The sequence below is a fragment of the Chitinophaga sp. YR573 genome (assembly GCF_900110995.1).
Classification (GTDB): domain Bacteria; phylum Bacteroidota; class Bacteroidia; order Chitinophagales; family Chitinophagaceae; genus Chitinophaga.
On the sequence record NZ_FOJF01000002.1, the window covers coordinates 807,399 to 922,741 of the forward strand.

A 115,343-nucleotide genomic window follows, 5' to 3' on the forward strand; every position below is an offset into this window, starting at 1 on the left:
GGTCCAGACCAAAATCACTGCGCAGTTTCAATCCTTTAATAGGTTCAGCCTGTAAGTAAGCATCTCCTACCAGGCGGTCTGTTTTTGCTTTATTCTGATTCTGATAATACATGGCAGCTACCGGGTTGGCTTCGTCTGCATTAAAAGTAGATTTGCCAAAGGTGCCGTCTGCATTATATACAGGGAACAGCGGACTTACACTGAATACAGAGTGGAAAGTGTTGTTGTAGATATTACCAACAGCCACACCTCTTTTGTTAGACTGTGCAAAGGTCATGTTCTCTCCGAACACGATGATGTCTTTATACATCTTATGTTCAGAGTTCATACGGAAGGATATGCGGTCATAAACCGATTGTCCTTTAAAGCCTATCACACCTTCCTGTTTGGTATAAGCAAGAGAAGCAGAGTAGATAGATTTATCATTACCACCAGACAGACTTAATGTATGATTCTGTACAGGTGCTTTTTTATTATACATCGCTTCCTGCCAGTCTGTTCCCTTACCCAGTTTGCTTAACTGATCAACTGTAAAGTAAGGAGTACTGCCGGAGTTGATCGCCATTTCATTCATGATCACGCCATAGTCATGCGCATCCAGCAGGGATACTTTATGAGATGGGTTTTGTACACCGTAATAAGCATCGTAGGCAATGGTCATAGCCCCCTGACGGCCTCTTTTGGTAGTAACCAGTACCACACCGTTTGCAGCCCTGGAACCGTAGATAGCAGCAGAAGCAGCATCTTTCAGTACGTCTATGGAGGCAATGTCGGTAGCATTCAGGTAGCTGATATCTTTTACAGGCACACCATCTACAATGTACAGTGGATCTGCATTACCTACAGTACCGGCACCGCGTATACGCACTTTCATTGATTCGCCTGGCTGGGCAGAATTAGCAGTGATCTGTACACCGGGAGTTTGTCCCTGTAATGCCTGGTCAACCTGTAAAGTATGGTTTTGTTCCAGCTGTTGTGTATTTACGTGGTCGATAGCGCCTGTTACCAGTTTCTTCTTTTCTGCACCATAACCTACTACGATTAATTCATTCAAACCGGTTGCCCCTCCGGACATGGATACCGTGATAGATGTCTTGTTCCTTACCGGTATTACCTGTTTGATAAAACCAACCAGTGTTACTTCCAGTGTATCGGTATCGTTTACTTCAAGATTGAATGCGCCTGCAGCATCTGTGATCGCACCTGCGTTTGTACCCTTTATACGCACGCTGGCGCCGGGTAATGGTGTGTTTTTGCCGGCTTCTGTTATCTTACCGGAGAGTGCATGTTTTGCAGTCTGGGCAGATATCATGTTGCCTGATAACAGCAATGTGAGCAGCAGTGCCGGTACCCTGTTGGCAGTCACAAAATCCCTGATTTTGTAAGCAGTTTTCATAATGTTAGAATGTTTGTTAAGGGATGGAATTTGTTGTTTGATACGTGAAATTTTGATCGTAACGTGTTACTGTTATTTAATCACAAGTGTTTGTTCATTGCCACTGTATTTGATTATTTGTCCGTTTTTATTGTTGAAACTAAGTGCCACAGGGCTTTCTTTCCCTGCTTTTACCACACGGAAGCTACGCTGCTGCAACATGCCGGGGAAGCTGCCTTCCCGTTTGCCTATTGTCAACGTTTTGCTTTTCTCATTATATGTAAAGGAGATATTGCTGAATTGTCCTTTTTCATAATTATAGTTTACCCCTTCATCTTCGTAAAGATTAAATGCTCCGTTGCTACCGGTATATACGTATAGGGTAATGGTATCGGCTGGCAGCTGTGAAGTATATTGTAGCGCCGGGCCGAAAGGTATGATACTACCTGCTTTCACATAAAGAGGCATCCTGTCTAAAGGAGCGTCAGCAGTAATGTATTTGCCTCCTTCCTGGTATTCTCCACTGTAGAGGTTGTACCAGCCGGTATTAGCGGGAAGGTATAGTTTACGGGTGCGGGCTTTATAAGCATATACCGGGTTTACGAGCAACGCAGGACCAAACATAAACTGGTCACCGATACGCTGTACGGTAGTATCCTTATCGAAATCCATAATGAGTCCACGCATAAGCGTATAACCATTATGGTATGTCTGTCCCGCTAAGGAGTAAATATAAGGCATTAAGCGATATCTGAGCTGATCGTAATACAGCATGGATTTAAACTCGGGACTGTTCTCTGGAGCAATATTGAATGGTTCCCTGTAAGGGTACTGTCCATGAGAACGGAACAATGGACAGAAGGCCCCGTACTGGAACCAGCGGGTATTGAGCTCTCTCCATTCCTGTAAATCGGCACCTTTTGGATTAGGCTGATCGTATTTGTCCTCCACATAAAAACCTCCGATATCTGTAGTCCAGTATGGTAAACCGGATAAGCTAAAGTTCAATCCTGCAGGGATCTGTCTGGCCAGCTCATCAAAGCGGGAAGCAATGTCTCCGCTCCAGGTAGCAGCGCCATAATGCTGTATACCGGCAAATGCGGAACGTGTTAATATAAATACACGCTGATCAGGATTTTCGGCACGCTGTCCTTCATAAATACCTTTGGCATTTTCTAAGGAATAGGGATTGAAATATTGTGTGGATGATCCTAAAGCAGTAGGGTTCATCAGTTCTTTACGGTGTTCGATAGTAGAGTTGGAATAAATGTCCGGTTCGGTCGCATCCAGCCACCAGGCGTCTACGCCTTTACTGTACAGGCTTTTGCTCAGCATACTCCAGAACATCTTACGAGCATCCGGATTAAAGGCATCGTAGAAAGTAGATACATATCCTTGTCCTATCCAGTCTCTTTGTTCGTCCTTAATATTCTGTTTGTACAACCATCCTTTATTATCCAGTAATTTATAGTTGTCGATGCCTTTGTAGAACTTAGGCCATGCAGAAATCATGAAATGAGTATGATAAATGCGGTGCAGGGAATCTATCATTCCTTTTGCATCGGGGAAACGGGCAGGATCAAATTCCTGACTGCCCCAGGCGTCCTGTTTCCAGTACGACCAGTCCATCACGATATTATCAATAGGAATGTTCTTTTTACGGAACTCCTGCACAGTACTGATTACTTCACGTTGTGATTTGTAACGTTCACGGCTCTGCCAGTAACCCAGCGCCCATTTAGGAACGATGGTAGCTGCCCCGGTCACTTCACGGTAACCCGCAATGACTTCATCCGTATTATTACCATATATGAAGTAGTAATCGATCTTTTCTCCGGCCTCTGATGTAAAGGCGATCTTATTATGCAGTGTTTCAGGCGTAGGAGAGAGCTGTTTTATGGAGATAAAGGCCTGGTCGGACTCTGGTATCCATTCTACCTTAACAGCGTGTTTATGGCCCTTATAAAGTTGATGCTGGAACACGGAAGGACCAGGGTTCCACCCTTCCCTCCATTTGTCCAGCATTAATTCTCCATCTACCCAGATTTTGATGTAACCAGAAGCCGTAATATAAAATTTTTGAAGCCCGTCTGCCAGGGGAGAGATACTTCCTTCCCAGGTAATAACCCCTTTTGCCATCGGATATCCCACAGGGATCTCCGAAAGGGAAGGGATAAAGGCATAATCTATTTTGTTTTCATTGCGCTGTAAAAAGATGCTGTCCGGTTTTTGTCTCAGGGCATAGGTAGCGGTGAGGCCATCCGGTTTGCCTTCTTTATTATACAACAGTAATTTACCCAATTGTTCATATGGGCGGTCATCTCCAAAACGGGTAATAGAATAGTTATCCCATAATATACCGTAATGATGACTGGATACCAGGAAGGGCACTACAGCCACAGAATTGAATTGTGTAAGGTTCACATCCTGGTCCTTATAGTTCATCTGGCCGGTCTGGTGTTGTCCCAGTCCGTAAAAGGCTTCTCCTGCCGGTGATTCAAACACCTGTTGCAGGCGATATAGCGGATGACCGTCTATATTTTCCGTAGTAAAGGTTTTACCACCCCCTTTCTTTTCCTGCAAGATGACGTTTCCTGCCTTGTCCATGAATACCACTTCTCCTGTTCCCAGGTTCACGGTAGCCATCAGCTCTTTTGTGTTTAATGTTACCTTATTATCTTTCTCGTCTGATGTCCATTTTATGTCCGGAGTGCCGGAAACCACAGATATCAAACTGGGAGTTGTTGAAATTGAGTCATTTGCACTGGCCGTTACACGGATAATCCTGTCTGATATCACCTGCAGTTTCACTTGTTTGGCGCCACCTGCTGTTGGTCTTTCTAACCTGATGAGTAAACCGTCTTTCAGCCTTTCAATATGATCCGCATAACAAAATTGTATGCATAGCGTAAAAAACACAAGCGGGAAGAGTCTCTTTTTCTTCATATACATGGAATTGTTCCTTTCTAAAGGAGTTTTAACGTGTGCTGACAAATATAGCCGAGTGGTCCAAGAAGCAGGGTCAGGGTATGTATTTGATTAGGGGTTGAAATGTTAAGGGAGAGGTTGGATTTGATAAAGAGAGGGGGATCGTTTGATAAGGAGAAGGATAGGAAACCCTTTACCAGATTGGTTTTATATATTTAAGAAAGGAGCTGAAAGGTTTTGAAAGATAAATAAAGGGAAAACGAAGCAGGAATGAAGCATAGATGCCGTATGGATGCATGATCATGTATTACTCACCTTTCCCCCTGTAAGCAGAGGGTAACACCTTGTACTCCAGCTTAAAGTACTTTGAGAAGTACTTAGGATTATTAAATCCTACCTCATAAGCCACTTCTGCGATGGTCATCTGGCTTTTTTCCAGTAATTGTGCGGCCCGTTTCAAACGGATAGAACGGATAAATTCAATGGGAGGTTTGCCGGTTAACTGCAACAGTTTCTTATACGCTGATACACGGCTCATATGTAATTCACGGCTTAACTCTTCTACAGAGAAATCCGGATTGGAGATATTCTTTTCTACAATACGCAGGGCATTCTGGATAAACACTTCATCATGGGAAGAGATCGCTATTTCTTCCGGATGAGCATCTATATGCTGTTTAAAAGTATTTTTGAGAGATACCTGTTGAGTGATAATGTTCCGGATACGGGACAGGAGCATTTCAAAGTTAAAGGGCTTGGTGATATAATCAGAAGCCCCATTGTCCAGCGCTTCCAGCTGATCTTCCTCAGCTGCACGGGCAGTGAGCAGAATTACCGGCAGGTGGGCGATCCTGGGTTGCTGACGGATACGGCGGCAGAGTTCCAGTCCGTCCATTTCTGGCATACTCACATCACTTACCACCAGGTTGGGGATGGTATCCTGCAAAATGTTCCATCCAGCCAGGCCGTTAGGCGCATCTATAATATGATAGTACAATCCCAGGTTATCCTTCAGATAGAAGCGGAAATCTTCATTGTCTTCTATCAGCAAGATCACTGGTTTCTTACCCGTATACGCTGGTATTGGAGCAGGTGCCGGTTTCGCCACCATAATAGAGGTCTTGATCGGATCTGTTACTACTGCCTGGTTATCAACAGGTAATAAGATCGTGAAACAGCTACCCATTCCCGGGGTACTGTCTACACTAATACTTCCCCCATGTAATTTCACGAATTCACGGGTGATACTTAAGCCTATACCACTTCCCTGGTTCACCAGCGAACCAGGAATATCATGCTGGAAGAAGCGTTCAAAGATCCTTTCCTGTTTTTCTTCAGGAATACCTATCCCGTTATCTTTCACCATAATCGCCAGTTGCTCCGGGTTTAACAGCTGAAGGTCTACGGATATATTACCATGTTCAGGTGTAAACTTAAAGGCGTTGCTTAACAGGTTAAAGATGATCTTCTCTATTTTATCAGGATCATAAGACATGGACAGTGTACTCACATTGCTATGAAAATCCAGGTGAATCTGTTTCTTCTCAGAAAGGTCGGAGAAAGAGGTAGTCAGTTCCTGTACAAATGATACGATATCACCCTGGGCAGGGTACAACTTAATTTCCTGCACTTCCATTTTACGGAAGTCCAGCAACTGGTTTACCAGGTTTAACAGGCGACGTGCATTACGTTGTACCAATACCAGTTGTTGCTGCAACCCGCTTTCAAGGTCCTTTTTAATGATCTTTTCCAGGGGTGTGATAATCAGACTGAGTGGTGTACGGAACTCATGACTGATATTCGTAAAGAAGCGGATCTTCAAAGCATCCAGTTCATGCATACGCTGTGCTTCCTGTCTTTCCTGTTCAATACGCGAACGTAAACGTTCACGTTCCAGGATCAGTCTTCTTGCCAGCCATAGCGCTGCTAAGGTTAGCAATGCATATAGCATGAATGCCAGCGGCGTTCTCCAGAAAGGAGGCAGTATCCTGATATGGAGCTCCAGCGGTTGCTGTGTCCATATGCCATCGTTATTGGATGCCTTTACACGGAAAATGTAATCACCGGGGTCCAGGTTGGTAAAGGTAGCCATGCGTAACTGACCTTCTGTTGTCAGCCATTCATGATTGAACCCTTCCAGCATATACATGTAGCGGTTTTTCTCCGGATGAAAAAAGTTGAGCGCTGCAAAGGAAATAGAGAAGACATTCTCTTTATATTTTAAGGTAATCTCTTTTGTATTGGAGATGGATTGAGATAACAGTTTTCTTCCGTTGATGATTTCTCCCGGTTGCATGCTGTTATTAAAGATCTGGAAATCGGTGAGTACCACCGGCGGAACATTGTGATTTACCGTGATATTATGTGGATAGAATAAGTTAAACCCATTTCCTCCACCGAAAATCAATTCTCCTTTACTGGTTTTCAGGGCTGCATTTTCATTGAACTCGCGGCCTTGCAAACCATCTGATTCATCGTAGTTTTTAAAAGTATTTTTATTGAGATTGGACAGACCATTGGCTGTGCTCATCCACAAAGTATGATCATTATCTTCGAGGATGTTTAATACGGTATTGTCTGGCAGTCCGTCTTCCCGCCGGAAGATGCGGAACTTTTTCGTGCGTGGATCAAATTGATTGAGCCCTTCATGAGTGCCTATCCAGATCATCCCGTTGCTATCTTCAAAAAGACAAATCACGTTCCGGTTACTGATCTTATCAGGACCACTATCATAATGCGTGAAATGCCCCTGAGGGTCGCGTACATCAATTCCATCTGAAGTACCTATCCAAAGGTTGCCCTGTTTATCTTCCAGTAACGCAGATACATAAGCAGATCGGATAGAGTTAGGCTTCCCTTTTTGAAAATGCTGGAACACACCGGTACTGGGGTTTAATAAATCCAGTCCGCCGCTAAGCGTACCTATCCATAATTGTTGTTTACTATCTTCAAAAATCTCCCATACACTGTTATCACTCAAACTGGCTGGATTAGCAGGATCGTGACGATAATGCGTGAAATGTTGTCCATCAAAACAATCTAATCCCCCGAAATAAGAACCTATCCACAGCTTTTGATTATGATCTATCCAGAGACTTACGATTACATTGCCGCTGGGACTGTTAGCATTAGCGGCATCATGCAGGTATTGTTTGTATGTATTGTGTGAGCGGTCATAATAAATAAGGCCACCGCCATTGGTGCCTATCCATAGGTTACCTCTGGCATCTTCTGCAAAACGGTTTACATCATCGTAGGGCAGACTGTTGGCAGCATATACCTGGTGCTGGAAGAGAGGGAATTTTACGATGTTCTCATGATAATAGGAGAGTCCTCTTTTATAAGTGCCTATCCATATTATACCTGAGTTATCACGGTAGAGTGCGTTAATACTATTTTGACTTATACTCTTAGTATTTTCGCTATTGTTGACGAGGTATTGAATAGTCTGGTGTTGTTTATCTATTACATTCATTCCACCATGATCTGTTCCTACCCATATTAATCCCTGGTTATCCTGCACTACGCCTCTTACTATGTTATTGTTCAGCTTTAATGGACTACTATTCTGATCATAATGCGTAAAGCCCTTTTTGGGGTTAAAGCTGTAAACGCCCTGTACATCACTATTGCTGAATATCCAGAGATCACCATCTGTATCGGCGATCATTTCGTAGTTCTGTAAGGCACTGCTACCGGGTTGTTCCGGCATATGGCTGTAGGGGAAAACCTGGCCATAGGATTCATCCATCATATCCAGCATACCATCGGTATGCAGTATCCAGATAGTTTTATTTTTATCCTGCACCATACAGGCGATAGCATTCGTAGAAGGAGTATAGATGTTATGCTCCACATGAGCTACGCGGGTGGCGTGTTTAAGAGAGGTATGATAACAGTATAATCCTGAATCGGGCACAATGAACCAGAAGTTCCCCTTGCTGTCTTTCATGATATTATTAATGGAGTCTCCGGGGATGCCCCATTGTTTCATGATCTTGCCGGGATGCCTTTCGAAAGTACCTGTAGCCGGATTATAGATGTTCTGCCCGTTGCGGTTGGTAACCCAGATCAGTCCATCGGGGCCTTCGGTGAGCCTGGTAACGAAATTATCAGAAAGAGAAGTAGTATCGCGGGTATCATGCCGGAATACTTTGAATGTATAGCCATCATAGCGGTTAAGACCTGACATGGTCCCAAACCACATGAAGCCCTGGCTGTCTTTCAGGATGGTGTTTACCTGATTGGCAGAAAGCCCCTGAGCGATATCTATCCTTGTAAACTGGTACTGTGACTGTGATGTTTGCGCCTGTAGCAGTAAGACCGGTAATACAACCGGCAGGAATAGCAATAGTATTCTTTTATTCACTTTTTTCTAACGCGGTTGTAATTAAATGTCTAAAATACAATATATGCTGCTTAAAAAAGAGAAAGGTCGAAAGAATTCGACCTTTGTGCTAAAATTCCACGTTATGGTACTCAGGTCCATAAAAAGTTTAGCAATGTATTTATAATAAATAATTGATATTAGTGAGATTGTGACGCATTCCACACATTCCATCTGAAATAATGCAATCCAGGCAAATGTAATACCCGCTAAAGGGATAACCAAACGTTTAGCATTATTTTTTCCGCAATCGTTTGCGTCTTCGTATTAAATAGTGAAAACGTAATTAATTATAGATAATTTTAGCTCAGGACTATTATAATTATAATCATGCGTTTAAGATTTCTCTTTTTTCCAATTCTCGTTATAGGAACTGCTGTTCAGGCCCAGCAGACAAAACTCTGGTATAATGCCCCTGCTACTGAATGGACACAGGCCCTTCCTTTAGGTAATGGCCGTTTAGGTGCCATGGTATTTGGTGGTGTCAGTGATGAACTCATCCAGTTGAATGATGCAACTTTATGGTCTGGAGGACCGGTCAGCAACAATGTAAACCCGGATGCAGCAAGGTATCTGCCCCTGGTAAGGACCGCATTGTCTCAACAGGAATACCATAAGGCTGACAGTCTGCTGCATAAAATGCAGGGCGTTTATTCACAGTCGTTCCTGCCATTGGGAGATATTCATATCAAACAGCAACTGGCCGGTAAGGCAGAACAGTATTACCGCGACCTTGACCTGACAAATGCTACGGCTACTACCCGTTTTACCAGCGGAGGCGTGGTATACACCCGGGAAATGTTTATTTCTGCACCTGATCAGGTGATTGTGATACGCCTCAAAGCCAGTAAAAAAGGACAGCTGAACTTTGTAATAAGCGAAAGCAGTCAGCTTCATAATGTGTTATCAGGTAAAACAGAACTGGTGATGAAAGGCAAGGCGCCTTCACAGGTAGATCCCAGTTATGCTAACTACAATAAGGAACCTATTATATATGAAGAAGCAGGCAGTTGCAAAGGCATGCGTTTCGAACTGCGTATGAAGGCAATTACAAAAGATGGCAATGTAAAAATAGATACGGCCGGTATTGCGGTAAGAAATGCTACAGAGGTAACTATACTGTTATCCGCCGCTACCAGCTTCAATGGCTTTGACAGATGTCCCGATAGTGATGGAGCAGATGAAACTGCGTTGGCTACCGGTTTTCTTAAAAAAGCAGCACTGCATAATTTTGATGATCTGCGTTTGAGGCATATAAAAGACTACCAGCATTTTTATAACCGTGTACAGTTTAATGTGGCGGGTGCTGATATGTCGAAAGTTCCAACAGATGAGCGTTTACGCAAGTATACTGCTGGTGCTGAAGATCCTTCTCTGGAAACATTGTATTTCCAGTATGGACGTTATTTACTGATCTCCTGTTCCCGCACCAAAGATGCGCCGGCTAATTTACAGGGGCTTTGGAATAAAGAATTACGTGCTCCGTGGAGTTCCAACTATACCATTAATATCAATACCCAGATGAACTACTGGGCTGCAGAGGAAGTAAACCTGACGGAAATGCAGGAGCCTTTATACCAGCTGATAAAAGAGATATCCGTTACTGGTAAACATACGGCTGCTAACTTTTATCATGCAAGAGGCTGGGTAGCACATCATAACACTGATATATGGGGCTTGTCAAATCCAGTAGGTGATTTAGGCAAAGGAGATCCTATGTGGGCCAACTGGACGATGGGTGGTAACTGGTTATGCCAGTTCCTGTGGCAGCATTATCAGTTTAGCGGAGATAAGAAATTCCTGAAGGATACTGCTTATCCTTTAATGAAGTCGGCCGCTGATTTTTGCCTCGACTTTCTCGTGAAAGACAGCAGCGGATATCTTGTTACTTCTCCTTCTACTTCTCCGGAAAATATGTTTATTACCGCAAGCGGTAAAGGTGAAGCAGTATCTGTTGGCAGCACTATGGATATGTCTATTATCCGTGACCTGTTCTCCAATATGATACATGCCAGTGAAGTATTAGGGATTGATGCAGCGTATCGGGATACTTTACAGCATGCTTATGATCAGCTGTATCCATTTAAGATAGGTAAAAAAGGTAATCTGCAGGAGTGGTATAAAGATTTTGATGAACAGGACCCAGAACACCGTCATATCTCCCATCTCTTTGGATTGTTCCCTGGCAACCAGATTTCTCCGCTTACTACACCGGAGCTGGCAGCTGCGTGTAAGCGTACATTAGAGCTTCGCGGAGATGGTGGTACAGGATGGAGCAAAGCCTGGAAAATCAACACCTGGGCCAGATTACTGGATGGTAATCATGCACATAAACTGTTACGCGAGTTATTAACGTTTACGGGTAAAGGCTCTACAGATTATCATAATAGTGGTGGTACTTATGCTAACCTGTTTTGTGCACATCCTCCATTTCAGATAGATGGTAATTTTGGTGGTACATCTGGCATTGCACAGATGCTGCTGCAAAGTCAGACTGGTACATTACAGATCCTTCCGGCTATTCCGGATAGCTGGGCTACCGGTGAAGTGAAAGGACTGCTGGCAGAAGGTGGTTATACCGTAGATATGAAATGGTCTCAGGGAATGCTGAGCAGTGTAACCATTCACGCAACAAAAGATGGTACCTGCTTTTTGCGTGTACCACAGCGGGTGAGGGGCGGAGCAGATGTAAAGCTGGGACCAGTGAAACCCAAAGTCGCAGATGATCACTTTATATATGCACTGCAAACAAAAGCAGGTGGTGTATATACACTGGACAGAGTGATCAGATAAAATACTAAACCGGGAGATCATCTCCCGGTTTTTTTATACTCCATATATTAATTGTCAATATTACAACAAAAGTTAAAATACGAGTATAGCCTGTTAAAAACCGTAAATCCCCCTGTCGGGTAATGGTCTAACTTTCGTTCTCAACAGAATGATATTCCTATTGTAAGCTATGTAATCGATTACTCTTTCCCGTTTTTGAAGAAGATTAGTCCTTGATTTTAAGATAACCGTTTGATGTAAAGTTAAGATCTCTTGCTTAGGGGGAAGGATTGCTTTCTAAACAACTAAAGTATTGCTGCATGATGCCACGAATTTTATGTAATAGGATGAAGTACACGCTACTTCTCCTGCTGACCCTTCTTTGTGAAATAGCATACCCGCAAGCTCCGGGTACTACTGTAAAAGGAACTGTCACGTCCAGTGCCGGCGCTTTGCCCGGTGTTAGTATTTATGTAAAAAATAATCCCAGGACTGCAACCACTACAGACGAAAATGGACAATATTCATTTGTAGTACCGGAGAATTCAACACTGGTGTTTTCATTTATCGGTTATAAGAACCAGGTGATAAATGCAGGTAGCAAAACACTGATTAATGTAGTGATGCAATCTGAAGACAAAGCATTGGGTGAAGTGGTGGTAGTGGGATATGGTAAACAGAAAGCGCCTACGGTAACGGGGGCTATATCTACTGTTTCCGGTGGGGAGCTGGTTTCTACACCGGTATCCAATATCACGAATATGCTGATAGGCCGTGCTGCAGGTATCAGTGGTATACAATCCAGTGGAGAACCCGGGCAGAATGCTGCTACCATCCGCATCAGGGGGATTGCCACTTTAAACGGGCAGGACCCATTGATAGTGATTGATGGAGTACAGCAACCGGCTGAACAGCCTTACGTTGTATTAAATGCAATGGATGCAAACGAGATCGAAAGCATCAGCATATTGAAAGATGCTTCTGCTACTGCGGTATATGGGATAAGAGGCGCTAATGGTGTTATTATCGTTACTACTAAAAGAGGAAAAACAAACCGGCCTAAGTTTAGTTTTTCTGCTAACGAAGGATATACAAAGGCTACTTCTTTATTGCCCATATTAGGCTCTTATGAATATGCACTGTTTAGGAATGAAGGCGTGTATAATGCAAGAGCTGCGGGTAACACCAGTTTTGATAACCTGTTATTTACAGATGATGAACTCTGGAAGTTTAAAAACAACCGGGATTATACTACGCAGGAAGTGGATGCCATGACCTTAACGGCAGACCAGAAGAATGCACTGAAAAACAGTCCTGCTTTATATTATACCAGTCATAATTATTTCAAGGAAACTTTTGCCGGACAGGGAAAACAGCAGCAATATAACCTGAATGTTTCCGGTGGTTCATCTAAAGTGAAATACTTTACTTCATTAGGTTATTATCATCAACAGGGTATTTTAGCGAATACAAGTTATGGTGATGCTAATACCAACTCCGATTTTCACAGGTATAACTTCCGCTCTAATTTTGATATAGATGTGTTCCATAATTTCCAGATCAGTGTGAACCTGGCAGGACAATCATCCGTTTCCAGATTCCCTTCAGGCGGCTATGGCCCTGATGATATAGGAGACAGATACCAGAACATTATACAGGGGATTTTTGAAAGCAGTCCATTTGTTGGTCCTGGTATTGTTGACGGACACCTGGTGAATGGTTTCATCGGTACTTCCGGCGATGGTATTAATCCATTAGTAGGAAAGGGTGGGAGTGGTGTATCTCCATTTACCTCATTATTATCTTCCAGTGTAGTGACGCAATATCTTACTACATTAACCAGTACGGTGACATTAAAACACCAGATGGATTATCTCACAGATGGATTAAATGCTAATGCAAGAATTGCTTATGATGATAGTTATACAAAAGGATTTTATGAACAGAAAAGCATTCCGCAGTATAAAGCAATGCGTGATCCTGCCAACCCTGCTAATATCCTTTTCACAGGCGGGCAACTAAGTCCCAACAGTACTTCTGATAACTGGGGTAACAGCGCCTGGCGTAAAGTGTATGTGGAAGCATCTATAGATTATCAGCATAGTTTTGGTAACCATAATGTTTCTGCACTGGTATTGGGTAATGCGCAGAAATATACGGCGAATGGCATGTCTTTTAATACACCTTCCGGTTTGATGGGATTAGTAGGCCGTGCTACCTACAACTTTAAGGAAAGATATTTAGTGGAGTTCAGTATGGGATTAAACGGAACAGAGAACTTTGCACCGAAAAAACGTTTCGGTTATTTTCCGGCAGTATCTGCGGGCTGGGTAATATCTAAAGAACCATTATTTCCTGAAAATAAATGGGTTACCTGGATTAAACTGAGAGGTTCTTATGGAGAAGTAGGGAACGACCAGATGAATAACCGCCGGTATTTATACCTGCCAAACTCATGGGCGTATAGTGGTTATGGTTATTATTTTGGTAACAGCAATGGTTCCAGCGCGAATCCTTATTATAGTGGTGCTACGGAAACTGCTTTGGGTAATCAGGAAATAACATGGGAAAGGGCTAAGAAGCTCAACCTGGCAGCTGATTTAAGATTTATAAAAGATAAATTATCCATTACCGGTAGCCTGTTTAAAGAAAAGAGGAATAATATCCTGGTAACGTTACAGACAATACCTGCTACGTATGGGGTACCTTCTTCCAGTGTACCCCCATCCAATTTAGGAAGAGTAACTAACCAGGGATATGAGATAGAGTTAGGATGGAATGATAATATTGGTAAGGTGAATTACTTTGTGAAGTCTAACTTCTCGTATGCTAAAAACAAGATTGAGTATATGGCAGAACCGCCTTATGCTTATCCCTGGATGAATCAGACGGGTTATTCCATCGGCCAGTACAAAGGATATATCACAGATGGATTTTATAATACACAGAAAGAGTTAAGTAATCGCCCTTATAATACAAACGGAAATAATGCAAGGTTAGGTGATGTGAGATATAAAGATATTAATGGTGATGGTATTATTGATAATAAAGATCAAGTCCCTATTGGCTATTCCAATCTACCTCGTATTGCTTTTAATTTATCATTAGGATTCTCTTACAAAGGATTTGATGTATCAGCCTTGTTCATTGGTACGGCGCAGGGTTCTTTCCCCCAATCAGGTTATATCCTGAGCACTCCTTATGCCAAGAATGTAGGTGCTGTATTTCAGCCTTATTATGATGGACACTGGACAGCGGAGAAGTATGCAAAAGGAGAGAAAATCACGTATCCTGAATTTTCTTTCGCAGGATCTGGCCCTAATAACCTGTTCAGTGATTTCTGGTTGAAGTCGAACGACTTTAAACGTTTAAAGAATCTTGAGATTGGTTATTCTGTGCAGAACCGTCGTTTCCTCACCAGAACACATATCAGTGGTATCCGCATCTATGCCAACGGGAATAACCTGATCACCTGGAGCAAGCAGGTAATGAAAGGGATAGATCCTGAGCTGGCAGACGATGGGAAGTCCAGTATGGGGTACATCTATCCCCTTACCAAAACATTCAATTTTGGTACAAACATCCAGTTCTAATCAAAGTAAATCCAACGTGATGAAACGTATTGTATATATACTGCTGCTGTTTGCAATGGGTGCCTGTCAGAAAGACTTTCTGCAGTTGCCTATCTCCAACAGCACTACCACCGATTCGGTTTTTTCTACTACTATAAAAGCACAGAGTGCGATTGCCAATGCCTATCAGCGGGCATTATGCCAGGGTATCCCTTATCAGTCTTACTGGAACTCCATGATCACAGATAATATCTCCGGTGCACTGACTTATGGTTTTGCATGGACATGGGGCAATGGTATTGCCACTTCTACTGGTTTGACAGCCAGTGGAAATATAGAAGACATGGATGGATATGCATTTAATTTCACGGCTATCCGTCAGGCATATCTTGTAAAAGAGAATATCGATAAAGTAACGGATATGTCCGGCAGTGATAAAGCCATTGTAAAAGCAGAGATGCAGGCGCTGGTGGCTTATCGCTATGAGCAGATGTTCATCATGTATGGTGGTGTACCTGTTTTAAGTAAAAGTTTAACTGTCAATGATAACCTGTCTGTACCCCGTGCACCTCTGAAGGAAGTACTGGATTCTATTACTTCCTGGTGTGATGCGGCAGCAGCGGTATTACCTTCTCAATGGCCGGCCACCTTTACGGGCCGTATGACAAAAGCAGCCGCTTTGTCAATTAAGGCAAAAGCGCTCTTATACGCCGCTCGCCCTTTATTTAACACTGGAACGCCTTACCTGGATTTTGGGGCCAATAACGGGCTTATTTGCCTCGGCAACAGTGATCCTGCCAGATGGCAACAGGCAGTATTAGCTGCGGAAGCGGGGATTCAGGAAGCGGAACAGAACGGAGGAGCTAAAATCATCAATACTGGTCATCCGCTGGATGACTATGGCGCTGCCACTTCCACGCCTTCAAATGCAGAGGTATTGCTGGCATTCAAATCTGAAAGCGGCAGTATGAATACGTTCTTCAACATGCATAACTGGCAGGCATATGGGAATGGTCTTACTACCAATTACCTCGAATTTTATTATAAGGCAGATGGCACTAACCAGGTATGGCCTACTTCCTCTACTGCGTTTTCTGATTACCTCACCCGTATACAGGATATGGAACCGCGCTTTAAAGCTTCCTTTAAAGCCTGGGAGATAGATACCTGGAACAATCCCAATGATGATTACTGGAGTAATAAAACGCTCTTTCAGTGGCAGTCGAATGTCTGTGCTTTTCCGGTGAAGTTTTATTATAAAGCAGGTACACGTGGCTGGTTCGAATTTCCTGTATTCCGTCTGGCTGCGCTTTATCTGAATGCTGCAGAGGCATACAATGAAATGGGACAATCTGCTAACGCGCTTATAAAACTGAATGTGATCCATCAGCGTGCCGGGCTTCCTGCTATTACTGAAACAGACCAGGCTACATTACGCACTATTATCCAGCGGGAATGGGCCGTGGAATTCTTTGATGAGAATTACTGGCTGCATGATATCAAACACTGGAAACGCAGTGATATCGGCAATGGGTTAATAGGGGGTGGTATCCGTACGCTGAAGTTTAATGCGCAGACTGGTGGTAAACAAACCGGTAATACGGATTATGAAGATGGCGTATTGTACCAGGGCTTCTGGGCGCCCCGTCAGTACTTAAATCCTTTTCCGCAAACGGAGATCAACAAAGGAACGCTTATTCAGAATCCGGGCTATTAGTCTTCATATAAAAATATTCGAAAATGACTTGTAGGAAATTATTACTTATTATATCCATGTTCGTGTATCAGGGAGCGATAGCACAGGATTCTACTTCTGCTATCTCTACTGTTACCGGGGCAGATCTCTATAAAACGCCTGCTGCTAACATTACCAATACATTATATGGTCGCCTGCCGGGTTTAACCGTGTTGCAGGGCTCCGGAGAACCGGGGTATGATGGCGCTACTATGACAACAAGAGGAATTGGTACTTATGATAATAACAGTCTTGTTATTTATGTAGACGGTTTTCAGGTTACATCCGATTACTTTCAGTATTTATCTTCATCTGAAATAGCCAGTATATCTGTATTAAAAGATGCTGCGGCCTTAGCTACTTTTGGTATGAGAGGTGCTAATGGTGTGTTATGGGTGGTGACTAAAAGAGGGCAGCAAAGCAAACCTACTATACAGTTTCAGGTGAGAAGTGGTATACAGCAGGCGATCAATATAGATAAGCCTTTAGGCTCGTATGATTACGCACGTTTGTATAACCAGGCGGTGAGTAATGATAATTATGCGGTGAATGGGAATCAGTATGTGTGGTCGCCTAAATATTCAGATGCTCAGTTAGCGGCTTATAAAAACGGAACAGGAATAAATGTAGACTGGTTTGATGAAGTGCTGAAGAAAAGCACTCCTTATACAGATGCGAACCTGATATTCAGTGGCGGTGATTCAACTGCAAAATATGGTGTGATACTGGACTATATGAAAGACCAGGGATTATACAATGTGTCAAATGGGACATCTACTTCCAATGCACAGATACAGCGATTTAATCTCCGCTCTAATCTCGATTTTAACTTCTTTAAGATCTTTGAAGCGAAGGTAGATTTAGGAGGAAGGATTGAAGACAGGCGTTATCCTAATTTTAACGGTCCTTCTCTGTGGAATAATTTAGCGGTGTACCCTTCTAATATTTACAATGTTAAAGATGCAAGCGGTAACTGGTCGGGGACCACTATCTATCCCAATAATCCTGCAGCTTCTGTAAGAGCATTAGGATGGGCTTCTACCCACGACAGGACTTTACAGGCTAACTTCAATCTGAAAGAGAAATTCGATTTTATCACTCCTGGTCTTTATCTGAATGAAGCCGTTTCATTTAATACCTGGACGCGTAACGCTGCCAGCAAAACAGCTACCTATGCCAGGTTTTATAATGGTACACAAACGACTACCGATAAAACAACAGACATTGTAGCCAGTGGCACTTCTCCCGTTGGACAGTATGACTGGAAACAGGCAAATCTTACAGCGGGTTATGATCATACCTTTGGTGTGCATGCTTTCTCTGCTGCGGTGAATTATTTTGCCAGCAATTTTATAGAGGACTGGAATGGTGATCTGAACGGATCGGGATATAATACAGGTAATAATATCTATCATCATTATACTAATCTTAGTGGCCGTGTGCATTATGTTTTTGATAACCGTTATGTAGCGGAGTTTGGCTTTGGTTATAGCGGATCAGATAATTTTGCTCCGGGGCATAACAAGGGGTTTTATCCGGCAGTTTCTGCCGCATGGATATTGTCCAATGAGAAATTCCTGCAACAGAATCCCGTTGTAAATCTCCTTAAACTAAGAGCCTCTGTAGGTAAAACAGGTAATGAAACGTCCAATGCAGGCAGATATCTCTACCAGCAGTATTACGTGAGTAACGGAACCTTTTATACCGGTAATAACAGCTTTACCGGCAATAGTGGCATCGCTCCTTCTTATATCGCTAATCCCCGCATCTTTGCTGAGCACAGTGTTAAATACGATGTGGGCGTAGATGCGAACCTCTTCAATAAGTTGAATGTTACAGCAGATCTTTACATGGATAAGCGAGGTGGTATTGTTACTTATGATAACAATACTTACCTCGCTACACTGGGTACATCATTCATGTATCAGAATGTGGGTAAAGTGACCAATAAGGGATTGGAGATGTCTGTTAATTTCAATGATAAGATTGGCAAATTCGGATATAACATCGGTGCCATGGCATCTTACAGCAAAAACAAAATAGATTATCAGGCAGAAGTAAAACCTGTGAATGATTTCAGTAAAACAACCGGACTGGCAATAGGTACACCTATGGGTTTAGTTGCAGAAGGCTTTTACCAGATGAGTGATTTTAATGCAGATGGTACATTGAAAGCTGGCTTACCTGTACCTGCATTTGGCGCAGTACAACCGGGAGATATGAAATATAAGGACCTGGATAAGAGTGGTTATATAGATCAGAATGATGTTACTAAAATTGGCAATCCTTCTTATCCTTCTTTATATTATTCATTTAATGCGGGTGTTTCTTATGCAGGATTTGATTTCCAGGTATTTTTCCAGGGTGCAGCAGGAGGGGATTATAATCTTGGCAATTCACTTGCACAAACAATGGCTTTTGTCAATAACTCTAATGTCTATGCAATAGCCAATGGAGCATGGGCTTATTATCCGGATCAGGGAATAGATACCAGGAATACGGCTACTTATCCAAGATTAGGTACACAGTTGAATACTAATAATTACAGGAACTCTACATTCTGGATAAAGAAGAATAATTTCTTAAGGGTCCGCAATATAGAACTGGGGTATTCTTTGCCTGAGATGGTATTGAATAAGTTGCATTTATCGAGGTGCAGGATCTTTGTCAGCGCTACTAATCCTGTTACCTGGAGCAGCCTGTTGAAGAATTATAACCTGGACCCGGAAACACCTTCTGGTTATCCTGCCCTGAAATCATATACCAGTGGGCTTAGTCTTAGTTTCAAATAATTAAAAAGAATAGCTATGCGTCTATATATTTATCTTTCAATAATAGTTGCCCTGGCATCTTCCTGTTCGAAAGATTTCCTGGAAACCCGGATTGATACTTCACAAACGGATGGAACGATTGCATCTAATTATGCCACGTTGTTTTCTTTTGGGAATGCACCGTATGTATACATGAGGGATGGATTGATTACGCTGGATGGCAACCTGTTTGCGGCAGCAACAGATGAAGCGGAACAAACAGCTCAGGCATCATCTTCCCAGTTGTTTAATCAGGGCAGCTGGAATGCCACTACTAATCCGGATAACTATTACAGTAATTATTATGCAGGTATCAGGGCAGCGAATTATTTCCTGGAACGTTCTGTTCCGTATAAAACGATATTGGGTACCAGCAGGGATACTATCTCTGCTTCTGAAAAAATCAATTATCATAATGATGTGCAGAATATTGCCTGGTTAAGAGGGGAAGCACATATGCTGCGTGCGTGGTATTATTTTGAGTTGTGCAAGCGTTATGGCGGTGTTCCATTAGTGACGAAGGTGTTAACTACATCTGATAATACGAACCTGCCTGCTGCTCCTTATGATAGCATTATCAGTTTCATTGTAAGTGAAGTGGACACTTATAAAGACAGCGTACAATTAAACTGGAAAACTTCTTCTTTTTCGAATTATGATGGCCGCTTTACTAAAGGCGCTGCACTGGCTATTAAAGCCCGTGCATTGTTATATGCTGCCAGTCCTTTGCATAACCCTGCTGGAGATGTTACCAAATGGCAGAAGGCGGCAGAAGCTGTGCATGATGTGATAGCATTGGGGCAGTATAGTCTGGATGCAAACTACCGGACTTACTTCTTACAGACCAATGCGGTGACCAGTAATGAAACGATCTATGCTATCCGTGAATCTGCTTCTAATGTACTGGAGACTTCGAATTATCCAATTGCTACTTCCGGTGGTAAAAGCGGCGTAACTCCTTCGCAGAACCTGGTAGCGGATTATGAATATACAGGTACTCCTGATCCTGCTAATCCATATGTTAACAGGGACCCTCGTCTTGGTTATTCTGTTGTTACCAACGGTAGTACCTGGAACGGGCGTACGATTAATATAGCAGCTGGTGGTACTGATGATATGGCTAATACTAACAGCAGCAAAACAGGGTATTACCTGAAGAAGTTCCTGAATGACGGATTAAATCTTATACAGGGACAAACAGTGGTGCATACCTGGATCGTATTCCGTTATGGTGAGATATTACTGGAATATGCGGAAGCGATGAATGAAGCGTATGGCCCGGATAATGACAATGGTTATGGTCTTACTGCCCGTGCTGCACTTAATATGGTGCGTGGTCGTACGGGTGTGAATATGCCTGCTGTAACCACTACAACAGACTTTAGCGCCGCGGTGAAACATGAGCGTAGAATAGAGCTGGCATTTGAAGATCATCGTTACTGGGACCTGATCCGCTGGAAAGATGCTGCTGTGGCATTGAATGCTCCTTTGCAGGGAGTGCATAGTGATTATACTGTCTTTAATGTAGAGAACCGTGTGTTTGATGCAAGTAAGATGTATTACTATCCGTTCCCACAGTCGGAGATCAGTAAATCGGGTGGTGTGTTAAAGCAAAATCCTAATTGGTAACATTTTAATGAGTACTATGAAAAAGTTATGTCTGTTCTTTCTGGTATGCATCTTTGCATGTAATAAAGAAGAAACAAAATATGGTATTACTAATATATTCATGCCACAGGCGGTGAATCTTTCCGGTGGGATTAATGCTAATTATCCTGTTCCTAATGGTACGGATTCTTCTACTTTTAATTATTATCTGGAGAATAATAAGATAAATGTAATCTTAGGGGTTTCCCGTTCCGGGATGCAGGCATCTGAAGGTTTCTCTGTGAATATTGTTACGAATACAGATACTGTTAATCAGCTGTTGGCAAGTGGTATTTTAGATGCATCTACGCTGTTGATGCCTGCGGATATGTATACATTACCTGCTAATGTATCTGTGGATAATGGTAAAAGTCAGGCTACTTTTAGTCTGGCCATAGACATTGATCAGATTAAAAGCAGTCAGTATATAGGTAAGAAACTGGCGTTGGCAGTATCTATCAAAGGCAAAGAAGTAACTTCTGCATTATCTACTACTATTGTGATCGTGAATGTAGATGCACTGGTAATTGGCCCTTCTGTGAATATCACGGGGGATTATTTAAAAAATGCGGGGTTACCGTTTATTGCTTCCGCGATGAGTTCAGGTGGACGTTGGGGTACACTGGCCGACTGGACAGCCAATGCGGCTGCTAAAAGTCATGGTGGTTATGGTGGATTTGCCAGTGACAATGGTGGTACAATGGATCTGGAATCCGGCTGGGGATCGCCGGCTATTCATAATGGCAAGCTTTATCAGACGACTACATTGCCTGCGGGGACATATACTTTTGATGTTTCTAATTTGCAGTGGCAGGGAACACTGGATCCTGCTTATATTGTGGTAGCACCGGGTATGGATTCTATTCCTGATTATGGGGATATTGTTGGTAATACATCGATCTCTTATACCCTGTTTACAGCTCCTTTGGTAACGTTTACTTTAACACAAACAACAAATGTAACTTTAGGTTTTGTGGTAGATTATATCAAGGATCAGCAGGGGTTCAAGATTTATAATGTGAAACTATTAAACTATCCTAAGCATCTGTAATGAAACGACTAATCTTCTTTGCACTTTTGTTATATGCATATACTGGTATGGCCCAGTATAAACTGGTATGGTCAGATGAGTTTAATGTGGATGGTGCTCCTGATACTAAGAACTGGAAACCGGAAACCGGCTTTACCCGTAATGAAGAGTTGCAATGGTATCAGTTATCGAATGCTTATGTTAAAAAAGGAATGCTCATCATTGAGGCGCGTAAGGAACACCTGCCTAATCCTGTTTATGTAGCGGGTAGTACGGATTGGCGTAAGAGCCGCCCTTTCATTGAATATACGGCCGCTTCTATCAAAACAGAAGGTCTGCAAAGCTGGAAATACGGGCGTTTTGAAATGCGGGGCCGCATTCCCATAGAACAGGGGTTATGGCCTGCCTGGTGGACGCTGGGAGAAGCGGGGCAATGGCCTTCCAATGGGGAGATTGATATCATGGAATATTACAGAGGGAAGCTGTTGGCCAATATAGCCTGTGGTACTGCTACTGCTTATAAAGCGGAGTGGTATAGTACTAAGACTCCTGTAAATGCTGCCTGGGCATCTGAATTTCATACATGGCGTATGGATTGGGATGAGAATGCTATTGCTTTGTTTGTAGATGATAGTCTGTTAAATAAAGTGGAGCTGAGTAAATTGCAGAACAAGGATGGCACGGGGATTAATCCCTTCAGACAATCTCATTACATGTTATTGAATCTGGCGCTTGGTGGGATGAATGGAGGGGATCCTGCGCATACAACATTTCCCAGGAGATTTGAAATAGATTACGTTAGAGTGTATCAAAAAAAATAGACCATGAAATTATTTATCATATTATTACTGGCGCCATTATTCACTTTTGCACAATTCAAACCGGATTCCATCTGGTATGATATTAAAGGAGATACTCTCAATGTGCATGGCGGAGGTATATTATATGATCACGGCACTTATTACTGGTTTGGTGAAAAGAGGGGCAAAGGTGCTTCAGAAGGAGTAACAGTTTATTCTTCTTCGAATCTTTACAAATGGAAGTACGAAGGGATGGCCTTATCTACTGTTGAAGGCAGTGATATCGAATCTGGTTGTTTAATGGAGCGTCCTAAAGTGATCTACAACAAAAAGACAAAGCAATACGTGATGTGGTTTCATCTGGAGCTGAAAGGCAAAGGATATGCAGCTGCCCGTGCTGCTGTAGCGGTGAGTAATAAAGTAACAGGCCCATACAAATATCTGCAAAGTTTCCGTCCTAACGGAAACATGTCCCGTGATATGAACTTATTTGTGGACGATGATGGTGTAGCTTATCACATCTACTCTTCCCACGAAAACTGGGATATGCGTATTGCCCGTCTGAGTGATGACTACCTGACATCTACTACTCAGGACTCATTATTATTCAGCAAACAGCGGGAAGCTCCTGCACTATTTAAGTATCATCACAAGTATTATCTTATCACAAGTGGTTGTACAGGTTGGGCACCTAATAAAGCGAGCATTCATGTTGCGGATAATCTCTTTGGTCCCTGGAAACTAATAGGTAACCCTATGACAGGCCCTCATGCAGACATCACTTTCTATGGGCAGTCTACCTTTATTCTCCCTGTCCATGGTAAAAGCGATGCGTTCATCTACATCGGTGATAAATGGGACCCCAAAAATCTGAAGAATAGCCGTTACCAATGGTTGCCGGTAACGTTCAGAAATGATAGCGTAGAAATAGCGTGGAAGGATAAGTGGGATTTAAGTGTGTTTAAATAGATGATCAGAGGGATTTTAGCGAAGATAATAATCCCTCTGATCATCCCACTTTCTTCTTTGGCTTCTTGGGGAATAGGTCGCTTGAGGTATATATAATAGGCTCTCCAAGTTCTGCTTCTAGCTTGGCTATTGTTTTAAGCGTTAAATTATGATTCCCTTTTAACCATTTATTGATCTCTGAAGGTCGCTTATTCATTCTCTCTGCCAGATCTTTTTGAGTATAACCTTTTTCCTGTAAGATTTGATTTATCCTTATCACAATATCTGTATATTGGCGCACAAAGATTGTTATTTCTTCGGGGGTTTCTTCTAGTATTCGTTTTGCGACTTTACTTCTCATCTCATTATTTTTTATAAAAAAATTTCTTCATCTCCGTTATCTGTTAGTATTTTTCTTTTCTTATTATCGACAATAATCTCCTTATTCCTAAGTGCGTCCTCTATTCTTGTGGCGAACTGGCATGCTTCTCTCCATTTTAATGATAGATTTTTACTTGCCAGATTGGTCTGTGCAGATTTAACGCCTCCATTAAACAACACTACGAGATCTGGTCTATCATTGACTCTTAAAGCATACAATCTTAATGAGAAGCTTGGGAATGCAAATACGATTTCACCAACAGTAACTTTTCCCTTATTAGGAAGACCAACAACCTCATTTTCAAACCTGTTAAATAACAAATCATTAGCTCCATGATCTTCTCCAATACTCTTCAGAATAAAGCTTAATAATATTTGAGTAGATTGTTTAAACTCAGGTATTGCAGCATACTTATTAAAGAACTTATCAGTCTCGTTTTCTGTGGAATCTTCTGTACGGACAGTATAAAACGTACATTTACCAGCTTCGGTATCCCATATTTCCAATGCAAATGTATTCATTTATAAGTGAATTTAAAAATTTACTTTGAGGTACTTGTTTCTATTTTTTCACCATTAAAATGGTCTAAAAAAAGCGCGAACCTAATTAATATTAGATGTAATTCAATGCGATCTTAAAAATGAACAAAATGAACAGATCGTTCGTGCAGATGGTTATCTCTATTGATAAATCTTTATCAAATTTTTAGTTTGAGAATTATTTTTATGAAAGTTTTATTGGTTGATTTATTTTCGAAAATAAATACATAGTTTTGTTTTAGAGAGATGTAAAATCTGTTACTTACTTCGATAGTGTTCTCTCCTTTTCTCCCCTGCGATATTATTTAGTATGATATAGGATTGCCTGGTTCAAAGCATCAATGGTAGGCGGTTTTCTATGCGAAAAAATTAATTATTAATTGAAAAATTAAATAAAATGGAAGACTTATTAAATCGTAAAAAGGAGCGCCGTGAGAATATTCTTATTTTTTTAAGAAGCCATGTGCTGTTCTTTAACTTTTTTTATTTATTGTTTACCAGGCAGGTAAGTAAACATATTATTTATCGTATCATTATTGTTTTATCCACAATTTTAATTATGAGTTTGTTTGTTAATCCTTTATTGTTCTGCATGGCAGGTGGTGTGGCCTTGGAAATTACAAGGTTGGTTCAGTATTTTACTACACCTGAAAATAAGAGGAAGATGCAGTATAGTGCAGGCGTGCATGTCTTTTTCTTTTTTGCTACACTATATTTTAGTGCACTTATCGGAATTGTTTATTTCGATGATGTGCATGTAGCTTATAACAAAGCATTACTTATGCAAACAGGTGCTTCTGCACCGGCAATTATAAAATCTTTAACTGATAGTATACCAGGATCGTTTACTTTTAAGCAATAGAAGTTCAGTTGCATTATGAAATTACCAATCATACACGGGTACATTGACAGGCGGATATTAGTCAATTTTACAGCAAATCCAGAAGATGTAAAGAAGATCATTCCTGCACCTTTTCGGCCTAAGATTTATAAAGACAAGGCCATTGTTGGAATATGCCTGATCAGGTTAAAGCATGTTAAGCCCAAAGGCTTTCCGGACTTTATGGGTATTGCCTCTGAAAATGGAGCCCACCGTATTGCAGTTGAATGGGATGAGGATGGCGAAACTAAAGGAGGTGTTTATATTCCTCGAAGAGATACCTCTTTAGGATTAAATGCATTAGCCGGAGGCCGGATATTTCCTGGCAAGCATCATAAGGCAAAATTCAATGTGCAGGAAGGTGGGGGTAAATATCATATAGACTTTACCAGTTCTGATAGTACCAGTATTTCTATTGATGCAAAGGAAAGCAGTATTTTTAAACAGGATTCCATTTTTAATACATTGGAGAATGCTTCCGCCTTTTTCGAGAAAGGAGAGAAAGGGTATTCTCCCAACGGAAACAAATATGAAGGATTAAAGTTACAGACATATATCTGGAAGGTAAGTCCGCTGGAAGTATCTGCTGTGCAATCCAGCTTTTTTGAAAATGAAACCATGTTTCCTAAAGGAACTGTTCATTTCGATAATGCGCTATTAATGAAAGGAATAGAACATGAGTGGCATAGTATGGCAAATAAACAAAGTATTTAATTCAATCACCTACTGACATAGGGTTGTCACTGCCTACTTCCATATTTGCAATAAATAAGAAAAGATGGACACTCAAGAGCTCAAATCATTTAATATTATTGGTATTGCTGTAAGGACCACCAATGAAAATGGACAGGCAGGTATTGATATTCCCGTACTCTGGGATAAGTTTATATCAGAAGGGATAGCAGATAAGATTCCTGGTAAGGTTGATAATACTGTTTACAGCGTGTATACAGAGTATGAAGGCGACTTTACAAAGCCTTATACTACTGTACTGGGTTGTAAAGTAAACACAGCGGATACTATTCCTGAAGGAATGAAAGGAATTGTGATAGAGAAAGGAACCTATATCAAGCGTACTACCGGCGTAGATAAAGTGTTCGAAGAATGGACTAAGATATGGAACTCAGACATCCCACGGATTTATACAACCGATTTTGAAGCGTATGGAGAAAAAGCACAAAACCCGGAAGAGGCAGCAGTTGAGATCTTTATAGCAGTTAAATAGTGGATGATTTTTTTGTCAGGTAATATAAACACCCCCGGCTATTAACCGAGGGGTGTTTTAATAAATACAGCACATTAAATTAAAACATAACTAACCTTCTTTTTTGATTATTAATGATTTGTAATAATTCATTGCTGATATTGCTATCAGCATAATTAGTATTCCGGCTATCTGTACAACACTTGTGTGTTCATTTAAAACTATAGTTGCACAAATGATCGCAACAGGAAGTTCAACAGTCATAAGTATAGAACTCACCCCCGCACCAATCTTCGGAATGCCCGCAGCAAAAAGAGCTGTGGGAATTGAAGTACCGATTACAGCAAGAAAAACCGCAATAAGCAAAAACTCATAACTGAAATGGCTGCCCGCGAGGATAGTATTTGCATTAACTATAAAAATAGCCAATGCAGAACCAGTCATGATCATCGTACTCTTTGGCAACCAATTTACATTTTTTCCGACCCTGCTGTTTGCTACTATGTAAATTGCATAGGTTAGGGATGAGCAGAGAACGAACGTAAGACCTTTCCAGGAGAACGATAATTTTTCTGCGTAAAAAAGGTTTCCTGCCATTACAGTACCGATAAGAATAAAGACAACAGTCAGGAGTTCCGGCCTGCCAGGCTTTTTTCGGAAAAGGGCCCATTCCAATAAAAGGCTGAACCAGGTAAACTGCATCAGGATCACGATAGCAAGTGAAGCTGAAATATAGCTTACCGACTGATAGTACAGATAATTGGTGAGACCTATGGTTCCTCCAGTGATCAATAGGGGAATTACCTGCTGCTTAGAAAATTTTCGCTTGCGGGATAGCAATAGGAATATACCAAGAAAAGCTGCAGCCAGCAATGCCTGTGAAAAGGAGAGCTCAGCAGCATTATATCCCCAGGAATAGAACAGCTTCACGAAAGAAGACATAGTCCCATACATGACTCCCCCGATGAGAACCATCAATATATATTTGAAATTTTTCACTTCAAGATTGTTTTAAAATAATACTTAATTAACCACATAGAAGAATTAGCGGCTAAACAACCTCGAAAGTTGACATAAAAACATGCAACAAGATGCATTTTTGCAGAAATGCAAAAATGGCAGGAGAAAAACACCGGTTATTCAGCCTTTAAGCTACCGGAGGAGGTGTATTTGAAGAAAAAAGTTTGTACATGGCTCTTTTAAGGATTTGAAACGAATGTAATAAGAAAATTTTAAACTCAAAGATTGACGATAATTCCGAAGCGGAGTTTTACAGATTAGCTCCTGTATAAGCACTTTCTCCCAATCCTTAACAATCACGTAACATTAAACTCTTTTCTTTGCCTGCAGCTTACGATTAACCTCCCAGGGACCGGAGGACGGATATTTACTTCCAATTATGAGAGTTTTCTTTGTTTTAGCAGCTTTAGCACTTGCCATAACGGTGAATGGGCAGGATAAGAACTTTACAGAAATCACCTACACCAAACAACTCAGTACACAACTTCCTGATTCAGCCCTGCTGGAACTGAAGAAGATGTACGATAAAGCTACCCAGCAAAAAGACCCCTTAACAATGGGTACTTCCCTGCAACGCATGGGAAATATCTGTTATTACCTGGGGAACTACCCACAGGCGCTGGACTTCCACCTCAGGGCAGATAAGATCTTCCGGGAACTGGGTAGGAGAGAACTCCTGGCAGGGAATCTGAATGATATGGGGATCCTGTATTATTATAACCGGCAGATCGCTTTAGCCAGAAAACAATATGAAGAGGCTTTGTCGATTTACCGGCAAACAAAGAATGATGAAGGACTGGCAGGTACTTACGGCCGTATAGGTCATCTCTATGAGAAACAACATAAATACGATAGCGCCTTTTATTTCCAGCGACTGGCCCTGCAACAATATAGTAGGATATCTAAAAAGAAAGGCATCGCCAAGATCTATGAGAATATAGGCAGTATTTATGAAGACCTGGAGAAATTTGACTCTGCCCGTTATTATTACCAGCACTCCTACGACCTCTACGAACAGTCCAAAGAAGATGTATCTATTATAGAGGTATTAAATAACCTGGGAGATATCTACCGGAAAACCGGTCATTATAATGAAGCAGTCATTCAGACCAGGCAAGCGCTCACCCTGGCAAAAGCGGCTAATGACCTGTACGAAGCAGGAGCTGCTTACCATGATCTTGGCAGGACGTACAAACTGTTAAATCAGAATGACAGTGCTTATTATTATCTGGAACTCTCCCGCCGGGCAACAATAGACATCTACTCCGCCGAAAACAACCGACAGACGGCCTTTTTAAGCGTATTGTTTGACATAGGCAAGAAAAACGATGAGATCGTAGAACTACAACATGCCAGAGACATCAATATTATTATAGCCATCGCCACCACCATTGTCATCTTATTATTATTGGTGCTGGGATGGGTGATCATCAGCCGGCAGCGCTTAAAAATAAGGAACGCAGATATCCTGGCCGGGCAAAACAAGCAGATGCACGATGCACAGCAGGAACTGATGCAAACAGCGCTGGAAAATAAACAGTTACTGGAAAACAAGCTGGTACAGGACCTGGAGATAAAAGGAAAAGAGCTGACCTCACACACCCTACACGTCATTCAGAAGAACCAACTGCTGGAAGATCTGCGTAATCGCCTGGAAATAATGGCCAAAGACGATAAAAGGGATCAGAAAAAGCAAATTCAGCAACTCATCCAGCAGATCAATCTCAATTTCAACTACGACGAATACTGGACCGGCTTCCGGGAGATCTTCGAACAGGTTCACCAGGAATTCTTCGCCAAACTGAAAGAAAGGAGAGATGACCTCACTTATAATGATCTCCGTCTGGCTGCCCTCATCAAATTAAACCTGGATTCAAAAGATATGGCCACTTTATTAGCCATCTCACCAGATAGTCTGAGGGTATCAAAGTATAGATTAAAGAAAAAACTGCTGCTGGAAGAGGGGGAAAGTCTCACTTCATTTATCAATTCTTTATAAGGTGATGTTACGGTAACAATTTGTTAATGTAGCGTACACTGCCTTTAATGATATTGATAATCAACAGTTTATTTTTACTTGTTCACTACCTGTATACGCCCCTGTTCACGATGTATCATTTTGTATACGGTGGTTTTTACGCTTACTGTTTGCCTTTATTCACATTTGCAGCATCAAAAAACTGCTACAATGAAGCGATTATTTTTTCTGTTTATCCTGTTGACGGCGATCGGGTTTTCTGCCCACTCGCAAAAAGTCAGCCTCAGTGGTCAGGTAGTTGATAAGCAATCCGGAGAGCCATTACCGGGTGCAACTATCAGCATAGAAATCTCAGAGCAAAAGCATTTTATCGTTTCCGGCCTGAATGGAACATTCATTTTAAAGAATCTTCCCAATGGTAGCTGGAAAGTAAAAGCAGTATATGTTGGTTACAACTCTTATAAGAACGAAATAACCGTAAATGGAACAGCTCCGAATATGGTTATTGAAATGGAAAGAAAGAACAATGACCTGGCAGAAGTGAACGTTGCCGGTAAACACGATAAAAGTACAGACGCATCTGCCATGCAGGCAGATAGAAAGGCTACCCTGGTGCAGAACTCCGTTTCTGCCCGTACCATAGAAATCTCTCCGGACCTCTCCGTAGCAAACGTGGTACAGCGTATTTCTGGGGTATCCCTGGAAAGAAGTACCAACGGTGAAGGTCAGTACCCTATCATCCGCGGTATGGACAAACGTTATATCTACACCCTCGTGAATGGTATTAAGATCCCTAGTCCGGATAACAAGAACCGTTACGTTCCCCTGGATATCTTCCCGGCAGACCTGCTGGACCGCCTTGAAGTAGTAAAATCCCTTACCCCGGACAGGGAAGGTGATGCTATCGGTGGTGCGGTGAACATGGTAATGAAAGATGCCCCTAACCAGTTAAGCGTAAAAGCAAACGTAGCCGCAGGATTCGCAGGTAAATTCACCAGTGAGGACTTCACCACCTTTGATAACAGCGCCAGCCTGGATCGTTCCCCACGTGCCACTAACGGTGCCAGCTACCAGGCAACCATGAAGGATTTCCCGAACAGCGCCTTCTCTCATTATGATAAACACAATCCTATTGCATCCTTATTAGGATTATCAGTAGGTGGTCGTGTGTGGAAAGATAAACTGGGTATCATCGTAGCCGGCAGTTATCAGAATAATTACCGCAATGTAAACTCTGTGTTCTTTGGTACTGAAACTGATATGAATAACGGAAATGCAACGGTAACCAGCATAGAACAGAGACATTATTCCATACAACAGCAGAGAAGTGGTTTACATGCCAAACTCGATTTAAAGATCGATGATAACAATAAGATCAAACTGTATGCTGCTTATCTGAATCTTGATAAAAACGAATTCAGGAGTGCATCGGATACCAACCTGCAATTAGGCAGGGTAGGAGCCGGTACAGGAAGGATCAGCAATAGTTACAGAACATATCATGATGTACAGCAGATCTTCAACGTTACATTAAACGGTACACATAAGATCGCGAAGCATTTTGGAATGGACTGGTCAGCAGTATATTCAAAGGCCAGCGATAACCGCCCTGATGAAGCTACGCTTGGCCTGGTAACAGGTGTGTCAAAAGATGCTAACGGTGCGCTGGTACAGGCTCCTTTAAATCTTGATCCGACATCTCACAGGGAATTCTCCCGTAACTCGGATGAAGATAAAAGCGGTTACCTGAACTTCACTTATAAATCAGAAATCGGTAAAGCAGATGTAGACTGGTCAGTAGGTGGTATGTACCGTAATAAAACAAGGACCAGCAGCTACGATGATTACACGTTGCGTCCTACAGATCCAAGTAACCAGGTATACGACGGTGATATCTCTCATAATAATTTCTCTGTATTCAATGGAGAAGGAACAGTTGATAATGCATTGAATTACGATGCAACAGAAAACGTTGGTGCTGCTTATGCGATGGTAAAGATCAACTACAAGAAATTTGAACTGACCGGCGGTGCGAGATATGAAAATACGGACCTCTCCTGGGAGAGCGCTGTACCTCAGACAGTGAAAGGCAAAACAGGTTCTATTACTTATTATGATGTACTACCAAGTGCATTGCTGAAATATTCACTGAATAAGAAACAGGCTGTCCGCCTTTCTTATTATTCTGCTATCAGTCGCCCTAACTTCTACGAAGTAATCCCTCACAATGGCGGAGATCCGGATGCTGATTACCAGGAAATAGGTAATCCTAACCTGAAAAGAACGACAGCAGATAACTTTGATCTGCGTTATGAATATTTCCCTAAAGGATTAGACCAGTTACTGGCAGGTGTGTTCTACAAAAAACTGAACAACCCTATTGAATATGCACTGGAAAATGTAGGAACAAACGTTTACTATACACCGGATAATTTTGGTAAGGCCAGTAACTATGGTGCTGAACTGGATATCACTAAGTATTTCAGATGGTTTGGTGTAAAAGCAAACTATACCTATACCCATTCTGAAATCACTACATCCAAGATTAAATATTATAGTACCAGCACGGGTACTTCTCAGATGACAGTAAATCAGAGTCGTCCGTTACAAGGACAATCAGCGCATATCGCTAATCTATCCCTGTTATTTAAAGATGATAATAAGTTAGGATTGAATGCACAACTGGCATTGGGTTATACCAGCAGAAGGATCAATACTGTATCTCAGTTCCTGGATAATGATATCTGGCAGAAAGCATTTACACAGATGGACTTCTCCGTAGAAAAGAAGATTACTAAACGTTGGTTTGTATATGCCAAGGTGAATAACATTCTAAATACACCTTATCAGTTAGAGATCAGACAACCTTATACCGGTAGTGGAACAGTAGGCGCAGTGCCTCACCAGGAACTCGGTAAAAATACATTTGTGCGTAAGGATACCTACGGATCAAATTACCTGTTAGGTGTAAAATTCAAACTCTAAACAATTAGTGCCATGCAGAAAATACATTTATATATAGCGTCAGCGCTTATCCTGAGTGCCTGTCATAAAGAGGAATCAGTAAAAATATCAACGGCAGTAATCTCTGCCGGTCAGACGATTAGTTCGGATACACTCACTGGTTCTGTTAAGGGGACCCTTGCTACCGGAAAAACATATTACTTCAGCGCTGATATCACTATCAATGCAGGGGATACGCTGCTGATGCAGGCAGGTTCCAGACTGATTGCCCTGGGAGACGGTAAAAGCACTGCTACCAGTCCGCAAATCACCTGTAACGGTACTTTTATCAGCTTAGGTACAGAAGATGCGAATAACTACATTACGGTAGTGGATAGTCTGCGTACAACCTCCAGTATCGGTAAAGGTATCTGGGGCGGGATCCAGTGTGGTGCTACCAGTGGAGATGTGATTATCAAATGGACGCATCTGGAATTTGCCGGCGGACCAGCAGGTGCATCCGCAGACCCTGCAGTATTTGCAGCAGGAGATCCAAGGAATTTCCTGTCTTACACCAATATTGATGGAAATTGCATAATAGAAGACTCCTGGTTTTATGGCAGTACAGATGATGGTATCCGTATCCTGCATGGTAAGGTAAGTGTGATGCGTAATACATTCGAAGCCTGTGCCAAAGCCGGTGGAGAGTCCCTGAACTTAAAAGCAGGTTCTGTAGGAGATGTAGCGTACAATGTTTCAATAGGAGGTGCAACCAATGCATTCAAGGTATCTAACAGTGGTGGTAGTACGGTACAGACAAATGTATATGTATATAACAATACTATTTTAAACAGTGGTATGCGTCAGGTGAAATCTGGCCGTGGTGGTTCTATCAACTATGAAAAAGGAGCGCAGGGCAAGATCTATAATAACATGATCATTAACTGCCGTTATGGTTTAAGGATTACGCCGGATGCAGATACCCTGCACATCACTTACAATAATAATTTCTTTTATTCTAATGCGCAGTACCAGATCAATGCATTTTATACTTCAGATGGAAGAGGTGTAAAACAGAGCAATGATATCATGAGCACAACGCCTAAGACTAATAACCCATTGTTTGCTTCATATGATGTGGACCAGTTTGATTTCTCTGCTGTAACGCCGCCACTGGATATTTCTGCTATGCCATTGACTATTATCACTGCAGAACAGTATAATTTCAGCCTGTTACCAGGTTCTCCGGCTCTTCGTAAAGGAGAAGCGGATATATTTGCAGCACAGAAGGTGGTGCCACAGGGTGGATTATATGGTGCTACTACCGATGCCCCTGGTGTCGATATGGGCGCTTATCAGTCAGACGGATCAGGAAACAAACATTATACTTCCAGCCTTTTATCTAAATAAACAGGGATGAGTAAGAATTGGAGTCTGTTGTTATGTTTATTCATTACAGTGAATACATACGCGCAGGAAGCAGGGACAAAGACACCCTACAAATTTTCAAAACAACAGTATACACCTGCACCGAAAGGATTCCAACCGGTGTTTGTGAACTATGTAGGCAGACATGGAGCGAGGTTTCTGACGAAAGCAGGAAGTGATATTACGTTGTTAGATGTATTATCACAGGCGGAGAAAGAACATGCGCTGACAAAAAAAGGTGTGTTATTAAAGGCGATGGTGATCCGTTTTCTGTCTATAGAAAACAACAATTACGAGAACGTCACTTTACTGGGAGAAAAAGAGCAGGCAGGGATAGGAGCACGTTTATATAGTAATTATAAACCGGCCTTTAAAGGCCGTGGACTGGAAGTACAGATCACGCATAAGATCAGGACTAAACAAAGTGCAGATGCCTTCCTGCGACCTTTTGCAGGATATAAAAGGGATTTTGCTTTAGTAAAGGATTCTGATGAGAATGTGTTACGGTTTTATGATCTGTCGCCTGCTTATCAGACTTTCAAAAATAGCTTGTCTGTACAGCTGGATTCCCTTGAAAAAGATCCAAAAACAAAACAGACAGCTGCCAGTGTATGCGCAAAGATCTTCACCGGTACTTTTATAGAAAATGGTGTAAAGGTAATGGTACGTCAGAAGCCTGTGGTAATAGATGCTGTAACTATCGCAGATTATATCTATGATTTATACAGCGTACAGTTTTCGATACCACTGGAAATGAAGAAAAAAGGATATACCAGGGATAGTATTGATTTCGGGATCGTATTAAATCAACAGGAGCTGCAGTGGTTTAACTTTAGAAATGGTGCAGCCGATTTCCTGGAAAAGGGAGCCGGTACAGATACCCTGGGGATCCAGGTGAGAATCGCAGCTCCTTTGCTGGCAGACTTCTTAAACAGCACGGAAAACACCAAAGGGAAAGATGCAGTGCTGCGCTTTACACATGCAGAAGCTATTTCTCCTTTTGCTACTTTGCTGGGAATACGCAGCGCCAGTGTCCCTGCGGCATCAGTGTATGATTATAACAAACACTGGAAAGCATCGGCTATCATTCCTCTAAGCGCTAATATCCAGTGGATTATCTATTCCAATGGAAAAGAAAAGCTGGTGAAAGTATTACTGAATGAGAAGGAAGTAGCCTTGCCAATAAAAACCGCTCATTACCCTTATTATCGTTGGGCAGATGTCAGGGGGTATTACCTGGAGAAGCTGCAGTTGATCCATACGGATCCAACGGCAGATATGCATCAGTATTTATTACAATTAAAATAAGATAAAAAGAACCGCTGAAAGAGCGGTTTTTTTTATATATAAAACCGAACATATTGGTGATAAATATTGTTATTAATCCTGAAAATGGTAAATTCATCGTCCATTCTATGGCAGGATTCCGAAAAGGCCTTAAAATAGAGTAGGAACAAACCCCCAAAAGTTCAGTTATGAAAAGACTAATGTTGTTAACATTATGTATTCCCGCATTTTTATTATTCTCCTTTACACTCCGCCAGGACCGTGGTGTTAAAAGAGTAAGTACACACCTTTATTCCGTTACTCCGCTGGCTACAAAACGGGTAACTACACAGGACAAGGAAATGATCAAGAAGATCGTTGCTGACCATTATGGCATTAAAGATTTTGGTCGTGGTCTCATTATTATTAATCGTGAAGACCCAAGAAACAAAGTAGCAGGTGGTATCCTCGACAACTCTATTTACAAAGACTGGGTTTCTACAAAACTCTTCTTCTGGAAACAGATTAACGAATTACCACAGGAAGTTATTAAAGCGAACGCTATTCTTACAAAGTACGCTGGTAAATAATTCCAGGTTAGGGCCGGTTTTAAAATGACCGGCCCATTTTCATATGAAAAAGCGATTATTATATGGCTGGATAGGTTTCCACCTGCTGTTTATCCTTCTTATCAATTCGGTGAGTTCCTATACATCCTATCACGACTTTCATCACCAGAAAGGAAACAGTTCTGTGGCTAAAGGGATAACAAAGCTGATGGGGAAGAAATTCTTCCGCTATTATGGCCGTTATACAGGCGCAGAAATGGGGTACGGCTTCTTTGGTATCAATGTACGTTCCAATGGGATGCTGATAGGGGAGTGCGGTGGAAAAGAGTTAACCGCAGATTTTAAGTCTTATGAAACATCATTACGCTTCTTTTCCATGACCAACGCATTAACAGATGATTTCATCAAACCAGGAGATACTTCGCAGGTAAAGAATATCATGAGTGAGTATAATAAACTGGTATTTAAAAATATTGCAGTAACGATGTTTCAAAAAGGGGAATGCCAGGATAGCACCGTATCTGTCAGCTATAACCTGTTAACTTACCCTACCCTGGCCGCTGTGAGAGCAGATACGCCTGCACGCTATCAATTAATTAAACTGATCACTGCAACCTATAGTCTGCGATGAAAACATGGTTATTCTTTTTCAGGATCAATATAGCAGGTTTTGCCCTGATCCACTTTCTCTCTATTCAGCCTGATTTTAATGATCTTTATTCTTATCACGGATATGTATATCCTGATATCATGGATAATACAACTGATACCATTAGTTTAACGCTGGTAGGTTTACAGGGGATTTTACATAAAATCGGATATGAAACCTTGTTATGGATTTGCCGGATAGCCTTCCCTGTATCATTGCTGATGCTGATTGCCGGCTTATTTACAAGAGTGAGTGCTATTGTAGCTCTCTTCTTACAATTATTACTGATAAAGTCTGTTCATTTATATGAATATGGGGTAGATGGATTTACCACTTTTGCATTATTCTATTGCTGTATATTCCCGGTGGGAAGAGTTTATTCTTTAGATAACAGGTTATTGGGGAAAAGAGAAGTAGATGATGAACCGTATCTTTTTTTACTAAAAGCGCATCTTAGTATTGCTTATTTTTTCTCCGGATTTGATAAGGTTATCGGTGTTACCTGGCGCAATGGCGAAGCCCTCTGGAAGGTAATGCACAGCCATAATTATTACAGTATTTTCAGTCTGGATTTTTTAGCAAAAACGCCTTTTTTTGTAATCTCCTGCTGGGCAACGATGATCCTGGAACTGGCTTATGGTATCTTTATGAATGTACGTGTTACCCGGCCTTACTGGCTGATGGGTATTGTGTTATTACATTTATTCATCGCGTTGTTTATGGGATTGTTTTTCTTCTCCGCCTTATTGATTATCCTCAATCTCAGTGCTTATTATGTACCTACGTTGAAGCCTGCACAATCAGGTTTGTAGCGAGAATTTTCCGTTCAAATTCTTTTACAGGTCTTTTACTTTCTATCAGTTGTAATAGTAAACTGGTAGCCAGCTCTCCCATTTCAAATGCGGGTTGCCGTACCACAGTCAGTGGTGGATGTAACAGTTCTATCAGGTCTGAGTTAGAGAAGCCAACGAGCGCGATATCCTGAGGGATACGGATGCCTTTGCTTTTCAGCACTCGCATACAGTTGGTGGTGAGTTTATCTGATGCTGTGAAGATAGCGTCCGGTCGGGGGCGTAATTTCAGTAACTGGCTGACAGCCTGTTCCACTTCCTCTAATTGTAGTCCGGAATAACGGGAGTATTTAATCAGTGCTTTACCGGGTTTTACCCTTGTCTGTGCCAGCGCTTCCATATATCCGGCCACACGTTCCCTGCTGATAGAGAGTGTTTCTGGTCCGGCCAGCACGGCTATATGTTTATATCCTTTATTGATGAGGTGAAGAGTGGCATCATATGCCCCGCGGAAATTATCCACCATCACTTTATGGGTCTTGATATCCTCTACGATACGGTCGAAGAATACGATAGGAAAGCCTCTGTCGTGCAGTGCTTTAAGATGGTCCATGTTCTGGGTACTGCTGGATACGGAGATCAGCAGGCCGTCTACAGACCGCGATGCCAGGTACTGTAAGGTCATCATTTCCCTCTCATAAGATTCATGTGTCTGGGAGATGATAACGTTATAACCGGTGTCCTTGGCTACGGATTCTATGCCATTGATGGCCTGGGAGAAGAAGCTATTGGCTATTTCAGCAACGATCACTCCTATAGAACGGCTTCTTTTCTCTTTGAGACTGAGTGCGATAGGATTAGGGTGATAATTGATCCGGGTAGCATATTCCAGCACCAGCTGTTTGGTGGCGCTGCTTATCTCGTGGCTATCACGTAGTGCACGGGATACAGTAGAGGTTGAAAGCCCCAGTGCGATCGCTATATCTTTTATGGTTGCTGCTTCGAATTTCATAACGCGGTATGTAAATATAGGAGTTTTAAAAATGATGCTGAAGACTAATGATTCGTAATATGTTGCTTTTTTTGAATGCATTCATTATATTTGTATTAGTTTTAATGCGAAGAATTATTCAAGGGACAATCCTGTTAACTAATGATAATGCGTCGTGGTACCCCTCTACCTATGCCCGTAACAGCTGTGCTGTTCTTTTTACTGTCGTTTTTTAAGCCGTGCATTGTTTTATCCTCTCCGGTTAACCTGATAGATACAGCAGGTGCAAATGCTTATGTGCAGGGACTTTTCAAGGAAATTCAGGATAAAGGGCGTTTTATAAACGCGCTGAACAATGAGGACATGGGGACTCTGCCGGTAGGACTGGTGAGAGAGATCAATGGCAAAACATACGTGATTGCGATTGACAGTGCCCGTATGACCTCTACAGGGGCCTATTTCAGCGCCTATTTCCGCTTTACCTTCCCCGGTACCAGCAATGACCTCATTTTCGGTGGTAAAAATATTGGCTTCACGCCCGGCGGTGTTAGCGCAGTGACTGCCACCAAACTGGTGCTGCTGAACGATCAGAATATCCATATTAATGATCATGTAGACCTCACTTTTCCAGGTAATGGCGACAATTACATAGAATGGGACTGTAACGGCTTTAAAGATGCCAATCTGAGTGCTGTATTTGGCTTTGACAGTACCTGGATACAACCGGAGGATACAAAGACAGATAAATTACGTGCAGCCCTGAAAGTGAATGTAACGGACCTGAGTAACATCATGGCTACGGTGGATATACCTGCGTTCCATATAACGGGAATGACGGACTTCAGTTTCAAAGTGAAGAATGCAGTAGTGGACATGAGTGATGTGGCTAATCCCGGTGGATTGAATGTGACCGGCGATATGCTGGATGATCCTGCCAGTCCTTTATTATGGAGAGGTTTTTTCCTGCAGGAGCTGGAAGTAGGGTTACCGCAGCAATTAGCCACCGCCGAAGGGCGACCTAAAGTGACTGTTACCAATTTTATCATTGATGATCAGGGGGTAAGTGGTAGCCTGACAGCAGAAAACATCGTTAAATTAGGAGATGCCAGCGCAGGTGGCTGGCCTTTATCTATAGATAAATTAGGGATCAGTTTCAGTAAGAATAAACTGAATGGAGGAACACTGGGCGGAATGCTGCGGGTGAACTTCATAGGAGAAGATCCGCTGGCTTACGATGCCAGTGTGAGTATGCGGGGAAGTGATACTTATTACTCTTTCAGCTTAAAAACAACCGCAGACAAAACATACAGCTTCTTTGCAGGAAATATTACCCTCGGTAAAGACTCCCGTATATCCATCACCAAAACAGAAAAAGACTTTCTGCCGATGGCCGTATTAAACGGCAAGGTCACCCTCAATAAAAGCGTATTAAACGTCAATAACATTGCTTTCCAGGATCTGACCCTCTCTACGAAGAAGCCTTATGTACACAGCGGTACATTCGATATCGGTACTGCAGGTGGTTCTAAAATGGGTGGATTCCCGATAGGCTTCGATAGTATACATATTGGTATAGCAGAAGGTAAAATAGGGATAGGCGCTACCGTAAGGCTGAATTTTATGAATTCATCTGATAAGGGATTTGGTGGTAGTACTTCTTTTATTGTTACTGCGAGTCAGCAGGAAGAAGTACAAACCGTTACTGTCAATAATGTACCCGTAGAAAAAACGACCACGCATTGGAAACTGGATAAGGTAACAATCAGTGATATAGACCTTACCGTAGCCGTAATGGCATTCAAGATGCATGGTATCCTCAGCATTTTTGATAATCATCCGGTATATGGAAATGGTTTCAGGGGTTTCCTGGACTTTACCATTCCCGGGCCTATACCCAAAGCAACAGCCACTGCCTATTTCGGATCAAAAGACGATTACCGTTACTGGCATGTGGATGCATACATAGGCGTAACCATTCCTATTACGCCTATTATTAAGATCAATGGGTTGATGGGAGGAATGTCTTACCATATGGAAAGACCATCGGATTTCGACCCCTATGACAGCAGGAATGCGATTGATGGTAAGGGGGGATTGAAAGATGTGAACGAGATCTTCAAGTATATCCCTGTAAAAGAAGCCGGACTGGGTTTCATGGGTGGAGTATCCCTGGCGCTGACCGCGGATATGGTGGTGAATGCCAACGTAGCCCTGGAAGTACAGTTTGGAACTGATGGGGGCTTCCGTTACGCACAGTTTGACGGGGCTGGATATGTATTGCATAAAGCCGTAAAAGCGAAGAGTAAATCAGAAGCAGGGGAAGATGATTCCGCACCGGCATGGGTACAGTTTAAAATGCGCTATGATAATGTGAACCATACCTTCGACGCCAATTCTAAAACATATATTAATATAGTTGGTGTGCTGAAAGGAGTGAATGAACGTGGTCTGGTAGGTGAAGCTGCCTTGCATATCGCTCCGGATGACTGGTGGTTCTATATAGGCCGTCCTTCACAGATGTTTGGCCTGTCTATATTAGGACTTGCAGAAGTAAAGACATATTTCATGATGGGTACGAAGGTGGAAGATATGCCGCCTTTACCTAAAGAAGTAAGTGAAGTATTTGATGATGTGAATACCAACTTCATGGCGATGGAAAACTCTATGAAGAGTGGTAGTGGATTTGGTTATGGTATACATTTCAGTGCAGGATTTAAGTTTGATTATGGAGTATATGGAGAATTTGCCATAGGAGCAGGAGCGGATGTCCTGTTACGTGATTATGGAGAGGCCCGTTGTAAAGGCAGTAACAGTATTATAGGGTTTAACGGATGGTATGCCGCCGGACAGGCGTACGCTTATCTGAAAGGTGATGTGGGGATTCGCGTGAAGGTATTTGGTAAGAAACGGGGTTTCTCTATTGCCAAGTTATCAGCAGCCGTACTATTGCAGGCTAAGTTCCCCAACCCCAGCTGGCTCAGGGGAATGGTAGGCGTGAAGTACTCCGTACTTGGAGGAATGATCAAAGGGAAGGCGAATATTAAAGTGGAGTTAGGTACCCAGTGTGAACTGGTGAGCGCCAAAGAACTGAACATCACGATCATTAATGATATCAAACCGGATGATAATACCAGCGATATAAGTGTGTTTGCTACACCACAGGTGGCCTTTAACATGCCTGTAGTAAAACCTTTCTCCATGTTAAATGAGAATGATGAAGTAGCCACCTACCGTATTCAGCTGGATGCGTTGACACTGCAGAAAGACAATGCCTTTATCACTGGTATTACTACCATGAGTGATGACGGTACTTCCGCCTCACTCACGCTGAGGGATATATTACCGCCAACAAGCAAACTGACAGCTTCTGCCAGGGTGCATGTGGAAAGACAAAATGGTAGCAACTGGGATTCCCTGAAAGCGGACTTCGAAGTGAAATCGGCTACTTTCACCACCGGTGCTGCGCCTGATAATATACCATGGGAGAATGTAGCCTATGCATACCCTGTTAACAGACAATATAACTTCCTGCCTAAAGAATATGGTAAAGGATATATTAAACTGAAACGTGGACAGCCTTACCTGTTTGCTACTACAGATGATTCAGGTAAGAAATGGAAGATCACCGCTGCTATGACACAGGCAGGCGGACAGGTGCTGAATCCTGCTTTCAACTACGATGAAGGAATGGCACAGGTGAACTTTGATATTCCACAGAATATGGGGAAGGAAGCAGTGTATACATTTAATATTGTACGTTCTTCCCTGGATGGACAAACGGCTGCTAATAATGTACAGTCGCAATCACAGACGGATGTATCCGCAGATGGGGATTCTACCACTATCGCGCAAACAACATTAAAAGGTAATGCTACTTCTGCTGTCAGCAAAGAAGTTATCAATTACAGCTTCCGTACCAGTAAGTACAACACCTTTATAGAGAAGATGAGCGCCACTTCAGATCCAAGAGATCTGTTTGATGTGGCCACTAATTATATCAGTGTAATCGGACAACGTTTTGATGCGACTGAATCATTCGACAAATTCGAAACGGAAGGAGATAATACGTTCTCTACCAAATCATTGATATCCCTGGTAGCAGGTACCAATAACAGCTGGTTACAAACACAGCTGATGCCACTGATCTACACAGGTTATCCGTTCAATGCAGGTATGACGATCACACGTGATCAGACTACTACGGGCGGTATTCCTCCTCTGGATGCGGTGCGTTTGTATAATGCCAATACCTCCGGATACAGACTGGAAGATGCGGCTATCTCTGAAGGACTGGCACCTACCATACAGGACCGCTGCCGCTTTATGTACTACGTTTCTTTTGTGGCAAATGATGATTATCACGAACTGCTGAATAAAGCAAACCGCTTGTACATTAATGGTGTGACTGCTTCACCGGCCATCAGTAGATTACTGACATCTACTTATCCTGATTTACAGGGGAACATTTATTACCCGGTAGAACTGAAATACAGATTACCTGGTTCTAACAATATTACATCATCTGTTACGCGTAGCATTTATTATAAACTCTGATGACCATGTACCGTTTTATATTATTCTTTCTGTTGCTGAGCTGTTCCGGTGTAGTATATGCCCAGCAAAAAGAACATCGTATCGCCGGTCTTGCAGATGCTGGTAAAGATAAAATCAGGCTGCGCTGGTCGCCCGCCAGTTATATCTCCTGGGAGATGGGTAACAAATACGGGTATACGGTAGAGCGTTTTACAGTTGCCATCAACGGGCAACTGGTCACTAAACCACAACCGGTATTATTGACGCCCCAGCCGCTGAAGCCTTATACGCTGGAACAGATGAAAGTAGCAGCAGATAAAGATGAACGTATTGGCATTATTGCAGAACTGATCTATGGTGAAAAGGCTGAGAAGCTGAAACCGGAAGCTGGTATAGGAGCTTATTTTGAGAACCAGAATCAGAACGACTGGCGCATGGGGATGGCCTTACTCTCCTGTGATTTGTCTATAAATGCAGCTAAGAGTGCCGGGCTTTTCCTGGAAGATAATAATGTTAAAAAGGGTGAACGTTATGCCTATCGTATTTCATTGGCGAAACAACCGGTAAACCTTATTATAGATACAGCCATTGTAGTAGCTTCTCTGGATGAACCCACTTTATTATCTCCACCTCAGGAGCTGGCGATAGTAGGTGCAGACAGTACTGTTACACTGGGTTGGCTCACAGCTTTCAACAGGAATATGTATACGGCTTACCAGGTAGAAAGATCTACTGATGGTAAGAAATTTACACCGGTAACAGATTTGCCGGTTATGCCTACAGGGCCGGATAAAGCAGGTTTCTCTTATTACCAGGATTCATTGCCTGATAATGAAAACAAATATATCTACCGGGTACGTGGTATTACGCCATTTGCTGATTACGGACCTTATTCAAAAACAGTAGAAGGATCGGGAGTAGCATCTGTATCAGACAGGCCGGTGATGGATACGATTATCGTGATTGATAATAAAAAGATCCAGTTACGCTGGTTCTTGCCCGGTGAGTTATCCAAACAATTAACTAAAATCATCATTACCCGCAGCGCCAACGGGAAAGGGCCTTTTGAGCCTTTAGCTACCCTGAAATCACCTGTATATACTTTTACAGATGATAAACCACTGGGATCGAATTATTATAGAATTAAAGGGATTACCAAAAGCGGTAAAGCCATTTATTCCTTCCCTTATTTCGCGCAGGTAATAGATACGATACCACCGGTGATACCAACAGGGTTAATAGGTAAGGTAGATTCTACCGGCATCGTTTCTCTGCAATGGGATGTTAATAAAGAAAAGGATTTACAGGGATATCGTGTATTCCGTGCCAACGGCCCGAAAGAAGAGTTTGTAGAGGTAACAAGAGTGATTCTTACAGAGCCGGGATTTACAGATACAATAACATTGCACACGCTGACATCTAAAGTATATTATGAAATAATAGCGGTGGATAAGAATTATAACACTTCCGGTTATACGCCTTACCTGGCATTGAAACGCCCGGATACCATTGCGCCTTCTTCTCCTGTAATAACCAGAGCGTATAGATCTGACAGCCTGCATGCTGTTGTACTGGAATGGCATAACAGCAGCAGTGAAGATGTGGTGAAGTATGCATTATATAGTATCAATGCAAAAGATAGCAGTCGTAAGACAGTGGCTATCTGGGATACGCTTAATAAACGGGAGAAATATATAGATACTGCTTTACAGGCGGGTAATACCTATTACTACGAACTGGAAGTTTCTGATGATTCAGGGAATAAGGCAAAGGAACTGAGCGGGGATATCTGGTTTGAAGCAGCTAAACGCCCTGCTGTTAAGAATATCAATGCAGTACCTGATCAGGACAAAAAACAGATTGTGCTGAACTGGTTATATAACCAGCCGGAGATAAAACAGTTCCGCATATTCAGGGCTAAAAATGATAGTCCGTTCCTTTTATTCTCTACACTGGATGGAGTTAGCAGGCAATGGGCGGATAATGATGTGTTTTTAGGAAATGTATATAAATATAAAATTATAGCAGTTTTGAAGGGAGATATGAAGACAGAGATGAGTAAGGTAATTGAAGTAAAATATTAAATCAACTGGATGAAGAAACTTTTACTTTTTGTAAGTTTTGTATTATTCGTAAATGGTGTGTTGGGGCAAACGACTCCCTTGTTTACCAGTGTGCTTGTGTATGGAAATGTGCAGAACCCCTCAGGTTTGGGGTCATTGCAGTTATACCTGAATAATGCATTTAGTTCTACACCATTTGGATCTGCAGATGGTGTAGGTATTGTAATAGGTGCAGGTACCAGCTATGGGCCTGCATTTATGATGGTTCGTAGTGGTGGTGCCAGTGTCGCTAGTCTTTTTCCCAATGATATTTATCCTATTAGTGAGAGGTTGGTTGAAAGAACTGTTCCATTTTATGGGCTTTACAAGAGTTATAGTGGTTTTACAGCAAGATGGACATATGAGATGCCGGCGCCGAAAGACCTTACTATTAATGCATCTTCCTCTACCCAGATTTGCGGAAATGAACAAATGGGGCTTACTTCCCCTCTAAACTGGCTTTTATTTTCCGACAGTTATGTTACTACTTCAGTGGTATGGGAATATAATCTGAATGGTAGCACCACATGGAAGGGGATGGATTCATCACAAAACTCTTATTCTATTTATTTTAGACCTGGTGAACGTATCCCTGAGCTTAAATCAGCTACGCAGAATGTAAAGTTCAGATGCAGGAAAAAAGCGAAGTATAGCGATGCTACTTACTATTCCGCTTATAGTACTGCCACCATTTCATTATCGATTTCGCCATCGCCTCCGACGGTGACAGATGCCAGTAAAATTGTAAAAACACCTTCCTGTTTTGGTCAGAATAATGGGAAGATTGATATAGATCCTTCTAATATAGTTGCAGGTTTCTCTACTATGCGCTGGATTCTCCGGCCTGCCAGTACAACAGTTCCATGTAATCCGGATCTGGGTAATACTGCCTCTAATTGCGGGGATTTTGTGGATGAGAGTAATGGTTCTGAACTGGTTTCATCAGGTGTGCATGCAACAGGAATACCTAAGGGTGATTATGCTTTATGGCTGATAAATCCTGGATCTGGAAGTGGTAACTGTTTTACGTCTATACCTATTTCGATAGGTGAACTAGCGGATTTATCCATTTCTAATAATACAGCGCAGACAAAAGATGTCAGCTGTTATGGGGCAACAGACGGCGCTATAGGTGTAACTGCAGCTGGTGGTAATGCTTCTTCCGGTTATTATTTCAAGTTAACTACATCTACTGGTACAGTTGTATCAGCAGAACAACTCTCTGCTAATGCAACCATGTTATGGCAGAATCTGCCAGCCAGTCAGTATATAGCAATAGTAAGAGATAATACCTGTACGGGTATCACAAGACAAGTGCCGGTAACTATTGGCGGACCACCGCAGATCACTGGCTCAGTGACTGTTTCACAGCCGTTGTGTATCAGTCCGGGTGATGGTAGCATAGGTATTACCGCCAGTGGCGGAACAAATTATCAATATAACCTGTATAAAAACAGTGTACTGTTCGCACAATCTGCCACAACTACTGCCACGAGTTATTCATTCAATAGTTTAGCAGGTGGCAATTATACTGCTGAAGTGATTAATGCGGATTATAGTAGTTGTCCGGGTTGGAGCAGTCCGGTAACATTGAATACCATCACGGCTCTTTCTTTACAACTGTTATCTACTGATTCCGTGAGTTGTAATGGTGGCAGTGACGGTGCCTTAAAGGTTTCTGCCAGTGGAGGATCGGGTCTTTACAAGTATACGTTAGGAGCTGTAACTAATACCACTGGTATATTTTCAGGTTTATCAGCAGGAGATTACACTGTTACATTAAAGAACCAGGCTACTACCTGTAATGATGTGGCTACTAAATTAATTACTGTTTATCAGAGAGCTGCTTTGCAGGTATCGCTGCAAAAAACGGATATCACCTGTACTAATGCAGCTAATGGTATATTGAAAGCGGTAGTGACGGGTGGCTCTGGATCTTATAATTATACCTGGCAGCAATACAAAGGGGGGGCCTGGGCAGGTAATAGCTTCTGGTTTAATACAGATACACAGATAGAAGGACTTGAGCCGGGTACTTATCGTGTAATCATCAGCGATACTAAATCTGCTGGTTGTACGGTTACATCATCTACGATTGTATTGGATGATCCATTACCGGTAACCTTTACAGATGTTACGGTGCATGAAGCAGTATGTCTGACAGAAGGGGCATCAGTGAGTTTAGCAGCTTCCGGTGGAGATGGTAATTATACCTATAGCTGGTCTACAGGTGGGGCATTTACGAATTTCACTGCTGGGAATGTATTACATACTGCCGGTACTTATACTTTTCGGGTAAGTGATGGCAAGGGTTGTAAAACAGAAACTACGGATACTTATCCTATTACATTACCTGCTGCTGAATTGAGTTTCAGTACGGTGTCTTCCGATTATCATGGATTTAATATTTCCTGTACAGGATCGGGGGATGGTAGTATTACTGTTGCAGCAGCCGGAGGAAGTACGGTATATCAATATAAATTAAATAGTAACAGTTATCAGGGTAGTCCTGTATTTGACAATCTCTCAGCAGGTAGTTATACTATTAGTGTAAAGGATAGTCGTGGTTGTGAAAAGTCAACTACTGTAACATTGATACAGCCTGCTATTGTTATTAAAGCAGTTAAGACGGATATCAAATGTTATGGAGCAGCTACAGGGAAAATTGTTACGAATATCTCCGGTGGTGCCGCCCCTTATGTATGTCTGGTAAATGGAGTTTCTTTTAAAGATAGTGTTACAAATCTGGTAGCCGGAGATTATACTTTACGGATTACGGATGCCAATGGCTGTAGTAAAGATAGTCTGATAAGTATTGCTCATCTGTACCCTGCATTGAAGGTGCAGAGTGCTACGGTGAGTGATATCATTTGTTATGGTACAAAGGGTAGTATTGCTCTGGCAACAACGGGTGGAGATGGTATTTATAATTATACGCTTGATGGTGCTGCATATACCAGTGGGGCTGCATTAACTGCCGGTGATTATCATGCAATGGTAACAGATGGACAGGGTTGTACAGATGTTTATGCAGGTCAGTTATCTGTTACTGCACCAACATCAGCACTTACTTATACTGCTGCTTTATCAGATTATAACGGATATAACATTTCCTGTTCCGGTGGAGATAATGGCTTTGCTACTATTACTGCCAGTGGTGGTAACGGTAGTACTTACAACGGATATACCTATGCATTGGATAATGGCGCCTTTGGAGATTCTTCAGTGATCCGGCATATCAATGCAGGTAGTCATTTACTGAAAGTACAGGATGGAAGAGGTTGTATTTCTTCAGCCAGTTATTCATTTACACAATCTACTCTCGCGCTGGATCTTGCATTGGTGAGCAAACAGGATGTGATTTGTGCGGCTACTCCTGCCGGTAATATTACTGTAGCAGGAAGTGGTGGTACTGGTAGTCTGGAATATAGTATTGATAATGTTAAATGGCAAACGGCTACATCTTTCTATAATCTGATAGCCGGTAGCTATAACATCTATGTAAAAGATGCCAATAGTTGTGGGCAGCAGTTGGCTGTACAGATCAATTCACAGGACCCTACTATCATCATTGATAAAATCACGTTGAATGATATTGTATGTTATGGTACCACAGGTACTATCAATATACAGGTACATGGTGGTGCCGGTACATTAACCAATGAATATTCCCTGAACGGAGTTGATTATACCGTATTTACTAATACAACAGCATTGGGTGCAGGGACTTACTCTGTAAGAGTAAAAGATGCGCCGGGTTGTTATTCTGCGATATTAAATGCTGGTAGTATAACGGCTCCTGCATCCACACTGACTGCCGGTATTACTACATCAGATTTTAATGGTGCACAGATCTCCTGTTATGGCCTTGCTGATGGTACATTAGATATCGCAGCAACCGGAGGAAGTGGCGTGTATCAGTATTCATTTAATAACGGCGCTTATACAACTGTCAATAAATACAATAGTTTAACAGCTGGTACTTATCCTGTGAAAATTCAGGATGGCCGGGGTTGTGTCATTACCAAAAGCGTAGTACTGCAACAGGCAGCTGCCGTATCTCTTACAGTGGCAGGAATACAGGATTTATCCTGTGGGGCCGATCCTACCGGTAAGATCACCTTACAGGCAGCCGGGGGTATTATTCCTTATCAATATGAACTGAATACGGAACAATGGCAGGAAACGCCTGTTTTCGCATCATTGACCTCGGGGAGCTATACTATGCAGGTAAAGGATAAAAACGGCTGTATAGCGGCTAAAAACGCTATTGTGAAAGCATTAAATCCTGCTATCACAGCTACAGCCACTATCACACCTGTGAATTGTTTTGGTGAGAGTAGCGGAGCGGTGAAAGTAATGGTAAGCGGAGGGGATGGTAATTACAGTAATCAGTGGAATGTAGGGGACCCGCTGCATGTACCTGCCGGAAATTATACTTTGAAAGTAACAGATGGTAAAGGATGTACACAATCGTTTAACTATGAGGTAACACAGCCTGATCTGCTTACCCTTGCCACTACGGCTCCTGCTATATGTGATGGCTTAAGTGATGGTAGTATTACAGCAAATGCACAGGGTGGTATTTCTCCTTATCAGTATGCCATTGATAAAGGTGCATTGGGCATAACACCGGTATTCGAAACCCTGCTAGCAGGTAATTATAATATCACCGTACAGGATGTGAATGGTTGTAACGTGAGTAAAGATGTGCTGATAGATAAACTGAATGTAAAACCGGATGTAAACTTCCTGGTAGCATCCAGGAAAAATGCACTGGATACACTGGTGATTAAAGACATCAGTTTACCTGCACCGGATAATATCAGCTGGACATACTCTCCTGAAGCCATCTTCATGGGTTATGACGGCGTAGCTCCACTGATTAAGTTCAGTAAAGAAGGGAATTACTGGATACAGATGACCGCTACTTTCGGCAGCTGCACTTATTCCCGGAAAAAGGATATCGTGATTAATACCTATGATCCGCTGGCGGGGCCTGTTTATACATTGCCTATACATGTGATAGATACCGTGTTATTATCACCGAATCCTAATAACGGGTATTTCAGTTTTCAGGTGAAGATGGTGAAGAAACAACAGGTGGTGGTATCTGTCTATGACATGAACGGCCGCCTGGTGGACAGTAAACAATTTTCTCCTTCATTGCAGATTGATGACAAATTCGCACTTGGTAATACTGTCAGTGGTACTTACCTGTTGAGGGTAATAGCGGAGAATGATAGTAAGGATGTACGTTTTATTATTAGCAAGTAGCATGAAAATGAACCGTTATATATTTTCTCTTTTATTACTCACCGCTTCTTTATCTGCTTCCTCGCAGGCATTGGATCAGCTGGGGGTAAAGAAAGGCGTCACGATGAGCGGATCTGTCAATGCCAGTACTACGCTTTATAAAGCCAATGGTATTGATAACAGGAGAGATCCGCTGGCCTGGTACCTGAATGGGAATATCAACATTAACCTGTTCGGGTATTCTATGCCTTTTTCATTCAGTTACAGTAACCAGGGAAAAAACTATTCACAGCCGTTTAACCAGTTCCGCTTTGCGCCTTCCTATAAATGGGCAAGGGCCTATCTGGGTAGTACCAGTATGACTTTCAGCAACTATACACTGGCCGGGCATATGTTCAACGGGGTAGGGGTGGAATTAACACCTGGTAAGTGGAGAGTAAGTGCCATGTATGGTACATTACTGAAGGCGGTACCTTTTGACGTACTGGTGCCGGATAGTTATAACAGGGCTGCTTTTGAACGTAAAGGTGAAGGGATAAAAGTCGGATATGAGGATCAGGGAAATGCCTATGGTGTTTCTTTATTTCATGCAAAAGATAATGTGTCTTCACTGCCTTATATACCAGCAGATGCAACGATCTCTCCCAAAGAAAATATTGCTATTGCCTTAAATCTGCGTCAGCATATTACCCAGCGGATATTTGTAGATGCAGAGTATTCAGTGTCTGCATTGAACAGGGATGTGCGTTCAGAGAAAAATGCGTTTGACAGCAGCAGGGGAACGTCTAACTTCTTAGGCCATTTATTAACGCCAACCAATACGACGCGTTACTTTGATGCGATACAGGCAGGACTGGGGTACACCGGTAACTTCTACACCATTCAGCTGCGTTACGAACGTGTTGCGCCGGACTATGTAACATTAGGCGCTTATAACGTGGTGAACGATATGAGGAACATTACGGTAGCGCCTACCTTTCAGCTATTTGGAGGGAAGGTGAATTTGTCCGCTAATGCAGGGGTGCAGGTGAACAATCTGGATAAGAGCAAAACCAGTGATGCGAAACGAATAGTGGCAAATATTAACACCGGTATTACACCTAATGAACATTGGGTCATCAATGCCGGATATTCCAATTTCAGTAATTACACCCGGGTACGTCCACTCATAGATCCTTACTTTAATAATCCCCAGGATACCCTGGATTTCTACCAGGTGAATAACAGTTATAATGGGATGCTGATGTATCGTACAGGTAATAAAGAAGTACAACATGCTATCACGCTTAATTCTTCTTACCAGTATGCCAGTGACAGAAGCAGTGCTGTAGACGCAACAGAAAACCTCAGTAAGTTTTTTACTTCTAATTTAAGCTATAGTTATAATCTGCTTCCGAAGACCTTATCCATGACAGGATCAGTAAACTATTACAAGAACACAGCTTCCGGTTTGAACACCACTTTTATGGGGCCAAGTGTGAATGTGAACAAGCAGTTTTTTGATAAAACATTCCGTACCGGTGTCACTGCTACTTACAATATTACCAATGCTACCAGCGATGTGGCGGGGCTGAGTACTACTACCAAAAGTACATTGTTCAACAGCGGGCTGAATCTGAATTATTCTCCCAAAGGGAAACAGGCCGAAGGCAGTACCCATAAAACAACACATAATTTCGGAGCATCTGTAATGTGGATGTTAAGAGGCGCTGCGGCAGCCCAACCCGGATATAACGAGTTAACCAGTACTATCAATTATACCTATTCGTTTTGACCATGAGATCACCTATGTTTCAGATATCCCGCTACCTGTTTTGCCTGTTACTGTTTGTAACGTCTGTTGCCCGGGCGCAGCAATACCCCGTTACTGCCAGTACACAGATCATTCCGCCTTACAGTGTTTATCTGCCGGATTATGCAGTGCCGGGCAGCGACAAGCTACGTGTGATACTGGTACAGAATGATCTCACGCAGCCCAGCTATGATGTGATCCTGCAGATGACAGTAGAGCAGAACGGAACGCTGATTATGCGTACCTCCGGAGCTTTTCATCCGAAGCCGCTGACATTGATGCCTGGAGTTCCGACTATTATCAGCGGGACTGATCTCTCAGATTATCTCAGTACCAATAATATAGATTTCAGTGGTGGATTTAGCCGCGAAACCTACGATCGTAATAAATCTTTGCCTGAAGGCGCTTACCGGATTTCTTTTACGGCGTATGACTATCGTCGTCAGCAGGTGCAGGTGAGTAATGTAGGTGCCAATATATTCTTCTTCCAGAAAAGTGATCCCCCATTACTGAATTTACCTATTTGTGGTAGTCGTGTTGAAAAGCGTGATCCACAATTCCTTTCTTTTAACTGGAGCAGCCGTAATACCCCTAATCCTTTACCGGGAAGTGGAACAGAATATGTTTTTTCCCTGTATGAAATAAAACCTAAGAATAGTAATGCTGATTATATTGTTCGCAGTAGTACGCCTGTTTATACGATCACGACAGAAAGCAACACTATCATCTATGGCCCCGGCGAACCGCAGCTGATAGACAGTATGCAGTATGCATGGAATGTACAGGCCCGTGATAAGAGCGGTCGTGACCTGTTCAGTAACCAGGGACTCAGTCAGACGTGTACATTTACGTACTTAGGTACCAATCCTTTTGCTGTAAATAATATTAAACAACCATTGTTATATGGTGCGTCTAATGGGGAGAGAAGTATTAAGCTCCATTGGCCGCTGGCGGATAACAACAGCTCCTATACAGTAGAGGCATACCGGTTACAATACCGTGCGGCGGCGAAAGACGGGACAGAGTTTGACTGGTCATCTGAAGAGTTATCGGACAGTGTTTTTACACTCAATAGCCTGGAACCAAACCGTACGTATGAATCTCGTTTGCAATGGCGGATAGCGGGTGTATATGGCCCGTATAGTGAAGTGGTGAAAGTGACAACGGATTCCCTGCGCACCTTTGTTTGTGGTGATGGAGACCTGTTAAAAACGCCTGAGAATACCAAGCCGCTGTTGCTGGCTATTCCGGGTTTCATTGTGCGTATCGGACATTTTGATGTGCTGTTAACACAAGTGAGCGGTAGTAACGGTGTATTCACCGGTAAAGGCCGTGTGATCACTCCGGGTTTTGGGATAGGATTGCTGATGACATTCTCTAACATCACTATCAATACAGACCTGGTAGTGATAAAAGGGGAGATGCAGGCTGTTACCAGTGGCATCGATAAGTTTGTAAGTGATGCGGTGAAGAGTCAGCGTGGAGGAAATGATGTTGGGCAGGTGAAGACGGGAGATATCGTAACTGATATCACGACTAAGTTGCACATATTCAGTACAGATAATATTAAAGTAGATACTACTTCTCATACTATTACTATCACCTCTCCACAGGGTGGTGGTACAGAAGTGATAGACTATGCTAAAGCAGGTAAGACCCTGCCACTGGTATTGGAAGATGCAGATGGTAATCTGTATAGTGTTGATAAGAACGGTACTGTAACTTCTGCGGGTACACGGGATAAGACAATGGATGCTGCAACACTTGCATCATTGAATAATCTGCAACTGAGTAATGGGAAAGTAACATTTGTTGCCTCTGGTAAGTATGCCTTTGATGCATGGAAGGATGCTTATGCAGGTAAATCTGTGCTGGACAGCAGTTATGAATTACTGGCGAATGGACAGTACAGGGTGAGTGCGAAGGCTATTCTGCCAGGTGTTCAGGATACAGTGACCGCTACTTTAGAGAATGGGAAAGATATAGATGTTACAAAGATCAAGTTTGCGAATGGCAAGGGAATTGTTTATCCGTCTAAAAATTATGGTAACAATTTCACGGTTACGATAACTGGTGGTCCTGCCAGTGATGCTCAGGAGATGTATGCATTGTATCCTAAAGCAGGTGGCGGATATATCAGCATGGGTAAATTACTGATAGCCAGTTATGCGCCTAAGCAGAAAACGCTTGTGCTGATACCAATAGGTAAAGAAACCGCTGTGCCTGTGGCTGCTATTCAAAGCAGCATGGAGAAAGCGTATGCTAACATAGGTGTTACGTATACTATTATAAAAGATGACAGCTTCCGCGAGAGTACAGATTGGGATACAGATGGAAATGGATTCTTGCAGGATACTAAGTCGGCTTTCCTGAGTAACGGCTTTACCGGTGAAGAGAAGGAGATGAAGAAGGCGTATGCTAAATCACATGATATCAAAGATGATGCAGTGTATCTGTTCATCGTCAATGAGGCGACGCTTGCTAATGGAGACCTGTTAGGTAAGATGCCAAGACAAAGCCAGTACGGGTTCATCTTTGAGAAGGGCAAGTCTGATGCGGATGTTGCGCTTACTGTAGCACATGAAACCGGGCATGGTCAGTTTACACTGGAACATACATTCAGCAGTGGTATAGGCTTGACGCAGGGTACTACGGATAACCTGATGGACTATAACAATGGTTCTGCGTTATTGAAATACCAGTGGGATGTGGTGCATGACCCTGGGCATGTATGGGGTATTTTTGATGGGGATGATGCGAGTGCGGACCTGTCTACCAACAACATTCCTAAGAAGCTGTTAAACGGAACGACATTCAATTTCATGACACCAACCGGTAAGAAGCTGACACTACCTCAACAGTGTGCGGTAACCTTCAACTTTGGTGTGACCAATATCAGTGAGATCGAATATCCTATCGGATATGTTTATAATTTCAGTATTAAGAATGAAAATAATCAGGTCGTTACTTATACTGCGTCTATCTCAGATGGCATGTTCAAAGGATATGTGGATGCGAAGGGAGCGCTGTACCAGGATAAGCTCACAGGAACGGATAAGAATGAGAATGTAATTCTGTTTGTCCCTGAATCAGATGGCATACGCTATATGAAGCTCAAATCCAAAGAGGGTGCTTATGTAAATAATGAAGCAATTAAAACGTATGCTGATTTCCCGGTAACTCCATATCTCAACAAAGATGATTTTATTGACCAATCAGACATCATTAAGTATTCAAGCATAAGTAGTCTGACCAAAAACCGTAATGAGGATTGGACTTTATATCAGCCTTACTTCAAGAGTTCCTTACAGTATCATAATGGACAGGCTATACATTCTTATATTGTTAAGATAGTGGAATTGCGTACTGCCTACCGTGATCTTTTCGGACAGTTCTCCGACTGTTATGATACCTGGGATGCTACGCTTAAGAAGTTCATGACTGGTAGTACTGCTACAACTGATTGTATAGGCTGGTGGGAAACATCACTCAGAAACGATCATCCGGAGCGCATCCCGTTAATCAAAAGCAATCCTGTTGAGTTATATAAATTCTTCCTGCATGATTTTGTGGATTACATCAGGATGATGTCTGTTGTGAAAGACGATTTCCTCAAGAATCTTTCGCTGGAGAATACTACGCAGCTTGAAGCTACAAATGCACTGATGCTTTTCAGTAATGATGAGATAAGTAAGATCCCATGGGCCAAACGTGAAATCCTGTTCCAGGTGCTGGCACGCAAGGGACTGTATATGAATGCCGAGTTAGTGGCTGTTCGCCTGGCTAAGTATATGCCTGATGGTGACCATCAGAAATTGTTAGACGCATTTGTTACAGATCAGGATGCGGACAATCAGGGCCTTTTGATAAAACGTTATCTAGGACAGAATACCGCCGATCTGAATGGAGAACAGTTCTATCAGTTTGTCAATATTCTGCACTCCTATGCGAGTGAAAAATATACGTTTGATAATAGTGCGCCTGAGATAGGAAAGAATCAAAGACTGAACCGTTATTTTAGCTTTGATCCGGCTTTCTGGACTGGCAAGCCCATTGTTATAGATATGTTAAGCACTGGGAAGGTAAACATGGCTTTCCGTCATCAGTTTACTACCATAACATATGGTGCAGTATCAGTAGATCCTTACGAAAGTGTAACGCTGCATTTTGATGACAATAAATCTACCGGTGAGTTTATACTTGATAAAGGAAAGACCTATACAACCTCAGGTATTATGGCCTATGCGTTGTGTTATTCTGTCGCCAAGGATAATCTGAAGATAGGTGCAATGGTTGTGTTAAACACCGCCCTGATGGCTACCGGTATAGGAGAATTGAATACCGCTCTGGCTCTGGGAAGAACAGGGGGGATCATTCTTGGAGGTACTGATATAGCATTGGGTGTAGGGGCTATCCTGGTTGATACGAAGTACAGAGATGTTTGGCAGAGAACAGAGAATGGTAAGCTTGTATTGAAGTTCTGGGATTATGGCAACCTGTTGTATGCGGGTACCATGATTACCAGGGTGATGGTAGCTGATGCTATGGCTGCAAGGGATGCCGCGAAGGCAATGGAGGCTACTGCCGATGATGCAGAGCGGGCAGCATTGGTTGAAACTGAGAACCAGGCAGATAATATTATTAATACCGGTGAGGGCAAAGCGATAAAATTCGTAGAGCAGGCAGCTGCTGATGCTGCAGGTATGCTGGCTAAATATCCTGATCTGAAGTTCGTCTATGGCGGAATGCAGAAAGGTCTTGGAAGCAGCGCTACGAATTTTGAAAGTGCGTTGAAGAGCTGTTCAGATGACGTAATGGCCAAGTTCAGCCAAAACCCTGAGATGCTGTATAAGCTGGGTAATATTGAAGGTGCTACGGAAGCAACAATAAAGAGCAGGCTTGATGATATAGCGAATGCCGGAAAAGATTTTGGTACACTGAGAATAGCTGCGGGCAATGTTCCTGGTCAGGGAAATGTCGTGTTATTCTCCAAACTGAAAAATAACAACGGATTTTCAGGTATTAAGTCAAATTTTGATGGGCTGAATGATGCTCAGAAGAGTGTATTCTTAAATAACTTTAAAGGATCAGCAGATGCGGATGTAATAGCTTTAGGCCGCAACAATGGTGAATTGTTTGATGTCTGGAAAGCCAATCAGGGTGTACGCAATATTGATCTGCTTCAGTCTATTAAGGATAATCCTGCTCTGTACGCCAAACTTACAGGAGGTAATACATTAGCAGATCTGCAGCCTTATTTCTCGGATCTGGATGAGGCTTTGAAGAGCAAATTCCTGAATAACTTTAAGAATTCTCCGGATGCAGATTTATTAGCACTCGCTGCAGATAATGGTAACCTGTTTAATGTTTGGAAAGTTAACCAGGCTGTAAAGAATATTGATCTGCTAAAATCAATAAGGAGTATTTTTGATGCTATACGGGACCATTTAAAAATACGTGTTCCGAGTGTGGACAGAGATATAAAAGGGTGTCATGATGCAACGATGTGGGATAATAATAGTATTGTGAGAAAAGAAAGTCTTGTAACTAACCCCGGTTATACAGTGCCGAGTGGTCTGCCATTAACTGATTTGTCAGTCCCTCAGGTAGTAGTGATCTCTGATGTAGCGCATACTACTCCGGGTGTTCGTATTGTTGAGTATAAGGTACCTATAGTTTCCAATTCCGGTGCAACGGCCGGACAAACTACCGGAGCGTTAAAGTCAACTGTGTATAAAAAGACGATCTATGATCCCAACATCTGGCCTGATGCGAGACTTGAACAGGCATGTAACGATGCCTTGCAGGATGCTTATAGGACCGGAAGTCTGATAACTAATCCTGCTCCATCAACAAGTGTTAAATTTAAGGGTACAACAAGAGATGGTTATATTGTGGAAGGATTTTTCGATGTAAATACGAAAGCTGTAACCACTTTTTACTTTTATTAAGTTATGAACTGGAAAATTGTAGCAACAACATCAGGTGATAAAAAGGTAGGTCTGGTTTCAGATCTGCCTGCTTTTGATGAATATCTGAATTTGTATGATCTCCGTAACTGGAAAGAGATAATCGATATTGCGATAGAGGAAAGCCGGTTTGGTTTGGGGCAATATGAAGAGATCCTCTATCCAAATAGTTTGGACTGGCATGACATTAATGTTGCAGGAATCAATATTCCGGAGGATCGTGTTATGCATCGCATCACGTTTGAAGGTAATGGAGGGTTTCTGGTGAACAAGAAGGATTTCGACTCGGCGATTCTTGCGCTTGCTGAAAAATTAGTAGAAACGCATGAAAATAATCCCGGTTTACCCGAAGGCTGGGCTGCAGAAATGCGGGAAGCAATTTCCCGGCTTCAAGAAAAGTTAGGATAGATATAGAAAAGATAAAATAATAGTGATGGCGGGATTATCCCGCCATTTTTTTTAGCACTACCTAAGGAGTTCCCCTGATTTTGAAACAATCGATTTGATAACCTTCTTTCAGGTAATAATAAGGTCCTGATAAGCATTCTGATGAACTTTCTAAAATAATTTAATTGCATATAAGAACTATAAACAAGAAATATATAAAGCATATCTCTAGAAGTATATCTTATGTATGCTTCATATATGGATTATATATGGGTTATATATGGATTATATCTCTGATCACAAGCCAGTTAAGGCTTTACAAGGAAGGTGTTAAAAAGTACTAGCATGGATGATTGATTGAAAAAGACACTCTTTTTACATGTTTAATTAATATTGACTGTATATCAGTCACTTATATAAAATTCTGGCTTTGCTTATCAAGTCCTAGCCTTATTTGTATATACATTTCACATTATATATCTATTTAGTACGTATATTTGTATTCTTAATGTGATTATTTGTTATGGACAAAAGATCAATGGACTATCTGAAGAAGTATACAAATGACTTACAGATATTGTCTATTAATGACTTGCCTGACCCTGCTGCAGTATTACCTGCTTCCTGGCTGGAAGTTTTATCTGCTAATGAAGCCGAAAGAGCCGCTAAGATTCTGGAGCTGTGGCAGCCTTTTAATCACGAACTGGAGAACGTGCTGGTTTGCCTGAAAGAAAACCTGATCAGTATAGACCTGGTTTATCATACCAGCGGATACTCACTGATTTATGGCGTAAAAAGTGGAGACCATATCCGCTATTACGAAGGTAAAAACCCATTATCCAAGAATATTCCCGACCGCATCAGCAAATACTGGAATAACCTCCCGGAAGGACTCACCGCTTTTTACGAACAATTACATAATGGCTGGTTTTATTTCGCTTCCGAATCGATGGGCTTATCCCCGGTAGAAAACTGGAGTTTTTTAGGGGACGATCAGTGGAATATAGTAGAAGAACTGGGTAACCTGGATTTTTCCCTGAATGATATGCTGACCGTATATGGCAATGGTATGGGAGATTATGTTTCACTGGATGCACTCAAACCACACGGAGAAAGTATTTTGTGGTGGCATAACAAAGCGCCTCACAGAAGTATAGATTTCTGGACAGCCGTAGATACCTGGACTCACCTCGGATTAATCAATTAAAATATATATACTGTACTTTAAAGTCCTGCTTTAACCAAGCAGGACTTATTTTATTTATGCTATATTGGTGTCAGTTTCACACGTATTGAAAACTGAATTTCACTAATCATGCAGAAGTATATTTATTGTTTGGCAACTTTGCTGTTGATCTCCTTACATCAACATGCACAACAGAAGGCATGGGTACCTGACCTGGGTAACGGCTATTATAAAAACCCTGTGATAAATGCTGATTATTCAGACCCTGATGTGTGCCGGGCAGGAAATGATTATTACCTGGTAGCTTCCAGCTTCAATGCTGCTCCCGGCTTGCCAATACTACACTCAAAAGACCTTGTCAACTGGCAGATTATTGGACATGCTATTCAACGTCAGTTCCCATTAGCACATTTCGACAAACCCCAGCATGGTAATGGTTGCTGGGCACCATCTATCCGTTATCATAAGAACGAATTTTACATCTATTATCCTGATCCTGATTTTGGGATCTATATGATAAAAGCTACCAATGTTGCCGGCCCCTGGTCAGATCCGGTAATGGTGAAAGCTGGCAAAGGACTCATTGATCCCTGTCCTTTATGGGATGATGATGGTAAAGTCTATTTAGTACATGCATGGGCAGGAAGCCGGGCTGGTATTAAGAGTATCCTTACGCTGAACCGTATGAATGCGACAGGTACACAGGTAACTGATGAAGGGGTACTGATCTTTGACGGGCATCCTTCACAGCCTACGCTTGAGGGGCCAAAGTTCTATAAAAGAAATGGGTACTATTATATTTTTGCGCCTGCAGGTGGTGTAAGTACCGGCTGGCAGTTAGTACTCCGCTCAAAGAATATCTATGGCCCTTATGAGGAAAAAATAGTAATGGATCAGGGGAAGAGTCCCGTAAATGGTCCGCATCAGGGGGCCTGGGTGGAGACACTGGCAGGTGCGCATTGGTTCCTGCATTTCCAGGACAAAGGCGCTTACGGTCGTGTGGTCCATCTGCAACCCATGAAATGGGTCAATAACTGGCCTGTAATTGGTGAGGATAAAGATGGCGACGGGAAAGGTGAACCGGTCCTGAGCTATAAGAAACCTTTGATGGGCAACACCATTTCAGCTCCGGCAACTTCCGACGAATTCAATGCAAATACGCTGGGACTGCAATGGCAATGGCAGGCAAATCCGAGATCAACCTGGATGATGCCTTTCCCCAATAAAGGCGTATTGCGGTTATTCTCCGCACAATTACCGGATTCTTTCCATAACTATTGGGATGTTCCTAACCTGTTACTGCAAAAGTTCCCGGCAGATACATTTACAGCCACTGCAAAATGCTATTTTAAGCCCAATCCGAAGCTTGAAGGGGAACGGACAGGACTGATTGTCATGGGGACGAGTTATGCGTCTGTATCGGTCTCTAAGGGGCAACTGATATATGCTGTTTGTACAGATGCAGAGAAAGGCAATCCGGAACATCAGAAAATACTGGGTACCCTTACTGGTGACAGTTGCTGGTTCCGTGTAGTAATAAGTGCCGGTGCTGTTTGCCGCTTTAGCTATAGTACTAACGGTACGGATTTTATTCCGGCTGGTGAACCTTTCACTGCAGCGGCAGGACGCTGGGTAGGCGCCAAAATGGGGATCTTCTGTACCCGTCCCACGCAAATCAATGACTCCGGGTTTGCGGATTATGACTGGTTCCGGGTGGAATAAATAAGACATTAATGCCTTCTATATGCTTATGGATATAGAAGGCATCATTTCCGGGAACGTTTGCGTAAATAAATCCTCTTAATCCTTTCGCAATTAATGAATATAGCTGTAGAATTGTTTCGGGGATACTGTATGGAATAACGCTAACAGATATACGTCAGGACAACCCTCTAACCCGAAAGAAGAAAATAATAACGCACACGTTATGAAAAAACTGCTGATGATTTACTGGCTGTTGCTGGCCAGTACTGGTTTTGCATTGGCCCAAAGCCATGTAGTAAAAGGAAAAGTCACAGATGCATCTACCGGCGATCCGCTGGTGATGGTCAACGTTCAGTTAAAAGGTACATCTACTGGTACACGAACTGATGCATCGGGTAATTTTTCTCTCACATTGCCTTCCGATAAAGGAGAACTCGTATTTAGTTACCTGGGATACCAGGCGGTTACACAGGGTGTAAATGATAATATGAATGTGAAAATGGAAAAGGATAACAAACAACTGGATGAGGTAGTGGTAATAGGCTATGGCGAAGTGAAAAAAAGAGACCTTACCGGCGCTGTTGTATCCGTAAAAGGAGAAGAACTAAAGAAAGTACCTTCTACCAATGTGATGGAATCCGTACAGGGTAAGCTGCCCGGGGTGGATATCACCAAAAGTAATGGCGCCGCCGGAGCCAAAATCAATGTTACCGTGAGAGGGAACAGGTCTATCCGTGCGGATAACGGTCCGCTTTACATCGTGGACGGGGTACAGTATGAGAATATACAGGATATTAGTCCGAATGATATCCAATCCATGGAAGTGCTGAAAGATGCCTCTTCTACGGCTATTTACGGCTCCAGGGGTGCGAATGGAGTAATTATCATCACCACCAAAAAAGGTGTCTCCGGTAAACCCCGGGTGAGCGTAAACAGCTATGTAGGGAAATCGCAGGTGGCAGGATATCCTGCTATGGATACCGGCCCGCAATATGTTGCACTGAAAAGGGAGGCCAACCATACTACCGGCCGCTGGAACAGTGTGGCAGATGATCCCCTGATATTTAATGCGTCGGAAGTAACTGCGATCCAGAATAACCTCTGGACCAACTACGCCGATCTATTAATTCACGATGGACTGCAACAGGATTACCAGGTAGGAGTTTCCGGTGGTTCCGAAAAGACAAAGGTGTATTTGTCGCTGGATTATTTTAATGAAAAAGGCTTATTTAAACTGGATCAGCTGAAACGCTATTCCGGCCGTCTGAATATAGACCAGATAGTGAACAGTGTACTGAAAGTAGGCATGCAGAGCCAGATCACCTATTATGATCAGAATACCCGTCCTGATCCGCTGAACCAGGCGAATAAAATAGTACCACTGAATCTGCCTTATGATGACAAAGGACAACTGATCCTGTTCCCGAACAGTGGGTCTATGATCAATCCACTGGCAGATGAGCAGCCGAATGCTTATCAGAATAATTTCCATATTACCCGTACTTTCCTGAATGCTTATGTAGAGCTGACACCCTTGAAGGGATTAAGTTTCCGTTCTAACTTCGGTGTAACGCTGGATAATTCCCGGAACGGTATATATGCTTCTAAAAACACGATTGGCCGTTCTACAGCTTCTTCTTCCAGATCTCAGTATAATACAGGTAGCAAACGGTATATCAGCTGGGAAAACGTGCTGACTTACCAGAAAACCATCAAAGACCATTCCTTTGGTGCTACTGCAGTAGCGAGCTTGTTGTCTGATCAGCGGGATTCCAGTTTCTTACAGGGAGAAGGGCAGTTGCTGCCTTCCCAGCTTTACTATGCATTGGCTAATAATGTGAGCGGTATTGCGGTAAGAACGAGTTATATGGCCAGTAAGCTGATCTCTTTTACAGGTCGTTTGAATTATAACTATAAAGGAAAATACCTGTTATCATTAACCGGTCGTTCTGATGGTTCTTCGAAACTGGCGCCTGGTAATAAATGGGCTTTCTTCCCGTCTGTGGCAGGAGCCTGGAGGATAGGGGATGAAGAATTCATGCATAAACAGCATTTCTTCAGCGATCTGAAACTGCGTGCCAGTTATGGTATAGCAGGTAATGATGCGGTATCTCCTTATTCTACTGCCAGCTACTTAAGCAAAATACCTTTCTCATATGATGATACTAATTCAGCTTTGGCTTATGGTATCGGTAACCAGATAGGGAATAAAAACCTGAAATGGGAATTGTCTGCTACTACGGATATCGGTGTTGATTTTAGTATCCTGCATCAGCGGATCGGTTTCACAGCTGATTATTATGATACACATACCAAAGACCTTTTACTGCAAAGAACTTTACCTACTTCTTCCGGTGTAGGAACAGTGGTGCAGAATATTGGTAAAACACGTAACCGCGGGATAGAGATCGGTATCAATACAGCGAATATCAATACACATGGTTTCTCCTGGACTTCCAACATTACATTCTCTAAAAACAAAGAAGAGATCGTTGCATTGGCAGACGCGAATACCAATGATGTGGCAAATGGCTGGTTCATTGGTTATCCTGTGAAAGTATTTTACGATTATCAGAAAATCGGTATCTGGCAGAGCAAAGAAGCTGACCAGGCCACTAAATTCGGATATAAACCAGGAGATATAAAGGTGCGTGATGTTGATAACAGTGGAGTGTTAAATACGGCTGACCGTATTGTACTGGGCAAACAGGTGCCTACCTGGAGCGGCGGTATCAGTAATACTTTCAAGTATCACAACTTCGATCTTGACGTGTATGTATTTGCACGTATTGGTCAATGGATCAACTCTGAATATGCTGCGAAGTATGATCCACAGGGGTTAGAGAACAGTGCTAATTTTAATTACTGGACACCGGACAGGGAGACTAATGATTATCCAAGACCTAATGCCAGTGTATCTAAAGATGGTACACCGTTTATAAAAACATTAGGTTATAAGGATGGATCATTTGTGAAGATCAGGAATATCTCACTGGGATATTCGTTGCCTTCAGGGATCCTGAAACGTAGTCATATCAGTAACCTTCGTGTATATGTAACAGGTAAGAACCTGTTTACTTTCAGTAAGGTGAAAGACTATGATCCTGAGAGAGGAGGAGATCTGAGTAATCCGCTGACTAAAATGTATGTGGCCGGTTTGAATGTAGAATTTTAAACAATCAACAAATGAAACGCATTATAATCATGTTACTCAGCGTTGCTTTACTGGCGGCGTGTAACAAACAGTTAGAAGAATATAATCCATCCGGATTAACTACAGACCAGGTATTTAGTACGCCTGATGGTTTTGAGACATTAGTCAATGCCGCTTATTCGTATAACCGCTGGTGGTATGGGAAAGAAGAAGGGTATAGTCTGTCTGAAATGGGTACAGATCTCTGGACCAGTGGTACCGGAGATAAATACATTGATCTTACCCAATATTATAATTTACAGGCAAGCAATACCGTGGTGAGTGGTTTGTGGAAACAGTTATATGCAGCGATCAATCTTTGTAATACCGGTTTAGGCAGGATAGATAAAGCCGGTTATGCTGACGATAAAAAAGCTATTCGTAATGCGGAACTGCATTTTTTACGAGCCTTTTACTACTGGCATATCGTAGAGATGTGGGGTGGTGTGCATTTCACAGTTACAGAAACGAGTGGTGTGGAAACAACTGCTAACCGTACAGTAGTAGATAGTTTCTATGCGTTGATTTTCCGCGATCTTGAAACAGCGGTGAATAATTTACCCGTTACTACTACTGATTATGGCCGTGCGACTAAACCAGCGGCACAGGCTTTCCTGGCACGTATGTGTTTAACAAGGGGATTGAATGCACGTGCTGCTGCACTGGCGGATTCGGTGATCAATAATTATAGTTTTGTTTTATTGCCTAAGTATGCAGATTTATGGCGCATGGATAATCTGCAGAATAAAGAAGTAGTGTGGGCCGTTAATTATATGAAGAATTTAGTGTTTGATGACAGGGTGGATGCTTCTTTGTATCCTGGTGGTCATCCGAGAGGAGCGAACAACGGGCATTTGATGTTTGCTATGAAGTATGATGATTTACCAGGGATGCAGCGGGATATTTTAAATGGTCGTCCTTTTAACAGGTATATGCCAAGTTTATTCCTGCTGAACCTGTTTAATGAGCAGGTGGATAGCCGATATAATGCGACGTTTAAGTCGGTGTGGCTGTGTAATAACATAAAGACAGCGCCGGCTGGGATGAAACTGGGTGATACAGCTGTGGTTTGTTCAAAGTATGTGGTGGATGCTACCGGTAAGAACTACAGGGTGTATGACCGTAATACAACTTATAATACGGATGAAGGTGGGAAAGATCGCACCCATTATGTTTCTTTGCAGAAGTTTGATGATCCGACGAGAGCTGCTGTGGGTGAAGAAGAAAGTTCACGTGATGCATTTGTGATACGGTTGGCTGAGATGTATCTCATTGCTGCCGAAGCACAGTTTAACCTGAATAATTCGTCCAAAGCTGCTGACTATATTAATGTGATCCGTAAACGGGCAGCGGTGCCTGGTCATGAAGCGGAAATGGTGATTAGCGCTGCGGATATTTCTTTAGACTTTATCCTGGATGAAAGGGCGCGTGAACTGGTAGGAGAACAGCTCCGCTGGTTTGATCTGAAACGTACCGGGAAGTTAGCGGATCGTATTAAGAAGAGCCCGGATGCGGCAAAGTATTTTCAACCTTATCATGTGTTGAGACCTATCCCGCAGGATCAGATAGATGCAGTGACGAACAAGTCAGAGTTTACTCAAAATATAGGATATCAATAATTATGAAATACTACTTATTAGCTTTATTATTCCCGTTGATCAGCTGGATACAGCCTGAGACAAGGATCTTTATGATCGGAGATTCCACTATGGCAGATAAGCCCCTGGAAGGTAACCCTGAAAGAGGCTGGGGGCAGCTGTTCCCTGTGTTTTTTCAGGAGGGGGTAGTGATAAAGAATTACGCAGTAAACGGGCGCAGTACTAAAAGCTTTATAGATGAACACCGCTGGGATAGTGTACTGGTACAGTTAAAACCAGGAGACTGGGTGATGATCCAGTTTGGACATAACGATTCCAAGAAGGAAGATGCTACACGTTACGCAGCACCTCATGGAGCGTATAAAGAAAACCTGGAGCGTTTTGTAAAAGAAGCCCGTGCAAAAGGAGCTACGCCTGTATTAATAACGCCGGTAGAACGTCGCAAATTCGATAGTGCAGGCGCATTTGTAGACCAGCATGGAGAATACCCGGGTGTAGTTAGAGAAGTAGCCGCAGCATACAAAGTACCGCTGATAGATTTACAAAAAAGCAGTGAAGCGCTGATTGTAAAACAGGGGGTACAAGGTTCTGAAAGGTTGTTCAAAACAACACCCGCGGGTCATTATAAAGCGGTGCCCAACGGTGTTACTGATAACACACATTTCTCTTCTTATGGCGCTACACTGGTAGCCGGACTCGTAGCCGCTGAGATAAAAGACAAACATATTGGTTTAGAGAAATACCTGTTAACAACAGGATTCGAAGGGAAGTACCGCTTTGATTTACCAGAGATTTACGAACCCCATTTTAAAAAAGATACTATCAGCATAGTAACTTTCGGAGCAAAGGCTGACGGAGTAACGCTGAACAGTAAAAGTATCAATGCAGCTATTGATGCCAGCAGTAGTAAAGGCGGGGGAGTAGTCATGATCCCTCCGGGACTTTGGCTCAGTGGGCCTGTGGTATTAAAGAGCAATGTAAATCTATATCTGGCGCCTAATGCTATCTTACAATTCACAACAGATTTTGATCAGTATCCTTTGGTGGAAACAACTTACGAAGGGTTAAAAGCTTTCCGTTGTCAGGCACCGCTTTCTGCGGTGAATGCAGAAAATATTGCAATTACCGGTAAGGGGATTTTAGATGGAGGTGGAGATGCCTGGAGAATAGTGAAGAAAGATAAGTTAACGGAATCCCAATGGAGTAAGTTAATCGCGTCTGGTGGGATAGAAGGAGAGGACCATAAAACATGGTATCCATCCGCTAAATCTCTCAAAGGAAATAGTACTAAACTGGCAGGGGTAATCGCTCCTGGTAAAACAGCTGCGGATTATAATGATATCAAGGATTTCCTGCGTCCGAATATGATCAGCATTGCTTCCTGTAAGAATGTATTACTGGAAGGAGTTACTTTCCAGAACTCGCCTGCCTGGTGTATTCACCCGCTGTTATGTGAGCATATTACCATCAGGGATATATATGCTAAAAACCCCTGGTATGCACAGAATGGAGACGGACTGGATTTAGAGTCCTGCCGTTATGCGCGTATTGAAGGCAGTACGTTTGATGTAGGGGATGATGGGATCTGTATTAAATCAGGACGAGATGAGCAGGGGCGTAAACGTGGCATAGCTACAGAAGATGTGATCGTGCGTAACTGTACAGTGTATCATGCGCATGGCGGGTTTGTGATAGGTAGTGAGATGTCCGGAGGTGCGCGTAATATCTATGTATCTGACTGTTCTTTCCTGGGTACGGATATAGGATTGCGTTTTAAAACTACGAGAGGAAGGGGTGGTATCGTAGAGAAGATCTACGTGAATAATATCAATATGAAAGATATACCTGCGGAAGCTATCTTGTTTGATATGTATTATATGGCTAAAGATCCGGTAGTATTAGTGGGAGATAAAAGGGAAACGCCTAAAGTGGAATTATTCCCGGTCACAGAAGCAACTCCCCGGTTCCGGGATTTTCACATCAGCAATGTAGTATGTTATGGGGCTGCCAAAGCTATTTTTATAAGAGGATTACCCGAGATGGCTATCAGCGATATTTATCTTGAAGGGGTGGTAATAAAGGCGGATAAGGCCGGCGATGTAATTGCGGCTAATAATATCAGCTTAAGCCATGTGAAATTGATAACTTCGGATAGCGGGAAGATCAATGTGCAGGATAGCAAAGGTGTAAAACAATAAAATTATCAAGATGCTGAGAAAAAGGACCACGTTATTTTTTCTTTTACTGATGACTGGCACAGGCTCCGTTTTTGCGCAATCCGCGCAAATGGCTGTTACCATGATGCGTTTATGGAAAGATTCACTACAGGTAGAAGGCAGGCCCGCTCACTGGGCTTATGACCAGGGAGTGGTACTGGAAGGCTTTGCCGGGCTATGGAAGAATACCGGTGATGCAAAGTATTTCCGCTATATCCAGAAGGGTATGGACCATTATGTAGATAAAGAAGGGAATATCGCTACTTACAAACAGGATGATTTTAACATCGATAATATTAAAAACGGACGTTCCTTACTGCTGTTATACAAAGTAACAAACGATGAGAAATACCATCTGGCAGCGGCCCATTTAATGGATCAGCTGCGGAGTCAGCCCCGTACTAACGACGGGGGCTTCTGGCATAAAAAGCGTTACCCTTACCAGATGTGGCTGGATGGCCTGTATATGGGAGAGCCTTTTTACGCGGAATATGCAGCGCTTTTCCATGAAGACAAAGCCTTTGACGACATTACCCGCCAGTTTGTGCTGATGGAGCAGCATGCCCGCGATGCTAATACAGGGCTGTTGTATCACGGATGGGATGAATCCCGCCAGCAGCGCTGGGCGAATAAGACCACCGGTCGCTCTCCCAACTTCTGGGGACGTGCAATGGGATGGTACGGTATGGCATTGGTAGATGTGCTGGAGTTTTACCCGGCGAATCATCCTGGCAGGGATAGCTTATTACAGATCTTAAAACGTACCGCTACCGCTATCCAGAAATACCAGGACCCGGCTTCCGGCTGCTGGTACCAGATCCTGGATAAGCCCAAAGGGAAAGGCAATTACCTGGAAGCATCTGCATCCTGCATGTTCGTGTATGCACTGGCCAAGGCCGTGCGTCTGGGGTATTTGCCTGCTACTTACCTGCCGGTGGCAGAGAAGGGCTTTAAAGGTATCACTAAGCAGTTTGTTAAACCAGCCACTGAAGGTGGTGTAAACCTGGAAGGAACGGTGAGTGTAGCCGGATTAGGCGGAGACCCTTACCGCGATGGCAGTTATGAGTATTACCTGAGCGAAAAGGTAGTAGAGAATGATCCCAAAGGTGTAGGTGCCTATATGATGGCCGCTAATGAATTGGATATGGCGGCTATTCCTAAGACCGGTAAAGGACTAACGATCTCTATTGATAATTACTTTAACAATGAATGGCGGAAAGATGCTGGTGGACAGCAATCATCCTGGCATTATGTGTGGACGGAAATGGATAATGGTGGCTATTCTTTATGGGGGCATATTTTCCATAACAAAGGCGTTCGTACTAACATGTTATCGGAGGCGCCAACGGCTGCCAGTCTGGCCCATACAAATATTTTCCTGATGGTAGACCCGGATACGGAGAAAGAAACGGCGAAGCCGAATTACATGAATGCGAAAGATGCGGAAGAGATCTATAACTGGGTGAAAAAGGGTGGTATACTGGTGATTATGCAGAACGATTCCGGAAATGCCGAAATAAAGCGATTTAACACGCTTACAGAGCGTTTTGGTATGCACTTCAATGAAGATAGTAAAAACCATGTAATAGGTACTCAGTTTGAGCAGGGAGCATTATATATCCCTGCGGGTAATGCGGTATTCCCGAATACAAAGAAAGTTTACATCAAGGAGTTGTCTACTATCAATGTCTCTTCACCGGCAACGGCGTTATATTCCAATAAAGGGGATGTGATTATGGCAGTCGCGAAAATAGGCAAGGGTACTGTGTTTGCGGTAGGTGATCCCTGGTTCTATAATGAATACCTGGATGGGCGACGTTTAACACCGGAATTTGAAAATTACCAGGCAGCTACGGATCTCGCTGACTGGTTGATTAAACAGGCAAAACACTAATTAAGACTCCGTAGGAGTTACGTGTTTGTAGGAAAAATCTAATATTTTTATTTGACTCCGTCAGGAGTTCCCTGATATATAATAATCCTGATATGCAATTAAATAAGGGCTCGCTTTCAACTGTCAACAAAAAGGAAAATCTTCAACTGCCTGTTAATACAGATCAGCCGGAGAAAGTGTTACAATTTGGTACCGGTGTATTACTGCGTGGGTTACCGGATTATTTTATAGATAAAGCAAACAAGCAGGGTGTATTCAACGGCCGTGTGGTAGTAGTAAAATCTACAGACAAAGGTGATACGGATGCTTATGCGAAACAGGATAACCTCTACACCCTGTGCATGCAGGACCATAAAACAAAAGAGTACATCGTTAATGCGGCTGTCAGCCGGGTATTATCTGCTGCAACAGAATGGGAGACTATCCTGAAATGTGCAGAGAATCCTGAAATGGAAATCATTATTTCCAATACAACAGAAGTAGGTATTACTTTATCAGAGGATGACGTACATGCGGCTCCGCCTAAAAGTTTCCCGGGTAAGTTACTGGCGTTCTTATTACACCGTTATAAACATGGTGGTAAAGGAATGGTGATCGTCCCTACGGAACTGATAGTAGATAACGGGAATAAGTTAAAAGATATTGTACTGGAACTGGCAGCCAGAAATAAGTTAGATAAAGATTTTATCAACTGGCTGGGCAAGGCTAATTATTTCTGTAATTCTCTGGTAGACCGTATCGTACCAGGGGCTTTACCTGCAGCTGCACATGCAGCAATAGAAAAAGAACTGGGATATAAAGATGAACTGATGATCATGTCTGAAGTATATGCTCTCTGGGCTATTGAAGCAGATGATCCTAAAGTGAAAGAAATACTCTCTTTTGAGAAAACTGATAACGGTGTTGTTATCGTACCAGATATTAACGTATTCCGGGAGTTGAAACTACGCTTGCTGAACGGTACACATACACTCTCCTGTGGCATGGCTTACCTGGCAGGATTTGACACTGTGAAAGCCGCGATGAGTGACCCTGCAATGGAAGGGTTTATCTCTACGCTGATGCGCTCTGAATTAGTACCTGCCATTACTGACATTTATATAAGGGAAGATGCTGCGCAGCGGTTTACCAGTAGTGTACTGGACCGCTTCCGTAATCCTTACATAGAACACCGCTGGATCAGCATTACCATGCAGTATACTTCCAAGATGAAGGCAAGGGTAGTACCTATTTTACAGAAACATTACCAGCGTTCACAGGATGTGCCTGCGCTGATGGCGCTGGGTTTTGCTACTTATTTGTTATTCATGCGCAACAGTGAGCAGGTAACAGATGATCATGCCGCTTTATTAAGAGAGAAATGGCAGCGTTTGGAACCGGCTGTACTGGTGAAAGATGTACTGTCTGATGTAACATTGTGGGGAACAGATCTCACAGCGTTGAAAGGGTTTGCACATATGGTAACAGTGATGCTGGGCGCCTTGCTGAATGAAGGAGTAAAAGGCTTATTACAACGTGTATCCGGAGAATTATCGGAGATCTAAACAACGCAAAAATATAAGAGAAAAGATCTGAAAGATCTAAATATTAAAATTGAAGGGATGAAAAGAAAGGTATTGAAAGTCCACCCGCAGGACAATGTAATCGTTGCACTGACAGATCTCAAAAAGAACGAGATGGTGGAAGAGAATGGGCAGATCTATACATTACAGGAAGATATACCCGCCAAACATAAATTCACTGAAACAGCACTGGAAACCGGTGATGCCATCAAAATGTATGGCGTACTGGTAGGCCGTGCAAAACAACCGCTGGCTGCGGGCATGCGCATAGCCGTAGGCAATGTGCAACATGCTGCCAGTGATTTCAAACTGGCGGAACAGCGGAAAACAGCCTGGCATATGCCGGATGTAAGCGCCTGGCAACAACGTACTTTCCAGGGTTTTCACCGGGCAGATGGTAGTGTAGGAACAGGTAACTATTGGCTGGTCATCCCGCTGGTATTTTGTGAGAACAGGAATGTGGATGTACTGAGAGAAGCACTGGTAGAAGAACTGGGATACGGACGTCCTAAGAAATATGCAGCTTTTGCCAGACAACTGGCAGAACAATACAAACGTGGCGCAGATGCCGGTAGTATACTGGAAACAGTTTACACAGAGAAGGAAAACAGCGCGATGAACGCCCGTCTATTTGAAAATGTGGACGGCGTTAAATTCCTCACACATGAAGGCGGATGTGGTGGTATCAGGCAGGATGCACAAACATTATGCGGACTGCTGGCTGGATATATCACTCATGCTAATGTAGCAGGAGCAACGGTGTTAAGTCTGGGTTGCCAGAATGCGCAGGCAACCATGTTACAGGATGAGATAAAGAAACGCTCTCCTGATTTCAGCAAACCTTTATTTATACTGGATCAGCAGCAGATAGGTACGGAGCAGGAGTTGATCTCTACCGCTGTAAAACAAACCTTTACCGGTTTGATGGAAGCGAACAAAGTTACCCGTCAGCCAGCGCCGCTGAGTAAGTTAGTGATAGGATTGGAATGTGGTGGTTCTGATGGCTTCTCCGGTATTTCAGCGAATCCGGCTATCGGCTATACTTCTGATCTGCTGGTAGCATTGGGCGGTAGTGTGATCCTCTCTGAGTTTCCTGAGTTATGTGGTGTAGAGCAGGAAATGAGCGACCGCTGTGTAAGGGATACGGATGCATTGCGTTTTATAGACCTGATGCGTACATATCAGCGCAGGGCAGAAGAAGCGGGATCAGGGTTTGATATGAACCCTTCTCCCGGCAATATCAAAGACGGGTTAATTACTGATGCGATAAAATCGGCAGGAGCAGCTAAAAAGGGTGGTACATCACCGGTGGTAGATGTGCTGGATTATCCGGATAAGGTAACACAACCAGGTTTAAACCTGTTATGTACGCCAGGCAATGATGTGGAGTCTACAACGGCAGAAGTAGCCGCAGGCGCCAGTATAGTGTTGTTTACAACAGGGTTGGGTACACCAACAGGCAATCCTGTTGCGCCGGTGCTGAAAGTTTCCAGCAGTACAAAGTTGTACAACAAGATGCCGGACATCATCGATATCAATACAGGTACAATCATAGATGGAGAAGAATCCATCCAGCAGGCAGGAGAACGTATACTCGACTACGTAATACAGGTAGCCAGTGGTGTTACGCCCGCGAAATCTGTGGTTAACGGTCAGGATGATTTTATTCCCTGGAAGAGAGGCGTATCTCTGTAAAACTGATTAGTAACGACTAATCAAGAGAGAGGTGTGTCCCTACGTATCTCTGTAAACAAACTACTAACAGCTAATCAATATTAATAATGAAGAAGTTCCTGGATGAAAATTTTCTCCTGAACACAGCTACGGCTCAGAGATTGTATCATGACTTCGCGAAGGAAATGCCAATCATAGATTATCATTGTCATCTTCCACCGGCACAGATAGCCGCCGATACTAAGTTTGAAAACATTACGCAGGCCTGGTTATATGGCGATCATTACAAGTGGAGAGCCATGCGTACAAATGGTGTACATGAAAGCTACTGCACCGGAGATAAAAGCGATTGGGAGAAATTCGAACAATGGGCAACGACCGTTCCCTATACTTTACGTAACCCGCTATATCATTGGACTCACCTGGAACTGCAACGTTATTTTGGTGTAAATGAAATTCTCAACCCATCCTCAGCAAGAAGAATTTTTGATACCTGCAATGAGCAATTACCAGCTTACAGTACACGTACATTACTAAAGAAAATGAAAGTGGCCGTAGTATGTACAACTGATGATCCGGCAGATACACTGGAACACCATTATCAGTTAAACAAAGAAGGTTTTGATATACCTATTCTGCCCGCATTCCGTCCGGATCAATCTATGAATGTAGATGATCCTGTTAAATATAATCAGTATTTAAATAAACTGGAAGAGACTGCTGGTATCACTATCAGCACTTACCAGCATTTACTGGATGCTTTAAAGAGCAGGCATGATTTCTTTGCAATAATGGGTTGTACAGTATCAGATCATGGGATAGAGGAAATCTATGCAGAGGATTTTACAGATGCAGAAATAACCGCTGTTTTTCTTAAAGTAAGAAGCGGAAAAGCTTTACAATTATCTGAAATAAAACAATTCAAATCTGCTTTGTTATTACAACTGGCAGAATGGGATTGGGAAAAAGGCTGGGTACAGCAATATCACCTGGGAGCCTTGCGCAATAACAATTCGCGCATGATGCGCTTATTGGGCCCTGATACCGGTTGGGATTCTATAGGGGATTTCTCTCAGGCAAGAGCATTGGCAAAATTCCTGGATAGATTAGATAGTCAGGATAAATTAGCTAAAACTATCCTCTATAATCTTAATCCCAGTGATAATGAATTACTGGCAACGATGATAGGTAATTTCAATGATGGTTCTATAGCAGGTAAAGTACAATTTGGCTCCGCCTGGTGGTTTTTAGATCAGAAAGACGGGATGGTGAAACAGTTGAATGCCTTGTCTAATATGGGATTACTGAGCAGGTTCGTAGGTATGCTCACAGACTCAAGAAGTTTCCTTTCTTTCCCCAGACATGAATATTTCAGAAGGATAGTATGTGAGTTATTCGGGCAGGAAATAGAGCAGGGAGAGCTGCCCGATGATATTGAATGGGTAGGGAAAGTGATACAGGATATCTGTTATAATAACGCGAAGCAATACTTTCACTGGTAATAAAACAGAGGCTGTCCGTTTTGGACAGCCTCTTGTAATTAGGCAGTATGACAGCGTAGATTGGCAGATGTTGTTGATCGATAAATACACTGCATCTGACTGTTTAGTTCTCTGATTTAGCTTTGGAATATGGGCTCAGCATTTGTTTTTCAATTTAACTTCACCTAATATTCACGTCAGATAAGGTGTATTTATCGATCAACAACATCTCGCGCGAAGATTATGTAATCAAACTGAGGCACTACCTATAATTATAGCATGCTGCATTTAATAAGTATTTTTATTATCTTGCCGTAACAGCTAAATCCTTATTGAATGAAAAACAAATCCCTCTTTTTTCTTATCCTGTTAATAATTAGCTGTATGGCTAATAGGAGCCAGGCACAAGATACCGTTAGGAGAATAGTCGATATAGGAGTACTTGATTCTTTACATTCAAACATTTTAAAAGAAGAACGGCTTTTACAGATATTCATGCCTCAAAACTATAAACCAGGGAGTACTGATAAATACGATGTGTTGTATGTGCTTGATGGTGGTAACTGGAATACGGGCTTGATAAAAAATGTGCAGCATTTTTTAGAAGGAGAGAGCTACATGCCTCCAACAATAATTGTAAGTATACTAGGTATTGACCGTAATAAGGATCTCACACCAACTCATTTGGATAGTTGGAAAACATCAGGAGGTGGTGCTAATTTCCTCGGTTTTATCAAAAATGAGTTGATACCTTATATTAATGAAAAATATCCCTCTAATGGAGATAATACGCTTTGGGGGCATTCATTAGGTGGCTTGTTTGTTATCAATTCGATGTTAAATGAGCCAAAAACTTTTAAGACATACATTGCTGTGGATCCCAGTCTCTGGTGGGATGACAGTTACATACAAAAGATCGCACCTGATAAGTTGCCTGCATTAGCAGGTTTAAATATCACGTTGTTCATAAGTGGAAGAGAGGGAAATGAAACAATGAAGATCGCTACAATGGATACCATCCTTAAGAAGATGGCTCCCGCAGGGCTAAGCTGGAAAAGTGTCAGGTACCCCGATGAAACGCATAGTTCGGTAAGACTAAAAAGTATATACGACGGGTTGAAGTTTGCCTATGGATGGGCTAATGGTTCAATTGAATTTCATCCAATGAATGGTATGATTTTGAAAGATAAGCCCATTAAAATATGGTACTTTGGTGATACTACAAAAGTTCATTACACCATTGATGGAAGCGAACCCACCATGTTGTCTGCAAGTATACAACCAGAGATTAATTTAACTGATGCTGCTAAAGTTACTATGAAGCAGTTTACAAGCCGGTCGAGGTATGATAAGATCAAAACCGGTGATTTTATATCTGAAAAAACACTGAAGCCCGTTTCAAAACAAAAGGATGTACAATCAGGAGGCTTTCATTATGCTTATTATGAGGGAAAATGGGGCGATTCTACAAACTTTAAAGACTTGAAACCACAGAAAGAAGGAATAACAGGTGCCGATTTTGATGCTGATAAACTTCCACAGCAAAATAATTTCGCCTTAGTGATTGATGGATTATTGGAGACAAAAGAAGATGGTTATTATATTTTTGTTCTGGATGCTGATAAAGGTTCAAAACTATACCTTAATAACCGGTTACTGATACGATGGAATGGCTCTTACAGCAACAGGACGTATTCATACATATTACCTCTGGAAAAGGGATTTTATTCACTACGCTTAGAATATCTGCATAAGAATGAAGATTTTAAATTAAAACTGGCTTATGTTACACCGGGTATCATGAATACTAAGAATCCTATTCCGATTCCTGTAAATCTTCAATATAGCCACAATTGACAAAGTCCTTATGCTATGCAACAAATTGTCATTGGCTACCGTAGGAAATAAATTCATAGAATTTATTTCCTACGGTTCCTTCTTCCCCCGACGAGACCAACTACCCAAAAGTTGCTGCAAAAATGAAATTTTTAAAGACATATAATTATATCTGACAGTATCTCTTGTTCTACAGATGAATTGTACACCTCCATTTATCATAATTCAATACCTGATAGGTTTTAATGCCCGTAATTTGACATGGATTAAACTTAATTGGAAATTATGATTAAATCTCAATCTGCATGGTCGCGGCGGGAGTTTCTCACCGCCGTTACTGGTACAGGTGCTGCGATGATGCTGAACCCACTGGCGGGGTGGACTATCGGGGAAGTGGATCCTCGTGTGGCTGCTATCGTTGCTGCCACTATAGGCATCGACACGCACAATCATATTGATGTCCCCCTCACTACAGCTGAGGTGCCTGGTCCAACTATAGACCTGGCCGGAGAGATGAAGCAGTCGGGCTTATCTGCCATCTGTATGACATTCGCCGTCGATTATCAAAAATTGCAAAACCCCGGAGATGCCTATGAACGGTTCCTGAACGGGTTGGCTTCAATGGATAAGCAACTGGAACAAAACCATATGAAGCGTTCCCTGAACCTGGCAGACCTTCGCAGTGCGCATAAGAAGCACCAGCCAAATGTCATTCAATCAGTGGAAGGTGCTCACTTTCTAGAAGGACATCTGGAGCGACTCGGAGTGGCATACAACCGGGGCTTGCGGCATCTCGGATTACTCCACGACAACGATGCATCCGTGCCATTGGGTGATGTGTTCACTAACCCCGCAGTTTTTGGCGGACTGACAGCTTTCGGAGCGGACGTTATAAGGGAATGCAACCGCCTGGGTATACTCGTGGACCTGTCGCATGCCAGCGCGGATACGGTGGCCGCTGCGCTGAAAGTGGCGAACCGTCCGGTACTTGTCTCTCACACCGGACTTGATTCCCGGGTGGGTCAGAACCCGTTCATGGCAAACATGATGCGGCCAAGACTCATTAGCAAGGAGCATGCAAAGGTTGTTGCTGATGCCGGTGGTGTGATTGGCGTATGGACACATCTGGCCGATTCTCCATTGGAGTATGCACAGAATGTTCGTGCTCTTGTTGATGTTATCGGAATTGACCATGTCTGCATCGGTACTGATACCAAGTTGACCCCGGGGAACAACAGACCCGGTGGTGGCCCTGGCCAGCGACCTGGTGGCGGCCCTGGTAAAGATTCTATTAAACACAACGATGGTCCCCCAGGAGATAATCATAACGAAGGTCCCAAAGGTGATAATCAACATAATGGTGCTCCAAATAAAGGCCGTGTTGGTGAGCGTACAAACGAAGCATGGAAAGACCAGAAGGCTGGATTCTATTACGCCGTTGTTGATGCGATGTTAAAAACCGGCTTCACTGAAGAAGAAATTGGCAAGGTAGGCGGAGGTAACTTCTGCCGCGTGTTTGATGCGGCCACGAAAGGGCATTGATTGGAAGAAAGGATGTATCAAAATATACTTTTGATACATCCTTTTGTTAATTATTTTTTAAAAGGAGAGACCATCAGATGACTTACTTTTTGCTGGTGATCTTCTTTAAATTCATCCAGTCCGTAGGTAATCTCATGCGGTTGTGTATGCCCCCAGGTACCGAAGATCCTGTCCCAGAAAGTAAATACATCTCCATAGTGAGAGTCCGTCAGTTGCCGATGAGCAGAGTGATGGATTTTATGCCATCCGGGAGTAGCTATCACCAATCGCGCAATACGCTCGAACCAGTCAGGCAGTTTCACATTGCTGTGTTGCATAATTAGTAAGGGTAGTGCAATGGTGCCATAGATGACAAATGTTGTCATGGAAATGCCCAGTACGGCAACAGCTAAACCCTGGTAAATAAATAGCGCCACAATCGCATCTATGGGATGAAACCTTAGTGAAGAAGACACGTTGAGATGCAGATCAGAGTGATGGATCCGGTGGAAGCGCCACAGGAAAGGTACTTTGTGCTGGAGGTTATGGGTAAGATAACTTCCGAAATCAAATAGTAAAATACCCAGGATCACTTTTGCAGTGGCCGGTATATTCACATGGTTCAGCAAACCCCAATTGTTCTTTGCGGTCCATTCGAGGATCATTACCACCAGAATCCCCAGTCCGGCATTCATAATAAAGGAAATCAGCGAAACCGTGAAATTCCGCCTGTAATGCCGCTTTATGTTAGCCGGACGATTCAGGTAAGGAAAGAGGTTTTCAATGCTATACATCAGGATCAGTAAGACAATCAATACGATCGGCTGGATGTTGGCAAGTAATTCAATCATAGCTATCCGTTTTAGATTTTATACCAGATGCCTGTATTGTATAAAAAGTTCGATACAGCTATATATTTTTTTTGAGAATTATGAATACTGACTGGTAGCCAGTATGTTAGTGCGTAATGCATGGTAAAAGCGCATTCTTGATATAATCCCGTTTTCCCGGTAAAAGGTTAAATATGAGTCAGGAGGGCAGTGATTGGGATGTTCAGCAGAGTTTTGAAAGGAAACATGCATGACGGACAGATCGCCGCTGCTGATGCAGGAGTTGACGGCTGATATACAACTGCCATGTTCAAAGTCGTCATAAATACCATCTTCAAATATATATCTTCCCTGTACTGTTTTGCCGCTGGTGAATACCAGATTCATATCATTATTGATATGATCCAGCAGTTTGGGCAGGTAACCGATGTCGTGATAAACGCCCGGTATCAGTTCAGTGTACAGACCATTCCAGTATTGAGCGCTTTTAAACTCACGTTCATCTGCATGCTGGTGATTATTCCAATGCTTGATCAACTGCTTTTTCCCTTCACTCAGCCTGCTTTTTACAGTGCCCACCGGCACTCCTGTGATAGCCGCAATCTGTGAGTAGGTATTAAACTCACTCAGATATCTTAATATAACGGTATGCCGCAATGCTTCGGGCAGGAAGGAGAGGGCGGTGAATAGCGCGTCACGCAGGGAGAGCTGCTCGAAATGCCTTTCTATACTTTCATCAATCAGCTGCATGTTTTCCGGGATCTCATTCAGTGGCTTTTCTTTTCTTAACAGTTGGTAACAGCAGTTGGCCGTTATTCTTTTCAGCCAGGGAAGGAAGGCATCCGGGTTTTTGAGCTGGTGGAGGTTTGTATAGGCGGTTATAAAGGCATCCTGTACAGCGTCTTCAGCAGCAGGAGTATTTCCGAGGATTCTTAAGGCGACGGAGTACACCTGCGGGCGGTAACGGTTGAATAATATGTTCAGCATTTGAGGGTCACCGTTTAGAGCGGCAATAGATATGTGTTGTAACTGGTTAAACTTCATGTAGATGTTGACTTGGTAACAATGGGGGCAAAGATAAGGGGAGATGGGAATATGGATTGTTAAATAGCGGACAATATTTTATAATGTGCTGTGTTTGTGGCGGATGGTTTGGAAAGGAACACAGAACCCCCATCTGTTTAATTTTCTTAACTTTGAGATATGGTGGATGCAACATTAGGAAGTTCAGAAGAGTTAAAGAAACTCAATCTTAAACTGAAAGGCTTCAAGATCTATGAGGTGCAGGATACGTTTGTGGGTTTGCCGGATTACTCACGTAGGGATTTTTATAAAATCTGCTTACACCATGGCCAAAGCACTATTCATTATGCCGATAAAAGCGTTTCAGTGAACAGGTATACTTTGTTTTTTGGAACGCCTCACATACCGTATTCCTGGGTTGTAGAGTCAGCACAGCAGAATAGTTTTACCTGCATTTTTACTGAAGAGTTTTTAAACAATAATGAGCGGTTGAAAAGTCTTCAGGAATCTCCCTTTTTTAAAATTGGTGGCACACCTGTATTTACGTTGGATGAGATTACTTATGAGTCCATCAAATCGATTTTTCAGAAAATGATTGTAGAGCAGGAGTCTGCATACCAGTATAAAGATGAATTAATCAAGAACTATATCAACCTGATTATTCACGAAGCCCATAAATTACAACCCTCAGAGAATTTTTTCACCGCTCCAAATGCATCTGCCAGAATCTCAGGTCTGTTTATTGAACTTTTGGAAAGGCAATTTCCAATAGACAATCCTCATCAGTCTTTATCAATCAAAAACCCTCAGGACTTTGCAGACAGACTGAATATCCACGCTAATCATCTTAATCGTGCTGTAAAGCAAACCACTGGAAAGACTACCAAGGATCATATTACAGAAAGAATTGCTTCAGAGGCAAAAGCACTATTAATTAATACAGATTGGAACGTGGCAGATATTGCTTATGCCCTGGGTTTTGAGTACCCGACTTATTTTAATAATTTTTTCAAGCGGGTAGCTGGTATTACACCCAGTTCTTTGCGGAAAGGAAGGATTGTTTGAAAATCATACTTATTTGTTTAATAATCTTTAGCCCTGACCCTCAATGTCGTAATAGCTTTGAGTTATAGATTATTCACAAAAAAGTATGTTATGTTACAAGCAGTAAAATTTAAAAACAGGACCTGGGATGTTGCCGCTAATATCCATTTCCCCAAAGATTTTGATCAAACTAAGAAATATGCAGCTATAGTGTGCGTACACCCCGGAAGCAGTGTTAAAGAGCAAACCTCCGGTTTGTATGCTTCCAAATTAGCAGATGGAGGTTTTGTGGCTATTGCTTTTGATGCTTCATTCCAGGGAGAAAGTGGTGGAGAACCCCGCTATATTGAAGACCCTGCAACCCGTGTGGAAGATGTACGTTGCGCTGTAGATTATCTGACTACATTGGACTTTGTGGATGAAAACCGTATCGGCGTATTAGGTGTTTGTGCAGGTGGTGGTTATGCTGTAAATGCTGCCATGTCGGAAAGGCGTATCAAAGCGGTGGGTACAGTAGTAGCTGCAAATATTGGTCGTGCGTATCGTGAAGGGAATCCTCTTCAGACACTGGAAGCAGTTGGTAAACAACGTACAGCGGAAGCTAATGGAGCAGATTCAATGATTACAAACTGGATACCGAATTCTCCCGAAGAAGCAAAACAAGCAGGTGTAACTGAATTAGATATCGTAGAAGCAGTGGATTATTACAGAACGTCAAGAGGACAACAACCTACGGCTTGTAATAAACTTCGCTTTACAAGTGTTGGATCTGTGATGGCCTTTGATGCTTTCCATTTGGCAGAGCAATTATTAACCCAGCCATTATTGATCGTGGTGGGAGATAAAGTAGGAGCTTTTGGTTCTTATAGAGATGGTTTTGAATTGTATGGTAAAGCAGCTTCGAAGAATAAAAGCATTCACGTTGTTCATGGAGCAAGCCACTACGACTTATATGATCAACCTGAAGCAACAGGTCAGGCAGTTGATAAATTGCTTCCCTTTTTCAGAGAAAACCTGTAAATGAAGAAAGGCTGTTTCTAATGTATGAAACAGCCTTTTAAGTTTTGATTATATGCTTATTTGCCTTCAACCTTACCCAGTGAATTCAACGCGGTGCAGGCCACAGGCCAGGCGGGATCTTCGGGGTAGAGCGCGCTGCGGAGGTAAGCCCAGGTAAGCTGCTGTACGGCGGCCACCCGATCAGGGTCTTCATCTGTTGTCTCAGTGACAAGATATCCGGAAATCCCGCCGAGCATATGTTCTGCTCCAAACAACGTAGCCAGCCACCTAGCCCCTGGGCTTAGCGTATACGCATCGGTGAACCAGTCCGGACCTCGAACGGTCAGCGGAGAGTAGTCTTTATCGCCCGCAACCACGAGCGTTGGCGTAGTCATTTCTGCATAGCTCTGGTTCAGATGAGGAAGATGCTCAGCTGCGAACGGGGTAAGGTCTTCGCCTCCTCGGCCACCTGCGCAAAGCAGCACACCAACCTTGATCCGGGGATCGGACATATCTTCGCCTAAGCTACCATCGGGACCAATCACTCTTGTGCCTAACAGCATCCCTGTTGTTTGGGCTCCAAACGAATGCCCTGCTGCGGCAATGCGGGTTTGGTCGAGGCGTCCTTTAAGCGTAGGAACAGCATCTTCAATGAAGTCAAGTTGATCGAGGATACGCTTCATGTCTTCAACGCGAAACCGCCAGATCAAAGGTTTTCGGGGATCGTCCGGACTGAGGCCCAATGTTCTTGAATCGAGAAAGGTGGGTTGGATCACGACGAAGCCGCGAGCCGCCCAGAAATGCACGAGCGGAGCATAGCCATCCAATGAAGAACCGAAGCCGTGTGCAAAGACAATAATTGGTAGTTGATTTCCTGTGATGGGTGCGGAAACCCGCACCTGCAGATCCTCGCCACGCCCCGGTGCTGATAGTATAACCGGACTTACAGAGATGACAGGGACAGCTCCGTCTCCGGAGATAATGATTGGTTTATTCATATAAATTTATTTAAGGGCACTAAGAGTACCGACCGCAAATGCAGGCGTTTACTTAACTACCACTTTGTGGAAAGTGATGTACGATACCACTAGTATCAAGAGAAGAACAAGCGGGGTTATCTGATTAAATGCAGGATCGCCAATTTCGTAATGAGAAAGGAACGCTGAAAAGAAATTAATAAAAAATCCGACGTACGCCCATTCCTTAATGCGCGCTGGGATTATCGGGATGCCTAACGCCAGTGCGCCCAGCAGCTTGGCAATTCCAAGTTCAATACGGAACCAATCGGGAAATCCAACATGCACGTAAGCATCCTTTAAGGCCGGATTAAAGAAATAGTTATAAAATGAGAATAACATCAGTAAGACAATAATGCCGGTAGTGATCCAATAGGTAATTTTTAACGCTTTCATGAATTTTTTTTGTTTTCAATGAATCGTAAAATTAATCAGCATAGCTTTACAAGCTATATGAGTTTACACAAGGAAAGTACTATCCTCTTATAAAGCACATTGATTTAAAAGATGAGAAAAAAAATAATTGGTGAAAAAATTCCCACTGATTGTAAGCAACATTTAAAGGCATTCAATGATACGCTGGACATTCTGAACGGGAAATGGATAGTTATGATTATCGGGTGCCTTGCACCTGGTAAAAAGCAATTTATGGAACTCCAACGTGTAGTGGAAGGTATAGGATCCAAGATGCTCTCAAAAGAGTTGCAGGAACTCGAATTAAATGGATTGATTAAACGGTCTGTGCAGGATACAAAACCCATCACAGTTGAGTATGAACTAACAGCGTATGGACGGACGCTCAAACCTATTATTGATGAAATGGCTTCCTGGGGGAAACAGCACAGAGAAAGGGTTATAAAAGAGATGACTGAGAAAAATGATTTTTAACGACATTAAGTTTTAAACGGAGTAGTTAATGCTTTGAAAAATTGATATGTATAAATTCAGGTATCTTATAGGTCTTATCTTTTTTGTTTTCATGGCTGTTATTATCTGGCATGGTAGCACGAAAGAATATAATAAGTGGGATGTGCTATTAAATAACAACATAATTATCCGGGGGAAGGTATTAAATATCAAAAAATCTCTTAATCATGGTTTTGGTGTTATTCTGTTGGAGCTTGATAGCACTAATCTGAAAGAGTTTAGTGGCCGCACAACCAGTGATGATATTATTTATCCATATAAAATAAAAGATGGAAGAGCAGAGCTATATATTCCTATTCCATATGAACTAGCTAAGGGTGATAAAGTGGTCGTGTACTCAAACGAAAGGAAAGGGCAGGGCTATGATGGAGATACACCGTCCAAAGAAAAGACTTTTTCAATATATATGATTAGTGATAATAGTCTTAATTATGTCAGGGAGAATACTGATCTGAAATAATGCTATTGTAAAAAAAGCAGCTGCCTCTTGTTGTGAAGAGGCAGCTGCTTTTTTATATAATGATTGGCTTTGGCAAGCCTCGTTAGTGTAGACTGGCTCTGTCAGGAGCCGTTGTATGATAGATCGGCTTATGCAGCCTACGTGTAATTAGCTGGACCCGGTTAAGAGTCCTTGTATATAATGATCGGCTTTTTAGAAGCCTACCGTTTAATTGAAGGCCCCTGTTTCACAGGGATTTTCGAAAGCCACTAAATCTGCCAATCCACTCTGCACTGTACGTTCTGCCTGCACTGCGTCAAAATTCCCATTCAATATTAATGTACCACGAAAACGTGATCTGATACCTGCCAGCAGCATCGCCGGAATGTTTGTTTCTCCTTCTACAAGATGGATGTAGGAAGGGGAGTATACATCTAACGCGTCTGCTAAATATTCATAAGTAGCATCTATTTCACTATGATGTTTCAGATCATTGATCTGGCTATAAGGAGATAAACGAATCCCTGTTTTATCTCTTCCAATACTATCACTTACGGCAGCCACTACTTCCAGAATAAAACGGACCCTGTTGGAAATACTACCACCATATTTATCAGTACGTTTGTTTACTTCAGGATGCAAAAACTGATCCATTAAATATCCGTTTGCCGCATGTAATTCCACTCCGTCAAAACCGGCAGCAATTGCCTGGGTAGCCGCTTTCACGTACAGCTTTACCATTTGTTCTACTTCCCTGGTAGTCATTGCTCTGGGAGTAGGATGTGGTTGCCATCCGTGAAGATCTGTCCATATTTCACCTTTTGCCATTACTGCAGATGGTGCCAGAATTTCTGTTCTTGCAGGCATGTTGGCAGGGTGGGAGATACGTCCTGTGTGCATGATCTGTAAGAATATTTTACCACCTTTCGCATGTACTGCGCTGGTAACACGTTTCCATCCCGCTATCTGTTCTTTGCTGTAGATGCCTGGCATGTGTGCATGTCCCATCCCGTTCTCTGAAAGCCCGGAGCCTTCTGCGATAATGAGTCCGGCGCCTGCACGCATGCTGTAATATTCTACCATCGCATCGTCCGGAATACCACTGGTAGTGCGGCGTTTGATGATAGTAGGAGACATCACTACCTTATTTGAAAGGGCATATTTGCCTATAGTTGCTGATGAAAATAAAGTTGGGTACATGTGGTTGTGTTTAAGGGTGATTCCTGAACGATCGTTCTGGAAATAGAGCAAAAAAAAGGCTAATGCCTGACGCTGTTAAGAATATGATCAACCAGTTTATCCAGCATACGTTTATCATTAAACAGCACATCCATCATCCACAGAGAACTGAAGCTGGCGTAAAGGAACTGAGCTAAGGTGGCAGGGTCTTTATCTGCCGGTATCTCTTTCAGTTCTTTTGCTTTTTCCAGCAAATCCTGCAACACAGCGATGCTTTGTTTAGCCTGTTGCTGTACCATCTCTCTGATCCCTTCATCCATAGATGCCAGTTCGAAAGAGGTCTTTACCATCAGGCAGGTTTTGCCTTCCTGACGTTTATCCAGTGTAGTACGCATGATATGTTCTACGGCAGCAAGTGGAGAAGTCTCTTTACAGCATTGCTTGAAATCAAGCAGTTTGTCTTTCCCGTAGTTTTTCAGGCATTGCTGGAAGAGCGCGTGTTTGTCGCCGTATGTATCGTATATGCTGGCCCGGTTAAGCTGCATCCCATCTACCAGGTCCTGCATAGAAGTAGCGCTGTACCCCTTCTCTAAGAAGAGGTCCTGTGCTTTTTCCAGCTTTTCCTGCGGATCGAATGCTTTGTTCCTAGCCATGATGCAAATGTAGAATTACAGAACGAATGTTCCAAATATATTTTAGAATGAGCGTTCTGCAATTGATGACCTGGGGAAAAGCATCTACGGGAAACCGCATTGTGCTGATAATCATTACTGTAGAGCTGTAAGCATTAAAGCCGCCATGAATGGGGATTTCTTATTACTGGTCTCTTATTTGCAAAACATACAACATTCAGCAGTACTACTTGTTATATACAAGGCGCTGCTGCTCTTATTGTTAAACCAAAAAAAGAATATATGAAAAGGGTTTCTTATTTAGCAACAGCCTTAATGGCTGCATGGATGTTACAATCTTGTGGTGGTAGTACAAACCCTGCCAAACATGATGATGCAGTAGACAGCGCAATAGCCGTAAACAAGGAAACGGCTCCTGTAGATAAAGAGTCTTCTGATTTTGCAGTAAAAGCCGCCGATGGTGGTATGCTGGAAGTAAGATTAGGTAAACTGGCTCAGGAAAAAGCCGTTAATCCACGGGTAAAAGAATTTGGCGCCATGATGGTGCGTGATCATTCCAAAGCATGTGATGAGTTAAAAGGCATTGCTGCTAACAAAAACATTACCCTGCCAGATAGCGTAGGTAATGATTACCAGGAGCATATCAGGGATATGGAGAAGTTATCAGGAAAGGATTTTGATAAGCACTACATGGATATGATGGTAAGCGGTCATAAAGACAATATTAATATGTTTGAGAAAGCCGCCGATGGACTGAGTGATCCGGATCTGAAAACATTTGCTTCCAATACATTGCCTACGCTGAGAGCCCACCAGGATTCCGCAAAGGCAGTATATGAAGCAGTAAAGAAAAAATAAAGACGGTAGTTGTTAGTCTTAGGGAGTATTGGAATGTTGAGTTCGGGAATGTCTCTCCTTCGGGCTAACAACTCTTTTTTTATTCCTCTGGCATTACTTTATATTTGTTAGCAGAGGAGAGAGTTATGTACGCTATTGTTGACATAGAAACTACGGGTGGTCATGCCGGCGCCAATGGTATTACAGAAATAGCCATTTTTATATACGACGGACACACCATTGTACAGCAATACGAAACGCTGGTGAATCCGGGTGTACCTATTCCCCGTTATATACAATCGCTGACCGGTATCACGGATGAAATGACGGCTACTGCTCCACCTTTTGATGAAGTGGCGCCAGACATTTATGATTTGCTACACGATAAGATCTTTGTTGCCCACAACGTTAATTTCGACTACTCATTTATACAACATCACTTATTACAGGCAGGGTACGATTTACGTACTAAAAAGCTGTGTACTGTTCGCCTGGGACGTAAAATCGTTCCCGGTTTACCGTCTTACAGTTTAGGTAACCTGTGCCGTTCGCTTAAAATTCCTGTAGAACAACGGCACCGCGCTGCCGGAGATGCTGCCGCTACTGTACGCCTTTTTGACTTACTGCTGAAACAGGATAATAAAAAAGCGATTGCAACGGCATTGAATGCCAGTTCCAAGGAACAGTTCTTACCGCCAAACCTTCCGCCGGAACAGGTGATTAATTTGCCAGTATCTCCCGGTGTATATTACTTCCACGACCAGAAAGGCAAAGTGGTATATGTAGGCAAGGCTAAGAATATCAAAAAGAGGGTAAACAGTCATTTTACGGGTAATAACCCCAGCAGGCAGCGACAGGAGTTCCTCCGGAATATCCATAGCATTACCTGCGAGGTAACCGGTACAGAACTGATGGCCATCATCCTGGAGAGTGTGGAGATCAAACGTCTGTGGCCGGTGTATAACCGCTCCCAGAAGAACGTGGAGTTCAAATTCGGGTTCTATGCTTTTGAAGATCAGGAAGGATATCTGCGCCTGGCAATAGAAAAGAAGCGAAAGTATACGACACCATTGCATTCCTTTCCGTTGCTGGTACAGGGGCATCAGATGTTACGCGGCCTGATCAGGGAGTTTGAGTTATGTCCCCGGCTTTGTTTCTTACAGAAAGGAGAGGGCAAATGTGCCCCTATTCCGGACCATACCTGCCGGGGTGCCTGTGACAAAGCGGAGAAAGCAGACAGCTACAACCTGCGGGTGAAGGCGGCTATTAACCATATGCAGCATCAGCAACCCTCTTTTATTATTGTAGATGAAGGGCGGGAACCGGAAGAGCAAAGCTGTATCCTGATGGAGAAAGGCCGCTTCTACGGGATGGGCTATATTCCCCGGGATACCGCGGTGACACAGGGAAATATGGTGAAGGAATGGTTGACCCAATACCCTGAGAACGAGTACATATTAAATATTATCCACCAATTTGCTGATAGCAATACCAGCAGGCTTTTCCAATTTTCTTAGATAATTAAGTTTACCTAAAGTATTTTTGCGAACCTGAATGCATAACCGGTTGTTGATATCACTGTTAACGTCCGGTGGATGAAGGAATTTATTAATAAATTTTTAATAGGTAATTATTCATGTTAGAGCCAAATTTCAAGTTTCCCAAGCAAACAGCATTTTATAAAGGGAAAGTAAGGGATGTATACACTATTGAGGATAAGCTGATGGTAATGGTAGTAAGTGACCGTATCTCAGCATTTGATGTGGTATTACCCCGTCCTATTCCTTACAAAGGACAGGTATTGAACCAGGTAGCCGCTATTATGCTGGAAGCTACCAAGGACATTGTACCTAACTGGGTAAAATCTGTTCCATTGCCTAATGTAACTATTGGTGTGAAATGCGAAACTTTCCCGGTAGAAATGGTCGTACGTGGTAACCTTACCGGTCATGCCTGGAGAACTTACAAAAGTGGTCAGCGTGTACTGTGTGGTGTAACTATGCCGGAAGGAATGAAGGAAAATGATTTCTTCCCTACGCCGATCATTACGCCTACTACAAAAGCGCATGAAGGTCATGATGAAGATATTTCCCGTGAAGAGATCATTGCCCAGGGTCTGGTAAGCAAAGAAGATTACGAGCAGCTGGAAAAATACACGCTGGCATTATTTGAGCGTGGTAAAGAAATGGCTAAGAAACGTGGTTTGATCCTGGTGGATACCAAGTATGAATTTGGTAAAGCAGGTGATACCATCGTTGTGATCGACGAAATCCATACACCAGATTCTTCCCGTTTCTTCTATGCAGAAGGATATGAAGAAAAACAGAAAGCCGGTGAAGCACAGAAACAGCTGAGTAAAGAGTTTGTAAGAGAGTGGCTGATGGAAAATGGTTTCCAGGGTAAAGACGGACAGAAAGTTCCTGAGATGACAGATGCATTTATCAAGAGTGTAAGTGAGCGTTATATCGAGCTGTTCGAAAATATTACCGGTCAGAAATTTGTGAAGGAAGATGTTGCTGACGCAGATGCTGTGAAGAAGATCAATGAAACGTTGAATACGTTATAACTACAAACAGGACACTCCTGATGAAGTTCAGGGGTGTCTTGTTTATAACCAGGCTCCGTCAGGAGTCTTTTGTTTTTTCATATGAAACACCTAGCCGCACTTAATAAATACTTTGTAAAATATAAATGGAGGTTTTTGCTGGGATTGATCTGTACGACGGTCTCCATTATATTCAGTGTATTCCAGCCTATTATGGTGCGTCAGATATTCGACCTGCTGGCGCAGAATATTGATAACTATCGTCTTATCAGTGATACGGGTATCAAGGGTGTATTCAGATCAGATTTTACTAAAGTACTGGCCTTTTATGGCGTTACCATCCTGTTGTTTGCTTTACTGAGTGGTTTTTTCCTGTATCTGCAAAGGCAGTCACTCATTGTGATGAGCCGTTATATTGAATACGACCTCAAGAACGAAATTTACCAGCATTACCAGGTGCTGGACCTCAACTTTTACAAGATGCACCGTACCGGAGATCTGATGAGCCGGATAACGGAAGACGTCTCCCGCGTACGCATGTACGTTGGTCCTGCTATCATGTATGCCACCCGTACTGTTTTTATGGTGGTGATAGTAGTGTACCTCATGATCGATGTAAATCCTCTTTTAACTTTATATACACTGTCACCGCTGCCTTTCCTGGCACTGACCATCTATTATGTCAATCATATTATTAACCGGAAGAGTGAAAGGATACAGGCGCAGTTGTCTAATCTGACCTCTATCGCGCAGGAGTCTTATTCCGGGATAAGGGTGATCAAGTCTTATGTACAGGAAGAGGGCAGTATCCGGCATTTTGAGCAGGAGAGTGAATCCTATAAAGACAGCTCTGTGAGTTTAGCGAAGACGGATGCCCTGTTTCAGCCTACTATGGCGCTGATGATAGGATTAAGTGTTGTGCTGACTATTTTCATTGGAGGGGTACAGGTGATACACGGAAACATTACCGTAGGTAACCTGGCTGAGTTTGTGATTTATGTGAATATGCTGATGTTCCCGTTCTTTTCCATAGGAATGGTGGCTTCCATGATACAACGTGCGGCTGCCAGTCAGCAGAGAATCAATGAGTTCCTGCAGATAAAACCAGATATTCAGAATAATCCTGCTGCTACCGCAATGACACTGAAAGGGCAGATCGACTTTAAGAACGTATCATTTACGTACCCGCATACAGGTATCCAGGCTATCCAGGATTTTAACCTCACGGTAAAACCGGGAGAAAAGGTAGCGGTTATAGGTCGTACCGGTTCCGGGAAATCCACCCTGGCGCAGTTGCTGATCAGGATGTATGACCCGCAGGAAGGAGCCGTGCTGATGGATAACACGGATATACGTCATATCAAACTGGAAAGCCTGAGGACCCAGATCAGTTATGTACCGCAGGACGTGTTTTTGTTTTCTGATACGGTGACAAACAACATCCGTTTCGGTACTCCGGAGGCTAACCTGGAAACCGTGAAAACGGCTGCCAGACAGGCTTCTATAGAAAGAGATATTGAAGGATTTACAGAAGGTTTTGAGACGATGATAGGGGAGAGAGGAGTGACTTTGAGTGGCGGGCAGAAGCAACGTATTTCCATTGCGAGGGGCCTGATCAAGAACCCGAACTTACTTGTATTTGACGATTGTTTATCGGCCGTAGACGCCCGTACGGAAAAGGAGATCATCGGTAACCTGTATGCTTATCTGAGAGATAAAACGGCTATCATTATCACGCATAGGATCTTTGCACTTTTCGACTTTGATAAGATCATTGTACTGGATGAAGGGAAGATCGTTGAAACAGGTACTCATGAAGATTTATTGTCATTAAACGGTTATTATGCCGACTTATACGCCCGTCAGCAATCGGGTGAAGAGGAAAATATAATAGAATAATAATCAAACCCTTATATATGCCTGGAAACCAGTGGTTAAAGGCGTCTTCTATCATTTTTCAAAATCATTTAAAATTATTTTGATATTTGTAAAACAATAGTATATTTGTTCCTTATTGGAAAAGGATTTGATTCGTTAACAACTTAAATCTATCAACTGTGGCGTACGAAAATACCAATCAGCCGGAAAGAAATAATGACAGTATCTTTTCGAAGCGATTGAAAGCGGGCAAAAGGAGAACGTACTTCTTTGATGTTAAGACCACTCGGGGAAATGATTACTTTTTAACCATTACAGAAAGCAAAAAACGCTTCAACGACAATGGTTATGACAGACACAAAGTGTTTCTGTACAAAGAGGACTTCAACAAATTCCTGAATGCATTAACAGAAACTATCAACTATGTGAAGACTGAGTTGATGCCTGACTTCGATTTTGATGCCTACAACCACGACTATGTACGCGATGATGAAGATGGTGAAGTGAGTGAAGTTGCTGCTGAAAACTCTACTGAATCAGTTTCAGTTGAAGCATCAGTTGCAGTGGAAGCTGCTGCTCCTGTAGTATCTGTTGCTTCTCATAGCGATGATGTTGACAAATGGTAATTGACAATATTTAATTTAAGATATCAGAACCTCCGGATTTTTCCGGAGGTTTTTTTATGCGTTTTTTAGTACCTTGTCTTATCTATTCAAGCCTATATTTGCCGACTTTCATGAGAAAACTAATACTGTTTGTAGCTGCCTGTATTATTTCTGTAAATGCCTTCTCCCAGAGTTTCCACCATGGCATTGGAGTCAGTATTTTTTTTGATAACATGACTCCTGACAAAATCACGGCTATTTCTGCTATCACTTATAGTCCCAGATATAACTTCAGAGAAACGGAAAAGATGTCTGCTTCCCTGGGGATTCCTCTGAGTATAGGGTTCGTTGGGGATGGTAATAATACGGTGTATTACGACGAAGTTACCGGCGAAGAAACTTCCGGCAGTATCAAGGGCTTTGCAGTGAATTTACCTTTGGTAGTGAACCTTAATGTGGGCGCGGGTTCTACTAAAGGTAACAAGCATAATATCGGTGGGTTTATAGGAGCAGGGTATACCTGGCATTATGTATCTTCCAGAGATTATACAAAGGATGGTAATGACAAAACTATTGGTGGCAGTTCTTTTGGCCCGACTATAAACGGAGGTTTCCGTTTTAATCTGGGAGGAGATCCTGTTGACAATATAGAATTAAGATTTTCCTATTACAAGGGAAGCAACAGAACGAGGTTAGAGATGTTCGGGATAGGGGCTATATTCAACTTCTAAGTTTGATAATCTATTATATTTAAGTATTCATCACCCTATATTGTAACCATCAATGAAAAAACAATTATTCCTGTTTACTGTAGCATGCGTATTATCTATTAGCGCATTTTCTCAAAGCTTTCAGCATGGTGCTGGCATCGGTCTTTATTTTGATAACATGGTACCTGATAATGTGGGTGTTGGTTCTGCCTTTACCTACAATCCAAGGATCAATTTTACAGAAACGGAAGCTACTTCTTTATCTGTAGGTATTCCACTTACTGTCGGATACATACAGAATGCTTACTCTGTCTATAATGGGAGTAGTTTAATTCAAACGGCAACCGGTTTTATGGTGAATGCTCCTGTGATAGTGAATTTTAATTTTGGAGGAGGTTCTTCTAAGAAGAGTAAAGGTCGTATAGGCGGGTTTATAGGAGCGGGATATGGTTTCCATTATATATCTTCCCGGGATTATTATGCTTATGATGAAAGCAATGGTGTAGTTGTTAAGTCTGTTGGTGGTAGTTCTTTCGGTCCCGCTGCTAATGGGGGGATGCGTATAGCTGTTGGTCGCAAGCGTACTAAAAATATAGAAATAAAACTTTCTTATTACGCTGGAACGAGTCAGAACAAGGTGGATTTGTATGGTGTAGGAGCGGCGTTTAACTTCTAAGTTTTTTAATTTAAATAAAGAAAGCTCCCGGAGGGAGCTTTCTTTATTTAAACATTATTTGTTAAGACTATTTCTTCATCTGTTTCCAGGCATTGATCAATCCATTGGTGGATGCATCATGGCTGGTTACAGCATCATTACTTACTAATTCGGGTAGTATTTTATTGGCCAGTTGTTTACCCAGTTCCACACCCCACTGATCAAAACTGTAGATATTCCAGATAACACCCTGTACGAAGATCTTATGTTCGTATAATGCTACCAGTGAGCCCAGTGAGCGCGGAGTGATTTCTTTTACCAGGAATGAATTGGTTGGGCGGTTGCCTGTGAATACTTTATAAGGCATTACTGCTTTAATATCTTCTTCCTTCATACCGGATTTTTCCAGTTCGGCACGTACCTCTTCGGCCGTTTTACCGTTCATGAGCGCTTCCGTTTGTGCGAAGAAGTTAGACAACAGTTTTACGTGATGATCACCGATAGGGTTGTGACTGATAGCAGGAGCGATAAAGTCGCAAGGCACGATACGGGTACCCTGGTGAATCAGCTGGTAAAAAGCATGCTGGCCATTCGTACCGGGTTCTCCCCATACAACAGGACCTGTTTCATATGTTACTGCTTTACCGGTACGGTCTACATACTTACCGTTGCTTTCCATATTACCCTGCTGGAAATAGGCTGCAAAACGGTGCATGTACTGATCGTAAGGCAGGATCGCTTCGGTGCCTGTACCAAAGAAGTTACCATACCACAGGCCAATAAGGCCCATGATCACCGGGATGTTCTTTTCAAGGGGAGTAGTGCGGAAATGTTCATCTACAGCATGCGCGCCTTCCAGTAATGCTTTGAAATGTTCAAAGCCGGTGGTGAGGGCAATGCTGAGACCAATAGCGGACCATAAGGAATAACGGCCACCTACCCAGTCCCAGAATTCGAACATGTTAGCCGGGTCTATACCGAACTCTTTTACAGACTTTTCATTGGTAGAAAGGGCTGCAAAGTGTTTGGCAACATGCGCTTCATCTTTAGCGTGTTCCAGGAACCATGCACGGGCAGTAAGCGCATTGGTCATTGTCTCCTGGGTAGTAAATGTTTTGGAAGCGATGAGGAAGAGGGTTTCTTCCGGATTTACTTTTTTCAGTGTTTCGGCGATATGGGTACCATCTACGTTAGATACGAAGTAAGGCTGCATACCGGGGCGCCAGTAAGGTTTCAGGGCTTCGGTTACCATTACAGGGCCGAGGTCGGATCCACCGATACCGATGTTTACGATGTAACGTATAGGCTTGCCGCTATAACCTTTCCACTCACCACTGTGAATGCGGTTACAGAAGCTTTCCATTTTATTGAGCACGCCTAATACATCGGGCATTACATCTTTGCCGTCCAGGTTGATGGGGCTACCGGATAAGTTGCGGAGGGCCACATGCAGTACTGCACGGTTTTCTGTCATGTTAATTTTCTCAGCACCAAACATGGCTTTGATGCCATCTTCTACGCCGCATTCTTTAGCCAGCGCCAGTAATTGCGTTCGGGTTTCTTCCGTGATGATGTTTTTGGAATAATCGAACAGTATATCTTCAAAGGAGAGGGTGAATTTTTTAAATCTGTCTGCGTCTTCTTTAAACAGGTTACGCAGGTGTGTTTGCTTCATTTTTTCAGCATGCTGCTGCAACTGCTGCCAGGCTTTTGTAGCTGTTGGATTCGTCTTTGGAAACATGTGTGCTAATTTTATTGTACCAAAAGTAAGAAATTGCGTTATCGTTTTTTCATTAATTGTATAAGTGCAAGTAGTAGAATCACGGCCATTGCTACTATACAGGCTGCTGTGACGGGGTAGGCAACAGGTGTGCCGGCTTCCTGCCGTTTGAGGATGATGCCATATAACGCCCATAACGCAACAGCTCCTGTTATTATATTCTTTCTCTTGATTATCAGTAGGCTAACTGCCACAGTGCATATCAAAATGAGAAAAATAGTCCACGGAATGCTGGTACCGGTACCGCCTAAATACACGCTGAGGGCGCCAATATTTGCGACGGTAGCCACGCATACCCATCCCAGGTAGAGGCTAAACGGGAGGTGTATAAATAATTTTTCCGGCCAGTCGACTTTCTGAACGGCTATATTAAAGTTCATATTGATAGCGAAGAGAGATACCAGTAATGATATCATGATGAGCATGGACAAAGGGAGGAGTTCATAATGCCAGGTAAAGAGCCAGCAGGTATTGGCCAGGCAGGAGAACAGCCACCAGGCGCGGAGGCGTTCCATGAACACTTCCAGTTCCTCCTGATGTTTACCGGAGAAGGCCAGCCATAGCTGGTAGACGATGAATCCAAGGAGGGAAAGGTAAATGATTCCCCAGATGTAAAAGGTGATTCCCGCAGGCGTGAACAGGTTGCTGTATTTCTCTGATATGTTGGCAGGACTTTTCCCGTTTAGCATATTGAGGCTTGCCATTGCGTTGACGGCTATCACCATTATGTACCCTATTGCATTAAAGACCGCAGTGTTTTTGTAATAAGGTGTCTTATGGGATGCAGTCATAGATAGTACCTTTAAAATTTTGAAGAGGGATGGATTTATGTGAGAATCAAGCAAAAATTGTTCCCCTTTTTCCGTAACTTTGCGCCCATTATGACAGCAGAACAATTAAAAGCTATGAGGGACCGCCTCCACGTTCTGGGAGGTTTTCTTTAACGTCCCTGACCGCATAGCTAAAATAGAAAATGATAAGCAGCTTACGTTAGCCCCCGGATTCTGGGATGATAATGTTCGTGCTACATCTATCCTGAAAGAGATCAAAGTAAACAAGTTTTGGGTAGATCTTCATGAGCAGGTAGGAACTGCCATAGAGGATAGCAGCGTGTTACTCGACTTCCAGAAAGAGGGTGAAGCCACTGAGGAAGAAGTACAGGTTGCCTACGCAGCTGCAGTTGATGCGCTGGACGAACTTGAGTTTAAGTCTACACTGAATGAGCCGGAAGACGAAATGCCGGCAGTACTGACCATCAATTCCGGTGCCGGTGGTACCGAAAGCCAGGATTGGGCGGAAATGCTGCTGCGTATGTACCGTATGTATGGTGAAAAGCAGGGTTGGAAAGTCTCCGAGATCGATGTACAATATGGGGATGGCGCCGGTATTAAATCGGCTTCCCTGGAATTTGATGGTGGCTTTGCCTATGGCCTGCTGAAAGCCGAGAGTGGTGTTCACCGACTAGTGCGCATTTCTCCGTTTGACGCCAACGCCCGCAGGCATACCTCTTTCGCTTCCATCTTTGTATATCCTCTGGTGGATGATACCATCACTGTTGCGGTGAACCCTGCCGACCTGGTATGGGAGTTCTACCGTTCAGGAGGTAAAGGCGGACAGAACGTAAACAAGGTAGAAACTGCTGTGCGCCTGAAGCACATCCCTTCCGGCATTATCATAGAATGTCAGCAGGCACGTACGCAGGGAGAGAACCGCGAAAAGGCGCTCACCATGCTGAAATCCCGCCTGTATGAAGAGGAGATCCGCAAGCGTGAGGAGTTGAAAAATGCCGCCAATGCCAACAAGCGCAAGATAGAATGGGGATCACAGATCCGTTCCTATGTATTCCATCCGTACAAGATGATCAAAGATCACCGTACTGATTTTGAAGTAGGTAACGTACAACCCGTGATGGATGGCGAGTTGGGTGGCTTCATCAAGGCTTACCTGATGATGGCTAAAGAAGAATAAAGTATTAATTTTACAATTAATGGATGTGCTGATGAATTGACTTGCTCAAATTATCAGCACATTCTAATTACAACGAGATACAACAACAAAATCTTACTGAGAATGCATAACGCTTATTTCCACTTTGCTGCACCTGCCAATGAGCCGGTTTACAGCTATACTCCAGGTTCTCCCGAAAGGGATGCATTGAAAAAACAACTGGCCGCTTTTAAGTCGCAACAAGCTGATATCCCTATGTACATAGGAGGAAAAGAAGTGCGTACCGGCAAGACTAAAGACCTTCGTCCACCACACGAAATAAAACACAAACTCGGGCATTTCCATTACGGGGATGCTACACATGTGAATGATGCCATTGCTGCTGCCCTGGCTGCCCGTTCACAGTGGGCTGATACTCCCTGGGAACAGCGTGCTGCCATATTCTTACGTGCAGCTGAACTGATGGCGACCAAGTATCGCTATCATATGAATGCGTCCACTATGCTGGGACAGAGCAAGAATGCCTACCAGGCAGAAATTGACAGCGCCTGCGAGTTAATAGATTTTCTCCGCTTTAACGTTCATTATCTCTCTGAAATATATAATCAGCAACCGGTAAGTTCTGCGGGTATTCACAACCGCCTGGAATACCGTCCGCTGGAAGGGTTTGTACTGGCTGTTACACCGTTCAACTTTACTGCTATTGCCGGTAACCTGCCTACTTCTGCTGCTATGTGCGGTAACGTTGTGGTATGGAAACCAGCTGATACGCAGGTGTTTGCTGCTAATATTACCATGCAGATCCTGATAGAAGCGGGGCTGCCTGCCGGTGTTATTAACCTGGTATATGCGGATGGTCCTGTTTTAGGGGATGTTTGTTTTTCTCATCCTGAATTTGCAGGTATTCACTTTACCGGTTCTACCGCTGTATTCCAGCATATGTGGGCCAGCATCGGTAACAATATCAGCAAGTATAAAGCGTATCCACGTATCGTGGGTGAGACTGGTGGTAAAGACTTTGTGATCGCGCATAAATCTGCGGATGTGGATGTGGTAGCAACTGCATTAGCCCGTGGTGCTTTTGAGTACCAGGGACAGAAATGTTCTGCTGCTTCACGTGCTTACCTGCCATCTAATATTGCAGAAGCTGTGAAAACGAAATTAGTAGCTGATCTGAAAACGATGAAACAGGGGACGGTGGAAGATTTCAGCAACTTTGTGAATGCGGTGATCGACGAACGTTCTTTTGATAAGATCGCTAAATACATAGATAACGCGAAGTCTTCTTCTACTGCGAAGATCATTGCGGGTGGTGGTTATAATAAATCCGAAGGTTACTTTATTGAGCCTACTGTGATTGAAGTGACTGATCCGAAATATGTAACCATGTGTGAAGAGATCTTCGGACCTGTGCTGAGTATCTATGTATATGATGCAGAGAAATTTGAAGAGACCCTGGCACTGGTAGACAGCTCATCTATGTATGCATTAACCGGTTCTATTATTTCCCAGGACCGTTACGCGATTGATCTGGCAACTAAGAAACTGGTGAACAGTGCGGGTAACTTCTACATCAATGATAAGCCAACAGGCGCTGTTGTAGGTCAGCAACCTTTTGGTGGTGCAAGGGCTTCCGGTACCAATGATAAAGCGGGTTCCATGCTGAATCTTTATCGCTGGCTGAGTGCAAGAACGATTAAAGAAACGTTTGTACCTGCGGTAGATTATAGGTATCCGTTTTTGAAAGAAGCATAGTTATTAGTATTTCTACAAAACATAACAGGCTCCGTCAGGAGCCCCGTGTTTGTAGCAAGTATTTATATTCCTTTAATTGACTCCGTAGGAGTCCCCTGATATTTGCGATTTTAGGGGACTCCTACGGAGTCTGTGTTTTGTTGCTTAATATGTTTTCTACAAACACGGAGCTCCTAACGGAGCTAAATAGTGTTTGTAGAAATATTTCCGATTAAATAAACAAAGCTCCGTTAGACAAGATTGGCTAACGGAGCTTTAGTTTTTATGGAGAGCGTCTGTTACATTTTTGCTAAAGCAGCCAGTGCTTCAGTTACATGTTTGTCACTATCTTTCAGTGAGTTAAACTCATGTACAACTACACCATTTTTATCAATCACATAGGTAACCCTGCCCGGGATTACGAAGGTCTTAGGCACTCCGAATAACTTACGTGCTTTACCATCGGAATCACTCAGCAATGTGAAGTTTAAATTATGATGGGTAGCAAACTTTTTATGAGAGGCTACTCCATCAGAACTAATTCCTATCACCTTTGCTCCATATTTAGTGAATTTCTCATATGAATCGCGGAAGGAGCAGGCTTCTTTTGTACATACACTGGTTTCATCCTTTGGATAAAAATAGATCACTAAAGGTTGTTTACCCAGGACCGTTGCAAGGTCGAAAGTAGCACCATCCTGATCTTTTAACTGGAAAACCGGTACTTTATCACCCACTTTTATCTGGGACTTTGATTTGTTGGCAAATAACAAGAAGGATAGCGAGAACATGATTATGTATTTCATATCAAATATGTATTACCAAATGTACGTAGATTCCGCAGATTGGTATTTTAGGTTTTTATCCCCGGTCATTAATCATTATTTTTGACGCCTAAAACTGCAAACTTTGAAGACCATACTGAATGGGACGCAAGTGGCGATTACCGTAGACAGGCTTTGCCACCAGTTAATAGAGAATCACCTGGACTTCTCAGATACCGTGCTGATAGGCTTACAGCCCAGGGGAATTTTCCTGGCAGACCGTATTTATCAGACTTTAAAGAAGTTATTACCCGGCGTACCCATTAATTATGGCCGTCTGGATATTACTTTTTACAGGGATGATTTTAATAAAGGCACAGAATTGCATGTGCCCAACGAAACAGCGATTGATTTTTCTATAGAGAATAAAAAGGTGATCCTGATAGATGATGTGCTTTACACCGGCCGCACTACCCGTTCGGCATTAGACGCCATGCTGGATTATGGCAGACCATCTGCTGTGGAACTGCTGGTACTCATAGACCGTCGGTTTACCCGGCAACTACCTATACAGGCAGATTATATAGGCCGTACCATCGATGCTATTATTTCTGAGAAGGTTAGAGTACGGTGGAAGGAGCGGGATGGTAAGGATGAGGTGATCATAGAATAATCACCGGAATTTGATTTTGGGTTTTCTCATCAGGTCATTTATATTTGCATCTTAAATGTCATTATCAGTAAATCATCTCCTCGGGATCCGCAATCTGAAGCGTCAGGATATAGAGCTTATTTTCCAAACAGCTGACACGTTTAAAGGGGTTTTACAAAGACCAATTAAGAAAGTTCCTACGCTCAGGGATACAACGATCGTTAATTTATTTTTTGAGAATTCTACGCGTACCCGCATCTCGTTTGAACTGGCGGAAAAGCGGCTGGGTGCTGATGTCGTGAACTTTTCCGCATCAGGGTCTTCCGTATCCAAAGGTGAAACGCTGATTGATACCGTGAACAATATCCTGTCCATGAAAGTGGATATGGTAGTGATGCGGCATTCAGCAAGCGGGGCCCCGCACTTTCTCGCCAAACATATACAGGTGCCTATCGTGAATGCCGGCGACGGGATCAACGAACACCCTACACAGGCGCTGCTGGATGCTTTCTCTATCCGGGAGAGGCTGGGCAGCGTGGCAGGTAAGAAAGTGGCTATTTGCGGGGATATCATGCATTCCAGGGTAGCGTTGTCGAATATCTACTGCCTGAAGGAACTGGGAGCAGAAATAACAGTGGTAGGACCTCCTACACTGATACCCAAGCATATGGCGGAAGCACTGGGCGTGAATGTGAGCTATAATATCAGGGAAGCACTGGAATGGTGTGATGTGGCGAATGTGCTGCGTATTCAGCTGGAAAGGCAGAATACACCACTGTTCTCTTCTTTACGCGAGTATTCTCTGGCTTACGGAGTGAATAAGGCGCTGCTGGATAGTTTGAAAAAAGAGATTGTGATCATGCACCCCGGGCCTATTAACCGCGGAGTGGAGTTAAGCTCTGATGCAGCAGATTCCAGTCATTCGATTATACTGAACCAGGTGGAGAACGGGGTAGCCATTCGTATGGCGGTGTTGTACCTGCTGGCAGGGAAGAAGCCTGAACTGGCGGTTTAAGTTTATTATAATCAGATTTTTATAAAGATGAAGCTCCGTAAGGGGCTTTTGCTTTTTGTAGGCAAAGTGCGCGGTTAATAGGGCGGAGAGAGGACGGAGACAGGAAGGAGAGAGGAAGGAGAGAGGGAGGAGGTATTTAGAAAGTAGCATTAAGTCCAAGGGTAAAAGACCGGAAGAAGGGGTACTGATACCCGTTGCTGGTAGCTTGTTCGGGGTCATAATATTTGATTTTCATCTTGTTAACTTCCCAGAGATCCTGTCCGGAGAAGTAAATCCTGATACTCTTGATTAAAGGCCGGTTTTGGGCAAAATGGAAAGTATAGCCTAACTGGAGATTCTTCAATCTTATATAAGCAGCATTCATTACCCAGAAAGAGGAGGAGGCCAGGTTCTGGTTATAGCCTGCATACAGGCGTGGAAAAGCCGCATCAGGGTTATCGGGCCGCCAGGAATCCTGGTGAATCTCCCAGGGCTGTTGCCAGTCCTGCACAAAGGGCATGCTGTATTTACCCTGTACCAGTACTTTCCGCTGACCTATACCCTGTAAGAACACGGAGAAGTCCAGTCCTTTCCAGGAGAAGCCTGCATCAAAGCCATAAGAGTAGCGGGGCTGGGAGCTGCCCAGGTATACCAGGTCGCCATGATCTGCCTTGGTAGCATTGCCGCTGTTAATGCTGCCGTCGTGGTTTACATCTGTATAACGGAGGTCTCCGGCAGCAGTATTTATACCCTGATAAGCGTGATTGCTTACCTCATTATTATTCTGGAAATATCCATCACTCTTATATCCTAAGATCGCATTGTATGGCAGCCCGTCCAGTCCGTGGTTATTACCTGGCAGCCAGGGAGCATTCCCATTACTGTGTTCTATTTTATTCTGATCATCGAACAGGTTGGCATTTACCCAGTAGCTGAAAGAGCCCCTGTTATCGCGCCAGCCCAGGTTTAGTTCCCATCCCCATGAGCGCATCGCGGCTGAATAAAAGACAGGTGCTATTAAGAGCTCTGTCATTAGCTCCTGGGTAGCTATCTGCATGCGCGGATTATGTTTTACGAAGTAGTCCGCGTTGATATTCAGACGGCCTTTGAAGAAAGCCATATCCAGTCCGCCGTTGGCAGTTGTGATAGTCTCCCAGTTATTATTACCGGGGATGTACCGGTCAAAGTCGGTGTAAGACGTGATAGGGTACACGTTAGGATGGTGTAGCTGGTCGTAGTAGTTAAAGTCGTTCAGATTGGTACGCCAGTTATAGCTGCCCACCATTCCCCAGGAAGCGCGGAGTTTGAATTCGTCGAAGAAAGGGAAGGCGGAGGCAAACCATTTCTCGTTGTTCAGTCGCCAGCCGGCAGAGAAAGAAGGAAAGAGATGCTGCCGGTTGAGTTCCGGTATCTCGGAACTGTTGAATAATAGTTTAGCGGCTACCAGGTTCGCTTCTAAGAGGTAGCGATCGTTGTAGTTATAGTTGATACGGGTGAACAGGGACGAGAGGGTACCCGCACCTTTAAAATGATAGCTAAAGTATCGTTCAGGATTATTGAAAGTAAGCTGCGCCAGTTCACTGGGAGATACATCTGTAGCAGCAGTAATCTTCTGGTGCTGGTAATGGCTTTCAAAGGCGTAACCACCCAAGATATGTACGCTGTTTTTTTTGCCTGCCGGAAGATCGTAATCCGCTAAGAGTTGCAGGCTATGTTGTACTTCCAGGAGGCGACCTCTTTTTAAAGAGTTTGGGTTGTTGACGCTATTGATTAAACCACTGGCTTCGTAGAAATCGATGGTCTTTTTACCGAGGCCGTCGTAGTAGTTATTTAGCTGAGGACTGTATACTGTTTTGAGTGTCAGACCTTTTAGCAGGTTCTCTGCTTTGAGGGTGAATACCGCATCGGCAAAGGATGTTTGTTCATCGCGTTTACCCGCATCCTTTAGTAAGGCGTAGCCGTTGTAGCCAGCGGTGTATTGATTGGTGCCGGGTACATATACCGGCACATTGCCTGGTTGCTGGTAGAGGTAGTTGAGGATACCCTTATGCCCGTCTACCCGCCATCCCGGTGATTGTGTGCGGCTTTTAGCGTACTGGATGCTGGTTTCCAGGCTGAGTACTTCACTCAGGCGGTTGTTGATGTTGAGTTGCAGGTTGGTCCTGGAGGTGTTGTCGGAGCCAATATTAAACAGGCCCTGGCGGGAGAACTGTCCCAGTGATAATAAGAACTGGTGATCTGTTGTCCCACCTCTGGCACTGACATTATAGGTAGAAGTAGTGCTGTTATTACGGGTAACGTTTTTAATAGGATTGATATCGTCGTAGTAATTATAGTTACCGCTGCCATCTGTTTTAGGAGTGAAATTGATAGTTGGGTCCTGCATCATGGCTATTTCCCGGGGACTCCAGGCAGCTGGTCGTCCGGCATTTTGCAGGGCTTCATTTTGTAAAGCAGCTGCTTGCCAGGAATGCATTCTTTCCGGCAGATTGATGGGCTTTTCTACTCCGAAAAGGCTGTTGTATTCCACACTGACAGGGCCGGGTTTGCCTCTTTTGGTAGTAACAAGTACTACACCGCTGGCAGCCAGTGGACCATAAATAGAAGCAGCGGCAGCATCTTTTAATACAGAAACGGATTCTATATCGTTGGGGTTCATCAGGGCAATAGAGCCGGGTGCACCATCTACGAGTATGAGTGGGTCACTGTTGTTGACAGATGATAATCCGCGTATCTGAATGTTAAATCCTTCTTTGCCGGGTTGTCCGTTATTTCTTGTAACTAATAATCCAGGGGCCGTGCCTTGTAACGCTGCAATGACGTTGGTTACCGGTCTGCTTTTAAGGCGCCGGCCTTCTATTTTGGTAATAGAACCGGTGATATTGGCTTTGTTCTGGATACCGTAGCCGATGATCACGAGGTCGTTTAATATTTTGGTATCTCCCTGTAACAGTGCATCCACGTTATGGCGTTCCTTTAAAGGGATTACCTGGGTCTCGTAACCGATAAGGGAGAGGGATAAAACTGCCTGTCCGTTGGTTACCTGTAATCTGTACCGGCCGTTCTCGCTGGTGCTTACCCCGTTATGTGTTCCTTTTTCGCGAATGGAAACGCCGGGTAGTGGCCTTTCTCCATCTGAAACAACTCCGCTTACATAGAATTTTTCAGGTTCTGTGCTGATAGGGCGGTTGGGAGTGCCCTGCAGGGACGGAGATTGGGAAGAGGGGTAAATAATGATTTGTTTATTCCTGATTTCCCAGGCATACTGGCCAGGTGTAAAGATCTGTCGGAGTACATCTTTTAAAGGTTGATGTTGTACCTGTATGGAAATGTCTTTGGCGTTTTCAACGATAGAGGAGGAGATGGCGAAGGTAAGGCCGGTTTGTTTTTCTATCAGGCGGAGTACCTGTTTAAGGCTCATCTTATTTACCCTGAGAGTCACCTTTATGGTATCGCTATCCTGGAAGCCTGCCGCATGGGCATAGGAACAGCTGATACATATACAAAAGAGTAAAATGTAGCAGTGCTTTATAAAAGCCGCCTTACGGAATGCCTGTTGAGTACCCTGCATGTCTGTAGACGACTAGTAAATTTCTATCAGGCTATCTTTTTGCACGGTATGTACCTGCAGGGTTTTGGACAGGATGTCCATTACCTCGGAAATAGATTCCTTATGGAAGGTAGCCAGCAGTTTTTTATCTGCCAGGGCTTCATTCTTCAGCACGATATGCACCTTGTAATAATCTTCCAGTACGTGGGCCACTTCTGCAAGCGGAGCATCGTCGAAGGTAAGATACCCGGTTTTCCAGGCAATAGGATTATTATTCCTGTGATGGCGTGTGCTGATGGTAGTTTCGGCCAGGAGCATTTCGGCTTCCTCTCCGGGAGTAAGTATAACTGATCTCTTTGAGTTCTTATAGATGGCTTTTACTTTACCGCTCTGAACGAATACGTTCACGCCCTTTGTGGTTTGTTTCACGTCAAAGGAGGTACCGAGTACCTGGATGTCTACATTCTTCAGATGTACGGAGAAGGGTTTCTCCGGTATATGTTTTACGTCTACGAATACTTCCCCCTTTTGTACAAATACTTCCCGGCTGTTCCCTTTGAAATGGCGGGGGTATTTTACACTTGTGTGGGCGTTGAGATAGAGTCTGGTACCATCCGGTAACAGGAGGCTATCTGTATTCTGAGCGGTTTGTTGTGCAATGTAAAGCGGCTGACGCATTAAAGAGAAGGTGCCTGCCAGTAAAGCGACTGCGGCGGCAGCTGCCCACCAGTAACGTTGTACCGGGTGTTTTTTTGTCTGTAACGGAACAACCAGGGTGCTGGTTACAGGTGTCAGTTTAGCGTCCAGTACCTGCCACTGTTGTGCTGTATTATAAGAAGAAGGCGTAGGAAGGATTTCTCCCTGCCATAATGCTTTCGTTTCCAGGAATATATCCAGATTGGCAGCATCCAGCTGTAACCATTCATCCAGTGAACGTTTATGCTCCTCTTGCCCTGGTTCCTCCAGGTAGCGGATAACGACATCGATATCAGGTTGCTGCTGTTTCATCTCTTATTATTAATACAATCAAAAATATCCTTACCATTAGTCTTACTAAAATAAAAATTCAGGGTTTACTGTTGGTTCAGTAATCCCAAACGGATCTTTTTCAATGCGGTGGTAAGGTGAGTATACACAGTGTTGATGGAAATATTCAATTGCTGGGCAATTTCTGCCGGGGAGAGCCCTTTGAAGCGGCTCATTTCAAAAACGCGGCGGCATTGTTCGGGCAATTTCTCAAGGATAGAGAGGTATTGGGCTTCTAACTCCTTATGTTCCAGTAACAAATGTTCTACAGTGGGTTCGGCGGTAAGCTGCTGTTCCCTGGAGTATTGTTGCTGGCGCTGGGCTTTTTTAATGCGGTTGAGGCAGGTATTAACAGTGGCCCTGGCAAGGTAATGCTGAAGGGGGGCGCGTTCGTCGAGGTTATCGGCTGTGCGCCACAGGTTCATAAACACATCCTGCACGATATCCTGCGCTTCGTCATGATCGCGCAGATAACGCAAGGCAATGCTGAACATGGATGGTGAAAACTGGTTGAATATTATTTCGAACACATGTTTATCCCTGTTCCGGACTCCGGTAACTATATCTGTATTGTTGAGCGGCAACATCCTGTAACTTTCTTTTCTGGTCTTTTTGTACTTGCAATTGCAACAGACTAAAGTCGGCTATCAAAAACAGAACGTAGCAAAATTAGTCTATTCTCTCAATTAATTCTCTAAATGACTGATTAGCAGCCAGGGGACCGGTCAATTGCGGACTTTTTTTATTTTTAACCCGCTACAGGTAAGGGTTTGACCCGTGTTGTAGGTTTTGTTAAAAAAAATCTGAAATTTTTTTCAAAACGACTAATGGTAACCTCACAAATGATTGTATTGTATATGTAGACAGTGAATAAACCGGTATCTGGCAGGCGCCTGCTAACATTTTCGGTTTAAAAAAGAACTTTTATAACCAGTCTTTATTTGTAAACCAGAAAAACCAAAGGTGGATTGTGCTATCTGGGGCGGTTGTTGCCTCCGGTACGTTCATCACAAGCTGCGAAAGCAGTCCTATACTATGATTATTATGTAATAGCAACTTATAAAGACGTAAGTCTTCTGATAGAAAGAGAAAAGAGGAAAATGAGGGACTACGTTTTAAAACTTACAACTCCTAAGCATGATAGGAAAGTTGAGACCTGTAACAATCGGCCGGCTCTTTTGGGCCGGTTTACTTTTTTCTCTACTTTAGCTCAATAGAGAAAATCATGCGCACAGTCATTCTGTTATTTATTTCCAACACCTTTATGACATTTGCCTGGTACGGACACCTGAAATATCAGAATGTCGCCATGTGGAAGGTGATCCTCATCAGCTGGGGTATAGCTTTTTTTGAATATTGTTTTATGGTACCTGCTAACCGGTTCGGGGAGATGGCAGGGTTCAACGGTTTCCAGTTGAAAACCATCCAGGAAGTGGTTACACTTGTCGTATTCAGCCTCTTTGCCATCTTTTATCTGAAAGAACCTCTCCGCTGGAATTATCTTGTATCCTTCGCTTTTATAATGGGAGCCGTCTATTTTATGTTTAAAAAGTGACGGGCTAATCCTTTTATCACAATTTCTTTCGCAGCTATATATAATCACTATTTTTGACCACTGTTAAACAATCAATAGCAATGGTTAGAAGGATCTATATAGGACTGATATCTCTTTTGCTGCCAGCAATGGCTGTGTGGGCACAGCCATCACCGGTAATAAATGCCGCAGATATTAAACTGCGTCTGGAAAAACTGGATACGCTGGGCAGCGTATTATATATTGCCGCTCATCCGGATGATGAAAATACCCGCCTGCTTGGCTTCCTGGCAAAGGAAAAGTTATACCGTACCGGTTACCTTTCCCTGACCCGTGGAGACGGTGGGCAAAACCTGGTTGGAAACGAACAGGGAGAGCTGCTGGGGCTGATCCGTACACAGGAGCTGCTATCTGCCCGCCGTATTGATGGCGCAGAACAGTTCTTTACCCGTGCACTGGATTTCGGTTTTTCCAAGAATCCTGCTGAAACATTCACTATCTGGGATAAAGAAAAGATCCTGGGAGATGTGGTGTGGATGATCCGCAAATTTCAGCCGGATGTGATAGTATGCCGTTTCCCGGCAGATAGCCGGGCTGGTCACGGACATCATACTGCTTCGGCCATGCTGGCTGCAGAGGCTTTTGATGCTGCCGCTGATCCTACCCGTTACCCTGAACAACTGAAACAATATCCTGTATGGAAGGCGCGTCGCCTGTTATGGAATACCTTCAGTTTCGGGAATGTCAATACTACCAGTAACGACCAGTTCAAAGTAGATGTAGGCGCCTATAATTACCTGTTAGGAAAAGGATACGGAGAGATAGCCGCAGAAAGTCGTTCCCAGCATAAGAGTCAGGGTTTTGGTGTATCTGCTGCCAGGGGAAGTTCTACAGAATTCTTTCTTACTATTAAAGGAGAAACACCTCAGTATAGTTTACTGGATGGAGTGAATACTTCCTGGAGCCGTATAGAAGGAGGTAAGGCGATTGGAGAGATGGTAGATAAAGCTACTGCTGCTTATAATATGGATAACCCATCGGCCTCTGTGCCTGCTTTGCTGGCCATCAGGAAAGCGATACAGGGATTACCGGATGGGATGTGGCGCAAACAGAAATTGCTGGAAACAGAACAACTGATCCTGGCCTGTGCGGGTATATGGGCAGAAGCTTATAGCTCTACACAGGTAGTGGTTCCCGGACAGCCGTTGCAGGGTAGTGTACAACTGATCTGTAACAGTCACATACCTGTGAAATTACAGGAACTCCGCTTTGCAGGCAGAGATACTACACTGGGAGCGGAACTGGAATTTAATCGTCTGAAAACTATTCCTCAATCTTTAACGGTACCTGAGAATACTCCTGAATCACAGCCTTACTGGTTACGTAAACCTCATCCTATCGGGATATATACCGTCACTGATCCTACTCTGACTGGTTATCCTGAGAATATACCGGCACTTTCAGCAGTGATGAAGCTGATTATCAATGGAGAAGAGTTTACCGTAAGTCGTCCGTTGCAATATAAATTTACTGATCCCGTGAAAGGGGAGTTGTATGAACCGCTGGTCATTGCACCACCGGTAGTAGCAAGTCTCAACAGTGTGTTTATTTTCACGGAAACAGCTGCACAACCGGTAGAAGTAAAACTGCGTGCGATGGGAGAGAATGCCACAGGTGCTGTGAGTCTGCAACTACCAGCCGGTTTTACAAGTGCGGAAGCTACCCTGCCATTTAATATATCCAAAGGAGATGAGTCTTCTGTTATATTCCATATCAAACCATCTAAAGTAGCTGGTATCAATCGTACAGATACATTAAGGGTAGTGATGCACTGTAATGGAAAGGACTATACGGAGAGCGTGAAGACCATCAGTTATGATCATATTCCTACTATCACATTGTTCCCGGATGCTGCTGCCAGGCTGGTAACGGTAGATCTGAAACATAATGGCCGTAAGCTGGGATATATTTCCGGCGCCGGTGATATGGTCGCTGCTTCTTTGCAGCAGGTAGGTTATGAAGTAACAGAGCTGGGTGAAAAAGAAATCATGAGCGGCAACCTGCAACAGTATGATGCTATCATTACAGGTGTACGTGTGTACAATATTAATCCGCGTATAAAATACTGGCAGCCACATTTGATGGAGTACGTGAAGAACGGTGGTACTTTGCTGGTGCAGTATAACGTGAACGGACCTCTTCAGATGACCAATATAGGGCCTTATCCGTTTACACTTACCCGTGACCGTGTAACAGATGAAAACGCTGCTGTAACGTTGTTACATCCGGATGATCAGATCCTGCATTATCCCAACAATATCACAACTCAGGACTTTGAAGGATGGGTACAGGAAAGGGGGCTTTATTTTACCCAGACGACTGATCCTGCCTATAAAAAATTACTCTCTATCCATGATAAAGGAGAAGAGGGGTTAGATGGTTCTACCATTGTGGCTGATTATGGGAAAGGAAGATATGTGTATACTTCTCTTGCCTTTTTCAGAGAGTTACCGGCAGGGGTACCCGGTGCATACCGGTTATTTGTGAACCTGATATCAACAAAGAAATAAATGGAGAAAAAGGAGGAGAACAACAGGCCAAGGCTGACGATTGTAGGCATTATGTGTATAGTGATCGGGCTGGTGATCGGCTTTGAGATCAAAAGAGTGCATATTGGTCTGTTGATCGGTCTCGCACTGGGTTTGCTAAGTGGTAATTTGCTAAAGAAAAGATCATAATCTACCTGTATAATACCTGTAATTGATTCCGGTTATGATAGAAGATAAACCGCCGCTATTTCCGCATTGGTGGATGTGGTATGTATTTGTCACGGGATGGCTTGTCCTGATGATAGTGGGATTTTATTTATTTACTAAAGTATATTCATGAGCGTAGCAGACTGGATCGTGCTGGTGGTTACACTGGTTGGTATTATTCTTTATGGAATGTGGAAGAGCCGTGGCCAGAAGAATATGGCCGGTTATTTCCTGGATAACCAGTCCATGCCCTGGTATATTGTATTGTTATCAATCATTGGCACACAGGCCAGTGCTGTTACCTTTTTATCTGCTCCCGGACAGGCCTATACGGACGGGATGCGTTTTGTACAATATTACTTCGGATTGCCGCTGGCAATGGTGGTATTGTGTATAACGTTCGTGCCTATATTTCACAAGCTGAAAGTATATACGGCGTATGAATATTTAGAGCAGCGTTTTGACCTGAGAACCCGCACGCTTACGGCAGGATTGTTCCTGTTGCAGCGTGGTTTATCTACAGGTATCAGTATTTATGCGCCTTCTATTATCTTATCTTCTTTATTAGGATGGAATATTTATACCACCAATGTTATCATGGGTGGATTGCTGATTATCTATACTGTTTCGGGCGGTACCCGGGCGGTGAGTTATACGCAGACCTTGCAGATAGCGATCATCTTTGCCGCGATGTTCCTGGCAGGATGGATGGTGGTGCATCTGTTGCCTTCCGGCATTGGTTTTACTGAAGCGTTGCAGGTATCCGGTAAGATGGATAAGCTGAATGTGATAGAGACGAAGTTCGACTGGAAAGACAAGTATAATATCTGGAGCGGGTTGATTGGGGGCTTTTTCCTGGCGTTGTCTTATTTTGGAACGGATCAGTCGCAGGTAGGTCGTTATCTCACTGCAAAATCTGTAACAGAAAGCAGGATAGGATTGCTGATGAATGGGCTGGTAAAGGTGCCTATGCAGTTCCTGATATTATTAATAGGGGCGTTGGTGTTTGTATTTTACCTGTATTTCAGGGCGCCTATTTTCTTTAATGAAGCACAGATACAGAAAGTATACAAAACTGAAGAAGGAGCTGCTTTTAAAGTATTGGAGAAGGAGTATAATGCGTTGGGAGTTGTTAAGCAGCAGCAGGTAAGGGAGATGGCCGCTGCTATTAAGGAGAAGGATGAAGCGTTGGTGGCTCAATCCAAAACAGCGTTGCAAAAAACAGAGGCTTTATCTGCTGTAACCCGTGATAAGGCGATTGTGCTGATTAAAAAATCAGATCCTGCTGCGGATATTAATGACACTAATTATATCTTCCTGCATTTTGTGGTCAATAACCTGCCAAAGGGCCTGGTGGGCTTACTGATAGCCATTATCTTTTTAGCTGCATGGGGCAGTATTGCAGCCGCACTGAACTCACTGGCCTCTACTACGGTGATTGATATTTACCAGCGGATGGTATGTAAGAAAGAGTCTGATAAACATTATCTGCGTATTTCCAGATGGTGTACAGTAGGATGGGGGATTTTCTGTATCCTGGTGGCGCAGTTTGCCAGCAGGTTAGGTAGTCTGATAGAAGCAGTGAATGTACTGGGATCTTTATTTTACGGGGTGATACTGGGGATTTTCCTGGTAGCTTTTTACTGTAAGAAGATAAGGGGAGTGGCTGTTTTCTGGGCGGCGATTGTATCGGAAGTGCTGGTGATCATTGTTTATATGTCTGAGATTGTTTCTTTTCTCTGGCTGAATGCGATAGGGTGTTTTTTAGTGGTGGGAATTGCGTTTGTGATACAACAATTACGGACCAGGCAGGTAGCCTGATCCGTAAGATATTTTATAAAGTAGCAATGAGCTTTTGGTTCAGGGCTACGTAATCATCATTCTTGGCAACTTTAGCCTGTTCTATGCCTGTTTCGGCAGTAGCTTTAGCACCTTTTTTATCTCCGGCTTTAGCCTGTATCCTTGCTTTCAGATAATACATGTAGAAAGCAGTCGGGTTTTCTTTAAGGGCTGCATCCATCCAGGTAAGAGCCTGTTTCAGATCGCGGTTAGTTTCCAGGTAATAACTGGCAGCCTGGAAGTAAGGTTTTTTCTCACCTTTCATTGCAGCATCTATATCAGCAGCGATTTTACCGTCGATGTCTGCAGAGATCTTCACTGCAACGGCCGTTTTGTCCCAGATCAGTTCCATTTGCATGGTAGAAGACGTGATGTTGTCAAAAACGATCATGAAGTTTTCTATAGAGAATGGCAGTTGCTGTGCGTCCACTTTTACGCGGGCCACATCGTTTTCCGGTTTGTAGGCAGCAGGGTTGGTAACATCCAGGCTTTTGGTGAGGATGATAGTCCACTGGCTGGCACCAGGAATGCTGAGCAAACCATATTTACCAGCTTTTACGGGAGTACCGCCAAAAGATACATCTTCACCGAAGGTGATAGTGGTAGCACCGTTAGCACCGGTTCTCCATACTTTATCATAAGGAACCAGGTCGCCCATGATGGTTCTGCCTTTTACAGCAGGACGGGAATAATTTACTTCTACGGAAGAAAGGGCAAAGTCCTGTTTGATAGTTTGGCCGGGACTGGGAGCAGGGACTTTTATTCCCTGAGCAAAAGACAGCTGGGAACACAATAGTAATGTGCATCCAACTGTTACGTAATTGAATAAAGGTTTCATGTTATTATCGGTGGTTTAATTACAGGTTTATCATTCCATAAAGCCGTTTCTGAATGCGTATATTACCAGGCCCACGATGTTTTTGGCGCCTGTTTTTTCCAGTAATTTCTGACGTAGTCCTTCTATGGTACGTGGGCTAAGAAATATTTTCTCAGAAATTTCCTGTGTGGTGCATTCGTTACAGATCAGCTTTAACACTTCCATTTCCCGGTCGGTGAACTGGATTTCGTTTTTAAAGGTAGGTTTAAAGTGTTGTTTATTCTTGACCATTACTTTTTTAAGTAAGGCCAGGTTAACATTTTCATTAAAGTAGAAGCCTTTCTCGTGGGAAGTGCAGATAGCCTCATAGATTTCTCCCGGCTCCGCATTTTTGAGCAGGTAGGCATTTGCGCCGTTTTCTATGAGGTGCACAATGAAGTTGTCATCCTCATACATGGTGAGGACGATTACTTTAACCTGTGTGTATTTTTCCCGTACTCTCTTAGTTGCTTCAATGCCATCCATATTGGGCATTTTCAAATCCATCAGAATCACATCTGGCTGTTGCGTTTCCATTAACTGCAACAGGTGTACTCCATCATCCGCTTCAAAAATAACATTGATGTTTTCATAAGGAGTAAGCGTGTTGATAACGCCACTGCGGAATATTTTATGATCATCGGCAATGGCCACCTTAATGTTGTTCGCCATAGGAGGAGGCAGTTTATTTGTCCCTTGCAAAGTTGTTTTTTAGCTGACTTAGCAGGACAAAGCTAAAATAATTTAGTTATACCTAGGCTGTTTGATAATTTTCCACTCTTATTTCTGCGATTGTTCCACTGGTTGATCCCGGCAGATACCGGATGGTGCCACCGATTATGTTCAAACGGCTTTCAATATTTTTTAATCCCAGGCTACCTGTTTTTTTACGTGAAATGTCAAGGGACTGCAGCAGTTGTCCATTACCATTATCTTCTACGGTGATGGACAGAACGGATGGAGTGCTGTTATAGGTGATTTGCACATGGGTAGCCTGTGCGTGTTTGAGGATGTTGTTGATCAGTTCCTGTACGATGCGGTAAACGTTCAGTGCTTTTTCTTTTTCTACGGGATACTGGTTGCCATCATCCTTATAATCAACGAGTACTGTTTTGTTTTTGTTCATCAGATTGCAGAACGAGTCCAGCGCCTGTGAGAGTCCCAGGTTTTCGAGGGCCTGAGGGTGGAGGCTTTGTGAGATGAACCGGAGCTGCTGAATGATGGTATCTGTAAAGTCTTTTGTTTCTTTTAGCTGTTCCTGCTCGTTGTGACCTGTTTTTAAGAGGGGCTGGAGCTGGTTCAGGTTGAGTTTGAGAACGGATAACTGGGCGCCTACTTCATCGTGGAGGTCTTCTGCAATACGTTTGCGTTCCAGTTCCTGGCCCTGCAGGATGGCAACGAGTCTTTCCTGTTGCAGGATGAGATCTTTATCGCGGAGTACCAGTTTGTGCTGGATTACTTCTTTTTGTTGAAAAATAACCAGTACTACCACCAGGATACCCAGGGTAAGCATGACGGCAGTACCGATTATAATGATTTCAGAAGTGTTCATCTCCGCATCTTTTTTGCTTTCACAAGACCAATATAAATAAGAATCAATTGAATAATGGCTGCAATATATGAAATACTGATAGTTAGATTCATTGTACGGGGAACTGTGGGTTCTTTTGCCTGTTGTAGCAGATTATAGGCAAGGAAAAGCATAAAAGCCCCACAGTGATAAATAAAAAGCCCGGCATTATACCAGAAGTTAGGCAGCGAATTGATAAAAATCGATTTTTTAATCAGCTCTTCATCTTTTAGTAGTTGCCAGAAGAAGATGGCACCATAAATCAGAAGTATAAAAGTTTTAGCAGTAGCGAAGTAAGAATTATAGGCGTACAGACCTTCCAGTTTGAGGAAGTCTGCGAGAAAAATGATGAATACAGGTAATAAAATCAGGGTAATACAGCGCTTTACAAGTTCATTTTTGATAATTATTTGGAAAAATCTCGAAAGAATGACAAACTGGGCAAAGTACATAATTGAAAAGAACCACATGTTA

General features: G+C 43.0%; 78 protein-coding genes (2 of these 78 cut by a window edge). 54 read left to right on the forward strand and 24 right to left on the reverse strand.

The features are described 5' to 3' along the window. The 3 genes from BMW86_RS23155 to BMW86_RS23165 form a co-directional block, all read right to left on the reverse strand. A protein-coding gene (locus tag BMW86_RS23155) for a SusC/RagA family TonB-linked outer membrane protein (protein ID WP_089784369.1) crosses the window boundary here: on the reverse strand, nucleotides 1-1,396 show its 5' portion. Its footprint begins 1,697 nt before the window's first position; the window shows 1,396 of its 3,093 coding nt (coding positions 1-1,396); its start codon is at nucleotides 1,394-1,396; the stop codon falls past the left edge of the window. Between the two features lie 72 nt (nucleotides 1,397-1,468). Further along, nucleotides 1,469-4,321: a glycoside hydrolase family 31 protein gene (locus tag BMW86_RS23160; RefSeq protein WP_089785768.1), complete on the reverse strand. Its 2,853-nt coding sequence runs from the start codon at nucleotides 4,319-4,321 to the stop codon at nucleotides 1,469-1,471. A gap of 289 nt (nucleotides 4,322-4,610) precedes the next feature. Next, entirely contained in the window at nucleotides 4,611-8,672 is a 4,062-nt protein-coding gene (locus BMW86_RS23165; protein ID WP_218149206.1) for a hybrid sensor histidine kinase/response regulator transcription factor, read from the reverse strand. A gap of 348 nt (nucleotides 8,673-9,020) precedes the next feature. Between BMW86_RS23165 and BMW86_RS23170 the strand changes: the two genes are divergently transcribed. The 8 genes from BMW86_RS23170 (at nucleotide 9,021) to BMW86_RS23205 (ending at nucleotide 24,025) form a co-directional block, all read left to right on the forward strand. Further along, a complete protein-coding gene (locus BMW86_RS23170) occupies nucleotides 9,021-11,483 on the forward strand; it encodes a glycoside hydrolase family 95 protein (RefSeq protein ID WP_089784371.1) in 2,463 nt (820 codons plus the stop codon). A 326-nt stretch (nucleotides 11,484-11,809) separates the two neighbouring features. Continuing rightward, the gene (locus BMW86_RS23175; RefSeq protein WP_177189365.1) at nucleotides 11,810-15,055 is read left to right on the forward strand and encodes a SusC/RagA family TonB-linked outer membrane protein; all 3,246 of its coding nucleotides are present in this window, start codon (nucleotides 11,810-11,812) and stop codon (nucleotides 15,053-15,055) included. A gap of 19 nt (nucleotides 15,056-15,074) precedes the next feature. Continuing rightward, a complete protein-coding gene (locus BMW86_RS23180) occupies nucleotides 15,075-16,751 on the forward strand; it encodes a RagB/SusD family nutrient uptake outer membrane protein (RefSeq protein ID WP_177189366.1) in 1,677 nt (558 codons plus the stop codon). 23 nt (nucleotides 16,752-16,774) lie between these two features. Continuing rightward, a complete protein-coding gene (locus BMW86_RS23185; protein WP_089784378.1) occupies nucleotides 16,775-19,561 on the forward strand; it encodes a SusC/RagA family TonB-linked outer membrane protein in 2,787 nt (928 codons plus the stop codon). A gap of 15 nt (nucleotides 19,562-19,576) precedes the next feature. Beyond that, nucleotides 19,577-21,208, forward strand: coding sequence for a RagB/SusD family nutrient uptake outer membrane protein (locus BMW86_RS23190; protein WP_089784380.1), 1,632 nt, complete (start codon nucleotides 19,577-19,579; stop codon nucleotides 21,206-21,208). A gap of 16 nt (nucleotides 21,209-21,224) precedes the next feature. Continuing rightward, on the forward strand, nucleotides 21,225-22,277 hold the full coding sequence (locus BMW86_RS23195) for a DUF5013 domain-containing protein (RefSeq protein ID WP_177189367.1): 1,053 nt from the start codon (nucleotides 21,225-21,227) through the stop codon (nucleotides 22,275-22,277). Continuing rightward, the gene (locus BMW86_RS23200) at nucleotides 22,277-23,077 is read left to right on the forward strand and encodes a glycoside hydrolase family 16 protein (RefSeq protein ID WP_089784384.1); all 801 of its coding nucleotides are present in this window, start codon (nucleotides 22,277-22,279) and stop codon (nucleotides 23,075-23,077) included. The genes BMW86_RS23195 and BMW86_RS23200 overlap by 1 nt, the downstream gene beginning before the upstream one ends. 3 nt (nucleotides 23,078-23,080) lie before the next feature. Further along, on the forward strand, nucleotides 23,081-24,025 hold the full coding sequence (locus tag BMW86_RS23205) for a glycoside hydrolase family 43 protein (RefSeq protein ID WP_089784386.1): 945 nt from the start codon (nucleotides 23,081-23,083) through the stop codon (nucleotides 24,023-24,025). A gap of 40 nt (nucleotides 24,026-24,065) precedes the next feature. Here the strand turns inward: BMW86_RS23205 and BMW86_RS23210 are convergent, their stop codons facing one another. Both BMW86_RS23210 and BMW86_RS23215 read right to left on the reverse strand, forming a co-directional pair. Further along, nucleotides 24,066-24,365 carry a helix-turn-helix domain-containing protein gene (locus BMW86_RS23210; RefSeq protein WP_089784388.1) on the reverse strand — a complete coding sequence of 100 codons (300 nt, stop codon included), beginning with the start codon at nucleotides 24,363-24,365 and terminating at the stop codon, nucleotides 24,066-24,068. A gap of 11 nt (nucleotides 24,366-24,376) precedes the next feature. After that, entirely contained in the window at nucleotides 24,377-24,907 is a 531-nt protein-coding gene (locus tag BMW86_RS23215; protein ID WP_089784390.1) for a hypothetical protein, read from the reverse strand. Nucleotides 24,908-25,322: 415 nt separating this feature from the next. On the opposite strand from BMW86_RS23215, the gene BMW86_RS23220 reads away from it, so the two are divergent. The 3 genes from BMW86_RS23220 to BMW86_RS23230 all read left to right on the forward strand — a co-directional run bounded on the left by BMW86_RS23220 (nucleotide 25,323) and on the right by BMW86_RS23230 (nucleotide 27,030). Then, on the forward strand, nucleotides 25,323-25,787 hold the full coding sequence (locus BMW86_RS23220; RefSeq protein ID WP_089784392.1) for a hypothetical protein: 465 nt from the start codon (nucleotides 25,323-25,325) through the stop codon (nucleotides 25,785-25,787). A gap of 15 nt (nucleotides 25,788-25,802) precedes the next feature. Further along, nucleotides 25,803-26,519 (forward strand): DUF2071 domain-containing protein, encoded by a 717-nt coding sequence (locus BMW86_RS23225; protein ID WP_089784394.1) that lies wholly within the window; start codon nucleotides 25,803-25,805, stop codon nucleotides 26,517-26,519. A gap of 64 nt (nucleotides 26,520-26,583) precedes the next feature. Beyond that, nucleotides 26,584-27,030: a GyrI-like domain-containing protein gene (locus BMW86_RS23230; protein WP_089784396.1), complete on the forward strand. Its 447-nt coding sequence runs from the start codon at nucleotides 26,584-26,586 to the stop codon at nucleotides 27,028-27,030. 90 nt (nucleotides 27,031-27,120) lie between these two features. Here the strand turns inward: BMW86_RS23230 and BMW86_RS23235 are convergent, their stop codons facing one another. Further along, a complete protein-coding gene (locus BMW86_RS23235; RefSeq protein WP_089784398.1) occupies nucleotides 27,121-28,008 on the reverse strand; it encodes an EamA family transporter in 888 nt (295 codons plus the stop codon). A 400-nt stretch (nucleotides 28,009-28,408) separates the two neighbouring features. Between BMW86_RS23235 and BMW86_RS23240 the strand changes: the two genes are divergently transcribed. The 7 genes from BMW86_RS23240 (at nucleotide 28,409) to BMW86_RS23270 (ending at nucleotide 37,674) form a co-directional block, all read left to right on the forward strand. Further along, nucleotides 28,409-30,028 carry a tetratricopeptide repeat protein gene (locus BMW86_RS23240; protein ID WP_089784401.1) on the forward strand — a complete coding sequence of 540 codons (1,620 nt, stop codon included), beginning with the start codon at nucleotides 28,409-28,411 and terminating at the stop codon, nucleotides 30,026-30,028. Nucleotides 30,029-30,217: 189 nt separating this feature from the next. After that, nucleotides 30,218-32,992: a TonB-dependent receptor gene (locus BMW86_RS23245; RefSeq protein WP_089784404.1), complete on the forward strand. Its 2,775-nt coding sequence runs from the start codon at nucleotides 30,218-30,220 to the stop codon at nucleotides 32,990-32,992. Between the two features lie 12 nt (nucleotides 32,993-33,004). Then, on the forward strand, nucleotides 33,005-34,360 hold the full coding sequence (locus BMW86_RS23250) for a right-handed parallel beta-helix repeat-containing protein (protein WP_089784406.1): 1,356 nt from the start codon (nucleotides 33,005-33,007) through the stop codon (nucleotides 34,358-34,360). Nucleotides 34,361-34,366: 6 nt separating this feature from the next. After that, nucleotides 34,367-35,686: a histidine-type phosphatase gene (locus BMW86_RS23255; RefSeq protein WP_089784409.1), complete on the forward strand. Its 1,320-nt coding sequence runs from the start codon at nucleotides 34,367-34,369 to the stop codon at nucleotides 35,684-35,686. Nucleotides 35,687-35,853: 167 nt separating this feature from the next. Continuing rightward, on the forward strand, nucleotides 35,854-36,234 hold the full coding sequence (locus BMW86_RS23260; RefSeq protein WP_143056667.1) for a hypothetical protein: 381 nt from the start codon (nucleotides 35,854-35,856) through the stop codon (nucleotides 36,232-36,234). Between the two features lie 43 nt (nucleotides 36,235-36,277). Next, a complete protein-coding gene (locus BMW86_RS23265) occupies nucleotides 36,278-36,844 on the forward strand; it encodes a hypothetical protein (protein ID WP_089784413.1) in 567 nt (188 codons plus the stop codon). Continuing rightward, nucleotides 36,841-37,674 carry an HTTM domain-containing protein gene (locus tag BMW86_RS23270; protein ID WP_089784415.1) on the forward strand — a complete coding sequence of 278 codons (834 nt, stop codon included), beginning with the start codon at nucleotides 36,841-36,843 and terminating at the stop codon, nucleotides 37,672-37,674. Before BMW86_RS23265 ends, BMW86_RS23270 begins: the two co-directional genes overlap by 4 nt. On the opposite strand, the gene BMW86_RS23275 is transcribed toward BMW86_RS23270, so the two are convergent. After that, a complete protein-coding gene (locus BMW86_RS23275) occupies nucleotides 37,643-38,665 on the reverse strand; it encodes a LacI family DNA-binding transcriptional regulator (RefSeq protein ID WP_089785773.1) in 1,023 nt (340 codons plus the stop codon). The two genes, BMW86_RS23270 and BMW86_RS23275, sit on opposite strands and share 32 nt — an antisense overlap. Nucleotides 38,666-38,812: 147 nt before the next feature. On the opposite strand from BMW86_RS23275, the gene BMW86_RS23280 reads away from it, so the two are divergent. From BMW86_RS23280 to BMW86_RS23355, 16 genes are all read left to right on the forward strand, one after another. Further along, nucleotides 38,813-43,198 carry a hypothetical protein gene (locus BMW86_RS23280; RefSeq protein WP_143056668.1) on the forward strand — a complete coding sequence of 1,462 codons (4,386 nt, stop codon included), beginning with the start codon at nucleotides 38,813-38,815 and terminating at the stop codon, nucleotides 43,196-43,198. A 5-nt stretch (nucleotides 43,199-43,203) separates the two neighbouring features. Next, a complete protein-coding gene (locus tag BMW86_RS23285) occupies nucleotides 43,204-45,261 on the forward strand; it encodes a fibronectin type III domain-containing protein (protein ID WP_143056669.1) in 2,058 nt (685 codons plus the stop codon). 9 nt (nucleotides 45,262-45,270) lie between these two features. Continuing rightward, nucleotides 45,271-50,556 (forward strand): T9SS type A sorting domain-containing protein, encoded by a 5,286-nt coding sequence (locus BMW86_RS23290; protein WP_089784421.1) that lies wholly within the window; start codon nucleotides 45,271-45,273, stop codon nucleotides 50,554-50,556. Between the two features lies 1 nt (nucleotide 50,557). Beyond that, nucleotides 50,558-52,309 carry a hypothetical protein gene (locus BMW86_RS23295; RefSeq protein WP_089784424.1) on the forward strand — a complete coding sequence of 584 codons (1,752 nt, stop codon included), beginning with the start codon at nucleotides 50,558-50,560 and terminating at the stop codon, nucleotides 52,307-52,309. 2 nt (nucleotides 52,310-52,311) lie between these two features. Next, nucleotides 52,312-58,278, forward strand: coding sequence for a fibronectin type III domain-containing protein (locus BMW86_RS23300; protein WP_089784426.1), 5,967 nt, complete (start codon nucleotides 52,312-52,314; stop codon nucleotides 58,276-58,278). 3 nt (nucleotides 58,279-58,281) lie between these two features. Beyond that, nucleotides 58,282-58,704, forward strand: a complete 423-nt coding sequence (locus BMW86_RS23305; RefSeq protein WP_089784428.1) for a hypothetical protein — start codon at nucleotides 58,282-58,284, stop codon at nucleotides 58,702-58,704. A 502-nt stretch (nucleotides 58,705-59,206) separates the two neighbouring features. After that, a complete protein-coding gene (locus tag BMW86_RS23310) occupies nucleotides 59,207-59,890 on the forward strand; it encodes a hypothetical protein (protein ID WP_143056670.1) in 684 nt (227 codons plus the stop codon). Nucleotides 59,891-59,998: 108 nt separating this feature from the next. Further along, nucleotides 59,999-61,591 (forward strand): glycoside hydrolase family 43 protein, encoded by a 1,593-nt coding sequence (locus tag BMW86_RS23315; RefSeq protein WP_089784432.1) that lies wholly within the window; start codon nucleotides 59,999-60,001, stop codon nucleotides 61,589-61,591. A gap of 205 nt (nucleotides 61,592-61,796) precedes the next feature. Further along, complete coding sequence (locus tag BMW86_RS23320) at nucleotides 61,797-64,748, forward strand: SusC/RagA family TonB-linked outer membrane protein (protein ID WP_089784435.1); 2,952 nt, start codon at nucleotides 61,797-61,799, stop codon at nucleotides 64,746-64,748. Nucleotides 64,749-64,759: 11 nt separating this feature from the next. Continuing rightward, nucleotides 64,760-66,385: a RagB/SusD family nutrient uptake outer membrane protein gene (locus BMW86_RS23325; RefSeq protein ID WP_089784438.1), complete on the forward strand. Its 1,626-nt coding sequence runs from the start codon at nucleotides 64,760-64,762 to the stop codon at nucleotides 66,383-66,385. Between the two features lie 2 nt (nucleotides 66,386-66,387). Further along, entirely contained in the window at nucleotides 66,388-68,562 is a 2,175-nt protein-coding gene (locus tag BMW86_RS23330) for a glycosyl hydrolase family 28 protein (protein ID WP_089784440.1), read from the forward strand. Nucleotides 68,563-68,572: 10 nt separating this feature from the next. Continuing rightward, entirely contained in the window at nucleotides 68,573-70,474 is a 1,902-nt protein-coding gene (locus BMW86_RS23335; RefSeq protein WP_089784442.1) for a glycoside hydrolase family 88 protein, read from the forward strand. 92 nt (nucleotides 70,475-70,566) lie between these two features. Further along, nucleotides 70,567-72,018 carry a tagaturonate reductase gene (locus BMW86_RS23340; RefSeq protein ID WP_089784444.1) on the forward strand — a complete coding sequence of 484 codons (1,452 nt, stop codon included), beginning with the start codon at nucleotides 70,567-70,569 and terminating at the stop codon, nucleotides 72,016-72,018. A gap of 57 nt (nucleotides 72,019-72,075) precedes the next feature. Further along, nucleotides 72,076-73,731 carry a UxaA family hydrolase gene (locus BMW86_RS23345; RefSeq protein ID WP_089784446.1) on the forward strand — a complete coding sequence of 552 codons (1,656 nt, stop codon included), beginning with the start codon at nucleotides 72,076-72,078 and terminating at the stop codon, nucleotides 73,729-73,731. Between the two features lie 86 nt (nucleotides 73,732-73,817). Then, entirely contained in the window at nucleotides 73,818-75,212 is a 1,395-nt protein-coding gene (gene uxaC / locus BMW86_RS23350) for a glucuronate isomerase (protein WP_089784448.1), read from the forward strand. 363 nt (nucleotides 75,213-75,575) lie between these two features. Continuing rightward, nucleotides 75,576-77,048, forward strand: a complete 1,473-nt coding sequence (locus BMW86_RS23355) for an alpha/beta hydrolase-fold protein (RefSeq protein WP_177189368.1) — start codon at nucleotides 75,576-75,578, stop codon at nucleotides 77,046-77,048. A gap of 275 nt (nucleotides 77,049-77,323) precedes the next feature. Here BMW86_RS23355 and BMW86_RS33230 read toward each other — a convergent pair whose 3' ends face one another. Beyond that, nucleotides 77,324-77,470, reverse strand: coding sequence for a hypothetical protein (locus tag BMW86_RS33230; protein ID WP_255373016.1), 147 nt, complete (start codon nucleotides 77,468-77,470; stop codon nucleotides 77,324-77,326). Between the two features lie 37 nt (nucleotides 77,471-77,507). On the opposite strand from BMW86_RS33230, the gene BMW86_RS23360 reads away from it, so the two are divergent. Further along, entirely contained in the window at nucleotides 77,508-78,569 is a 1,062-nt protein-coding gene (locus BMW86_RS23360; RefSeq protein ID WP_255373014.1) for a dipeptidase, read from the forward strand. A 50-nt stretch (nucleotides 78,570-78,619) separates the two neighbouring features. Here BMW86_RS23360 and BMW86_RS23365 read toward each other — a convergent pair whose 3' ends face one another. Beyond that, a complete protein-coding gene (locus BMW86_RS23365) occupies nucleotides 78,620-79,399 on the reverse strand; it encodes a sterol desaturase family protein (RefSeq protein WP_089784454.1) in 780 nt (259 codons plus the stop codon). Nucleotides 79,400-79,477: 78 nt separating this feature from the next. Next, nucleotides 79,478-80,365 carry an RNA polymerase sigma factor gene (locus BMW86_RS23370; RefSeq protein ID WP_177189369.1) on the reverse strand — a complete coding sequence of 296 codons (888 nt, stop codon included), beginning with the start codon at nucleotides 80,363-80,365 and terminating at the stop codon, nucleotides 79,478-79,480. 216 nt (nucleotides 80,366-80,581) lie between these two features. Between BMW86_RS23370 and BMW86_RS23375 the strand changes: the two genes are divergently transcribed. Further along, the gene (locus BMW86_RS23375; RefSeq protein WP_089784458.1) at nucleotides 80,582-81,466 is read left to right on the forward strand and encodes a helix-turn-helix domain-containing protein; all 885 of its coding nucleotides are present in this window, start codon (nucleotides 80,582-80,584) and stop codon (nucleotides 81,464-81,466) included. 90 nt (nucleotides 81,467-81,556) lie between these two features. Beyond that, entirely contained in the window at nucleotides 81,557-82,465 is a 909-nt protein-coding gene (locus tag BMW86_RS23380; RefSeq protein ID WP_089784460.1) for an alpha/beta hydrolase, read from the forward strand. Between the two features lie 56 nt (nucleotides 82,466-82,521). Here the strand turns inward: BMW86_RS23380 and BMW86_RS23385 are convergent, their stop codons facing one another. Beyond that, nucleotides 82,522-83,442, reverse strand: coding sequence for an alpha/beta hydrolase family protein (locus BMW86_RS23385; RefSeq protein WP_089784462.1), 921 nt, complete (start codon nucleotides 83,440-83,442; stop codon nucleotides 82,522-82,524). Between the two features lie 48 nt (nucleotides 83,443-83,490). Then, the gene (locus BMW86_RS23390; protein WP_089784464.1) at nucleotides 83,491-83,856 is read right to left on the reverse strand and encodes a DoxX family protein; all 366 of its coding nucleotides are present in this window, start codon (nucleotides 83,854-83,856) and stop codon (nucleotides 83,491-83,493) included. Nucleotides 83,857-83,967: 111 nt separating this feature from the next. On the opposite strand from BMW86_RS23390, the gene BMW86_RS23395 reads away from it, so the two are divergent. Further along, nucleotides 83,968-84,348 (forward strand): winged helix-turn-helix transcriptional regulator, encoded by a 381-nt coding sequence (locus BMW86_RS23395; RefSeq protein ID WP_089784467.1) that lies wholly within the window; start codon nucleotides 83,968-83,970, stop codon nucleotides 84,346-84,348. A gap of 91 nt (nucleotides 84,349-84,439) precedes the next feature. After that, on the forward strand, nucleotides 84,440-84,847 hold the full coding sequence (locus tag BMW86_RS23400; protein WP_143056671.1) for a hypothetical protein: 408 nt from the start codon (nucleotides 84,440-84,442) through the stop codon (nucleotides 84,845-84,847). A 207-nt stretch (nucleotides 84,848-85,054) separates the two neighbouring features. On the opposite strand, the gene BMW86_RS23405 is transcribed toward BMW86_RS23400, so the two are convergent. Continuing rightward, on the reverse strand, nucleotides 85,055-86,026 hold the full coding sequence (locus tag BMW86_RS23405) for an alkene reductase (RefSeq protein WP_089784471.1): 972 nt from the start codon (nucleotides 86,024-86,026) through the stop codon (nucleotides 85,055-85,057). A gap of 59 nt (nucleotides 86,027-86,085) precedes the next feature. Next, the gene (locus BMW86_RS23410) at nucleotides 86,086-86,658 is read right to left on the reverse strand and encodes a TetR/AcrR family transcriptional regulator (RefSeq protein ID WP_089784473.1); all 573 of its coding nucleotides are present in this window, start codon (nucleotides 86,656-86,658) and stop codon (nucleotides 86,086-86,088) included. Between the two features lie 261 nt (nucleotides 86,659-86,919). On the opposite strand from BMW86_RS23410, the gene BMW86_RS23415 reads away from it, so the two are divergent. The 7 genes from BMW86_RS23415 to BMW86_RS23445 all read left to right on the forward strand — a co-directional run bounded on the left by BMW86_RS23415 (nucleotide 86,920) and on the right by BMW86_RS23445 (nucleotide 93,888). Next, entirely contained in the window at nucleotides 86,920-87,495 is a 576-nt protein-coding gene (locus tag BMW86_RS23415; protein ID WP_089784475.1) for a DUF4142 domain-containing protein, read from the forward strand. 125 nt (nucleotides 87,496-87,620) lie between these two features. Next, nucleotides 87,621-88,991: an exonuclease domain-containing protein gene (locus tag BMW86_RS23420; RefSeq protein WP_089784477.1), complete on the forward strand. Its 1,371-nt coding sequence runs from the start codon at nucleotides 87,621-87,623 to the stop codon at nucleotides 88,989-88,991. A 119-nt stretch (nucleotides 88,992-89,110) separates the two neighbouring features. Next, nucleotides 89,111-90,040 (forward strand): phosphoribosylaminoimidazolesuccinocarboxamide synthase, encoded by a 930-nt coding sequence (locus BMW86_RS23425; protein ID WP_089784480.1) that lies wholly within the window; start codon nucleotides 89,111-89,113, stop codon nucleotides 90,038-90,040. 81 nt (nucleotides 90,041-90,121) lie between these two features. Continuing rightward, the gene (locus BMW86_RS23430; RefSeq protein ID WP_089784483.1) at nucleotides 90,122-91,918 is read left to right on the forward strand and encodes an ABC transporter ATP-binding protein; all 1,797 of its coding nucleotides are present in this window, start codon (nucleotides 90,122-90,124) and stop codon (nucleotides 91,916-91,918) included. Nucleotides 91,919-92,076: 158 nt separating this feature from the next. Continuing rightward, nucleotides 92,077-92,523 carry a DUF3276 family protein gene (locus tag BMW86_RS23435; protein WP_089784485.1) on the forward strand — a complete coding sequence of 149 codons (447 nt, stop codon included), beginning with the start codon at nucleotides 92,077-92,079 and terminating at the stop codon, nucleotides 92,521-92,523. A gap of 110 nt (nucleotides 92,524-92,633) precedes the next feature. Further along, nucleotides 92,634-93,233 (forward strand): hypothetical protein, encoded by a 600-nt coding sequence (locus BMW86_RS23440; RefSeq protein ID WP_089784488.1) that lies wholly within the window; start codon nucleotides 92,634-92,636, stop codon nucleotides 93,231-93,233. Between the two features lie 52 nt (nucleotides 93,234-93,285). Then, nucleotides 93,286-93,888 carry a hypothetical protein gene (locus BMW86_RS23445; protein ID WP_089784490.1) on the forward strand — a complete coding sequence of 201 codons (603 nt, stop codon included), beginning with the start codon at nucleotides 93,286-93,288 and terminating at the stop codon, nucleotides 93,886-93,888. Between the two features lie 67 nt (nucleotides 93,889-93,955). Here BMW86_RS23445 and pgi read toward each other — a convergent pair whose 3' ends face one another. Next, the gene (pgi, locus tag BMW86_RS23450) at nucleotides 93,956-95,608 is read right to left on the reverse strand and encodes a glucose-6-phosphate isomerase (RefSeq protein WP_089784492.1); all 1,653 of its coding nucleotides are present in this window, start codon (nucleotides 95,606-95,608) and stop codon (nucleotides 93,956-93,958) included. Between the two features lie 38 nt (nucleotides 95,609-95,646). After that, complete coding sequence (locus BMW86_RS23455; RefSeq protein ID WP_089784494.1) at nucleotides 95,647-96,438, reverse strand: hypothetical protein; 792 nt, start codon at nucleotides 96,436-96,438, stop codon at nucleotides 95,647-95,649. A gap of 90 nt (nucleotides 96,439-96,528) precedes the next feature. Here BMW86_RS23455 and prfB point away from each other — a divergent pair. Continuing rightward, nucleotides 96,529-97,615 (forward strand): peptide chain release factor 2 gene (gene prfB / locus BMW86_RS23460; protein WP_143056672.1). Its coding sequence is split into 2 segments (ribosomal slippage): nucleotides 96,529-96,588 and nucleotides 96,590-97,615, totalling 1,086 coding nucleotides; the frame shifts between segments, so codons are not numbered across the junction. A 102-nt stretch (nucleotides 97,616-97,717) separates the two neighbouring features. Beyond that, complete coding sequence (pruA, locus tag BMW86_RS23465; protein WP_089784498.1) at nucleotides 97,718-99,349, forward strand: L-glutamate gamma-semialdehyde dehydrogenase; 1,632 nt, start codon at nucleotides 97,718-97,720, stop codon at nucleotides 99,347-99,349. A 278-nt stretch (nucleotides 99,350-99,627) separates the two neighbouring features. On the opposite strand, the gene BMW86_RS23470 is transcribed toward pruA, so the two are convergent. Beyond that, nucleotides 99,628-100,134 (reverse strand): peroxiredoxin, encoded by a 507-nt coding sequence (locus tag BMW86_RS23470; protein ID WP_255372987.1) that lies wholly within the window; start codon nucleotides 100,132-100,134, stop codon nucleotides 99,628-99,630. A gap of 103 nt (nucleotides 100,135-100,237) precedes the next feature. Here BMW86_RS23470 and pyrR point away from each other — a divergent pair, with 103 nt between their 5' ends. Further along, nucleotides 100,238-100,765 carry a bifunctional pyr operon transcriptional regulator/uracil phosphoribosyltransferase PyrR gene (gene pyrR / locus BMW86_RS23475; RefSeq protein WP_089784501.1) on the forward strand — a complete coding sequence of 176 codons (528 nt, stop codon included), beginning with the start codon at nucleotides 100,238-100,240 and terminating at the stop codon, nucleotides 100,763-100,765. Between the two features lie 55 nt (nucleotides 100,766-100,820). After that, a complete protein-coding gene (locus BMW86_RS23480; RefSeq protein WP_089784503.1) occupies nucleotides 100,821-101,759 on the forward strand; it encodes an aspartate carbamoyltransferase catalytic subunit in 939 nt (312 codons plus the stop codon). 136 nt (nucleotides 101,760-101,895) lie between these two features. Here the strand turns inward: BMW86_RS23480 and BMW86_RS23485 are convergent, their stop codons facing one another. The 3 genes from BMW86_RS23485 to BMW86_RS23495 form a co-directional block, all read right to left on the reverse strand. Then, on the reverse strand, nucleotides 101,896-105,309 hold the full coding sequence (locus BMW86_RS23485) for a SusC/RagA family TonB-linked outer membrane protein (RefSeq protein ID WP_089784505.1): 3,414 nt from the start codon (nucleotides 105,307-105,309) through the stop codon (nucleotides 101,896-101,898). Nucleotides 105,310-105,321: 12 nt separating this feature from the next. Continuing rightward, nucleotides 105,322-106,296 (reverse strand): FecR family protein, encoded by a 975-nt coding sequence (locus BMW86_RS23490; protein WP_089784507.1) that lies wholly within the window; start codon nucleotides 106,294-106,296, stop codon nucleotides 105,322-105,324. 65 nt (nucleotides 106,297-106,361) lie between these two features. Continuing rightward, nucleotides 106,362-106,901, reverse strand: coding sequence for an RNA polymerase sigma-70 factor (locus tag BMW86_RS23495; RefSeq protein WP_089784509.1), 540 nt, complete (start codon nucleotides 106,899-106,901; stop codon nucleotides 106,362-106,364). A 638-nt stretch (nucleotides 106,902-107,539) separates the two neighbouring features. On the opposite strand from BMW86_RS23495, the gene BMW86_RS23500 reads away from it, so the two are divergent. The 4 genes from BMW86_RS23500 to BMW86_RS23510 all read left to right on the forward strand — a co-directional run bounded on the left by BMW86_RS23500 (nucleotide 107,540) and on the right by BMW86_RS23510 (nucleotide 112,425). Then, nucleotides 107,540-107,869 (forward strand): DMT family protein, encoded by a 330-nt coding sequence (locus BMW86_RS23500; RefSeq protein WP_089784511.1) that lies wholly within the window; start codon nucleotides 107,540-107,542, stop codon nucleotides 107,867-107,869. A gap of 80 nt (nucleotides 107,870-107,949) precedes the next feature. Beyond that, nucleotides 107,950-110,418 carry a PIG-L family deacetylase gene (locus BMW86_RS23505; protein WP_089784513.1) on the forward strand — a complete coding sequence of 823 codons (2,469 nt, stop codon included), beginning with the start codon at nucleotides 107,950-107,952 and terminating at the stop codon, nucleotides 110,416-110,418. Next, nucleotides 110,419-110,586 (forward strand): hypothetical protein, encoded by a 168-nt coding sequence (locus BMW86_RS32890; RefSeq protein WP_177189370.1) that lies wholly within the window; start codon nucleotides 110,419-110,421, stop codon nucleotides 110,584-110,586. Nucleotides 110,587-110,733: 147 nt separating this feature from the next. Beyond that, a complete protein-coding gene (locus tag BMW86_RS23510) occupies nucleotides 110,734-112,425 on the forward strand; it encodes a sodium:solute symporter family protein (RefSeq protein WP_089784516.1) in 1,692 nt (563 codons plus the stop codon). Between the two features lie 13 nt (nucleotides 112,426-112,438). Here the strand turns inward: BMW86_RS23510 and BMW86_RS23515 are convergent, their stop codons facing one another. The 4 genes from BMW86_RS23515 to BMW86_RS23530 form a co-directional block, all read right to left on the reverse strand. After that, nucleotides 112,439-113,281, reverse strand: coding sequence for a DUF2911 domain-containing protein (locus tag BMW86_RS23515; RefSeq protein ID WP_089784518.1), 843 nt, complete (start codon nucleotides 113,279-113,281; stop codon nucleotides 112,439-112,441). A gap of 30 nt (nucleotides 113,282-113,311) precedes the next feature. Continuing rightward, nucleotides 113,312-113,971 (reverse strand): response regulator transcription factor, encoded by a 660-nt coding sequence (locus tag BMW86_RS23520; protein ID WP_089784520.1) that lies wholly within the window; start codon nucleotides 113,969-113,971, stop codon nucleotides 113,312-113,314. A gap of 82 nt (nucleotides 113,972-114,053) precedes the next feature. After that, nucleotides 114,054-114,851, reverse strand: coding sequence for a sensor histidine kinase (locus BMW86_RS23525; protein ID WP_089784522.1), 798 nt, complete (start codon nucleotides 114,849-114,851; stop codon nucleotides 114,054-114,056). After that, nucleotides 114,848-115,343, reverse strand: partial view of a hypothetical protein gene (locus BMW86_RS23530; RefSeq protein WP_143056673.1) — the 3' portion only. Its footprint extends 122 nt past the window's final position; the window shows 496 of its 618 coding nt (coding positions 123-618); the start codon falls outside the window, past its right edge — the gene reads right to left on this strand; the stop codon is at nucleotides 114,848-114,850. The genes BMW86_RS23525 and BMW86_RS23530 overlap by 4 nt, the downstream gene beginning before the upstream one ends.

What these genes read in the sequence shown, in the direction of transcription:
- BMW86_RS23160 (WP_089785768.1), bottom strand. Translation starts at nt 4,321, where the DNA reads ATGAAGAAAAAGAGACTCTTCCCGCTTGTGTTTTTTACGCTATGCATA.
- BMW86_RS23170 (WP_089784371.1), top strand. Translation starts at nt 9,021, where the DNA reads ATGCGTTTAAGATTTCTCTTTTTTCCAATTCTCGTTATAGGAACTGCT.
- BMW86_RS23175 (WP_177189365.1), top strand. Translation starts at nt 11,810, where the DNA reads ATGAAGTACACGCTACTTCTCCTGCTGACCCTTCTTTGTGAAATAGCA.
- BMW86_RS23180 (WP_177189366.1), top strand. Translation starts at nt 15,075, where the DNA reads ATGAAACGTATTGTATATATACTGCTGCTGTTTGCAATGGGTGCCTGT.
- BMW86_RS23185 (WP_089784378.1), top strand. Translation starts at nt 16,775, where the DNA reads ATGACTTGTAGGAAATTATTACTTATTATATCCATGTTCGTGTATCAG.
- BMW86_RS23190 (WP_089784380.1), top strand. Translation starts at nt 19,577, where the DNA reads ATGCGTCTATATATTTATCTTTCAATAATAGTTGCCCTGGCATCTTCC.
- BMW86_RS23195 (WP_177189367.1), top strand. Translation starts at nt 21,225, where the DNA reads ATGAAAAAGTTATGTCTGTTCTTTCTGGTATGCATCTTTGCATGTAAT.
- BMW86_RS23200 (WP_089784384.1), top strand. Translation starts at nt 22,277, where the DNA reads ATGAAACGACTAATCTTCTTTGCACTTTTGTTATATGCATATACTGGT.
- BMW86_RS23205 (WP_089784386.1), top strand. Translation starts at nt 23,081, where the DNA reads ATGAAATTATTTATCATATTATTACTGGCGCCATTATTCACTTTTGCA.
- BMW86_RS23210 (WP_089784388.1), bottom strand. Translation starts at nt 24,365, where the DNA reads ATGAGAAGTAAAGTCGCAAAACGAATACTAGAAGAAACCCCCGAAGAA.
- BMW86_RS23215 (WP_089784390.1), bottom strand. Translation starts at nt 24,907, where the DNA reads ATGAATACATTTGCATTGGAAATATGGGATACCGAAGCTGGTAAATGT.
- BMW86_RS23220 (WP_089784392.1), top strand. Translation starts at nt 25,323, where the DNA reads ATGGAAGACTTATTAAATCGTAAAAAGGAGCGCCGTGAGAATATTCTT.
- BMW86_RS23225 (WP_089784394.1), top strand. Translation starts at nt 25,803, where the DNA reads ATGAAATTACCAATCATACACGGGTACATTGACAGGCGGATATTAGTC.
- BMW86_RS23230 (WP_089784396.1), top strand. Translation starts at nt 26,584, where the DNA reads ATGGACACTCAAGAGCTCAAATCATTTAATATTATTGGTATTGCTGTA.
- BMW86_RS23240 (WP_089784401.1), top strand. Translation starts at nt 28,409, where the DNA reads ATGAGAGTTTTCTTTGTTTTAGCAGCTTTAGCACTTGCCATAACGGTG.
- BMW86_RS23245 (WP_089784404.1), top strand. Translation starts at nt 30,218, where the DNA reads ATGAAGCGATTATTTTTTCTGTTTATCCTGTTGACGGCGATCGGGTTT.
- BMW86_RS23250 (WP_089784406.1), top strand. Translation starts at nt 33,005, where the DNA reads ATGCAGAAAATACATTTATATATAGCGTCAGCGCTTATCCTGAGTGCC.
- BMW86_RS23255 (WP_089784409.1), top strand. Translation starts at nt 34,367, where the DNA reads ATGAGTAAGAATTGGAGTCTGTTGTTATGTTTATTCATTACAGTGAAT.
- BMW86_RS23260 (WP_143056667.1), top strand. Translation starts at nt 35,854, where the DNA reads ATGAAAAGACTAATGTTGTTAACATTATGTATTCCCGCATTTTTATTA.
- BMW86_RS23265 (WP_089784413.1), top strand. Translation starts at nt 36,278, where the DNA reads ATGAAAAAGCGATTATTATATGGCTGGATAGGTTTCCACCTGCTGTTT.
- BMW86_RS23270 (WP_089784415.1), top strand. Translation starts at nt 36,841, where the DNA reads ATGAAAACATGGTTATTCTTTTTCAGGATCAATATAGCAGGTTTTGCC.
- BMW86_RS23275 (WP_089785773.1), bottom strand. Translation starts at nt 38,665, where the DNA reads ATGAAATTCGAAGCAGCAACCATAAAAGATATAGCGATCGCACTGGGG.
- BMW86_RS23280 (WP_143056668.1), top strand. Translation starts at nt 38,813, where the DNA reads ATGCGTCGTGGTACCCCTCTACCTATGCCCGTAACAGCTGTGCTGTTC.
- BMW86_RS23285 (WP_143056669.1), top strand. Translation starts at nt 43,204, where the DNA reads ATGTACCGTTTTATATTATTCTTTCTGTTGCTGAGCTGTTCCGGTGTA.
- BMW86_RS23290 (WP_089784421.1), top strand. Translation starts at nt 45,271, where the DNA reads ATGAAGAAACTTTTACTTTTTGTAAGTTTTGTATTATTCGTAAATGGT.
- BMW86_RS23295 (WP_089784424.1), top strand. Translation starts at nt 50,558, where the DNA reads ATGAAAATGAACCGTTATATATTTTCTCTTTTATTACTCACCGCTTCT.
- BMW86_RS23300 (WP_089784426.1), top strand. Translation starts at nt 52,312, where the DNA reads ATGAGATCACCTATGTTTCAGATATCCCGCTACCTGTTTTGCCTGTTA.
- BMW86_RS23305 (WP_089784428.1), top strand. Translation starts at nt 58,282, where the DNA reads ATGAACTGGAAAATTGTAGCAACAACATCAGGTGATAAAAAGGTAGGT.
- BMW86_RS23310 (WP_143056670.1), top strand. Translation starts at nt 59,207, where the DNA reads ATGGACAAAAGATCAATGGACTATCTGAAGAAGTATACAAATGACTTA.
- BMW86_RS23315 (WP_089784432.1), top strand. Translation starts at nt 59,999, where the DNA reads ATGCAGAAGTATATTTATTGTTTGGCAACTTTGCTGTTGATCTCCTTA.
- BMW86_RS23320 (WP_089784435.1), top strand. Translation starts at nt 61,797, where the DNA reads ATGAAAAAACTGCTGATGATTTACTGGCTGTTGCTGGCCAGTACTGGT.
- BMW86_RS23325 (WP_089784438.1), top strand. Translation starts at nt 64,760, where the DNA reads ATGAAACGCATTATAATCATGTTACTCAGCGTTGCTTTACTGGCGGCG.
- BMW86_RS23330 (WP_089784440.1), top strand. Translation starts at nt 66,388, where the DNA reads ATGAAATACTACTTATTAGCTTTATTATTCCCGTTGATCAGCTGGATA.
- BMW86_RS23335 (WP_089784442.1), top strand. Translation starts at nt 68,573, where the DNA reads ATGCTGAGAAAAAGGACCACGTTATTTTTTCTTTTACTGATGACTGGC.
- BMW86_RS23340 (WP_089784444.1), top strand. Translation starts at nt 70,567, where the DNA reads ATGCAATTAAATAAGGGCTCGCTTTCAACTGTCAACAAAAAGGAAAAT.
- BMW86_RS23345 (WP_089784446.1), top strand. Translation starts at nt 72,076, where the DNA reads ATGAAAAGAAAGGTATTGAAAGTCCACCCGCAGGACAATGTAATCGTT.
- uxaC (WP_089784448.1), top strand. Translation starts at nt 73,818, where the DNA reads ATGAAGAAGTTCCTGGATGAAAATTTTCTCCTGAACACAGCTACGGCT.
- BMW86_RS23355 (WP_177189368.1), top strand. Translation starts at nt 75,576, where the DNA reads ATGGCTAATAGGAGCCAGGCACAAGATACCGTTAGGAGAATAGTCGAT.
- BMW86_RS23365 (WP_089784454.1), bottom strand. Translation starts at nt 79,399, where the DNA reads ATGATTGAATTACTTGCCAACATCCAGCCGATCGTATTGATTGTCTTA.
- BMW86_RS23370 (WP_177189369.1), bottom strand. Translation starts at nt 80,365, where the DNA reads ATGCTGAACATATTATTCAACCGTTACCGCCCGCAGGTGTACTCCGTC.
- BMW86_RS23375 (WP_089784458.1), top strand. Translation starts at nt 80,582, where the DNA reads ATGGTGGATGCAACATTAGGAAGTTCAGAAGAGTTAAAGAAACTCAAT.
- BMW86_RS23380 (WP_089784460.1), top strand. Translation starts at nt 81,557, where the DNA reads ATGTTACAAGCAGTAAAATTTAAAAACAGGACCTGGGATGTTGCCGCT.
- BMW86_RS23385 (WP_089784462.1), bottom strand. Translation starts at nt 83,442, where the DNA reads ATGAATAAACCAATCATTATCTCCGGAGACGGAGCTGTCCCTGTCATC.
- BMW86_RS23390 (WP_089784464.1), bottom strand. Translation starts at nt 83,856, where the DNA reads ATGAAAGCGTTAAAAATTACCTATTGGATCACTACCGGCATTATTGTC.
- BMW86_RS23395 (WP_089784467.1), top strand. Translation starts at nt 83,968, where the DNA reads ATGAGAAAAAAAATAATTGGTGAAAAAATTCCCACTGATTGTAAGCAA.
- BMW86_RS23400 (WP_143056671.1), top strand. Translation starts at nt 84,440, where the DNA reads ATGGCTGTTATTATCTGGCATGGTAGCACGAAAGAATATAATAAGTGG.
- BMW86_RS23405 (WP_089784471.1), bottom strand. Translation starts at nt 86,026, where the DNA reads ATGTACCCAACTTTATTTTCATCAGCAACTATAGGCAAATATGCCCTT.
- BMW86_RS23410 (WP_089784473.1), bottom strand. Translation starts at nt 86,658, where the DNA reads ATGGCTAGGAACAAAGCATTCGATCCGCAGGAAAAGCTGGAAAAAGCA.
- BMW86_RS23415 (WP_089784475.1), top strand. Translation starts at nt 86,920, where the DNA reads ATGAAAAGGGTTTCTTATTTAGCAACAGCCTTAATGGCTGCATGGATG.
- BMW86_RS23420 (WP_089784477.1), top strand. Translation starts at nt 87,621, where the DNA reads ATGTACGCTATTGTTGACATAGAAACTACGGGTGGTCATGCCGGCGCC.
- BMW86_RS23425 (WP_089784480.1), top strand. Translation starts at nt 89,111, where the DNA reads ATGTTAGAGCCAAATTTCAAGTTTCCCAAGCAAACAGCATTTTATAAA.
- BMW86_RS23430 (WP_089784483.1), top strand. Translation starts at nt 90,122, where the DNA reads ATGAAACACCTAGCCGCACTTAATAAATACTTTGTAAAATATAAATGG.
- BMW86_RS23440 (WP_089784488.1), top strand. Translation starts at nt 92,634, where the DNA reads ATGAGAAAACTAATACTGTTTGTAGCTGCCTGTATTATTTCTGTAAAT.
- BMW86_RS23445 (WP_089784490.1), top strand. Translation starts at nt 93,286, where the DNA reads ATGAAAAAACAATTATTCCTGTTTACTGTAGCATGCGTATTATCTATT.
- pgi (WP_089784492.1), bottom strand. Translation starts at nt 95,608, where the DNA reads ATGTTTCCAAAGACGAATCCAACAGCTACAAAAGCCTGGCAGCAGTTG.
- BMW86_RS23455 (WP_089784494.1), bottom strand. Translation starts at nt 96,438, where the DNA reads ATGACTGCATCCCATAAGACACCTTATTACAAAAACACTGCGGTCTTT.
- pruA (WP_089784498.1), top strand. Translation starts at nt 97,718, where the DNA reads ATGCATAACGCTTATTTCCACTTTGCTGCACCTGCCAATGAGCCGGTT.
- BMW86_RS23470 (WP_255372987.1), bottom strand. Translation starts at nt 100,134, where the DNA reads ATGAAATACATAATCATGTTCTCGCTATCCTTCTTGTTATTTGCCAAC.
- BMW86_RS23480 (WP_089784503.1), top strand. Translation starts at nt 100,821, where the DNA reads ATGTCATTATCAGTAAATCATCTCCTCGGGATCCGCAATCTGAAGCGT.
- BMW86_RS23485 (WP_089784505.1), bottom strand. Translation starts at nt 105,309, where the DNA reads ATGCAGGGTACTCAACAGGCATTCCGTAAGGCGGCTTTTATAAAGCAC.
- BMW86_RS23490 (WP_089784507.1), bottom strand. Translation starts at nt 106,296, where the DNA reads ATGAAACAGCAGCAACCTGATATCGATGTCGTTATCCGCTACCTGGAG.
- BMW86_RS23495 (WP_089784509.1), bottom strand. Translation starts at nt 106,901, where the DNA reads ATGTTGCCGCTCAACAATACAGATATAGTTACCGGAGTCCGGAACAGG.
- BMW86_RS23500 (WP_089784511.1), top strand. Translation starts at nt 107,540, where the DNA reads ATGCGCACAGTCATTCTGTTATTTATTTCCAACACCTTTATGACATTT.
- BMW86_RS23505 (WP_089784513.1), top strand. Translation starts at nt 107,950, where the DNA reads ATGGTTAGAAGGATCTATATAGGACTGATATCTCTTTTGCTGCCAGCA.
- BMW86_RS32890 (WP_177189370.1), top strand. Translation starts at nt 110,419, where the DNA reads ATGGAGAAAAAGGAGGAGAACAACAGGCCAAGGCTGACGATTGTAGGC.
- BMW86_RS23510 (WP_089784516.1), top strand. Translation starts at nt 110,734, where the DNA reads ATGAGCGTAGCAGACTGGATCGTGCTGGTGGTTACACTGGTTGGTATT.
- BMW86_RS23515 (WP_089784518.1), bottom strand. Translation starts at nt 113,281, where the DNA reads ATGAAACCTTTATTCAATTACGTAACAGTTGGATGCACATTACTATTG.
- BMW86_RS23520 (WP_089784520.1), bottom strand. Translation starts at nt 113,971, where the DNA reads ATGGCGAACAACATTAAGGTGGCCATTGCCGATGATCATAAAATATTC.
- BMW86_RS23525 (WP_089784522.1), bottom strand. Translation starts at nt 114,851, where the DNA reads ATGAACACTTCTGAAATCATTATAATCGGTACTGCCGTCATGCTTACC.